This is a genomic window from Nocardia yamanashiensis NBRC 100130, assembly GCF_001613325.1.
Taxonomy (GTDB): Bacteria; Actinomycetota; Actinomycetes; order Mycobacteriales; family Mycobacteriaceae; genus Nocardia; species Nocardia yamanashiensis.
Genome location: NZ_BDCD01000012.1, coordinates 1 through 89,415, shown reverse-complemented (window position 1 = coordinate 89,415; position 89,415 = coordinate 1). Strand labels below are relative to the sequence as shown.

At 69.0% G+C, this 89,415-nt stretch carries 75 protein-coding genes and 1 pseudogene; 46 read left to right on the top strand and 30 right to left on the bottom strand.

All coding sequences use genetic code 11. The annotated features are described in order from the left end of the window. Nucleotides 1-225 precede the first annotated feature (225 nt). The 5 genes from NY1_RS13185 (at nt 226) to NY1_RS13165 (ending at nt 5,341) form a co-directional block, all read left to right on the top strand. The gene (locus NY1_RS13185; protein ID WP_067711797.1) at nt 226-1,191 is read left to right on the top strand and encodes a helix-turn-helix domain-containing protein; all 966 of its coding nucleotides are present in this window, start codon (nt 226-228) and stop codon (nt 1,189-1,191) included. A gap of 109 nt (nt 1,192-1,300) precedes the next feature. After that, complete coding sequence (locus NY1_RS45295; RefSeq protein WP_169815343.1) at nt 1,301-2,281, top strand: AraC family transcriptional regulator; 981 nt, start codon at nt 1,301-1,303, stop codon at nt 2,279-2,281. A gap of 84 nt (nt 2,282-2,365) precedes the next feature. Next, nucleotides 2,366-3,220 (top strand): nitrilase-related carbon-nitrogen hydrolase, encoded by an 855-nt coding sequence (locus tag NY1_RS13175; RefSeq protein WP_067711816.1) that lies wholly within the window; start codon nt 2,366-2,368, stop codon nt 3,218-3,220. A gap of 92 nt (nt 3,221-3,312) precedes the next feature. Beyond that, entirely contained in the window at nt 3,313-4,275 is a 963-nt protein-coding gene (locus tag NY1_RS13170) for an AraC-like ligand-binding domain-containing protein (RefSeq protein ID WP_067711791.1), read from the top strand. A 94-nt stretch (nt 4,276-4,369) separates the two neighbouring features. After that, nucleotides 4,370-5,341 carry a nitrilase-related carbon-nitrogen hydrolase gene (locus NY1_RS13165; protein ID WP_084534921.1) on the top strand — a complete coding sequence of 324 codons (972 nt, stop codon included), beginning with the start codon at nt 4,370-4,372 and terminating at the stop codon, nt 5,339-5,341. 76 nt (nt 5,342-5,417) lie between these two features. Here NY1_RS13165 and NY1_RS13160 read toward each other — a convergent pair whose 3' ends face one another. Further along, on the bottom strand, nt 5,418-5,753 hold the full coding sequence (locus NY1_RS13160) for a metal-sensitive transcriptional regulator (protein WP_067711785.1): 336 nt from the start codon (nt 5,751-5,753) through the stop codon (nt 5,418-5,420). Between the two features lie 170 nt (nt 5,754-5,923). Here NY1_RS13160 and NY1_RS13155 point away from each other — a divergent pair, with 170 nt between their 5' ends. The 4 genes from NY1_RS13155 to NY1_RS13140 all read left to right on the top strand — a co-directional run bounded on the left by NY1_RS13155 (nt 5,924) and on the right by NY1_RS13140 (nt 10,072). Next, nucleotides 5,924-6,739 carry an S-methyl-5'-thioadenosine phosphorylase gene (locus tag NY1_RS13155; RefSeq protein WP_067711782.1) on the top strand — a complete coding sequence of 272 codons (816 nt, stop codon included), beginning with the start codon at nt 5,924-5,926 and terminating at the stop codon, nt 6,737-6,739. A gap of 183 nt (nt 6,740-6,922) precedes the next feature. Next, the gene (locus NY1_RS13150) at nt 6,923-8,206 is read left to right on the top strand and encodes an NAD-dependent epimerase/dehydratase family protein (RefSeq protein ID WP_067711779.1); all 1,284 of its coding nucleotides are present in this window, start codon (nt 6,923-6,925) and stop codon (nt 8,204-8,206) included. Between the two features lie 298 nt (nt 8,207-8,504). After that, on the top strand, nt 8,505-9,497 hold the full coding sequence (locus NY1_RS13145) for an LLM class flavin-dependent oxidoreductase (protein ID WP_067711776.1): 993 nt from the start codon (nt 8,505-8,507) through the stop codon (nt 9,495-9,497). 14 nt (nt 9,498-9,511) lie between these two features. Continuing rightward, nucleotides 9,512-10,072 (top strand): NADPH-dependent FMN reductase, encoded by a 561-nt coding sequence (locus NY1_RS13140; RefSeq protein WP_067711773.1) that lies wholly within the window; start codon nt 9,512-9,514, stop codon nt 10,070-10,072. Nucleotides 10,073-10,078: 6 nt separating this feature from the next. Here the strand turns inward: NY1_RS13140 and eccE are convergent, their stop codons facing one another. Further along, the gene (gene eccE, locus NY1_RS13135) at nt 10,079-11,686 is read right to left on the bottom strand and encodes a type VII secretion protein EccE (protein ID WP_067711770.1); all 1,608 of its coding nucleotides are present in this window, start codon (nt 11,684-11,686) and stop codon (nt 10,079-10,081) included. Nucleotides 11,687-11,798: 112 nt separating this feature from the next. On the opposite strand from eccE, the gene eccB reads away from it, so the two are divergent. Further along, a complete protein-coding gene (eccB, locus tag NY1_RS13130) occupies nt 11,799-13,277 on the top strand; it encodes a type VII secretion protein EccB (RefSeq protein WP_067711813.1) in 1,479 nt (492 codons plus the stop codon). On the opposite strand, the gene mycP is transcribed toward eccB, so the two are convergent. Further along, nucleotides 13,278-14,696: a type VII secretion-associated serine protease mycosin gene (gene mycP / locus NY1_RS13125; protein ID WP_067711767.1), complete on the bottom strand. Its 1,419-nt coding sequence runs from the start codon at nt 14,694-14,696 to the stop codon at nt 13,278-13,280. Nucleotides 14,697-14,701: 5 nt separating this feature from the next. After that, nucleotides 14,702-16,162, bottom strand: coding sequence for a type VII secretion integral membrane protein EccD (eccD, locus tag NY1_RS13120; RefSeq protein ID WP_067711764.1), 1,461 nt, complete (start codon nt 16,160-16,162; stop codon nt 14,702-14,704). A gap of 175 nt (nt 16,163-16,337) precedes the next feature. Between eccD and eccCa the strand changes: the two genes are divergently transcribed. Then, a complete protein-coding gene (gene eccCa, locus NY1_RS13115) occupies nt 16,338-20,366 on the top strand; it encodes a type VII secretion protein EccCa (RefSeq protein ID WP_067711760.1) in 4,029 nt (1,342 codons plus the stop codon). Nucleotides 20,367-20,457: 91 nt separating this feature from the next. Here the strand turns inward: eccCa and NY1_RS13110 are convergent, their stop codons facing one another. From NY1_RS13110 to NY1_RS13085, 6 genes are all read right to left on the bottom strand, one after another. After that, nucleotides 20,458-20,757, bottom strand: a complete 300-nt coding sequence (locus tag NY1_RS13110; protein WP_067711757.1) for a WXG100 family type VII secretion target — start codon at nt 20,755-20,757, stop codon at nt 20,458-20,460. Between the two features lie 47 nt (nt 20,758-20,804). Next, complete coding sequence (locus NY1_RS13105) at nt 20,805-21,134, bottom strand: WXG100 family type VII secretion target (protein ID WP_067711754.1); 330 nt, start codon at nt 21,132-21,134, stop codon at nt 20,805-20,807. 195 nt (nt 21,135-21,329) lie between these two features. Next, a complete protein-coding gene (locus tag NY1_RS13100; protein ID WP_067711751.1) occupies nt 21,330-22,550 on the bottom strand; it encodes a DUF7373 family lipoprotein in 1,221 nt (406 codons plus the stop codon). 25 nt (nt 22,551-22,575) lie between these two features. Continuing rightward, complete coding sequence (locus NY1_RS13095; RefSeq protein ID WP_157762191.1) at nt 22,576-23,805, bottom strand: DUF7373 family lipoprotein; 1,230 nt, start codon at nt 23,803-23,805, stop codon at nt 22,576-22,578. A gap of 32 nt (nt 23,806-23,837) precedes the next feature. Continuing rightward, the gene (locus NY1_RS13090) at nt 23,838-25,427 is read right to left on the bottom strand and encodes a protein kinase domain-containing protein (RefSeq protein ID WP_067711746.1); all 1,590 of its coding nucleotides are present in this window, start codon (nt 25,425-25,427) and stop codon (nt 23,838-23,840) included. A gap of 61 nt (nt 25,428-25,488) precedes the next feature. Then, complete coding sequence (locus NY1_RS13085) at nt 25,489-26,697, bottom strand: DUF7373 family lipoprotein (RefSeq protein WP_067711743.1); 1,209 nt, start codon at nt 26,695-26,697, stop codon at nt 25,489-25,491. A gap of 197 nt (nt 26,698-26,894) precedes the next feature. On the opposite strand from NY1_RS13085, the gene NY1_RS13080 reads away from it, so the two are divergent. Next, nucleotides 26,895-28,271: an FHA domain-containing protein gene (locus NY1_RS13080; RefSeq protein ID WP_084534920.1), complete on the top strand. Its 1,377-nt coding sequence runs from the start codon at nt 26,895-26,897 to the stop codon at nt 28,269-28,271. 15 nt (nt 28,272-28,286) lie between these two features. Here the strand turns inward: NY1_RS13080 and NY1_RS13075 are convergent, their stop codons facing one another. Further along, nucleotides 28,287-29,693 (bottom strand): neutral zinc metallopeptidase, encoded by a 1,407-nt coding sequence (locus NY1_RS13075; RefSeq protein ID WP_157762196.1) that lies wholly within the window; start codon nt 29,691-29,693, stop codon nt 28,287-28,289. Nucleotides 29,694-29,855: 162 nt separating this feature from the next. On the opposite strand from NY1_RS13075, the gene NY1_RS13065 reads away from it, so the two are divergent. From NY1_RS13065 to glmM, 5 genes are all read left to right on the top strand, one after another. Next, a complete protein-coding gene (locus NY1_RS13065) occupies nt 29,856-32,894 on the top strand; it encodes an FHA domain-containing protein (RefSeq protein WP_233434318.1) in 3,039 nt (1,012 codons plus the stop codon). Between the two features lie 148 nt (nt 32,895-33,042). Beyond that, nucleotides 33,043-36,144: a hypothetical protein gene (locus tag NY1_RS44505; protein WP_233434317.1), complete on the top strand. Its 3,102-nt coding sequence runs from the start codon at nt 33,043-33,045 to the stop codon at nt 36,142-36,144. A gap of 244 nt (nt 36,145-36,388) precedes the next feature. Further along, on the top strand, nt 36,389-36,832 hold the full coding sequence (gene rplM, locus NY1_RS13055; protein ID WP_067711732.1) for a 50S ribosomal protein L13: 444 nt from the start codon (nt 36,389-36,391) through the stop codon (nt 36,830-36,832). Next, nucleotides 36,829-37,344, top strand: a complete 516-nt coding sequence (rpsI, locus tag NY1_RS13050) for a 30S ribosomal protein S9 (RefSeq protein ID WP_084534919.1) — start codon at nt 36,829-36,831, stop codon at nt 37,342-37,344. The genes rplM and rpsI overlap by 4 nt, the downstream gene beginning before the upstream one ends. Before the next feature lie 155 nt (nt 37,345-37,499). Next, nucleotides 37,500-38,876, top strand: coding sequence for a phosphoglucosamine mutase (gene glmM, locus NY1_RS13045; RefSeq protein WP_067711729.1), 1,377 nt, complete (start codon nt 37,500-37,502; stop codon nt 38,874-38,876). Between the two features lie 64 nt (nt 38,877-38,940). On the opposite strand, the gene NY1_RS13040 is transcribed toward glmM, so the two are convergent. Continuing rightward, nucleotides 38,941-40,596, bottom strand: coding sequence for an ABC-F family ATP-binding cassette domain-containing protein (locus NY1_RS13040; RefSeq protein WP_067711727.1), 1,656 nt, complete (start codon nt 40,594-40,596; stop codon nt 38,941-38,943). Between the two features lie 116 nt (nt 40,597-40,712). Here NY1_RS13040 and NY1_RS13035 point away from each other — a divergent pair, with 116 nt between their 5' ends. Beyond that, entirely contained in the window at nt 40,713-40,910 is a 198-nt protein-coding gene (locus NY1_RS13035) for a PspC domain-containing protein (RefSeq protein ID WP_067711724.1), read from the top strand. Nucleotides 40,911-40,914: 4 nt separating this feature from the next. Here NY1_RS13035 and NY1_RS13030 read toward each other — a convergent pair whose 3' ends face one another. Continuing rightward, nucleotides 40,915-42,852, bottom strand: a complete 1,938-nt coding sequence (locus NY1_RS13030; RefSeq protein WP_084534918.1) for a serine/threonine-protein kinase — start codon at nt 42,850-42,852, stop codon at nt 40,915-40,917. A 138-nt stretch (nt 42,853-42,990) separates the two neighbouring features. On the opposite strand from NY1_RS13030, the gene NY1_RS13025 reads away from it, so the two are divergent. From NY1_RS13025 to NY1_RS13015, 3 genes are read left to right on the top strand one after another with little or no spacing between them, the layout of a single operon-like run. Then, nucleotides 42,991-43,299: a DUF6802 family protein gene (locus NY1_RS13025; protein WP_067711719.1), complete on the top strand. Its 309-nt coding sequence runs from the start codon at nt 42,991-42,993 to the stop codon at nt 43,297-43,299. A gap of 31 nt (nt 43,300-43,330) precedes the next feature. After that, a complete protein-coding gene (locus NY1_RS13020) occupies nt 43,331-43,651 on the top strand; it encodes a type VII secretion target (RefSeq protein ID WP_067711716.1) in 321 nt (106 codons plus the stop codon). Further along, entirely contained in the window at nt 43,648-45,540 is a 1,893-nt protein-coding gene (locus NY1_RS13015; RefSeq protein WP_067711714.1) for a hypothetical protein, read from the top strand. The genes NY1_RS13020 and NY1_RS13015 overlap by 4 nt, the downstream gene beginning before the upstream one ends. A gap of 20 nt (nt 45,541-45,560) precedes the next feature. Here NY1_RS13015 and NY1_RS13010 read toward each other — a convergent pair whose 3' ends face one another. Beyond that, on the bottom strand, nt 45,561-46,424 hold the full coding sequence (locus NY1_RS13010) for a dienelactone hydrolase family protein (RefSeq protein ID WP_067711806.1): 864 nt from the start codon (nt 46,422-46,424) through the stop codon (nt 45,561-45,563). 102 nt (nt 46,425-46,526) lie between these two features. Between NY1_RS13010 and glmS the strand changes: the two genes are divergently transcribed. Beyond that, nucleotides 46,527-48,395 (top strand): glutamine--fructose-6-phosphate transaminase (isomerizing), encoded by a 1,869-nt coding sequence (gene glmS, locus NY1_RS13005; RefSeq protein ID WP_067711711.1) that lies wholly within the window; start codon nt 46,527-46,529, stop codon nt 48,393-48,395. Nucleotides 48,396-48,419: 24 nt separating this feature from the next. On the opposite strand, the gene NY1_RS13000 is transcribed toward glmS, so the two are convergent. Then, nucleotides 48,420-48,842 carry a cupredoxin domain-containing protein gene (locus NY1_RS13000; RefSeq protein WP_067711709.1) on the bottom strand — a complete coding sequence of 141 codons (423 nt, stop codon included), beginning with the start codon at nt 48,840-48,842 and terminating at the stop codon, nt 48,420-48,422. A 327-nt stretch (nt 48,843-49,169) separates the two neighbouring features. Here NY1_RS13000 and NY1_RS12995 point away from each other — a divergent pair, with 327 nt between their 5' ends. The 7 genes from NY1_RS12995 to tsaD all read left to right on the top strand — a co-directional run bounded on the left by NY1_RS12995 (nt 49,170) and on the right by tsaD (nt 55,610). Then, the gene (locus tag NY1_RS12995) at nt 49,170-49,574 is read left to right on the top strand and encodes a hypothetical protein (protein ID WP_067711705.1); all 405 of its coding nucleotides are present in this window, start codon (nt 49,170-49,172) and stop codon (nt 49,572-49,574) included. Between the two features lie 14 nt (nt 49,575-49,588). Next, entirely contained in the window at nt 49,589-51,175 is a 1,587-nt protein-coding gene (locus tag NY1_RS12990; protein ID WP_233434316.1) for an NAD(P)H-hydrate dehydratase, read from the top strand. A gap of 417 nt (nt 51,176-51,592) precedes the next feature. Next, nucleotides 51,593-52,729 carry an alanine racemase gene (gene alr / locus NY1_RS12985; protein WP_369690433.1) on the top strand — a complete coding sequence of 379 codons (1,137 nt, stop codon included), beginning with the start codon at nt 51,593-51,595 and terminating at the stop codon, nt 52,727-52,729. Continuing rightward, nucleotides 52,726-53,184 carry a tRNA (adenosine(37)-N6)-threonylcarbamoyltransferase complex ATPase subunit type 1 TsaE gene (gene tsaE, locus NY1_RS12980; protein ID WP_067711699.1) on the top strand — a complete coding sequence of 153 codons (459 nt, stop codon included), beginning with the start codon at nt 52,726-52,728 and terminating at the stop codon, nt 53,182-53,184. Before alr ends, tsaE begins: the two co-directional genes overlap by 4 nt. 187 nt (nt 53,185-53,371) lie before the next feature. Next, nucleotides 53,372-54,067, top strand: a complete 696-nt coding sequence (tsaB, locus tag NY1_RS12975; RefSeq protein WP_067711696.1) for a tRNA (adenosine(37)-N6)-threonylcarbamoyltransferase complex dimerization subunit type 1 TsaB — start codon at nt 53,372-53,374, stop codon at nt 54,065-54,067. After that, nucleotides 54,064-54,582: a ribosomal protein S18-alanine N-acetyltransferase gene (rimI, locus tag NY1_RS12970; RefSeq protein ID WP_067711694.1), complete on the top strand. Its 519-nt coding sequence runs from the start codon at nt 54,064-54,066 to the stop codon at nt 54,580-54,582. Before tsaB ends, rimI begins: the two co-directional genes overlap by 4 nt. Continuing rightward, nucleotides 54,579-55,610 (top strand): tRNA (adenosine(37)-N6)-threonylcarbamoyltransferase complex transferase subunit TsaD, encoded by a 1,032-nt coding sequence (gene tsaD, locus NY1_RS12965; RefSeq protein ID WP_067711691.1) that lies wholly within the window; start codon nt 54,579-54,581, stop codon nt 55,608-55,610. Before rimI ends, tsaD begins: the two co-directional genes overlap by 4 nt. A gap of 6 nt (nt 55,611-55,616) precedes the next feature. Here the strand turns inward: tsaD and NY1_RS12960 are convergent, their stop codons facing one another. Beyond that, the gene (locus NY1_RS12960; RefSeq protein ID WP_067711689.1) at nt 55,617-56,258 is read right to left on the bottom strand and encodes a maleylpyruvate isomerase N-terminal domain-containing protein; all 642 of its coding nucleotides are present in this window, start codon (nt 56,256-56,258) and stop codon (nt 55,617-55,619) included. Between the two features lie 133 nt (nt 56,259-56,391). Continuing rightward, the gene (locus NY1_RS12955; RefSeq protein WP_157762190.1) at nt 56,392-57,876 is read right to left on the bottom strand and encodes a DUF7159 family protein; all 1,485 of its coding nucleotides are present in this window, start codon (nt 57,874-57,876) and stop codon (nt 56,392-56,394) included. Between the two features lie 632 nt (nt 57,877-58,508). Here NY1_RS12955 and groES point away from each other — a divergent pair. Both groES and groL read left to right on the top strand, forming a co-directional pair. Beyond that, on the top strand, nt 58,509-58,811 hold the full coding sequence (gene groES / locus NY1_RS12950; protein WP_033086015.1) for a co-chaperone GroES: 303 nt from the start codon (nt 58,509-58,511) through the stop codon (nt 58,809-58,811). 98 nt (nt 58,812-58,909) lie between these two features. Then, on the top strand, nt 58,910-60,517 hold the full coding sequence (gene groL / locus NY1_RS12945) for a chaperonin GroEL (protein ID WP_067711683.1): 1,608 nt from the start codon (nt 58,910-58,912) through the stop codon (nt 60,515-60,517). A 124-nt stretch (nt 60,518-60,641) separates the two neighbouring features. On the opposite strand, the gene NY1_RS12940 is transcribed toward groL, so the two are convergent. From NY1_RS12940 to NY1_RS12920, 5 genes are all read right to left on the bottom strand, one after another. Beyond that, entirely contained in the window at nt 60,642-61,619 is a 978-nt protein-coding gene (locus tag NY1_RS12940; RefSeq protein WP_067711680.1) for a hypothetical protein, read from the bottom strand. Nucleotides 61,620-61,761: 142 nt separating this feature from the next. Beyond that, the gene (locus NY1_RS12935; RefSeq protein WP_067711677.1) at nt 61,762-62,277 is read right to left on the bottom strand and encodes a hypothetical protein; all 516 of its coding nucleotides are present in this window, start codon (nt 62,275-62,277) and stop codon (nt 61,762-61,764) included. 146 nt (nt 62,278-62,423) lie between these two features. Further along, nucleotides 62,424-62,738: an RskA family anti-sigma factor gene (locus NY1_RS12930; RefSeq protein WP_233434315.1), complete on the bottom strand. Its 315-nt coding sequence runs from the start codon at nt 62,736-62,738 to the stop codon at nt 62,424-62,426. 1 nt (nt 62,739) lies between these two features. Continuing rightward, the gene (locus NY1_RS12925; RefSeq protein WP_067711675.1) at nt 62,740-63,324 is read right to left on the bottom strand and encodes a sigma-70 family RNA polymerase sigma factor; all 585 of its coding nucleotides are present in this window, start codon (nt 63,322-63,324) and stop codon (nt 62,740-62,742) included. A gap of 535 nt (nt 63,325-63,859) precedes the next feature. After that, on the bottom strand, nt 63,860-64,153 hold the full coding sequence (locus NY1_RS12920; RefSeq protein WP_067711670.1) for a WhiB family transcriptional regulator: 294 nt from the start codon (nt 64,151-64,153) through the stop codon (nt 63,860-63,862). Nucleotides 64,154-64,762: 609 nt separating this feature from the next. On the opposite strand from NY1_RS12920, the gene NY1_RS12915 reads away from it, so the two are divergent. The 3 genes from NY1_RS12915 (at nt 64,763) to NY1_RS12905 (ending at nt 67,549) form a co-directional block, all read left to right on the top strand. Continuing rightward, nucleotides 64,763-65,689 carry a hypothetical protein gene (locus tag NY1_RS12915; protein WP_084534916.1) on the top strand — a complete coding sequence of 309 codons (927 nt, stop codon included), beginning with the start codon at nt 64,763-64,765 and terminating at the stop codon, nt 65,687-65,689. A gap of 155 nt (nt 65,690-65,844) precedes the next feature. Continuing rightward, complete coding sequence (locus tag NY1_RS12910; protein ID WP_067711665.1) at nt 65,845-66,426, top strand: sigma-70 family RNA polymerase sigma factor; 582 nt, start codon at nt 65,845-65,847, stop codon at nt 66,424-66,426. Then, nucleotides 66,419-67,549, top strand: a complete 1,131-nt coding sequence (locus NY1_RS12905; protein ID WP_084534915.1) for an anti-sigma-D factor RsdA — start codon at nt 66,419-66,421, stop codon at nt 67,547-67,549. Before NY1_RS12910 ends, NY1_RS12905 begins: the two co-directional genes overlap by 8 nt. 182 nt (nt 67,550-67,731) lie before the next feature. On the opposite strand, the gene NY1_RS12900 is transcribed toward NY1_RS12905, so the two are convergent. Next, entirely contained in the window at nt 67,732-68,145 is a 414-nt protein-coding gene (locus NY1_RS12900; protein WP_067711659.1) for a DUF5319 domain-containing protein, read from the bottom strand. Between the two features lie 347 nt (nt 68,146-68,492). On the opposite strand from NY1_RS12900, the gene guaB reads away from it, so the two are divergent. Together guaB and NY1_RS12890 are read left to right on the top strand one after the other, a co-directional pair. After that, the gene (gene guaB / locus NY1_RS12895; RefSeq protein ID WP_067711656.1) at nt 68,493-70,034 is read left to right on the top strand and encodes an IMP dehydrogenase; all 1,542 of its coding nucleotides are present in this window, start codon (nt 68,493-68,495) and stop codon (nt 70,032-70,034) included. 204 nt (nt 70,035-70,238) lie between these two features. After that, the gene (locus tag NY1_RS12890) at nt 70,239-71,372 is read left to right on the top strand and encodes a GuaB3 family IMP dehydrogenase-related protein (protein WP_067711653.1); all 1,134 of its coding nucleotides are present in this window, start codon (nt 70,239-70,241) and stop codon (nt 71,370-71,372) included. A 225-nt stretch (nt 71,373-71,597) separates the two neighbouring features. Here the strand turns inward: NY1_RS12890 and NY1_RS12885 are convergent, their stop codons facing one another. Next, a complete protein-coding gene (locus NY1_RS12885; RefSeq protein WP_067711650.1) occupies nt 71,598-72,551 on the bottom strand; it encodes an alpha/beta fold hydrolase in 954 nt (317 codons plus the stop codon). A gap of 372 nt (nt 72,552-72,923) precedes the next feature. Between NY1_RS12885 and guaA the strand changes: the two genes are divergently transcribed. Continuing rightward, complete coding sequence (gene guaA / locus NY1_RS12880; protein WP_067711647.1) at nt 72,924-74,483, top strand: glutamine-hydrolyzing GMP synthase; 1,560 nt, start codon at nt 72,924-72,926, stop codon at nt 74,481-74,483. A gap of 114 nt (nt 74,484-74,597) precedes the next feature. On the opposite strand, the gene NY1_RS12875 is transcribed toward guaA, so the two are convergent. Together NY1_RS12875 and NY1_RS12870 are read right to left on the bottom strand one after the other, a co-directional pair. Next, nucleotides 74,598-74,801, bottom strand: coding sequence for a hypothetical protein (locus NY1_RS12875; protein WP_067711645.1), 204 nt, complete (start codon nt 74,799-74,801; stop codon nt 74,598-74,600). After that, nucleotides 74,794-76,368: a PspC domain-containing protein gene (locus tag NY1_RS12870; RefSeq protein WP_067711642.1), complete on the bottom strand. Its 1,575-nt coding sequence runs from the start codon at nt 76,366-76,368 to the stop codon at nt 74,794-74,796. The genes NY1_RS12875 and NY1_RS12870 overlap by 8 nt, the downstream gene beginning before the upstream one ends. A gap of 170 nt (nt 76,369-76,538) precedes the next feature. Here NY1_RS12870 and NY1_RS42805 point away from each other — a divergent pair, with 170 nt between their 5' ends. The 3 genes from NY1_RS42805 (at nt 76,539) to NY1_RS12860 (ending at nt 78,951) form a co-directional block, all read left to right on the top strand. Beyond that, a complete protein-coding gene (locus tag NY1_RS42805; protein ID WP_157762189.1) occupies nt 76,539-76,727 on the top strand; it encodes a hypothetical protein in 189 nt (62 codons plus the stop codon). 210 nt (nt 76,728-76,937) lie between these two features. Continuing rightward, entirely contained in the window at nt 76,938-78,260 is a 1,323-nt protein-coding gene (locus NY1_RS12865; protein WP_084534925.1) for a PspC domain-containing protein, read from the top strand. A 55-nt stretch (nt 78,261-78,315) separates the two neighbouring features. After that, the gene (locus NY1_RS12860; protein ID WP_157762194.1) at nt 78,316-78,951 is read left to right on the top strand and encodes a response regulator; all 636 of its coding nucleotides are present in this window, start codon (nt 78,316-78,318) and stop codon (nt 78,949-78,951) included. A 6-nt stretch (nt 78,952-78,957) separates the two neighbouring features. Here the strand turns inward: NY1_RS12860 and NY1_RS12855 are convergent, their stop codons facing one another. Beyond that, nucleotides 78,958-80,088, bottom strand: a complete 1,131-nt coding sequence (locus NY1_RS12855) for a serine/threonine-protein kinase (protein ID WP_067711636.1) — start codon at nt 80,086-80,088, stop codon at nt 78,958-78,960. Between the two features lie 199 nt (nt 80,089-80,287). Here NY1_RS12855 and imuA' point away from each other — a divergent pair, with 199 nt between their 5' ends. From imuA' to NY1_RS41925, 5 genes are all read left to right on the top strand, one after another. After that, nucleotides 80,288-81,022: a DnaE2-dependent mutagenesis accessory factor ImuA' gene (gene imuA' / locus NY1_RS44080; protein ID WP_067711633.1), complete on the top strand. Its 735-nt coding sequence runs from the start codon at nt 80,288-80,290 to the stop codon at nt 81,020-81,022. A 92-nt stretch (nt 81,023-81,114) separates the two neighbouring features. Further along, nucleotides 81,115-82,749: a DNA polymerase Y family protein gene (locus NY1_RS12845; RefSeq protein ID WP_067711630.1), complete on the top strand. Its 1,635-nt coding sequence runs from the start codon at nt 81,115-81,117 to the stop codon at nt 82,747-82,749. 103 nt (nt 82,750-82,852) lie between these two features. Continuing rightward, nucleotides 82,853-83,668, top strand: a complete 816-nt coding sequence (locus NY1_RS12840; RefSeq protein WP_084534912.1) for an alpha/beta fold hydrolase — start codon at nt 82,853-82,855, stop codon at nt 83,666-83,668. Nucleotides 83,669-83,780: 112 nt separating this feature from the next. Further along, the gene (locus NY1_RS12835) at nt 83,781-84,338 is read left to right on the top strand and encodes a YdeI/OmpD-associated family protein (RefSeq protein ID WP_067711626.1); all 558 of its coding nucleotides are present in this window, start codon (nt 83,781-83,783) and stop codon (nt 84,336-84,338) included. Between the two features lie 14 nt (nt 84,339-84,352). Further along, nucleotides 84,353-85,393 (top strand): ferredoxin family protein, encoded by a 1,041-nt coding sequence (locus tag NY1_RS41925; RefSeq protein ID WP_084534924.1) that lies wholly within the window; start codon nt 84,353-84,355, stop codon nt 85,391-85,393. Between the two features lie 11 nt (nt 85,394-85,404). Here the strand turns inward: NY1_RS41925 and NY1_RS12825 are convergent, their stop codons facing one another. The 3 genes and pseudogenes from NY1_RS12825 to NY1_RS12815 all read right to left on the bottom strand — a co-directional run bounded on the left by NY1_RS12825 (nt 85,405) and on the right by NY1_RS12815 (nt 88,773). Continuing rightward, nucleotides 85,405-86,034 (bottom strand): TetR/AcrR family transcriptional regulator, encoded by a 630-nt coding sequence (locus tag NY1_RS12825; RefSeq protein ID WP_067711623.1) that lies wholly within the window; start codon nt 86,032-86,034, stop codon nt 85,405-85,407. Between the two features lie 9 nt (nt 86,035-86,043). Continuing rightward, nucleotides 86,044-87,680 (bottom strand): annotated as a pseudogene (locus tag NY1_RS12820) (FAD-binding oxidoreductase). 112 nt (nt 87,681-87,792) lie between these two features. Then, entirely contained in the window at nt 87,793-88,773 is a 981-nt protein-coding gene (locus tag NY1_RS12815; protein ID WP_067711620.1) for an SDR family NAD(P)-dependent oxidoreductase, read from the bottom strand. Nucleotides 88,774-88,988: 215 nt separating this feature from the next. Between NY1_RS12815 and NY1_RS12810 the strand changes: the two genes are divergently transcribed. Then, a partial coding sequence (locus tag NY1_RS12810) for a PHP domain-containing protein (protein WP_157762188.1) occupies nt 88,989-89,415 on the top strand: 427 nt, incomplete at its 3' end.

Sequence of the window (89,415 nt, the reverse complement as noted above, 5' to 3'; positions counted from 1 at the left end):
CGCTGCCGCGTGCTGGTGGAGGTGTGTGCTTTCCGGTGGCATCCGCACCGCATTGCGGTGGGAAACGGGTTTGCTTTTCGGCGTCATCGACGGGTGGGTGGGTATCCATTGCGCAAGTTGCGGTTCGTCATCATGCATGTGGGAGATGTCGTCCACATGGGCGAAAGTTTAAATATCTCAGGGGATTTCGCGTTCGATCGGGGGGAGTGGTGCGACAATCGGCGCATGAGCGGCGGCTCTGAGCCCGCAGTGGTCGAGGTCCGGTCCACCCCGGAGGTTTCCGAGAGGGAGGCATTCGAGCAGTGGGAGGCTGCGGTAGCGCAGGCGTACGTACCGCTGGTCGTCACGCCGGTGGCGCCGGGGGAGTTCCGGGCGCGGATCGTGCATTCGAGTTTCGCCGATATCGAGGTGTCGACGGTCGCGGCCACCGGACAGCGGATCAGCCGGATACCGAGGCTGATTCACGAGCCCGATGAGCCGTACCTGTTCGCCACCGTGACCACGCACGGGCGGGGGTGGCTGGAGCAGGACGGGCGGGTCGGGGAGATGGCCGACGGCGGGTTGATGCTGTACGTCAGTTCCCGGCCGTTCACGGCGCATTTCGAACACTCGTGGGCGGTGTCGGTGGTGCAGGTGCCGCTGGCGCAGGTGGTGGTAGCGGCGGGGATTCCGGCGGATCGGCTGCCGACGGCGGTGCGGTTGCCGCCAGTGGGGGCGGCCGGGATCGTGGGGCGGTTCTTCTGCGGGCTGGCCCGGCTGCAGCATTCGGATCCGATGGAGGCCGCCATCCTGGCCCGGCACGGGACCGGGCTGCTCGCCTCGGTGGTGCAATTGGCCGCGGGCGAGATGCCGCGCGAGGAGCCCGGGCAGGCGCTGGCCAAACAGCGGGCGCTGGGCTTCCTGGAGCGCAACTACACCGATCCGGCCTTGACCGTAGAGCAGGTGGCCGCCGCCTGTTCGGTGTCGCGGCGCACCCTGTACCGGCTCTTCGAGGACGGTGAGGACGGGGTGGCCGCCATGTTGCGGCGGTTGCGCATCGAACACGCGGTGGCGCTGATCCGGACCGATCCGGCCCGCCCGCTGCTGTCCATCGCGCGGGCCGCGGGCTTCGTCTCCGAGCGCCAGTTCTATCGGGCGTTCAAACGCGAAACCGGTATGACGCCGGGCGAATTCCGCCTCCGCCACGCCTGAATTGCGAGTTTCATTGTGAATAGTCCGAATTCGCGCCGCCGATGGGCGGGCAGCACGCGAACGGGTTGAAATGCGTTGGCCGGGCGGTACCCGGTGGGAAGATACCGGTGTGGATCAAGCCGCCGTCGGCACGGTCGAGGTGTGCTCCTCGTCGACTGTTTCGCCACGCCAGGCCTTCGAGCGCTGGGAGGCGCTGGTGGCCGACGCCGTCGTGCCCTCGGCCATCGAGCCATTGCACGACGGTCATTGGCGCGGCCGCGTCACCAGCACCCAATTCGATCGTTTCAGCGTCTCGCTGATGCGAGCCAGCGCGCAACGCGTGGTGCGCTCCCGGAAACTGGTCGAACAGTCCGAGGGTGAGTTCCTGCTGGTGAATATCGTGCTGGACGGGACGAATTGGACCGAACAGGGCCGCGGTACCGCCGAATCGCGGCACGGTTCCATCGCCTTCTTCGACAGCGCCCGGCCCCTGGAAAGCCGCACCACCGAGAACTCCACCTCCGCCATCGTGCGCGCGCCCATGAACCTGGTCCTGGAACACGCCGGCCTGCTCCGCGAGGAATTGCCCACGGCCACCGCGATTCCCATTACCGGCGCGCTCGGCGTGGTGGCGGGCTTCTTCCGCGGACTGGCCGAACTACCGCCGGGCGAAGCCGAAAAGGCTGCGGCGGTAATGAGTTCCGAGGGTGCGAGCATGCTGGCGTCGGCGCTCCTGCTGGCTTCGGGCAGGGATTCGCCCGCCCCGTCGGATTCGCTCTACACCCGCCAGCAGATCCTGGCCTACCTGCGCCGCCGTTTCACCGATCCGGACCTCACCATCGACGAGGTGGCGCACGCCTGCCTGGTGTCGCGGCGCACGCTGTACCGGGTGTGCGAGGGCTTCGGCGGTCCGGGTGCGCTCATGCGCCGGATGCGCGTCGAGCACGCCCGCCGGTTGCTGCGGGTGGATCCGGCGCGCCCGCTGGCGGCGGTCGCCGCGGCGTCCGGATTCGCCAGCGATCGCCACTTTTACCGGGCGTTTCGCGAGGAAACCGGCCTGACGCCCGGGCAATTCCGAGTGCGGCTGGACGCAGGCACTCGCGGTCGGTAGACCGGCACGCTACGTCGGTGCCGTGCGCATCGGTTCGGCGAAAGGTGATTGCACAGCAATCCCGTTCGCGGCGAAGGAGCCGAGGTGTCGACGAAGGTGCGAGTGGCGGCTGTCCAGGCGGAACCGCGCTGGCTGGATCTGCGGGCGGGCGTCGGGCAGGTCATCGAGCTGATCGAGACGGCCGCCGCGGGCGGTGCGCAACTGATCGCATTCCCGGAGACCTTCCTGCCCGGTTACCCGTGGTGGCTGTGGCTGGATTCGGTGAGCTGGGGGCAGGGTTTCTTCGCACGCTATCGCACCAATTCGATGACCGTGGGCCGCACCGAATTCCGGCGGATCGCCGACGCGGCGCGCCGCCATCGCATCCACGTATTACTGGGTTTCAGTGAACGCTGCGGGAGTTCGCTGTACATGTCGCAGTGCCTGATCGATGATCGCGGGGTACTGCTCGGAGTCCGGCGCAAGCCCGAACTGACCCCGTTGGAGCACCGGATCTTCCGGAGCGGCGAGGCCGGCGGTCCCCATGTCTTCCGGACCGGTATCGGCCGGATCGGCGTGCAGGGTGGCTCCGAGCAGTTGCACCTGCCCGCGCGGCACGAGCTGGAACGCACCGGGGCGCAGGTGCACATCGTGTCCTGGCCGGGTTTCATCGTGGCCCGCGACGTGGAATGGGGTGTGCGCGTGAACAATGCGGCCACGCTCTGGTACGCGGTGGTCGGGCAATTGCACGTGGTCGCGGCCTGCGCGGTGATGGATGTGGCGGGCAGCGAGAGCCGGCACGGGAACGACCCGGCCAAACAGCTGGTACGCGGACCCGGCGGGCACGCCCGCATTTTCGCCCCGGGTGGTGACGAGCTGGGCGCGCCGCTGGGCGGACACGAGGAGGGGATCGTCTACGGCGACCTCGAGCTCGAACTGTCCGCCGAGTCCGCGGCCTAGCCATACGCCCGTATTGGCTGTGTCGCTTCGTATCTGACAGAATTCCTGCTATTCGGCCGTACCCGGTCGGCTGGTTTGTCGAGGGATGCGGAGTGGATCGGTCGGACGCGGTCAGTCGGATAGAGGTGCGATCCGGGCCCGAGACATCGGCGAGTGAGGCATTTCAGCGCTGGGAAGAGCAGGTCAGCGCGGCGTATGTGCCCTTGGCGGTATCACCAGTACAGACTGGTCGGTTTTCTGGTTTCATCGAGCACTCCCGCTACGGCGATATCGACCTCAGCGTGGTCGGATCCAGTGCGCAGCAGATCCATCGCACCGAACGGCTCATCGCCGACGCCGACGATCAGTACCTGATCGCCAGCATCCCGGTGGCCGGCAGCGGCCGGCTGCATCAGGACGGCCGCATCGCCGAGGTGCGTCCCGGCGAGATGGTCTTCTACGACACCACCCGCCCGTACCACTGGGAAATGGAACGGGAATGGGAGCAGGTGGTGCTGCAGGTCTCCCTGACCCGCCTGCGCGAGCGCTACGGCGTAGCCGGTCCGGAGGTCCCGACCGCGACCGCCTTCGGCCGCTCCACCGCGCCCGGGGTGGTGGCGCAGTTCTTCCGCGGCCTGGCGCGGCTGCAGGACCAGGATCCGGAAGGGGCCGCGCTGCTGGCCGAATCCGGGATGGATCTGCTGGCCGCGGCGGTGATCGCGGCCGCCGGCGGGACGGTGCGCGATCAGTCCGCCGACGCGCTGAATCGGCAGCGGGTACTGGCTTATATGCGCGCGCATTGCGCCGATCCGGACCTGGGTGTCGACCGAATCGCACAGGGGTGCAGAATGTCTCGGCGCACCCTGTATCGCGTTTTCGACGAACTCGAAGGCGGTCCGGGAACCGCTTTGCGGCGGATGCGAATCGAACGTGCTTGCGAATTGCTGCGTAATGCGCCACAGTTGCCGCTGTCGGCGGTCGCGAAAGCGGCGGGTTTTCTCACCGAACGCAGTTTCTACCGGGCATTCCGGCTCGAAATGGGCACCACACCCGGCGCATTCCGGGCGCTGGTCTGAGCATCGTTGGCATGATCGGTCCGAAAGACGGCACACACTGGCACTGACATTCCGTAAATGATTGGCAAGCATCAGCTTTCATGAGGAATGCGCGATGAGGAATACGGTGCGAGTCGCCGCCGTCCAGGCCGAGCCGAAATGGCTGCGGTTGTCGGACGGTGTCGAGCAAGTCGTCGAACTGATCGGTGCGGCCGCGGCCGAGGGGGCCCGGTTGGTCGCGTTTCCGGAGACGTTTCTACCGGGGTATCCGTGGTGGCGGTGGGTGGAATCCAATCAATGGAATGTCGAATACTCGACTCGGTGCCGCGAGAATTCGATGACGAGAGACGGCGCCGAAATGCGGAAGATCGCAATTGCGGCGCGTCGCAATGACATTCACGTGGTGCTCGGATTCGGGGAACGGCAGGAACGCCGGATCTTCATGGCGCAGGCGGTGATCAGCGATCGCGGCAAGGTGCTCTCGGTGCGCCGCAAGGCCGGGTTGAACAGTGTCGAACGCAAGGTGTTCGCCTCGGGCGCGCCGCAATTGCCGGCCGTGCACCACAGCCCGTTCGGCAGCCTGGGCGCGCTGTCCGGGCAGGAGAACCAGCGCACCCTGCTCACCCGGGCGCTGCGCGCGGACGAGGAATCCATTCACGTGGCGGCCTGGCCGGGCGGACCCGCGGTCGAGACCTCGCCCGCCCAGTCCGGGCCGACGGTGAGCCGGATGTACGCGCTGGAGGGCAGTGCGTTCGTGCTGGCGCCGTGCGCGGTGGTCGGCGACACCGGCTGGGGCGGGGTGGCCGGAGTGCGGACCGGGCAGGCGCACATCTTCGCGGCCGATGGCGGTGAGGTGGTGCCGGCGCTGGCCGAAGGGGCCGAAGGCATCTTGTACGCCGAACTCGAACTGGGCGCGGGCGAGCTCGCCGATCCCGATCGCGGGCCGCGGCTGGATCCGCGCGGGTCGATGCGCGGGCCGCAGCAGGCGCGGGGCTGGGGTGCGGGTCCGCGCTCCCGGACCGGCCAGGAGGCACGTGCCATGCCCGCGGTGATGAATTTGTCTCCGCGGTTCGCTGCTGCCTGCTGAGGTTCGCCGGGGGCGGCCCTGGAAAGCGAAGCGGCCCGGCGGGAATCCCGCCGGGCCGCAGCGCTGTGTGATCGGCTCAGGAGCGCACCAGGCGGGCGATGGCGTCGGTGGCTTCCTTGATCTTGGCTTCGGCCTCGGGGCCGCCGGCGACGGCCGCGTCGACCACGCAGTGGCTGATGTGATCCTCGAGCAGGCCCATGGCCACCGCCTGCAGCGCTTTGGTCATGGCCGAGACCTGGGTGAGGATGTCGATGCAGTACTTCTCCTCCTCGACCATCCGCTGCAGGCCGCGAGCCTGGCCCTCGATGCGGCGCAGGCGCTTGAGGTAGTCGTCCTTGGCGGTGATGTAGCCGTGCGTGCCGTGATCGTGGCAGGACTCATCCGTGGTGGTGGTGGTCTGCTCGTTCGTCATCGACCGTGTCCTCGCTCCCGGCCTTGTCGGGCCCTCGCCATTGATACCCCCCGAGGGTACACGCGCGGTGCCGGGACTGCCAGCCGCCCGGCGCGGGGCCGGATGTGATGTCGGCCCGGGTGGGCGGACCTGGCACCGGCATCCATGCACGAGTGCGCAAGAATCGAGCCATGAGTTCGGATTCTTGGGCCGCGCTGGCCATTATCGGCGGTAGCGGGTTCTACGACTTCTTCGGCGACGACGCGACCACGGTCGAGGTCGAGACCCCGTTCGGGGCGCCGAGCGCGCCCATCACCATCGGTCAGGTGGACGGGCGCTCGGTGGCGTTCCTGCCGCGGCACGGGCGCAAGCACGAGTACTCGCCGCACACCGTGCCGTACCGCGCCAATATGTGGGCGCTGCGCTCGCTGGGCGTGCGGCGGATCTTCGGGCCGTGTGCGGTGGGCTCGCTGCGCGCCGACTGGGGTCCGGGCACCGTCGCCGTTCCCGACCAGCTGGTGGATCGCACCTCCGGGCGCGATCAGACCTTCTACGACGCGGGCGGCGTGCACGTCTCCTTCGCCGATCCGTACTGCGCCGAGCTGCGCACCGCCGCCATCGGCGCGGCCGTGCCGGAGCTGCCCATGAAGGATCAGGGCACCATGGTCGTGGTGCAGGGGCCGCGCTTCTCCACCCGCGCCGAGAGCCGCTGGTTCGCCGGGCTGGGCTGGGAGCTGATCAATATGACCGGTCATCCCGAGGCCGTGCTCGCCCGCGAACTCGAAATGTGCTACTCCGCAATCGCTCTGGTCACCGACCTGGACGCGGGCCTGGAGTCCGGTGAAGGCGTCACCGCCGCCGATGTTTTCGCCGAGTTCGAGCGAAACCTGGTGCCGTTCAAGGCGCTCGTGCGCGGTGCGGTTGCCGCCGTCGAAGGCGACGACACCTGCGACAAGTGCCGCGTGCTGACCGGCACCGGCGTGCAGCTGCCCTTCGAACTGCCGTAGTCGGCCCGGCCGGGTTCACCCGGTCACGGATGTCTCGAACCGCCGCCGGTCACCCGACCGGCGGCGGTTTCCGTTCGGCGGCTATCCGCCGTCCCCAGGTCCCACCCGTACTCCTGTGCCGCAGGCGATTACAGCGGCCTCCGGGGAATCGGGCGCCCTCCGCGGGTCGCCTACGCTGAAGAGATGAGCACGGACGGACACGACGGTGTACGGGTGCTGCTGACCGGCGCCGCCGGCTTCATCGGGGGACATGTGCATCGCGCCCTGATCGCGGCCGGGCACGAGGTACTCGCCGTCGACGCCATGCTGCCGATGGTGCACGGTCCGCATCCGATGCCGCCGGAAGACGTACTGGCACTGGATATCCGGGATCCGGACGCGCTCGAACCACTGCTGCGCGGCATCGACATGGTGTGCCACCTGGCGGCAGCCGTACCGCTCCCGGATCTCCCCGAACCGCCCGCCGGGCTCACCGGTTCGGGCCGCCGCGCACCGGGCGGACCGGCCTTCGACCTGCCGCATGCCACCGATCGCCCCGTCGCGAAACCCGCCGAGAGCGCGCGGAATCGGCTGGACGATGGCCACGGCACGGGGCCGTGCGTGCGCGGCGCGGCGGCCGAAGGCCGGGACAGTGGAGGGGCCGAGAAGCCCGTTCAGGCGGGTATGCAGCGGGCGGCGCTGTACGCCTCGCACAATGATGCCGGGACGGCGGTCCTGCTGGCGGCTATGGAACGCGCGGGGGTGCGGCGGCTGGTACTGAGTTCCTCGGTGGCGGTGTACGGCGAGGGCCGGTATCGCGGGGTGCGCAGCGGGCCGTTCTTTCCCGGTATCCGTCGCCGGGCCGACCTGGACCGCGGGCTGTTCGATCACCGCGAGCCGCGCAGCGGGGAAGTGCTGACTTGGGAGCCGCTGGGCGAGGACGCCCCACTGCGTCCCCGGAGCGCTTACGCGGCAAGCAAAGTCGCGCAGGAGCATTACGCGCTGGCCTGGGCGGCGAGCACCGGTTCGGCGGCGACCGCACTGCGCTTCCACCACGTTTACGGCGACCCGATCCGCGACGGCCGGTTGCTTCGTTCCGCGGAATCCGGTGTGGCAGCTCGCTTCCGCTCCGACCTCCGCGACGGCCGCGTTCCCCGAGTTTTCGAAGACGGCGGCCAGGTAAGGGATTTCGTCCACGTCCGCGACGTCGCCGCCGCCGTAGTGGCCGCCGTGGCACGCCCTTTGGCGGGTTTCGTCCCGCTCAATATCGCCTCCGGTCGCCCCCTCACCCTCTGGGAAGTGGCTTCGATCATGGCCAAAACCCTCGACGCCCCCGGCCCGATCGTCTCCGGCCAATACCGCCTCACCGACATCCGCCACCTGGTCGCCAGCCCCGACCGCGCCCGCCACGCCCTCGACTTCACCGCCCGCATCCCGCCCGCCCGCGGTCTCGCCGACTACGCGGCGAGCAGCGCCGAACGCCACTGATCGGGGAGTCCGGCCGACATTCGGTGTTCAGCGATTGCCGCACGACGAGACATGGATCACCGACAAGCGGCCGTACTACATCAGAGGGGGCGGTCGGTGGTGGTATCGAACATCGCTGACTGCCGCTCCGGCCGAGAGCGACTGCTGTGGTCCAGGCTGCCGGGCGTGGGACTTGCGTTGGCAGCTGTTTGCCGGCGCTGCTGACTCGGCTCGGGGGCGATCGGGCGGAGCGGGGGTGAAATAGGGCGGGTGGGGTGGGTGTTGGACCGGAGGTCTGTGCCGAATCCGGAGGAGTCTCATGATCGACGTGCCGTTGTCCGTGCTGGAGCTCGCGCCTGTGGAGAGTGGGCGGAGTCCGGGGGAGGCGCTGGGGGCTACGACGGAGTTGGCGCGGCGGACGGAGGCGCTGGGGTATCGGCGGTTCTGGGTGGCGGAGCATCACAATATGCCGGGGATCGCCAGTTCGGCGCCGGCGGTTCTGCTGGCGCATGTGGCCGCGAATACCTCGACCATCAAGGTGGGGTCGGGTGGGGTGATGTTGCCGAATCATGCGCCGCTGGTGGTGGCGGAGCAGTTCGGGACGTTGGAGGCTCTGCATCCGGGGCGGGTGGATCTGGGGATCGGGCGGGCGCCGGGGACCGATCAGGCGACGGCGGCGGCCTTGCGGCGGACCACCGAGGGGTTGAACGCGGAGCATTTTCCGCGGGAGCTGCGGGCGCTGATCGATTACTTCCGGGATGCGGGGCCGGGTGGGATCAAGGCCACGCCGGGGCGAGGGCAGGAACCGGATATCTGGTTGCTGGGGTCCAGCGGGTACAGCGCGCAGGTGGCGGCGGCGCTCGGCTTGCCGTTCGCGTTCGCGCATCACATCAGCCCGGGCAATACGGTGGCGGCGCTGCGGTTGTATCGGGAGAACTTCCGGCCGTCGGAGGCGCTGGCCGAGCCGTACGCCATGGTGGCGGCGTCGGCGATCTGCGCGGATACCGACGAGGAGGCCGATTTCCAGGCCACACCACGGGATCTGGCGTTCCTGTATCTGGTGAGCGGGCGGCCGCAGGCGCTGCCGTCCCCGGAGGAGGCGGCGCGCTTCGAACCCGACGCCCAGCAGCGGCAATTCATCACGCAGCGGCGGTACGGGCAACTGCTGGGATCGCCCGCCACGGTGCGCGCGCAGGTCGAGGAACTGCTCGCCGAGACCCAGGCCGACGAGCTCATGCTCAATACTCTCGTCTACGACATCGACACGCGCACACGCTCGTTCGAGCTGATCAAGAAGGCCCTGGCGGCTTAGCCTAGGCTCGCGCCATGGACTCTCCGCTGCGGCTCGAGGTGTTGGTGGCCAGTACGCGCCCGGGACGGTTCGCGCCGGTGGTCGCGGATTGGTTCCTGCGCACGGCGCGCGCCGACGACCGGTTCGAGGTGGGCGTCATCGACCTCCTCGATACCCCGCTGCCGGTGGATCTCGGCGATACCCCGGAAGCCGAGGCGTATCGCGAAAGGGTCGCCGCCGCCGATGCTTTCGTGGCGGTGACCTCGGAGTACAACCACGGCTACCCGGCCTCGCTGAAGACCGCGCTGGATATCGCGAAGCGCGAATGGCGCGCCAAGCCCATCGGTTTCGTGAGCTACGGCGGGCTCTCCGGCGGCCTGCGCGCGGTGGAACAGCTGCGGCAGGTGGTCGCCGAGATCCACATGGTGTCGATCCGCGAGACCGTCAGCTTCCACGAGGCCAAACGGAAATTCGATGCCGACGGCAATACCGCGGACGGTGCGGCCATCGACGCCGCCGACCGGATGCTGCGCCAATTGGCTTGGTGGGGGCGTACTTTGCGCGCCGCCCGCGCCGCCGATCCGTACCCGGGCTGAACCCGCCTACTGCGCCAATGCCCCCGCCCCGCGCGGCTGCCCGATGTAGGTGGCCTCGCGAGGAATCGACACCAGCGTCAATTCCACCTGGGTCTTCCCGGTGCGCAGGATGATTCGATTCCCGGTCGCCCCCGGCTGCTGAATCGACAGATCGGGCCGCGCGGCCGGCCAGCCCAGCGGATCGCCCGCGAGATACACGGTGGTGACCCCGGCGTGCGGCGCGGCGGCCAGCACCCCGTCCACCACCACCGCGGTGAATTCGGCGTCGGGCTGATGGGTTTCGGTGGCGAGGGTCAGCCGCTCCGGATTGCCGATGGTGGTGACCAGTTGATTCCACGCCTGTGGCCGATCGGTCCGGATCAGCACCCGTTCGCCGACCGCCAGCGCCCGGAACACCAGCTGCTGCGCCAGGTACAGCTCCCCGGCCAGGTACACGCTCGAAATGCCCTGTCCGACAACCCGGACCGCCACACCATTGCCCTGATCGTCGGAGCCCAGCAACTGCCCGCACCCGGCGGACGGCAACTGCACGTCCGCGATATCGGCGAGCTCGCGTTCGGCGGTCGGCACGGTGTCGTCGAGCCCGGGCACGGCCAGCGGCAGATGCGCCAGCAGCCCTTCGCGATGCCGCCCGTTCATCGAGATCATGTGCTGCTGCAACGGTTCTTCCGGCAGCTCCCGCGCGGTGAGTCGCCAAGCCGCACCCACCCGCACGGTCCCGGCATCCCGGCCGGGCCGCAGCCGCACCGCCACGGTGGTGCCGCGTGACTGCGGCACCCACAGCCCCGCCAGGGTCTCGGAATCCAAGCGCGCGGGATCGAGTGCGGCCCCGAGGTTCACGCTGTTCCCGAGCTCCACATAGCGCCAATGCTGTTGCAACTGCCCGGGATCCACACCCGCCGTGACCTGCAAGGCAGCGGCTTTGATCTCGTGCGCGGTGAGAATGCGTGCCGGGCAACCGGAATCCTCCAGCATCCGCACGATCCGCCGGGTGGCGATGGTGACCGCCCGGCAGGCCCCGTCCGTGCCGCCGCCCCGCCGTGCCGCCGCCGCGGGCGACAACAGCGGATCGAACGCGATCGCCAGCCATACCGTGCGGTGCGCGGTCGCGGGCAACGGTCCGAGCAGCGATTCGTAGATGGCCCCCGCCGGCGTCCCCGACCGGCTGCGATGCCCGTGCGACACGATATCGATCCCCGCCAGCGCGATGTCGTGCTGGCGCAGGCTGGCGGCCAGTTCGGTGAGCGGCAGCAGATGCGAGGCGGCCACGGTGGAGCGCCCGAGCCGGGTCAGCCCGCCCTTGGGCGGCAGCACCTCGACCACCGCCACCACCCGGCTGCCATCGCGATAGAGCCCGAGGGTGCGCCCGTCGCTCGCGCGGTAATCCACCAGGTCGGCGGCGTCGTGCTCGCGATGGCCGCGGAAGCGCCGCCGGGTGCCGATCCATTCGGAAACTGGTCGTTTGCCTAACGGCATGAGAAGAAGCAGACCGACCACCACGCCGACCGCCAGCGCACCCCAGAACGGCAGTCCGCACGCCAGCGCCACGAGCAGGAAAACCGCACCCGCAAGCTGCGCCACCAGCAGGCTGCGCAGCCTCCCCGATGCGCTCATCGTCCTCCCCGCGCGGCTCGATCGGCCCGGTTCCGGTGGCCGAGTGTGAATGGCGATCGCAGCGAACTGTACTGTGTTCGGCGAACGTCATGACTGGTCGGGGGTGATTTCGATGCCTTCAAATCCCACTACGCGCTGGCAGGTGAGCGGCTATCGCTTCCTGGTCCGCCGGATGGAGCACGCCCTGGTCCGCCGGGACGTGCGCATGCTGCACGACCCCATGCGCTCGCAGACCCGCGCCTTCACCGTCGGGCTCATCCTGGCACTGGTCGCCCTCGCCGGTTGCGGTGTGTTAGCTCTGCTGCGCCCGCAGGACAAGATGGGGTCGAGCAAGATCCTCATCGGCAAGGACAGCGGCGCGGTCTACGTGGTCATCGACAATGTGGTGCATCCGGCGCTGAACCTGGCCTCGGCCCGGCTGGCGGCGGGGGAGGCGGCCAAACCGGCCACCGTCAAGGAATCCGAACTGGCGAAGAAGCCGCGCGGACAGCTCATCGGTATCCCGGGTGCACCGGCTTCGCTCAATTACGACAGCTCCGATCGCGCTTGGACGGTCTGCGATGTGCTGGCCAATGACGGCAGCCGCAGCCTGGCCACGTCGGTGCTGGTCGGCAAGCCGGTGCTGGGGGACAAAGCCACACCGCTGGCGGACGGCAAGGCGCTGCTGGTGCAAGGACGCGACGCCGCCTATCTGGTCTACGACAATCAGCGCGCCCGGATCGATATGAACGATCGCGCCGTGGTGGACGCCCTCGATATTCGCGGGCGAACGCCCCGCCCGATCAGCGAGGGGCTGCTCAACGCCATCCCCGAGGTGCTGCCGCTGGTGCCGCCGCCGATCGCGGATGCCGGTGCGGCGCCGGGGTATTCGATCGGCGACCATCGCATCGGGGATGTGGTGCGGGTGCGCACCGACAATCGCTACTACGCGGTCCTGGCCGATGGGCTGCAACCGGTTTCGCAGCTCACCGCCGACATCATCCGCAACACCTACCGCTCCGCGGCCGCCGATGACCAGATAGCGCAGGCGGATCGGACCGCCGCGCCGGTGTCCAATGCCCTGCACGTGTCGAACTATCCGGATCGGATTCCGGAGCTGGTGGACGGTAAGGATCAGCCGGTGGATTGCCTGTCCTGGCAGCCCGTGAGCGCGGCCGATCAGACCGACGGCAGCAAGCACGCCGAGCTGACCGTGCTGACCGGCCACGCCGTCCCGATCCCCGATCGCGCCCGGCTGGTGCCCCTGGCCCAGGCCGACGGCAACGGCTCGAACGTCGACGCCTTCTACACCAAACCCGGTGCGGGCGAATACGTTCAGGCCACCGGCATCGAACCCGACAGTCAGCGCCGCGACAGCCTGTTCTTCGTCTCCGATTTCGGGGTGCGCTACGGCATCAAGGATCTGGAGGCGGCCAAGGCGCTCGGCATGGATCCGGCCGAGGTGACGCCCGAACCCGCGCCGTGGCCGATCATCGGCCTGCTCGCGCCCGGCCCGACCTTGAGCCGGGAAGCCGCCATGGTCGCCCACGACGGCGTGGCCCCGGACCCGAATCCCGCACCGCAACCGGTCAAGGGCCAGAACCAGAACTGATCAATCGTCGTGCACGCCGAAACGCCGGCGCAGCGGGAACGAGGCCAGAAAGCCCAGTAGCAGCAGCAATCCCACGATGCCGGTGCCGATCAGGGCCACATTGCGCGCGGTGTGATCCGGCGGCGGAGGCGGGCTCGGAATGGCGAGTTGTTCGGCGACGGCCGCGTGGGGTTGCTTGGGCGGCAATTGTTTCGGCACCTGCGCGGTCAGTGCGGCGACGGGATCGACCGCCCCGTAACCGATATACGGATTCCAGCCTTCGCCCGGTGCGTGCGCGGTGGCCTCGATGCGCTGGATGACGTCGTGCGCGTTCATTTCCGGGAATCGGGAACGGATCAACGCCGCCACCCCGGAAACGTACGGCGCGGCGAAACTCGTTCCGCTGTACGGCATTATCTGACCCTGATTGGTGACTTTTGCGGTGGTCAGTCCGGGGCCGCGCGGATCGAGCGAAACAATGTTCTCGCCCGGCGCGGCCACACCCATCCACGGCCCGGGCACCGTGAATTTCGAGGATTGACCCAGGGCGTCGACGGCGCCGACCGAGAGCACGTATTCGTCCCACCAGGACGGCACCACATACGAGGTGATGTGATTCCACAGATCCTCATTGGGCCGCACCGGATTCAGTCCCGGATTGCTCGCCTTGCAGGTGTCGGTATTACCGGCCGAGGTGACGATTACCGCGTCCTTCTCCACCGCCGCGTAACGCACCGCCGCACCGAGCATGCCCATTTCCGGACTGTCCGGCTCCCGGGTGGGGCAGGCGACCAGCGAGATATTGATGACCCGGGCGCCCGCATCGGCGGCCCGGCGAACGGCGGAGGCCAGCGCGGAGATCTTGCCGTAGCCGTCGGGCATATCGTCGGGGCCTTTGTCGCGGCCCGCGCCCTCGGCCTGATACAGCGCGCTGGTCTGGCGAATGGTCATGATGCGGGCCTCGGGCGCGACGCCGGCGAAACCCTGGCCCTCCTGCTGGGTGGCGGCGATGAGCCCGGCCACCAGGGTGCCGTGCGCATCGCAATCCTCGGTGCCGTCACCGGAATTCGCGACGTAGTCGCCGCCGGGGATCAGGCTGGGCAGGCGCGGGTGCGGGGCGACGCCGGTATCGATGACCGCCACCAATTGGCCCGCGCCCTTGGAGAACTGCCAGGCGTGTTCCAGATCCAGGGAACGCTGCGCGATCGGGATGGTCGGTCCCGCGCCCCCGGATTGCGTACTGATGCAAGGGGAATTGGCCGGGTGCTCGGTCTTGCCGGGCGGTGCGGCGGGTCCGCCCGGCGGCAGCAGGCCGGGATCGACGGCGGGCGGGCGATCGGCGGCGGCGAGGCCGGGGTGCGCGCCGAGCGACACGCCCGCGGCCAGTGCGGCGGTGGCCGCGACCGTGCGGAAAGCCTTGGCGCCCAGGGTGATCGGCATCGGAACTACAGTCCGCGCACGAGCGAATAGAGCTCGGTCACCCAGAACACCAGCGGCACGACGGCGGCCACGAAGGCGTATTCGAGCAATTCCAGGGCCCGGCGCACGGGCGGGGTGGCCTGCTGGCGTGGCACCAGAATGCCGAGCACCAGCGCCGCCACCAGCAGCAGGATGGCGATGCCGAAGATGACCAGGGGCTGTCGCAGCGTGAACGCGCCGAATCCCATGAGCACCAGCAGGATTGCCGCACCGCCCGCCAGCAGCACCACCGCCTGCTCGGCCCCGGCGTAGGTGCGGCTGCGGAACATGAGCACCGCCGCGCACACCACCGCCAGCGCCAGGCCCGGCCAGTACGGGCGATCCGCGATCGGCTCCACCGCGGCCACCGCGCCGGTCGCGACGACCAGGGTGGTGGCGGCGACCAAACCGGCCAGATACTTGCGCGCCCGTTCGGATTTGGCGCGCAGCGCCTCCAGGCTCGGCAGCGCGCGATGATCGTCGGGATCGTCCTCGGTGGGATCGATGGGCGTCCCCGGCGCGGGCACCGGCGGCAACGGCAGTTTGGCCAGCAGCATGGAAATCCGTGGGGCGAGCGACAATCCGGCCAGTCCGAGCCCCGCCGCGCCCGCGCCGATGGCCTTGACCGGCAGCTCGGCCAGCAGTCCGATCAAGGCGGCGGGCACGGCGTACACGCACACCGTGGTCACGCCGATGAACAACCCGAGCCCTACCCCGCTGACCCGCCAGGTCAGCACGGCGATCGCGCCCAGCAGCACCGATCCGAGCAGCAGGTTCGCCCAGCCGTAGTGATCGGGCACGAACAGCATGCCCGCGCTGAACGCGGCGGGCAGTGCGCAGCCGCCGACCACCAGCGCGCTGGCGGTATCGCCGTACATGCGGCTGAGCAGCATGGACGCGATCACCAGCAGCACCGCGACGAACAGCGCGACCGTTCCGGTCACCCAGCCCGGGAGCGCGTCCGGCGCGGCCAGCAGCCCGAGACAACCCGCCAGCATGGTCAGCACGGCCAGCACCGACCCGGTGAGCCGCGCGGTGCGGGGCGTCCAGCCGCGGAACTGCTCCGCGTCGGCGACCGCGACGTTGTACATGATGTCGTCGAACAACGGTGTGGGAGCGGTGTGTTCGGCGCTTTCCAGCATGAGCAGCTCGCCGTCGCGCACATCCTGTTCGGTGAGGGTGAGCGACCCGGTCAGCGGCGGCTGCCCGATGCGGGCCAGCACCCATTCGTGCGGTTCGAACTGCTCGCCGTCGTGGTCGAAGTCGTTGACCCGGCTGTGCTGGGCGACCATATCGACCACGCTGGGGATGACCAGGGCCACCGGGACGTCGCTGGGAATGGCCATATCGACCTGGGTGTGCTTGGCCAGAATGGTGACCCGCGCGAGGTCCGGCGCCCGGACGGTGCCGCGGGTCTCGTCGAGCTGCTCTGTTCGCGCGTCCGTCACGCTGCCCCCAACTCCGGGTGTGAACTCGTTTCCGCGCGCGCGGGGTGCGGAGCATGCGGTCGCGGCGCTGGGCTGTGCAGAAATGTTGCCCGCACTTTACGGCATGTCGGTGCAGGTCCGTACACTGAGGCCCGACTCGGTCGGCAATGGGGGACTGTGAAGCAGTGAGCAACCAATGAGCACCGTACGGTTTCAACGACGCCCGCGCCGGGAGATGCCGCGCTCGCCCGGCGGCGAGGTGACCCTGCAGCCGCCGCCGGAGATTCCGCGCGCGGTCCCCGCCAATCTCTTCGGCAAGCTCATGCCGCTGGTGATGGTGGTCGGCATGCTCGGCATGGTCGTGCTCATGTTCACCTCGGGCAGCGGTATCGCGTCCAATCCGATGAGCCTGATGTTCCCCATGATGATGGTGTTCTCCATGGTCGGCATGTATGCCGGGCAGAGCGGCAAGGGGCAGAAGGCGGCCGAGGCCGACGAGGACCGCAAGGACTATCTGCGCTATCTCGATCAGGTCCGCCGCGATGTGCGCGATACCGCCGAGCAGCAGCGGGCGGCGGTGGAATGGAGTCATCCGGAGCCGGGGCTGATCTGGATGCTGGCCGGCACCACCCGGATGTGGGAGCGGCGGCCGGGGGACAAGGACTTCTGTCACGCGCGGATCGGACTGGGTAGCCAACGTCTGGCTACCCGACTGGTGGCGCCGGAAACCGGTCCGGTCGAGGAGCTCGAACCGATAGCTGCTGTGTCGCTGAGGCGGTTCGTGCGCACCCATTCCACGGTGCCGGACCTGCCGACGGCCATTGCCGTGAAGGGGTTCGCCAGTATTCAGCTGACCGGCGACCGGGCGCAGGCCCGGGAGCTGACCCGGGCCATGTTATTGCAGCTGGCTATGTTCCAGGGACCGGATCAGGTGCTGATCGCGGTGGTCTGCGGCGCCGATACCGCGCCGGAATGGGAATGGGCGAAATGGCTGCCGCACACCCAGCATCCGGACTCCGAGGACGGGGTGGGCAGTGAGCGCATGGTCTACGGCTCCATTCGCGAGGCGCACGCCGGGCTGCGGCCGCTGCTGCACAACCGGGTGCGCTACTCGCGCAATCAGCCGCCGGACCCGAATCTGGCGCAGCTGATCATCGTGGTGGACGGCGGCCTGCTCGAAGCCGAGGAAGATCCCTTGCGGGAGAGCGGGTTCGAGGGCGTCACCATTGTCGACCTGTGCGCGTACGCGCCGCGGCTGGCGGCCTCGCGGGGCATCCAGCTGGTGGTGGAGAACGGTGAATGCGCCGGACAGGGCGCGAGCGGCGGGATGGAACGGTTCGCCGTCATCGATCGCATCACCGCGCGCGAGGCCGAGCAGGCGGCGCGGCGGCTCGCTCCCTATCGCGCGCCCGCCAAACGCGGGCCGGACGCGAGCGGTGAAGAGGGCGAGGTGATTTCGACCTGGTCGCAGCTGCTGGGATTGGGCGATATCGGCACCTTCACGCCGGAAACCGCCTGGCAGCCGCGCTACGGCAAGGATCGGCTGCGGGTTCCGTTCGGGGTCGGAGCCGACGGGCTGCCGGTGTACCTGGATATCAAGGAAGCCGCCGAGGGCGGGATGGGCCCGCACGGGCTGTGCATCGGCGCGACCGGTTCCGGCAAGTCGGAATTCCTGCGCACGCTGGTGCTTTCGCTGATCGCCACGCACTCGCCCGATCAGCTCAATTTCGTGCTGGTGGACTTCAAGGGCGGTGCGACCTTCCTGGGGCTGGACGGGGTCGAGCACATCGCGGCCATCATCACCAATCTGGAGGAAGAGGCCGACCTGGTCTCGCGCATGCACGACGCGCTCGAGGGCGAGATGAACCGGCGGCAGGAATTGCTGCGCGCGGCGGGCAATTTCGCCAATGTGGGCGAGTACGAGAAGGCGCGTGCGGCGGGGGCCGATCTGGATCCGCTGCCGGCGCTGTTCGTGGTGCTCGACGAGTTCTCCGAACTGCTGGCGCAGCATCCGGATTTCGCGGATCTGTTCACCATGATCGGGCGGCTCGGGCGGTCGCTGCACGTACATCTGCTGCTCGCCTCGCAGCGGCTCGAAGAGGGGCGGCTCAAAGGGCTGGAGAGCCATCTGTCGTATCGGATCGGCTTGAAGACGTTCTCGGCCAATGAATCCCGGCAGGTGCTCGGGGTGCCCGACGCCTATAATCTGCCCAACAATCCCGGCGGCGGTTACCTCAAGTCCAATTCTGGCGAGATCGTGCGATTCCAATCGGCGTACGTGTCGGGGCCGTATCTCGGCGGGGCTTCGACGCGAGATGTCACGCGGTCCGGTGCTCCGGACACCGAAATGGACACGGCGGCGCGGCTTTTCACCGCCACCCATGTGGACTTCCGGGCCGGTGACTACCTGCCGTTGCCTGTAGCGCCCGAGGCGGCGCCGCCGCAGCCCGAGGCCGAACAAGTGTCCAATCTGCAAATGCTGGTGTCCCGGGTGCGCGGTCACGGCCGGCCCGCGCACGAGATCTGGCTGCCGCCGCTGGGTGCGCCGTCCACGCTGGACGAGCTGGTGCCGCGTTCGGTGCTGACCGGGGACGTGCATCCGATCGCCACCCTGCGCGCGCCCATCGGCATCGTGGATCGGCCCTTCGACCAGCGCCGGGACCCGATGGTGGTGGATCTGTCCGGGTCTCGCGGTCACGTGGCGGTGGTCGGCGGCCCGCAGTCCGGCAAGTCCACGGCGCTGCGGTCGCTGGTCATGTCGATGGCGCTGACGCACACCGCCGAACAGGTGCAGTTCTATCTGCTGGACTTCGGCGGCGGCACCCTGGTCGGGCTGGAAGGGCTACCGCAGGTGGGTGCGGTCGCCGGCCGGCTGGAAGCGGACAAGGTGCGGCGCACCATCGCCGAGATGGTGACCGTGGTGCGGCAGCGCGAAGCGCGGTTCCGGCAGTTGGGCATCGAATCCATGGCGGAGTTCCGGCGCATGCGGGCCATGAGCCCGGCGTCCGGCGCGGCCGCGGCGGGCGTGCACGAGGATCCGTTCGGCGACGTCTTCCTGGTGATCGACGGGTACGGGGTGTTCCGGCAGGAGTTCGACGCACTGGAGCAGACCGTCATGAACCTTGCGGTGCAGGGACTTTCGTACGGTGTGCACGTGGTGATCTCGCTGGCGCGCTGGCCGGAGGCGCGGCCGGCGCTCAAGGATCAGATCGGCACCCGTATCGAACTGCGCCTCGGCGATCCCATGGATTCGGATCTGGGCCGCAAGTTCGCGACCCTGGTGCCGATGGGGCGGCCCGGGCGCGGTATGACGCCCGACGGGCTGCACATGCTGACGGCGCTGCCGCGCGTGGACTCCGATCCGGACCCGCAGACGCTGGGAACCGGAGTGGCGCAGGCGGTTTCGGCCATCGCCGCCGCGACGCCGGGCCGTCCGGCGCCCCGGGTGCGCATGCTGCCCGAACGCTTGCCGCGCGCGGACCTGCTCGCGCTGGCGGAGGATTGGCCCGCGCACGAGGATGCCGCGGCCAAGACCATGCGAATCCCGTTCGGCATCAACGAATCCGAGCTGGCGCCGGTGTTCCTGGACTTCAACGCCAGCCCGCACCTGGTGATCATCGGTGATTCGGAGAGCGGGAAGACGACGCTGCTGCGGTCCATCGTGCAGTCCGTCTGCGCGGCGAACACACCCGATCAGGCGCGCATCATCATGGGCGACTACCGGCGCACCATGCTCGGCACCGTGCCGCAGGGTTATCTGGCCGGATACGGTTCCACCGCACCGCAATTCACCCGGAACATGGCGGATCTCGCGGCCTACGTCGGCAAGCGCATGCCCGGGCCGGACGTGACGCCGCAGCAGCTCAAGGATCGGTCCTGGTGGAGCGGCCCGGAGCTGTACGTAATTGTGGACGACTACGACCTGGTGGCCACCGCGAGCGGAAATCCGTTGCACGCCATGGTCGACCACCTCGCCCACGCCCGTGACCTCGGCTTCCACCTGATCATCGCCCGCCGCTCCGGTGGTGCGGGCCGCGCCATGTACGAGGCCACCCTCAATCAGCTCAAAGAACTCAACTCGGCCGCTCTCGTCATGAGCTGCAGCCGCGACGAAGGCATCCTCTTCGGCAACACCCGCCCCGCCCTCATGCCTCCCGGCCGCGGCACCTACGTCACCCGCGCCGGTGAGGACCTGGTGCAGTTGGGTTGGCTGCCCCCGGCCTGACGGGAGGGGGATGACGGGAGAGTGATGATGGCGGGGGATACGACAACGCCCCGGCATCTGTGATGCCGGGGCGTTTCGTTTGGTCTGTCGCTCAGAAGAGTCCCGCGAGCGCGGTGTCCTTCATCTGGAGCTCGGCATTGCCGGTGCGCACCAGCGTCGCCGCGCCGCCCAGGGTGGCGTTGAGCTGACCCACGTGCCCGTTCCACATGCGCTGGAGGTCGGCGAACGCCTCGTTGGCGTCACCTTTCCAGTTGGTGGTGACGAACTCTTCCACGCTGCGGTGGAAGGCTTCGAGCTGGTCACGAATGTGCTCCGCGCGCTTGATGATCGAGTTCGCGCCGTCCTCGACGCCGGCGAACTGGGCCGAGATGATCTGACCGCCTGCAGCCATGATGACTTCCTTTGCCAAAGTATTCGAGAGGAGAGGGAGACGAGCCGTCAGACCGCGGGCAGGTCGAGGCTGGACATCTGCGCGTTGACCTGAGCGCTGTAGTCGCGGTCGTGATCCTCGTAGCTGGAGCCGGCCTTGATCAGGTTCTCCGACGTCTGCATGAGCTTGTCGTTGAGCTTGTCGGCCTGGAAGTAGTAGCGCTCCATGAAGGCGTTGAACGCCTTGCGGGCCTCGCCTTCCCACTTGGAACCGACGGTCATATTGTCCTCATCGCGCTTCAGGTCGCGAATCATGATCATGAGCGTCTCGTGGGTCTTCTTGAACTCCTGGGCCTTGGCCTGGATGAGCTCATTACTGGCTTCGAATGCACCGGCCACGGTGCCTCCTTTCGAATACGCGGGCGGACGACCTCTGCTGTACTGATTGGACGTGGGTCATAGCCCTGCGGTTCCACCCCGGGTGTAGCAATTTGCCAGCACCCTATCCGAGGACCGCCGTCCGTGACCAGTGCTTACGCCTATACGGTGAGGTCAGGCACGCGAGATCGATCTCACACCGCGCTTCGACGGCGGCTACCAGGTGCTGTTCGCCAGCAATGCGTACTGGGCGGCAGCTTTCTGGTGAACATCCGCGAGCTGATCGGCCTCCACCGTCGCGGTGAAGCGCTGATAGGTCAGCGCGCACCGGAACCGCTTGCCCGATCCGCTCTTGCCCGCGGCGCTCTCCCCGCATTCCGCGGCCGGCACCCCGGCCGGCGCCTCCGCCGCTCCCGGGAAGGCCCGTTCCAGCAGCTGCTTGCGCAGCTTCCCGGCCGTCTCGGCATCGCGGGTGCGGTACAGCAGCGAGACGCCGCTGTAGGACGCGCCGGAGACGGCGATCCGATCCACCCCGTGATCACGCAGCACCCGCCCGGTGTAGTCCTGATCGGAGATCCGGTGCTGATAGCCGCGCACCCCGACGGTGACCTGCGAGGTGACGTCCGGGGTGCCGATGCCGTCGGCATTGAGGGTGCGGCGCAGCAGCCCGTCCGGATCGGCGGGCAGTCGCAGCACCCCTTCGCGATCCAGCGGCGGGAGCGCGTCGAGCAGCGGGAGCTGGGCGTTGTAGATCTGCTCGGCCAGCGCGGTCAGCTTGCCGATCTCCGCCTCCCCGGTGCCCGCGTAGAGCTCCACGACATAGTTGCCGCGCGCGATCGAAGCCCCGATGCTGGCCACGCCCGGCCGCCAATGTGCTTTCGCCTCAGGATATTTCGACAGGCTGACCCGCTCGTTGCGATCCGCCGCGACATTGAAGTCGGCCTCGTCCAGTTCGTCGGCCGCCTGCTTGGCGGACGCCGCGTCCGGGAACTGCATCACCGTCACGGTGGTGAACGCGCTGCCCTCCGGCGATTTCCCGGTCTTCTTGTCGGCTTCCTTCTCGCTGTGCCCGACCGCGACCCCGAACATCAGGCCATTGCGATCCAGCACCGGCGCGGCGACATCGGCCAGCGTCTTGGTGGCCTTCGCCGAATCCAGGAAGGGGATGGATCCGGTGCCGTACTTGAACTTCGGATCGATCTCCGGACCGGTCACCACCTGATCGGCGAGCCGGGCCAGCGCCAGATTGAAGCCGCCGCTCATGTCGTAGTGGTAGGCGTACCGCTCTTCCAGCGGGGCCGTCGCGTACTTGCCCACATTCAGGGTGCGGACATCGATCTCGCCGGGGCGGGCCGAGCCGTCGACCTGGGAGGCGCAGGCGGACAGGGAGATTGCGGCCAGCGCCAGCGCCGCGCCGCGAAAACGTCGTGAAAGCATGGGATTTCCTCGACTCTGCGATCGGTCAGCCGGCGTTGACCAGCGTGGCGTACTGGGCCGAAATGCGCTGCTGGGCGTCGAGCAGCTGATTCGCCGACACCTCGGCGGCATAGCGGCCGTGCTGGACGAAGCAGTAGTAGCTGATGGCGATGCTCGGCCCGGAGTACTTGCGGCACTTGGCATTCGGTAGCCCAGTAGGCGATTCGGCGGCCTTGAACTGCCGTGAGGTCTGGGCATGCTCGGTGACGATCTTGGCGGCGCCGGCGGCATCGCGGGCGCGATAGACGGTGCCGCCCCGGAAGCCGAGCCGGTCCACGCCCGCCTCGGCGAACAGCTTGATCTCCTCCTCGCCCTGCTTGATGTGCAGGGCGGCGTGCGGGCCGTACACCCCGGGAACGCCGGGCTGGGAGCTGTCTGCGGTGACGGTGGGCAGCGCGCGGCCCAGCATCTTGTCCGGATCCACCGCCAGCTCCATCAGCTTGTCCCACGGCGTGGCCGGGAATTTGGCGACGGCGGGCGGGATCACGTCCAGGCTGCGTTCCACCCGGTTCAGCAATTTCGGCAGATCGCGCTTCTTCACCGCCGACATGACGCTGTCGTACACATAGGTGAAGACGACGAATTTGCCGCTGGCATACCAGGATCGGAGCGGTCCGCCCACGCCGCTGATGCCGTTCTCGATATACGCGACGGCGGCCGGATACTTCTCGATCCGCACCGCCTCATTGGTGCCGCTCTCGAAATCCAGCTTGCCCAGCGCCTGTGCGGCATCGGACGCGGACTGCTCGTCCTTGAACACCATGACCAGGTTCTCGAGCTCGTAGGAGAGGCTGACCTCCGAGTCGGACTTGCCGGTGCTGACGAATCCGGCGACCAATCCGGGCGCGGCGGCGTTCATGGCCGTGCCGTCGGCCTTGGTGCGGCTCTTGATCGCGCCGGAGGTGAAGTCCTGGAAGGCCCGCACCACCGTGCCCATGGCCTGCGCGCGATATTTGACCTCGGGAATCACTTCCGAAGGCAGCGGCACGTATTCGGCCAGCCGCCAGGCTTCCACCAGCTGCGCCATCTCGATGGCGGTGGGTTTGTCGTAAACCTTCGGCTGGGTGGGCAGATTGCCCACATCGAGTTTCGACAGATCGACCACCGGTTCCGCCGGCTGTGCCGATTCCGCCGACGATCCGGACCCACAGGCGGTGGTCCAGGCGACCGCCGCGGCCAGACCCGCGGACAATAGGACACGTCCGAATTTGCGCATTTACCCTCCCCGAAGCAAAGACGCGGGTAACCCTACTTGATCACCTTGCGCAGCGCTGGAACCAGTTTGCTGATCAGCACCTGCTCCGATTCCGGGGACCAGGTGCGCATGGCGGCGACGGCGGCCGCATCGTCCAGCGGGATCACCACCGCGCGCGAGGAGGTGATCGCGCTCGGCAGCCCGAGCAAGCCGCCGTTGCCGGCTTTCTCGTCGCTGCGGACCGCCACGATGTAGGAGTCGTCGGTGACCTTCAGCGAGCTGTACCCCTCGGCGGGCCGCGGCGAGGGTTCGTCGCCCTGGCGCTTGTACTCCAGGTTGTAGACGAAACCGAGATCCTTCATGAACTGCGCCTGCTCGGTGCCGTCCAGATATATGGAGTACTTGTTCGAGAGCGTCGACTGCGTGACATCGACCAGTGTGATGGTCTTGCCCTCGAAAGCCGGATTGTCGCTGCGCGCCTTGGGCAATGGCGGCACGGCCACGCTCGGCGACACCTCCGTGGTCGACGCGCCCCGCGACACCGTGATGTCGGCGTGTACGTCGGTGTCGTCGCCGCCGGTCGCGACCACCACACCGATTCCGGCGGCCAGCGCCACCACCGCCAGCGCCGCCGCCCCGGCCAGCAGCCCCTTGCGGCTCTTGCGTGGCGTCCCGGCCACCGTCCGCCCGGGGCCCGAGGGCGCGGTGTGATTCTGGGTGGGATCCCCGGCGCCGTAGAACCCGGGCGCGGCCACCTGTATCGGATAGGTGGGAGAAGTGTTGGTGGACACCGGATTCCAGCCCGGGGTCAGCGCATTGGCCAGCGCATCGGTGAATTCCCGGCAGCTGTTGTAGCGCTGTGCCGGATCCTTGGCCATGGCCACCGCGATCACATGATCCAGCGCCTGCGGCAGATGCGGGTTCAGGGCGGTCGGACGTGGCGGCGCCTCGTGCAGGTGGCCCATCATGACCAGCGCGGGTTGCGTTGCCGGATACGGGTTCTGGCCGGTGAGCAGCTTGAAGAACGAGCACGCCAGGCTGTAGATATCGGCGCGATGGTCCAGCGGCAGCCCGGACAACTGCTCCGGCGGCGCATAGGCGATGGTCGCCACGAAACTGCCGGTCTGGGTGAGCTCGGTCGCGTCCTCGGTGGACTTGGCGACGCCGAAGTCGGCCAGCAGCGCGCGCTCGTCCTCGGCGTCGGCGGTGGCGAGCAGGAAGTTGGCGGGCTTCACGTCCCGATGCAGCAGGCCCTTGCGATGCGCGTAGTCCAGCCCGCGCCCGATCTCGGCGACGATGCGCAGCGCGCGCAGCGGGGTCATGGCCGCCGGATCGCGCTTCTGCTCGGCGGAGGCGTCGGTGCCCTCCACGTACTGCATGGCGATCCAGAGCTGCCCGTTCTCCTCGCCGCGGTTGTGCACCGAGACGATATTCGGATGATCCAGTCCGGCAACCAGATTGGCCTCGCGCTGGAACCGGCCCCGGAACTCGTCGTTGCGGGACATCTCCGTGGACAGCACCTTGAGGGCGTCCATGCGCGGCAGGCTCGGATGTTTGGCCAGGTAGACGGTGCCCATGCCGCCCGCGCCGAGGACCCGCTCGATGCGATATCCGCCGACGATGGTGCCGGGACTCATCACCATGTCAGGACTCCTGGATCGCTCGCGGTCGTGCAGTGCCCCCGGAGCTTACTGGAGGCGTTGTTCAGAAGCTGTTCGCCAGCAGGGCGTATTCGGCGGCCACCTGCTGGCGGACGTCTGATTCGTTATCGCTGGACACCACGCCGAGGTAGCGCTTGTAGTAGACGTAGCAGCGGTTCTTGTACTCGGTTTCGGTATCACCCTTGCTGTTCAGCCGCACGCATTTGGCATTGGGCAGATCCTTGGGCGCTTCGATGGCGTCGTAGTGGTCGCCCTCGTCGGCGATCAGCGCGTCGAACATGATCCGGGCCCCGGCCTCGTCGCGGGTCCGCACCAGCGCCGAGGTCCGATTGGTGGCCAGGGCGTCCGCGCCGCTGTCGGTGACGGCCTGCTGGATCTTCTGCTGATTCAAGGCCCCGTGCACCAGTTTGGCGCCGCCGTACACCGCGAACAGCTGTGCGTCCGGGGTGCCGCCCTCGGACCGGTCCTCGGTGACCAGCCGGGCCAGCAGATTGTCCGGATCCACCTGGAGGCTGGACAGTTTGGATTCCGGGGTGGGCTGGAACTTGTCCAGCACCGGCACCTCGGCGTCCAGGGTCTTGCGGACCCACTCCAGCAGATCCTTCTCGTCCGCCTTGGGGCGCTCGATGAACAGCGAGATGACGAACTGCTTGTACGCCAGGAAGGTGCCGATGGTGGCCACGCCGGGCCGCCAGTGGATCTGCGCGTCGGGGTACTGGCTCAGCGAGAGTTTGCGATTGAGATCCGCGGCCACGTTGAAGTCGGCGTCCTCGAGTTCGCGCGCGGCCGTCTTGGCCGTCTTCTCGTCGGCGAACCGCAGCACCATATTGGTCACCGAGGTGGTGCCGGCGTCGGTCTTCTTGCCCGGTTTGGTCTGATCGGAACCGGCGTGCATGTACCCGGCGATCAGATTGTTGCGCTCCAGGACCGCCTGCGACGGCCCGGCCAGCCCCATATCGGTGGCGTCCTTGGCGTCGACGGTGGCGCGGCCGCCGCGGCCGTAGATCAGCGAGGGATCGACCTTGACCGAGGGCACCACCGCGTCCGCCATCCGGAAGCCTTCCAGCAGTGCGCCGTTGCCCTTGGCGGACTGGCCGTAGCTGAAGCGGTCCACGGCGTACTTGCCGACTTCCAGCTTGCGCACGTCCAGTTCGCCCGCGACCGGCGTGCCGGAGACATTGCACGCGGCCAGTAGCAGTGCGGTCGCGACCGCGGCGGCGGCGAACAGCGAAGTGCGTGCGGTGCGAACCATGGCAGGTCCTCGTTCCTCCCGTGCGATGCATCAAAAGTAGCGGACTGCGGCCGCTGCCGGGCGCGGTCGAAGATCGTCGCACGCACCCGGAAACACATCGCGGGACGAGGCCCCGAACGCAACATCGCGGGGCGACGTAACCTGGTCGATGTGCTGAACATCCCGCGCCGCGCAGCTTCCGGGGGCCGGTTCCGTTGATGGATCGGCAGGTCGAGGTTGTTTCGGGCCCCCATGTGCTCATCCGGACGGCCGGCGCGGTGATCCTGGTCGCACACCGGGAACCGGGCCGGGTGCATGCGGAGTCCAAGGCCGCGGTGGCCGCGCGGGCGCTCGCCGATCTGGTTGCCGAGGTCACCGATCAGGCGCCCGACGGGCCCGGACGCCTGGTTGCCCGCCAGGCCACCCGCTGGCTGATGAAGGAGGCCGAGCGGATCTCGCCCGGGGTGCCCATCGAATTCGGGATCCTGTCCGCGTCCGATACCGGCGGGGTCGCGGTCTTTCTGCACGGATCGGTGACGGCGGTGCTGGCCGGGCCCGTCGCGGAGTACTACCGGGGCAGTGACGCGGCCTTCACCGTGGACCGGGTGGCCGATCGGCCCGCGCGGGCGGCGGCATTGTTCATCGACGACGGCAAGGGGCGGGCGCCCGAGCTGCCCGAGCGCGGCATCGGGACATTGATCGAGGGCACCCTGACCGCGACCGGTGCGGTGGTGTGGTTCGAGGGCGAACCGGTGCTGCCGCGGCGACCGGCCCGGATGTCCACGGGGGAGCGGCGATTGGTGGAACCGCCGCCGCCGACCGCCGCCTTCGATCCGGAGCCGGAGCGGATTCCGCTGGATCCCAATCTGATTCCCACCCGGACCTCGGCGCGACTGCCCACGGAACTGGATTTCGAGCGCGGCGCGCACTCCGCGACCGCCGGCTACGACCCGGACGTGGACGAGTTCGCCGATGCCGAGACCGCGGAAGAGGTGTTGCCGCTCAACCTGTTCGATCCGCATCGCGCGCCCACCGAGATGGGCGGGACCAATCCCGCGCCCAAACCCGATCCGGACCTGCAGCGGCGGCTGGACGCCACCGCCAAGGCCACGGCGCTCACCGTCAAGGTGCTCGGATTCAAGTGCGCGCGTGCCCATCCCAGCGATCCGCGGGCGGCGTTCTGCACGGTGTGCGGGATGCCGGTGGATCAGACGCAGCAGGTGGCGGAGGTGATCCGGCCGCCGCTGGGCATGCTGATCCTGGACGACGGCATGACGTACGTGGTGTCCACCGATGCCGTCATCGGGCGGGATCCGGAGAACTCCGAGTCCGCGCGAGCCGGCCTGGTGCCCTTGCGGATCGACGACGCGTCCGGCGGCATGTCCCGGGCGCACGCCGAGATCCGTTTGGTGAACTGGGATATCACCGTGGTGGATCGCGGCTCCACCAACGGCACCCGGGTGCGGCTGCCCGGATACCGCGATTGGGTTCGGCTGCAACCGAATCAGCCGATGACGCTGCTCACCGGCGCCGAGGTGATGCTCGGCAACCGGGTGCTGCGGCTGGAGCCGGTCGCGCCGCCGCCGTTCGGGTGATCGCCCCGGTAATCGCTAGGAGTAGCGGGCTTTACAGGTGTCCTGGGTGCCCAGCACCCCGGCCCGGAAGGCATCCACCCGGGAGAATCCGCTGGGCACCGTCTGGCCGTTGGTATCGCTGGCCGCCAGCCCGTCGGTGAGCAGGCCGGAGACCGCCTCGTCCAGATCGCCCGCCGAAAGGCTCACGCTGCCTTCGGCTTTGGAGCGATACGGATCGTTCAGCTTGGCCGTCACCACCCCGGCCAGGCAGGCCGCGCGCAGGCCGGTCTTGGCGCCCTTCAGCGTCTGCCCGGCGGCATGCTGCACCGCCAGCGCGTAGCGGGAGATGAACACCACGTAGGCGGTGAAATCGCCGGTCACCTTGACCGGCAGGCCGTCGCTCTCCCCGGTATTGGAGACCCCGCGCTCGTGCAGCGCGGTGATATCGGTGCCGATGGTGTTGGTGGCCGGGCAGTACGTCACCGGGATGGTGTCGGAGGCATTGCGGCAGCTGAGTTTCGCGCCGCCGTAGTCGTACTTCGGCTCCGGATCGATCGGCATGATGGTGGCCATGGACTTGGCCAGATCCTCCAGATTCGCCTGGTCGACCTCGGATTCGCCCTTGGAGGCGTCATTGCCGAAGGTCTGCGGCAGATTGCCGCGGCGGCGCTCGATCTCGGCGGCGTCGATGGCCTTGCAGCCCTTGGCGCCGTCGGTGAACCCGACCTGCACCGCGGTCACCCGCTCGAACGCCGAACCGTGCACGCTCTCCGGATCGTCCGGATCGTCGTCGCGAATGGCGACGGTGGCGGCCAGCACCTGATTCAGGCCGTCGGAGGTGTTGATGGTGAAGTGCTTCGACTTGCCCTCGGCCACATTGCGGATGAAGGCGCCGGCGAAGCAGTCCGCCTGCTGTTCCTTGACGATGGTGGCGGTCTTGCGGCCGACGATATCGGCCATCAGCTGGATGGCGTGGCCGTATTCGTGGGCCAGCACCATGACCACCGACATCTTGCCGAAGGTCTCCTGCACGGCGGGCAGCAGCACCGCGCGGTCCCAGCCGATCGAGCCGTCGGTCTTGCAGTAGGCGGCGTTGACCAAGCGGTAGGTGCTCTCGCCGCAGAACTCCACGGCCTGCGCGCGTTTGGCCTTCGAGCTCCAGGACAGGAACTTGTCGACCGGTTTGAAATCGCCGCCGAACTCCTTGGGGTACTCGCCCTGCCAATAGGTCTGGATGTCCTCCAGGGCATTGAGAACCAAGCGGTCGATCTCGCCGCCGTCGGTGTTCTGCGCCGTCAGCGTGGTGTCCGGGACATTGGCCCGCGGGCCGTTCGGGCCGCCGGTGGTGGGCAGGCCCGCGACCTTGAACGGATCGTCGTAGATGGAAACCGGGTGGCCGGAGACCATCCGGGTACATCCGGTCAGTAACGCCGCCACCAGCATCAGGATGCCCAGCGCCACCGCGCTCCGGCGTCTCGGCACGGCCACCCCCGGGCGTCTAGCCACTTCCACTCCCTCGCAGGCCAACGGACATCCGCCCGGGTCGCAGGCGAACGGTAAGTAAGCGCAAAGCCGATTGCCCGGGCCTTCGCATATTATGCGGCCATGTCTTCACCGGGGGCGCAGCAGATCACCGTGCGTCATGAGGGAACCGATCGGGTCTTCGACGCGAGCCAGCAGATCACCATGGGGCGGGCCCCGGAAGTGGCGTTGTTCGTGGACAGCCCGCTCGTGTCCAGGGTGCACGCGACCCTGACCTACGAGGCCGGATCGTGGATGCTGACCGACAACGGCAGCACCAACGGGGTCTTCGTGGACGCGCGGCGGATCACCACGCCGATCGTGATCAATCGGGCCACGCAGGTGCGGCTGGGGGACGCCATCAACGGGCCGCTGCTGCATCTGCTGCCGTCCGGGTCGCGGATTCCGGCGGGAACCTCCGCGCCGGAGAATCCCCAGTTCCAGGGTGGTGCAGGGGGATTCGGCGGGCAGCGGCGGCCGGAGGGGCAACCGTGGCAACAGGATCGGCGGCAGCCGCCGGGGCAGCGGCCGGCTTCCGGGCCGCAGCAGAACGTGCCGCCGCCGGGGCAGCGTCCGCCGCCGGGGTTCGGGCCGCAGCATGGTCAGCAGGGACCGGGGCCGGGTGGCCAGCGCGGGCCGCAGCACGGCCAGCAGCCAGGGCAGTTCGGGCAGCAGCACGGCCAGCAGCCAGGGCAGTTCGGGCAGCAGCCGGGGCAGCACGGGCAACCGGGTCAGTTCGGGCCGCGGGGGCCGCAGGGGCAGCCCGGTCAGTTCGGCCAGCAGCCCGGTCAGCATGGACAGCAGCCTGGTCAGCACGGTCAGGGACCTGGTCAGCAGTTCGGGCAGCGGCCGAATCCGGTGCCGGGACGGCACAGTCCGCAGCAGTCCGCTCCGAATCCGTTGCAGCCGCCGACGCCCCAGCAGTCCGGCGCGAATCCGCTGCAGTCCGCGCCGAATCCATTGCAATACGGCGGCCATGGCCCGGCGCAGGCGAATCCGCAGCGGTCCGGGCCGAATCCGGTGCAATCGGGCGGTAATCCGCAGCAGTCGGGGCCGAACCCGGTGCAGGACATGCCTTTGCATCCGGACGTTCCGGACAACATCAATATGACGGCGCGGGCGAGCACCGCGGCTTTGCCGCCCATGCGCGCGCGTTCCAATAAATCGGCGGTCGCCAAGGCCGATCGGCTGCCGCCCGGCGGCTTGAGCATCGGCCGCACCAGCGACAACGAGATCGTCGTCAATGATCCGATGGCCTCGCGCAAGCACGCCCGCCTGCTCGCCGACCCGCAGGGCCTCGCCATCGAGGACCTGGGTTCGGCCAACGGCACCTTCGTCAACGGTCGTCGCGAACAGCGCACCCTGCTGCGCGAGCGCGACATCGTCACCATCGGCAATGTCGACTTCGCGGTAGAGGAAGGCTCGCTGGTGCACCGCCAGCGGCCGATCGCCGAACAGGGTCTGCACGTGCACGGCATCGGGTTCACCGTCGAGGGCAACAAGCAACTGCTCGTCGATGTGAACATGCAGGCCGGGCGCGGATCGCTGACCGCGCTCATCGGACCGTCCGGTGCGGGCAAGTCCACGCTGTCGCGGCTCATCGCCGGCACCACCGCGCCGTCCACCGGCGTGGTCACCTTCGAGGGCCGCAATCTGCACGCCGAATACGACGCGCTCCGTTCGCGCATCGGCATGGTGCCGCAGGACGATGTGCTGCACCGCCAGCTCACCGTGAAGCAGGCGCTCGGTTTCGCCGCCCAGCTGCGGCTGCCGCCCGACACCAGCAAGGCCGACCGGCAGCGCGTGATCGACGGTGTGCTGGACGAGCTTTCGCTCACCCAGCACGCGGATACCCGGGTGGACCGCTTGTCCGGCGGTCAGCGCAAGCGCGCCTCGGTGGCCATGGAATTGCTGACCGGTCCCTCGCTGCTCATCCTGGACGAGCCCACCTCGGGCCTGGATCCGGCGCTGGATCGCCAGGTCATGACCATGCTGCGGGAGCTGGCCGACGCCGGGCGCACCGTCATCGTGGTCACCCACTCGGTGGCCTGCCTGGACATGTGCGATCAGGTGCTGCTGCTCGCGCCCGGCGGCAAGACCGCCTTCTGCGGGCATCCGGGCACGGTCCGCGATTTCCTCGGCACCAGCGACTGGGCCGAGATCTTCGCCCGGGTGGCCGACGATCCCGATCACGCCTTCGCCAATTTCCGCTCCCGCCAGGCCTTCGCGCCGCCACCGCCGGCCGCGCCGCCGGGGGAGAAGGTGAAGGGGCCGAAATCCAGTGCGCTGAAGCAGTTCTCGACGCTGTCGCGGCGGCAGATCCGGCTGGTGCTCGCGGACCGCGGGTACCTGGCGTTCCTGTTGATACTGCCGTTCGTACTGGGCGGGCTGTCGCTGGTGGTGCCGGGCAGCAACGGTTTCCAGAAGGGCGCGCTCAAACAGATGCCGGACGGGTCGTTCCAGCTCGTCGGCGGCAGCGAATCGCAGCAGCTGCTGGTGGTGCTGATCCTGGGCGCGTGCTTCATGGGATCGACGCTGACCGTGCGTGATCTGGTGGGCGAGCGGGCCATCTACTTCCGGGAGCGGGCGGTCGGCCTGCGCTCCGGGGCGTACCTGATGTCCAAGATCATGGTGTTCAGCCTGGCCGCGCTGTTGCAGTCGGCGGTCATGGTGGGCATCGTGCTGGTCGGCAAGAAACGGCCCTCGGCGGGGTCGGTGATTCCGGCGGGCAGCCTGGAGCTGTACGTCGATATCGCGCTGACGGCCATCACCTGCGTGGTGGTCGGATTGCTGCTGTCCACTCTGGCCAAATCCAGTGAGCAGGTGATGCCGCTGCTGGTGGTCACCATCATGGCGCAGCTGGTCATGGCGGGCGGTTTGATCCCGGTCACGGGCCGCGTTGTGCTGGAACAGGTTTCCTGGCTGTTCCCGGCGCGCTGGGGGTACGCCGCCGGGGCGTCCACGGTCGATGTCCGCAAGCTGTTCCCGAGTGCGCAGCCGGACAATCTGTGGAAGCACGAGTCGGGCATCTGGACGCTGGACGTGGCGGTGCTCGGGGTCTTGATCATCGTGCTGGCGCTGCTCACCTGGTCGCGACTGCGCTTGAAGAAGTCGGCTTCGTGACGCCGATGCGGACAGTGGCCGGAGCGGGACGGACGGCGTTGCCGGACCGGTGCGGGGGAGCGGCGCCGGGCGACGCGCCGGGGTTCGCCCTGCGCGAAGTGTCGGTTCGATCGCGCACCCCGCGCGCGGAACAGGCACACTGATGGCTGTGACAGTTCGAGTCGGCGCAGTGCATCTCGGCTGGGACGTGGTCTCGGTAGCCGCCGGTGGCGGCGGATCCCCGATCCGGCCGGTCCAGGTCGAAGGCACCTATACCCCGCCCGCGTACCTGCTGGCGGACTCCTCCGGCCGGCTGCACACCGCCGGGGTGGATCGGCGTCCCGACGTCGGCATCGCCATCTCCGATGTGCGTGACATCCTCGGCCATCCGCAGATCGTGGTGGCGGGTGCGACCTGGCCGGCGGATCTGGTGTTCCGCGCCCGGCTGCACAATCCGGTCGAGGCCATCGTCAAACACCTGGGCGGCGCGCCCGACGTGATCGCCGTGCCGTTCCCTGACGAATGGCCCGATCCCAAGGTCGACGAATACGTCCGGCTGGTCGAGTTGCTCGGCTACCCCGCCGAACCGCTGCCCGAATCCGTCGCGCTCTCCGGGTACGTGCGCGCGCTGGGCCTGGTGCGTCCCGCCGGGCGCGGGCCTGCCGTCGGCGCGACCGGGGTCTACTCCGACGGCCGCGAATGCCTGGTGGTCGCCGTCCACGGCGATGACGAGCGCCCCACCGAATCGGTGTCGGTGCCCATCACCGCCGAAGCGCTGCACGACGCCCGCTCCGCGGACAATGTGGTGATCGAGGTCATGGCCGCGGCCCGCGCCATCGACGCGGACACCTCCACCATCCTGCTGACCGGCAATGTCTGCTTCAACGACGCCGTCCGGCTGGCCTTCCAGAACCATCTCGGCCACCGCTTCCAGGTCGCCGATCACCCCATGCACGCCCTCGTGCTCGGGGCCGCCCACCTGTTGGTGGCGGACTACGACGTGGCAGCGGAACACCCCGAACCCCAAGCCCGCCATCAGGATCCGCGCGCCGCCGGTCCGGGGCAGCAGGGCGGTGCTCCGCAGGGCGGAGTGAACCCGTCGGCCGTCGTCGACCAAGGCCCCCGCCATGTCCCCCAGCCGCCGCATCCGGCTCAGGCGCAGCAGCCGTCCCAGCAGCATCGCCCCGAGCCGCAGGGACAGCGGCCGGAACAGCCTCAGGCTCAAGTGGATTCACCGTCGTCCGGCGAACCCGCCCCCGGCCGAACGCCTTCCGCTCGTCCCGCAACAGGCGCACAGCCGGTCATCCCCGCATCCGCCCACGATGACTCGGAAACCCGCCGTATCACCCCCGACGACATCGCACAGATGACAGCCGTCGTCGCCCACCACACCGATGCCCTGCGCCGCGCGGCCGCGGAAAGCGGCCAGCAGCCCGACGCGGCTGGTCAGGCGTCGCCTCAGGCGCAGCAGGCAGCTCCGGCCGGTCACGCTCCTGCCCCCGGTCAGGCGTTCGACGCGCAGGGGCACGGTCAACCGGCCGATCCGACCCAGCGTGTTTCGCCCGGCGACTTCGCTCAGCACGCGGCTGGGGCGGCCCCGGCCGATCCGACCCAGCGCGTGACGCCGGAGGATCTCGCGAAGGCGGCGGCGCAGTACGCCGAGGCGACGCGGCAGGCCGCGGCGGCCGGGCAGCCCGCGGATGTGACGCGTCGGGTTACCGCGGAGGATCTCGCGCAGGCGGGAGCCGCTGCGCAGCAAGGTGTTTCGGGGCAGCCCGGAGTCGTCGATTCGGGGCAGTCCGGAGCCGCCGAGAATCCCGGCCAACCGAGTGGTTCGCGGTCGCTCCCGCCCGGTCTGGCGAATGTGGGCAGCCGATTCACGCGGCCGCCCGCCAAAGCGGGTTCGCCCGCTGACGATCAGATGACGGCCGTGATGGGCCGCCCACAGCAACAACAGCAGCAACAGCCCGGAACCGGCTCGGTTCCCGGCGGACCGCAGCAGCCGGGCGGCGGCTCCGCCCCCGGCTATGGCGCCCCGCAAGGGCCGGGTACCGGCACGTACGGTGCGGTTCAGCCGGGTTCGCCCGGCGCGCAACCGGGTTCGGGCGGCGGCTACGGCCAGGCGCCGGGTTCGACGTCCCCCTATGGGGCCGGCGGTGGTTCGGCTCCGGGCGGCTACGGTCCCACCGGGGATGCGGCAGCCGGTGGCTATGGTCCCGCCGGAGATGCGGCAGCCGGTGGCTACGGTCCCGCCGGAGGCGAAGCCGGATACAGCACCGGGGCGAATCCGGTGGTGGGTGGTTACGGACCCGGAATGGGTTCCGGCGGTTACGGATCTACCGGTTACGGTTCCGGCGGTAGCGGGCCCGCGGCCGGGTACGGGCAGGGTGGCAACTCCGCAGCAGGCGGCTACGGTGCGGCGCCGGGAAGTGAATACGGTGCCGGCGGCGGCCAGGGCGGCTCGGCCGGTGGCTATGGAAATGCCGGTGGCCAGGGCAGTTCCGGTACCTATCCGGGTGCCGGCGGCAATTACGGTCCGGGTGCCGGTGGCTACGGGGCGCCCGGGGCCGGAAGCGGGAATTTTGCTGGACCTGGTGGAAACGCTGCTGGTCAAAGCGGATCGGGGTACGGTGGGGCGATGCCTCACACTGGGCCGCGTCCCGCGAATTCGCCGGAAGACGCCGCCGGACAATCGGATTCGAAGTCGGAGTCCGAGGGTGGGCGCAAGCCCCGCAAGGGCAAGATCTGGAACAAGATGAAGGACAACCTGTTCGGTGCGCCCATCGTGGTGGGTGCGGCGGCACTGGCGGGCCTCGGCATGCACGCCGACGACCAGTCGTTGCGGCCGGCGAGTGCCGCGGGGGAGATCGGCGTCGCCGATTCGCTCACCGGATCGGACATTCACGGCATCGGCGCGCAGGCGTCCGGCCTACCTGGCTTCGCGCCCGCGGTTGCCGATGCGAGCGTCCGGCCCGTGTCCTTCCAGCCCGCATCGAACGCGGCCGAGACCTTCGACCTGGCCTCCGCCATCGACCAGGCCGGTCCGCTGTTCGCCGCCTTCGGCGCCTGGCCGTCCCTGGAGCGCGGCGCGGTCCAAACCGGTGAATCCTGCGCGTTCACCCCGGCCATCACCGGCAATCCGCACCCCGGTATCGCCAGCATCAACGACCAGGGCGTCCTGGACTGCCTGGGTCACGGCACCGGCACCCTGCGCTATTCGGTGCCGGGTCCGGTCCGCGGTGTGGACCCCGGCCCGCCGCTCGCCATCTGAGCGGCGCGGCCCCCGTGCCCCGTGGCCGATAGAATTCGCCCGCGCGCTGCGCTCAGCAGCGCGCGGGCTTCGCTTTCCAGACCGGTTTCCGACCGGCGATACCGCACTGGTATCGTGCTTCGTTGGCGTGCGGTACGGCCGGGCAACCGGTTGTCGCACGAGCCCCTGGGTCTCCACCGGCCGCCAGGGATCAGCTCGACCACACGCTTGGCTGGCAAAACCTACGACAGACAAGGGATGCACTGTGCCTACGTACAGCCCCAAGGGCGGTGACGTTACCCGCAAGTGGTACGTCATCGACGCCACTGACGTAGTGCTCGGCCGTCTTTCCGTGCAGGCTGCCAACCTGCTGCGCGGCAAGAACAAGCCGACCTACGCTCCGAACGTCGACGGTGGCGATTTCGTCATCATCATCAACGCCGAGAAGGTTGCCGTCTCCGGCAACAAGCGGCAGGACAAGGTCCTCTACACCCACTCCGGTCACCCGGGTGGTCTGAAGGGCCGTACCGTGGGCCAGATCCTGGACACCCGCCCCGACCGTCTGGTCGAGCGTGCCGTCAAGGGCATGATCCCGAAGAACAAGCTGGGCAACCAGATCATCGGCAAGCTGAAGGTCTACGCGGGCCCGAACCACCCGCATGCGGCCCAGCAGCCCATCCCCTTCGAGATCAAGCAGGTGGCCCAGTGACCGCTCCTGAGGAATTCAACGACGACTACGTCGTCGAGGACACCGCCGTCGAGGTCGTCGACGAGGGTGACGGCTACGAGGCCGAGGCCGAGTACACCGAGTCCTTCGCCGCGCCGGTCCTGATCGACCGCCCGGTGCAGACCGTCGGCCGCCGCAAGGAAGCCGTCGTTCGCGTGCGCCTGGTGCCGGGTTCCGGCAACTTCGTGCTGAACGGCCGCACCATCGAGGATTACTTCCCGAACAAGGTGCACCAGCAGCTGGTCAAGTCCCCGCTCGTCACCGTCGAGCGCACCGAGACCTTCGACATCTACGCCCGCCTGGTCGGCGGCGGCCCGTCGGGTCAGGCTGGCGCCCTGCGCCTCGCCATCGCGCGTGCCCTCATCGAGGTCACCCCGGACGACCGTCCCGCCCTCAAGCGTGCCGGCTTCCTGACTCGTGACCCGCGTGCCACCGAGCGTAAGAAGTACGGCCTCAAGAAGGCCCGTAAGGCGCCTCAGTACTCGAAGCGCTGATATTGCGCCGTCAGGCTCTACCGTGCCCGGCCCGTTCGCGGACCGGGCACGGTACGGTCTACACGGCGACCTGTACGAGAGCAGGCACCCGGCAACGGTTTTCGAACCGGCCGGGCGTCTGCTCTCGTGCTGTATACACAGACCAGGGGTGAGGTATGGGACGTTTGTTCGGCACCGACGGAGTCCGCGGGCTCGCCAACGACTCGTTGAGTCCTGAATTGGCGCTGCGCGTTTCGGCTGCGGCGGCACAGGTTCTGAGTCGCGGCAAGAAGCGCGCGCTGGCTGTCGTGGGACGTGATCCGCGCGCGAGCGGCGAGATGCTGGAGGCCGCCGTCATCGCGGGCTTGACCTCCGCCGGCGTGAACGTGCTGTCGGTCGGTGTGCTGCCGACCCCCGCCGTCGCCTACCTGACCGGCGTCTACGACGCCTGCCTGGGCGTGATGATCTCCGCCTCGCACAACCCGATGCCCGACAACGGCATCAAGATCTTCGCGGCGGGCGGCCACAAGCTGGACGACGTCATCGAGGACAAGATCGAGGCCCTGATCGCCGAAGGCGCGTTCACGCGCCCGACCGGCGCGGCCATCGGACGCGTCCTGGGCAAGCCCGGCCTGGGCGGTCACGTCTTCGACGCCGACGATCGCTACAGCCTGGAAGGCACCCACGAGCGCTACGTCGAGCACCTGGTCGAGGCCACCGCCCGCGACCTGAGCGGTCTCACCGTGGTCATCGACTGCGCCCACGGCGCCGCCTCCGAAGTCGGCCCCACCGCCCTGCGCGAGGCCGGCGCCACCGTCATCGCCATCAATGCCGACCCCGACGGCCTGAACATCAACGACGGCTGCGGCTCCACCCATCTCGAGCCCATCCAGCGCGCCGTCCGCGAACACGGCGCCGACCTCGGCCTGGCTGTGGACGGCGATGCCGACCGCTGCCTGGCCGTGGACGGCACCGGCGCGATCGTCGACGGCGACGCCATCATGGCGGTGCTCGCGGTCGGCATGCGCGACGCGGGCGAGCTCGCACAGGACACGCTGGTGGCCACCGTTATGAGCAATCTGGGCTTGCACATCGCCCTGCGCGCCGCCGGAATCACCGTGCGCACCACCGCCGTCGGCGACCGCTACGTCCTCGAGGACCTGCGCAACAACGGCTACACCCTCGGCGGCGAACAGTCCGGCCACGTCGTCTTCCCCAAGTTCGGCACCACCGGCGACGGCGTCCTCACCGGCCTCAAACTCATGGCCCGCATGGCCGAAACCGGCCGCACCCTCGCCGATCTCGCCTCCCTGGTCCAGACGGTCCCGCAGGTACTGGTCAACGTCCCCGTCTCGGACAAGTCCGCCGTGGCCCAGGCCCCCTCGGTCCTCGACGCGGTCGCCGAAGCCGAACGCGAACTCGGCGAAACCGGCCGAGTCCTGCTGCGCCCCAGCGGAACCGAACAGCTCGTGCGCGTCATGGTGGAAGCCACCGACCCGCACGCCGCGCAGCGCCTGGCCGACGATCTCGCCAAACTCGTCGCCGCGGTCTGAGACCGCCGCACCTTTCGAAGGGAACGGGGCGGTGCGCCTCGTTCCCTTTCTCGTTCGTCTCGGCCTAGAGCGTTTCGGTCAGCTTGCCGCCGTCGATATGCCAGCGGCGGGTGGCTCGGACATTGTCGAGCATGCGACGGTCGTGGGTTACCAGAAGCACTGTGCCGGAAAAGGATTCGACGGCTTCCTCCAGCTGCTCGATGGCGGGCAGGTCCAGGTGGTTGGTCGGTTCGTCGAGAACCAGGAGGTTCACTCCGCGGGCTTGTAGGAGCGCCAGGGCCGCACGGGTGCGTTCGCCGGGGGAGAGAGTGTCGTTGGGGCGCATGACGTGTGGGCCGCGCAGGCCGAATTTGGCCAGCAGCGTGCGGACGTCGGATTCGTTCCAGTCGGGGATCTGGGCGCTGAAAGTATCCGCGAGGGTGGCGGTGCCGCGGAAGAGGCCGCGCGCCTGATCCACCTCGCCGACGGCTACGCCGGAGCCGAGCATGGCGGATCCGCTGCCGGGGTGGGTCTTTCCGAGCAGGAGGGCGAGCAGGGTGGATTTGCCGGCGCCGTTGGCCCCGGTGAGGACGATGCGGTCACCGGCATCCACCTGCACGGTGATGGGGCCCAGGGTGAAATCGCCGCGGGTCAGCGTCGCACCGGACAGGGTCGCCACCACCGAACCGCTGCGGGGCGCGGCGGCGATCGACATGCGCAGTTCCCATTCCTTGCGCGGTTCCTCGACCGCGTCCAGCCGCTCGATGCGCTTGATGGTCTGCTTGATCTTGGAGGCTTGTTTCTCGGTGGATTCCGCGCGCATCTTGCGACCGGCCTTGTCGGAGTCCAGCTTTCGCGGATCCTTGGCTTTGCGGCGGGCATTGCGGACGCCGTGTTCCATCCAGTTGCGCTGCATGACCGCCCGCGCTTCCAGACCGGCCTTGGTATCGGCGTACTCGTCGTAGGCTTCGCGCGCGTGGCGGCGGGCGATCTCGCGTTCGGTCAGATACGACTCGTAGCCGCCGTCGTAGACGCCCACCTGCTGCTGCGCCAGGTCCAGTTCCACGATCCGGTTCACGGTGCGCGCCAGGAACTCCCGATCATGGCTGATGACCATGAGCGGTTCTCGCACGCCGGTCACGAACTGCTCGAGCCGGGCCAGGCCATCGAGGTCGAGATCGTTGGTGGGCTCGTCCAGCAGCAGGATGTCGAAGCGCGACAACAGCACCGACGCCAGTCCGGCCCGCGCCGCCTGCCCGCCGGACAGTACGGTCATGAGCGTGTCGAGGCCGTGCGGCAGGCTGCCCGCCAGCCCGAGTTCGGCGGCGATCTCCTCGGCCCGCTGCTCCAGATCCGCCCCGCCCAGCGCCAGCCAGCGCTCCAAGGCGGGGGAATATTCGTCCTCGCCGCCCTCGGCCAGCCGCTCCGCCGCCGCGTCCATGGTCTGCTGGGCGGCGGCGACTCCGGTTCGCCGGCGCAGGAATTCGAGCACCGTCTCGCCCGCCAGGCGTTCGGGTTCCTGCGCCAGATAGCCGACCGTGGCGTCCGGCGGGCTCAGCGTGATCTCGCCTTCCGGAGCGTGACCATCGGCCAGGATGCGCAGCAGCGTCGACTTGCCCGCGCCGTTCACCCCGACCAGCCCGATCACATCGCCCGGCGCCAGCACGAGATCGAGGTCACTGAACAGGGTCCGTTCGCCGTGTCCGGCCGCGAGTCCGCGCGCCTGCAGAGTGGTGCTCACCAGGGCGATTCTGCCCTGCTCAGGGTGACACCCTGACCCCGCCCCTCCCGAAGTTCAGGGTCGGAATGGGTCAGGGGACCGATGTGCGGGCGGGCCGGAACACGGAGAGTGGAGGTATGACAACACCGACCAGCACCCGCCGCCTCACCCGCTCGACCAGCAACAAGTGGATCGCGGGCGTCTGCGGCGGTCTCGCCGAATACCTCGGCTGGAACGCCACCCTCGTCCGCCTGCTCTTCGTCCTGTCCTGCCTGCTGCCCGGACCGCAGTTCATTCTCTACCTGATCCTGTGGCTGGTGATTCCGAAGCGCTGATCGCTCACCCGCTGTAGCGCACGATCCGATCGTTGTCGCCGACGTAGATCGTGCCGGAGTGATCGACGGCGAGCGCCTGTGGGTAACCGAGGCCCTCGATGGGCACCCGCTGCCATTGGGTGCTGCCGGCGTCGAGGCGGAATACCGCGCGTTGCAGGGCATCCGCGACATACACGGCGTCATTGACGTCGACGTCGATGCCGTGTGGGAAGTTCAGATCGGCGCCCGGGGTATCGATGGTGGTGCCGGAGCGGCCCGCGACGCTCCACAGCACGGTCGGTTCGGTCGCACCGGCGGCCCATTTCACTATGCCGCCGGGGGCGCCCCAGGTCAGGTAGAGCGCACCGGACTGGTCGACCGCTATGTCGTTGGCGCTGTCGGGCATTCCGGGTGTCGGCAGTTCGGATGCGGTCGTGGCGCCGGACTCCAGTTTCAGGACGCGCTTGCCGTCGAGGATGTAGAGCGTGCCCGCCTGATCGAAGGTGAGCGCGGTCGGTGCGGCCGCGCCCACGGGGACGTCGATCGGGGTGGTCGAACCGGGTTCGTATTTGACCACTTTCGCGGTGGACCTGTTCGAGACGTAGATGGCGCCGTTCGCATCCACCGCGATGCCGTCCGGGAAGGTGTTCTGCGGGGTCAGCTTCTCGACCGGTGGGGGCGCGCCATACGGATATTGGACGACGCCGGCCGTTTTGCCGTCTATGTAGAGGTTCCCGGAGGAGTCGACGGCCAATACCGAACCCTGCCAACCGCTCTGGGTGGTGATTTCGGACTGCGTGACGGTTGCCGCGCCGTGCTCGGTCGGCGCGTCCGATCCCTGGTGCTTGGATTGGGTCACCAGGACGGTGATCAGGGTCGCGACGGCCGCCAGGACGGCTGCGGCCGCAATCCATTTGGTGCGCTTGGTATTCCAGTGTGTGCGTGCCGCCGCGGGTGCTGCTCGGCGGATGGCCGGTGCGGCTTCCGCCCCGCCGCGTTCGGATTCGAGCGCCGCGGGTGCAGCGACCGGGTACAGCTCGGTTTCCGCCGTGGGCGGCCGGGTCGGTGCGGGGGACTGCTGCACTGCTACGGTCACTGCGCTGTCACCGTCCGCCAGGGCGCGTTCCGCGTCGCGGGCGAGCGCGCCGCAACTCTCGTACCGCTCGTCGCGGTTCTTGGCGAGTGCCTTGGCGATGACGGCATCGAATCCGGCCGGGACCCGGCCCCGGGTTTCCTTGCTGGGCTTGGGAATCGGCGCGTAGAGGTGTCCGCTGATCATGTGCGCGGGGGAGGTGCCCGGGTACGGCTGCGCACCCACCAGCAGGTGGTAGAAGGTGCAGCCGAGGGCGTACACATCGGTGCGCTCGTCGAGTTCGGCGGCGGGATCGAGCTGCTCCGGGGCGGCATAGGGGAAGCTGGCCAGGATGGTGCCGGTGGTGGTCAGCCCGGCGGTGTCCTCCAGGGATTTGGCGATGCCGAAGTCGGCGATCAGCACGCGCTCCAGCGGTCCGTGGCCCGGACGCGGTTCTCCCAGCAGGATATTCGCGGGTTTCACATCACGGTGCAGCATGCCGTTGGCGTGCGCATAGTCCAATCCGCCGGCCGCCTCGGCGAGAATCCGTACCGCACGGTCCATGTCGATATTCGGCTGTTTCCGCAGCAGGGTGCCGGCATCGGAACCCTCGATGTACTGCATGGCGATCCAGAGCTGCTCGCCGTCCTGCCCGCGGTCGTAGGCGGTGACCACGTTCGGATGGTCGAGACGCGCGATATTGCCCGCCTCGCGCAGGAATCGGGCGCACAGGGCCGGATCGTCGGTGAGAGCGGGATTGAGCAGTTTCAGCGCGACGAGCCGGGGCAGGCGCGGATGGGCGGCGAGGTAGACCGTGCCCATGCCACCGCCGCCGATCCGCCGGTGAATGACGTATCCGGCTACCTCGTGGCCCGGCGCGAACTCCCGCACACGCCATATTGTTCAACGCTTCGGGCCGGCGTGCGTGCTGTTCACAGGGACCGGAGTTATCCACATTCGGTATCAACCGGCTGCGGACCGCCGACGCGGGTGACAGGATGAAAGCCACGTCACTGCGGAGGAGCGCACATGGTCACATCGGGTGATCTGCCGGGCTTGGACCTGCCGAATCTCGACGCGCATTCGGAACTCGGCGCGCTGGGCGCGGTGGAACTAGAGCATCCGACCCAGGACATCGACGGGGACGGCCGGCTCGACACCGTGACCACCAACAGCGATCACACCATGCATGTTTGGACGGATCTGGATCACGACGGTTACGCCGACCACGTGACCGTGGTGGACACCGGCGGCGACTACGCGGCCTGGGAGTTCCACCATCATCCGGACGGCACCACCGAATGGGTGCGCACCGACGAAGGACGCCTGGGCAAGTAGTCCGGCGGGGGAGTTCGAACGAGGGGGAGGGATGGGCGGATCCGACGTGCTCGGAGTCAGTACCGAGACGCTGCGCGGTGCGGCCACGATGTTGCGCGAGACTGCCGCCACGCTGGGGCGGCAGTCGAACCGGATCGGCGAGCACGCCTTCGGTATCGGCAATGACGAGGCCGGGCGGAACTACGCGCCGCAAGGGTCGGCGGTGCACCACGGGCTGGAACGCATCGCCGGCTGCCTGCACGCCTGGGCCGCGTCGGTATCCGCGACCGCCGACGTATTCGACCGTGCCGCAGCCGAATACGACCGGCTCGACAGCACCCGGGCCGCCGCCGTCGCGGGGGTCCACCCATGACCTTCGACCCAGCCGGCAAGACGATCGACGAGATCCTCGACTACGGCGCACCGGGTTTGCAGTACTGGGAGCACTTCCTGCCGCTGTATGAAGAGGCGTTCGGACCATGCCGCAATGCGACCCTGCCAGGTTTGCAGGCCGCGTACGACGAACAACGTGGCACCGATCTCGCGAAGCTCGACACCACTCGCACCGAGTTGGCGAAGGCGCTCGAGAACGCCGAAACCCAATGGCAGGTGGAACAAACCGTGGCGCGCGATCTCACGGCCGCATGGATCGGTGGCACCGGGGACCAAGCCCTCGCTATGGTCGATGCCCAGCTGCGCCGTGCCCGCGCCGATCTCGACGCCACCCGCACGGCCACCGACGCACTCGGTGCGATTGTCGAACCCCTCCGCCAAGCGGTACTCGCCAAAGCGCAGGCCACGCTCGCCCTGCTGCCGCGAACAGGTGACGGTGCAGTCGAACTCACGCTCGGCGGCAAAACTCCCGACGACATCGACACGCTGATCGCCGACCAGTCCGATCCCTGGCTGACAGACACGTTCCGTCCCGACGTCGAACGCAAACTCGACCTGTTCACCACCGCGTGCACGACCGCCGACACCGCCTTCGAAACGCACTACGCGGGCGTGATCGCAGCCCTGAACCAAGTGGTCGAACTGCCCTTCCCATGCCCTCGCGACATCGCCGTACCGCCGATCGGAACGGCCGGACCAAGCGTGATCCCGCCGGTCTATTCCGTCCCCTCGGGCGGGAGTTCGACACCGGCACAGCCGAGTTGGCCTGCCACACCGCAGTCGTACGCCCAGTCGGCCGCGCCGGGGCAAGCGGTTCACGAGCCCAGCGGCGAACCGGCGCCGAACTCGGGAACGCCTGCGCAAGGCCGCGAAGCCGCGCCGAACTCCGCAACAGGTAGCGACTCATCCGTTCCCACGGCGCCGGGAACAACTCCGTCCGCCGACCCGGAACCGCGATCCCAACCCCAATCGGCAACCGGCACAACAGCCGAAACCGCCCCCGCGACAACAGGAGATGCATCGCCGTCGAGCGCCACCACCGCACGCTCCCTGAGCAGCGGCCTCGAATCACTGACATCCGCCGTCCAGCAGGGCATTACCGACACCCTCACCAAACTCCGATCGCTCGTCCCCGGCAGCGACGACAAGGATTCGGACACAACATCGGCCGCACCCGAAGCACCGAAATCCGAGACCGATCCCGGCAGTACCTCACCCAAATCCGAATTCGATTTGGCCGGAAAACATTTCACCCTCGAACAACTCCCGGACGGCGAACTGCGACTGACCGTCACCGACGAGACCGGCGGCTCACACACCTACACGCTCAGCTTCGACGAACACGGCATCCCAGTCCTCACCGAGAGCACACAGCCGCCCGACGCCGACGGACGGCCGGATTCATCCGAAGGCTCGGATTGCCCACCGCCGGCAACCGGTGGAGAGTCCTGCGAACCAGGCGATTTCGGTGGACCCGGGGACTCCCGCGAATCCGGGGACCCCTGCCCACCGGAAAACGCGCAAACGCCAGGTGTTGCCGAGTCACGAGAAGTACCGGTGTCCCCGGGCCCAGGCGAATCGCCGGGCTCGGCGGAACCGCCATCGGAATCGCGGGACCACTCCGCGCCCGGCGACGGGGTGACCGGGGTGCGACCCGGCGGCGGAATGTGTTCACCACCAGGCGAAGACAATGGCGCGGGCGACGGCACCGGTCCGTCGCCGTGGCCTGGCCCGGATGTGCCGCCGCTCCCCGGGCAGGATCAGCGGCCGTTGCCCGAGTCAGAGCCGCCGGCGCTGCCTGAGGACAGCGGCGAGCCGATCGAGATTCCCGATGCGGGTGTCGAGATTCCCGATGCGGTGACGCCGTGATGGGGGAGGGTGCGGGTGGGTTACTTGCGGAGGGCCTGGATCAGTTGCAGGACGGGGAGCTTCTGGGGCTGCTCTGGTTCCTCTTCCACGGCTTCGGGATCGACGATCTGGGTGTGCGGGATGAGGGCTTCCGGGTCGGCGAAGGGCTTGTACTTCTTGTCGCCGAGGACGGTGTAGTTGAGGAAGCCGACCAGCAGGCCGCGGGTGAGGCGTTCGGTTTTGGCTTCGTGCTTGCCGGCGCCGAGCGCGGCCAGGGCGCGGCGGCCCTCGACCATGCCGTTGTGGGTGGCCTTGTCGACCGAGCGGAGTACCGCGGGGCCGCCCCAGGCGGCGCCGAGCGGGACGGCGTTCGAGCTGACCGAGCCGATGTCCTCGCCGCCGCCCAGGATGAGCGCGGGCGTGTCGATGCCGGGTGCGAGCGCCTCGCCGGAGGGGGCGGTCGGGGCGGGGTAGAGCGCGGCCACGGCGGCCACCTCACGCTGCGAGGCGGCGATCACGGCCGCGCCGGCGCCCATGCCGTGCCCGGCCAGCGTCAATTTGTCCGGATGCACGCTGATCTCGCCGGTGCCCAGCCGCACCCCGGTGCAGATGTCGAGCGTGGTCAGCAGATCGGTCGCCAGGTTCAGGTGCGACGGAATGGGTCCGCGTTCGGTGTCCGGCGCGGCCGCCACATAACCCCAGGAGGCCAGATGTTCCAGCGTTCGCCGATAGTTCGCGGCACTGGCCAGCCAGCCGTGCGCGAAGGCCACGGCGGGCAGGTTCAGCCCCTTCGTGGGCGTGAAGACCACCCCCGGCTGCCCGGCGATGCCGAGATTGCCGCGCAGCACCTCATGGGGGCCGCGGGCTGTCAGGGTGCTCAGGAGCGATTTCACAGACGCCGACACGGAGACGAACTTATCCGATCGCAGCAAGGTTCGGGTGTTTCGCCCGGGTCCCGGTCCCCTTCGAATTCGCCGGCCCGCACCTCCCGGTTAGGCTGGTGACCCATGTGCGGAATCGTGGGGTACGTGGGGTATAGGGAAGCCCTCGGCGTAGTGGTGGACGCGTTGCGCCGCATGGAATATCGCGGCTACGACTCCGCGGGGGTGGCCGTGCTCGACGGCGCCGGCGGACTCGCCGTGGAACGCAAGGCGGGCCGCCTGGCGAACCTGGAAGCCGAACTCGCCGAAGCGGGGACGGGCCGCTTCGCCGGCTCGACCGGCATGGGACACACCCGGTGGGCCACACACGGCGCGCCGACCGACCGCAATGCCCATCCGCACCGCGACCACACCGGACGGGTGGCGGTGGTGCACAACGGCATCATCGAGAATTTCGTGCCCTTGCGCCGCGAACTCGAATCCGCCGGGGTGGAACTGGGTTCCGACACCGATACCGAGGTGGCGGTGCACCTGGTCGCCCGCGCCTACGCCGACGGCGACACCGCGGGCGATTTCGTGGCCTCGGCGCTGTCGGTGGTGCGGCGGCTGGAGGGCGCGTTCACCCTGGTCTTCACGCACGCCGACCATCCGGGCACCATCGTCGCCGCCCGCCGCTCCACCCCGCTCGTGGTCGGCGTCGGCCAGGGCGAGATGTTCATCGCCTCCGATGTCACCGCCTTCATCGAACACACCCGCGAGGCAGTCGAACTCGGCCAGGACCAGGCCGTGGTCATCACCGCCGACGGCTACACGGTCACCGATTTCCACGGCGCGACCGAGGGCGTGCGGATCCGGCCGTTCACCATCGACTGGGATCTGGCCGCCGCCGAGAAGGGCGGCCACGACTACTTCATGCTCAAGGAGATCGAGGAGCAGCCGGCCGGGGTGGCCGACACGCTGATCGGGCATTTCGCCGACGGCAAGATCATTCTCGATGAGCAGCGCCTGCACGATCAGGAACTGCGCGAGGTCGACAAGGTCTTCGTAGTCGCCTGCGGCAGTTCGTATCACGCGGGGCTGCTGGCCAAGTACGCCATCGAGCATTGGACGCGGCTGCCCGTGGAGGTGGAGCTGGCCAGCGAATTCCGTTACCGCGACCCGGTACTGGATCGTTCCACGCTGGTGGTGGCCATTTCGCAGTCCGGGGAGACCGCCGACACGCTCGAAGCCGTGCGGCACGCCAAGGAGCAGAAGGCGCGCGTGCTGGCCATCTGCAATACCAATGGCGCGCAGATTCCCCGCGAATCGGACGCCGTGCTGTACACCCGCACCGGCCCGGAGATCGGCGTCGCCTCCACCAAAGCGTTCCTCGCGCAGATCACCGCCAACTACCTCGTCGGTTTGGCGCTGGCTCAGGCGCGCGGCACCAAATACCCCGACGAGGTGGCGCGCGAGTACGCCGAGCTCGAGGACATGCCGCGGCTGGTGTCGCAGGTGCTGGAACAGGCTCCGCACATCCGGGAGATCGCGCGGCAGTTCGCGTACGAACCGACCGTGCTGTTCCTGGGCCGCCATGTCGGCTACCCGGTCGCGCTCGAAGGGGCTTTGAAGCTCAAGGAATTGGCGTACATGCACGCCGAGGGGTTCGCGGCCGGGGAACTCAAGCACGGGCCGATCGCGCTCATCGAGGACGGGCTGCCGGTGTTCATCGTCATGCCCTCGCCGAAGGGCCGCGCGGTGCTGCACTCCAAACTGCTCAGCAATATCCGCGAGATCCAGGCCCGCGGCGCGCGCACCATCGTGATCGCCGAGGAGGGCGACGACACGGTGCGCCCGTTCGCCGACCACCTGATCGAGATCCCGTCCGCGCCAACGCTGTATCAGCCGCTGCTGTCCACCGTGCCGCTGCAGATCTTCGCTGCCGAGGTGGCGCAGGCGCGCGGGTACGACGTGGACAAGCCGCGCAATCTGGCCAAGTCCGTCACCGTCGAATAGTGCGGTGGCCGAACCTGTTTCGGCCTACTGCTCGACGGTGACCACACCCTTCATCTCCGGATGCAGCGGGCACAGGTACCGGAATGTGCCCGCCGTGGTGAAGGTGTAGCTCCACTCGCCGGTGCGGATGATCGGGCTGTTGATGCCCATCGCCGCATCCCCGATCCCCTGTACCGCGTGCGGAGCCTTGTCGGAGAACTTCCACTGCACCGTGTCCCCGACCTTCACGGTCAGGTTCGCGGGCGAGAACTTCATATCGTCGACAGTCACCGTGGTGGTCGCGGCCGGGCGCGGCCCGGCGGGCGTGGTCGTGGCACTGGTCGCCGCCGGGGACGAACTCGCCCCCGATTTCGACGAATCCGACCCGCACCCGCCGACCGCCAACGCCCCCGCCACCAAGGTCACCAGGAACAGGGCACGGGCGGGCGAGGTGCGTCGGATCGGCATGGCCGCCAGCGTAACCCCCGTGGTTAGCGGCCCATTCGCGGGCACCGGCGGCAGTCTGCGGCCGGTGTGTCCCGGATCGACCGGCGCGGTCCGCGAGTGCCGCGCCGTCGTTCCCCGGTTGCGCCCGCAGCACCGGTCGAACCGGCCGGATGAGCCCGCACTGTGCTGGCGGGGCTGGGAACGGCATTCGGCGGGACCGTCGCTATCAGCCGATGTGCTCACCGCGGCAGCGGAATCGCACCGCGTCGGCGTACGCATCCGGGTCCGGTGCCCGGATTCTGGCCGACGGTCCGCCGATGCCGGATGCCCGGCGGATATCGTGGCGGGATGGCCGGTTACTCGGGCACGCCGCTACCTCGCAAACTCGGCATCAAGGCGGGGGATCGAGTGCTGCTGGCGAATACGCCGCCGGGCTTCGAGTTGGAGCCGCTGCCCGACGGCGTCGACGTGCACCGCCGGGCCGGTCACGGCAGTTACGAAGTGATCGTCGGCTTCTGCCCTGATCGCGCCGCCCTGGTGCGCGGCTTCGACGCCTGGCGCGAACGGATGACCCAGGCGGGCGGGCTCTGGCTGGCTTGGCCCAAGAAGGCCAGCGGGGTTCCCACCGATCTCAGCGAGAGCATCGTCCAGCAATACGGTTTGGCGTCCGGGCTGGTCGACAACAAGGGGATCGCCATCGACGACATCTGGTCCGGGCTGCGTTTCGTGGTCCGCTTGACCGACCGCAAATAGGAGGCGAGCCGACAGTGCGCGGATATTTCACGGCCGACGAGGTGCGCGCGGCCGAGGCCGAACTTTTCACCCGCGTCCCGGACGGAATGCCCATGCGCCGTGCCGCTTTCGGACTGGCCGAGGTGGTCGCGCGTGAACTCCGCGAACGTACCGGCGGCATAGCGGGTCGTAGCGTCGCCCTGCTTGTCGGCTCCGGCGATAACGGTGGTGATTCCCTCTGGGCGGGCTCGTTTCTGCGCCGGCGCGGGGTGGCCGTCACCGCCATTCTGTTGTCGCCGGATCGCGTCCATCCCGCCGGACTGGCCGCACTCCGCCGCACCGGCGGCCGAATTCTGGATGGGCGCGGCGACTCCCGATCTCGCGCCGTCGGCGACCTTGGTGGCACGGCCGCCAGGGACCTCGGTGGTATAGCCGCCGGGGACCTCGGTGGCATATCTGATCAGGGAACCGATGCAGCCGGCGGTGACGCGGCGGCGGCGCTCCGTGCCGCGGACCTGGTCGTCGACGGGATCGTCGGGATTTCCGGTCGCGGCGCATTGCGGCCCGGGGCGGCGGAACTCGTTGCGGCGGTGCGGGCGCCGATCATCGCCGTGGATCTGCCGAGCGGGGTGGATCCGGACACGGGTGCGGTGGTGGGGCCCGCGGTGCGAGCCGCGGTGACGGTGACGTTCGGGGCGTACAAGCCGGTGCATGCCCTGGCCGTGCCGTATTGCGGGCGGATCGAGTTGGTGCCCATCGGATTACGGCTGGGCGAGGCGGGGCTTGCCGCGCTGGATCCGGAATCGATCGGTGCGGAATGGCCCGTGCCCGGCGCGGGCGACGACAAGTACACGCAGGGGGTCACCGGGGTGTGCGCGGGAAGCGCGACGTACCCGGGCGCGGCGGTGTTGTGCACCGGGGCGGCGGTCGCCGCGACCTCCGGCATGGTGCGGTATGCGGGGACCGGGGCCGCGGAGGTTCTCACGCACTATCCGGAAATCATTGCCGCGCCGAGTATTTCGGACACCGGACGGGTACAGGCCTGGGTGTTCGGGCCCGGAGCGGGTACTGACGCCGGAGCGCGCGATCGCCTCATGGAAGTCCTCGCCACGGATCTGCCGGTGGTCGTCGATGCCGACGGGCTGACATTGCTGGCCGCCGACCCGAGCGTGCTGAAGACACGCACCGCGCCGACGGTGCTCACGCCGCACGCGGGCGAGTTCGCCCGGCTGACCGGCCACGAGCCCGGCCCCGACCGGGTGACGGCGGTGCGTGAACTGGCCGAATCCTGGCAGGTGACAGTGCTTTTGAAAGGGCGTGCCACGCTGGTCGCCGCGCCCGGCCGGCCGGTGCTGGTCAACGAGGCGGGCGGTTCGTGGGCGGCCACCGCCGGTTCCGGGGACGTACTCTCCGGAATCATCGGCGCGTTGCTCGCCGCCGGTCGCGATCCCGCCTGGTCCGCCGCGGCCGCAGCCCGCGTGCACGCCCTCGCCGCCAACCTGGCCGCCCACACCGACACCACGGCCGGCGCCCCGATCTCGGCCTCCCCATTACTCGCTCACGTGCGCGCCGCTATCGCCACATTGCGCGAGCTGGCGCCACCCGCCGCCGTCCGCCCCTAGAGCTGCGCCGCCCGCTGCGATCGGTCCCTAGAGCTGCGCTGCCTGCTGCCATGCGCCCCTAGAGCTGCGCCACCGGCCTTCCGTCCCTAGAGCTGCACGGCCCGCTGCCATCCGCCCCAGAGCTGCGTCACCCGCTGCCATCCGCCCCCAGAAGCTGTTGTCCGTAGGCGGTGCCCGCTCGGTGTTCTCGCAGGTGGTGCTCCGCTCGATCGAGCCGGGGAGACGGATCGGGCGCGGGTGTGAACCGTTGGTATTCACCATTGCGGGTTCGGGTGTGCCCGGTGCTCAGTAGGCTCTCGGGATCGGCTTTCGATCCGGGAATGCGGAGCCGGTGGCTGGGAGTCACGTGGAAAACAGGGTTCGGTTCGGAGCGGGTGTGATCCGTATCGCGTCGGCGCGGATGGCAGGATCGGGATTGTGAACAACGCCGGTCCGCAGTTGGAGACGCTCGTCGATCTGGATGCCATCGCCCACAATGTGCGCATTCTGGTGGAGCACGCCGGGAGCGCGGCGGTCATGGTCGTGGTGAAGGCGGACGGATACAACCACGGGGCGGTGGAGGTCGGCCGGGCCGCGCTGGCGGCGGGGGCGCGGGAACTGGGGGTTACGACCATCGCGGAGGCGGTGACGCTGCGGGAGGCGGGGATCACCGCGCCGATCCTGTGCTGGCTCAATGCATCCGACGCGGTTTTCGGGGCGGCGATCGAGCACGATATCGAGGTCGCGGTGTCGTCGGTGGCGCATCTGGAGGCGGTGGCCGAGGCGGCGCGGCGGCTCGGGCGGCAAGCCACGGTTTCGCTGAAGGTGGACACGGGGCTGAACCGGAACGGCACCTCGGTGACCGAATTCCCGCGCGTGCTGGAACTCCTCAAGCAGCTGGTCGGTGAGCAGACCGTGCGATTCCGGGCGCTGTTCTCGCATCTCGCGGTCGCCGACGAGCCCGAGCATCCGGCCACCGATATGCAGCGCGACCGGTTCCTCGAATACATCGCCGCCGCCGAAGCGCACGGCCTGCCGCCGGAACTGGTGCACCTGTCGAATTCGGCTGCGGCACTGACCCGCCCGGACCTGGCCTTCGACATGATCCGCCCCGGCATCGCCATCTACGGCCTGTCGCCGATGCCGGAAATATCCGATTTCGGCCTGCGCCCCGCCATGACCTTCCGCGCCCGCATCGCCCTGGTGAAGCAGGTCGCCGCCGGTGAGGGCGTCTCCTACGGCCACCGCTGGCACGCCGACCGCGACACCACCGTCGCCCTGATTCCCGCTGGTTACGCCGACGGCGTCCCGCGTCCGCTCAGCGGCCGCATCACCGTCGAGATCGGTGGTGAGCGATATCCCAATGTGGGCCGCATCTGCATGGACCAGCTGGTCGTGGACCTGGGCGACAACCCGGCCGGGATCACCGCCGGCGATACCGCCGTCCTGTTCGGCGCCGAACCCCACCAGCCGCACGCCGACGAATGGGCCACCGCCCTCGGCACCATCAACTACGAAGTGGTCTGCGCTCCCCGCGGCCGCGTCCTGCGCACCCACATCGGCGGCACCCGATGATCGACGCCCGCGGTCACCGCCTGCTGGCCACCGTCGAGGACACCGAAGCCCTCGGCCGCGAACTCGCCGCCCACCTGCAAGCCGGCGACCTGATCATCCTCGACGGCCCCCTCGGCGCCGGCAAAACCGCCCTGACCCGCGGCATCGCCGCCGGACTCGGCGTCGAAGGCCGAGTCAGCTCACCGACTTTCATCATCGCCCGCCAGCACCGGCCCGGCCCGCATCCCGGTGCGGTCGGCCTCGTCCACGTGGACGCCTACCGGCTGGGCGGCGACCTCGACGAACTCGACGCCCTCGATTTGGACACCGACCTGGACCACGCCGTAGTGGTGGTCGAATGGGGCTTGGGTGTCGCAGAACACCTGACCGACCGCCATCTGCGAGTCCAACTCCGCCGCGAACCCGAATCCGATATCCGCACAGTCGAATGGGAATGGGTAGCAGCCGCAGGCTGAGCCATAGAACAGTCCCACGCCCTTTACCCGAAACGCGACAACTGATTTCGCAAGAATCGGGGTAACTCCCCGGGCACGCCCAAAATAGTCTCGGCACGCAACCGCCGGCACGCGTGCAAATCCCAGCTACGGCTCTCTGCTGGGCGCTGAAGTCGCGGAGAGGCGGAACGGTATTGTTGAGGGAATCATGTTGATATTGGCTGTCGACACCGCGACGCCCGCTGTCACGGCGGGACTGGTGGAACTGGAACCGGCGGACCCCGGGACGACTCCTCGAATCACCACGGTCATCACGAAAGTGACCGTGGACGCTCGCGCGCACAACGAGGTGCTGACCCCGCAGATCCTGGCCTGCCTGGCCGAGTCGGGGCGTTCCCGCGCGGACATCGACGCCGTGGTCGCCGGGATCGGGCCGGGACCGTTCACGGGTCTGCGGGTCGGCATGGCCACCGCCGCCGCGTTCGGTGACGCGCTCGGCGTGCCGGTGTACGGCGTGTGCAGCCTGGACGCCATCGCCGCCGATACCGAGACCTATATCGCGGGCCGCGCGCAGGACGAACCGATCGAGCTGCTGGTCGTCACCGACGCCCGCCGGCGCGAGGTGTACTGGGCGCGCTATCGCGCCGAGGGCCGGGTCGAGGGCCCCGAGGTGAGCAAGCCCGCCGATCTGGATCAGGGCACCGCCAACCTGATCGCCGGATCCGCTTCGCATGTCGACTATTTCGATCTGCCGGTGCTGCCGGTCGAGACGCCGTCCCCGGCCGGGCTGGTGCGGTGCGCCGCCCGCGAGCTGCTGGCCGGCACCCCGCCGGAGCCGCTGGTGCCGCTGTATCTGCGCCGCCCGGACGCCGTGGAGAAGAGTTACGCGCAGGTGGGCCGATGACCCTCCGCATCGAACCGATGCGGCCGTCCGACGTGACTCGCTGCGCGCAGCTCGAACAGGTGCTCTTCCCGGAAGACGATCCCTGGCACGAGGTTTCGTTCCTGTCGGAGCTGGCCGGACCGCACAATCGCTATATCACCGCGCGGGACCAGGACAATCGCATGCTCGGGTACGCGGGTATCGCGCTGCTGGGCGATCCGGAGCATCCGGAGGCGGAGATCCACACCATCGGGGTGGATCCGGATCTGCATCGCGGCGGTATCGGCACCCTGTTGCTGCAGGCGCTGCTGGCCGAGGCCGGGAAGCGCGGCGGGCCGGTGTTCCTGGAGGTCCGCACCGACAACGCGGCCGCCATCGCGCTGTACGAGAAGCACGGCTTCCACATCATCGGGCTGCGCAAGAACTACTACCAGCCCAGCGGCGCGGACGCGTACACCATGCGCAAGCCCGCGGTGGCCGGGTTCCCGCAGGACGTCAACGGATCTTCGATGGGGACGACGGAGGTCTTGTCGTGATCGTCATGGGTATCGAAAGCTCCTGCGACGAAACGGGAGTCGGCATCGTGCGGCGGCGGCCGGACGGCAGCTGCGAACTGCTCGCCGACGAGGTGGCCTCCAGCGTGGATCAGCACGCGCGCTTCGGCGGCGTGGTGCCGGAGATCGCGTCGCGCGCGCACCTCGAGGCGATCGTGCCGGCCATGCGCCGGGCGCTGGCCGCGGCGGGCATCGCCAAGCCGGACGCGCTGGCCGTGACCATCGGCCCCGGACTGGCCGGGGCGCTGCTGGTCGGCGTGGCGGCCGCGAAAGCGTATGCGGCGGCGTGGGATATCCCGTTCTACGCGTTGAACCATCTCGGCGGGCATGTCGCCGTGGACACCCTCGAGCACGGGCCGATGCCGCCGGCGGTGGCGCTGCTGGTGTCGGGCGGGCACACGCATCTGCTGCAGGTCACCGATCTGGCGCAGCCCATCACCGAATTGGGCAGCACCGTCGACGACGCCGCCGGTGAGGCGTTCGACAAGGTGGCGCGGCTGCTCGGGCTCGGATATCCGGGCGGTCCGGTGCTGGATTCCATTGCGGCGGACGGTGATCCGCACGCCATCAACTTCCCGCGCGGGATGACCGGTCCGCGCGATCCGCGCTACGACTTCTCCTTCTCCGGGTTGAAGACCGCGGTGGCGCGCTATGTCGAGGCCGCCCAGCGCGAGGGCCGGGACCTGCCGATCCCGGATATCGCGGCGTCGTTCCAGGAGTCGGTGGCCGATGTGCTCACCATGAAAGCCGTGCGCGCCGCGCAGGATGTCGGCGTGGACACGCTGGTGCTGGGCGGCGGCGCGACCGCCAACTCCCGTATTCGCTCGATGGCCGAGGAGCGTTGCGCCGCAGCGGGTATCACCCTGCGCGTGCCCAAGCCGCGGCTGTGTACCGACAACGGTGTCATGATCGCCACCCTGGGTGCGCACGTGATCGCCGGTGGCGCACCGCCTTCGGAGCTCACGGTGGCCACCGACCCCGGCCTTCCGGTCTCGGTCAGCCGCATCTGACGAGGGTCAGCGCAGGATCGGGAACGGTGAGGCCGTTGTCCTACCTGACGCTGCTTCGATGAAATCGACGGCCGGCGCCATCTCGGCGAGCAGTGCGGTGGTTTCGGTGAGCGCGCGGGCGGGGATGAGTTCGGGCGGGAGTTCGAGGGCGCGCAGCACGTCGAGCAGGTGAATCGTGGCTTCCAGCAATACGATTCGCACACCCTCGTTCAGGGTGATCATGCGCCCGGTCGAACCCCACGGCGCGACCACCGTCGGCGGCGCCGAGCGCAGCTTGCGCACCGCGTTCGCCCCGCGAACCCGGAACCGGTCGGTCAGCTCCTGCGGTTCGACCGAAACCGATTGCGCGGCAGCCTGATCCGCGACGGTATCGGCCAGCGTATGGGCCAGGCCGTCCGGTTCGTTGAAACCCCGCAGCGCCTCGGCCGCCGTGTACACCCGTCCTACCGCGCCGGGCTCCGGCAGCTCCACCTGACTGTCGAAGGCGACCGGCATCAGCGAATGATGCGCGTAACAGGCCGCCACATCCCATCCCGGGCAACGGCTTTCGGTCCGCCACTGTTTCTCGTCGAGCCCCGCCCCGAGCTCGGCCCACACTCCCCAGATCTCCTCGAGCGCATCCACCCTGCTGCCGTAGAAATCGTCCATCCTTCGACTGTGGCACAGCGCGGGCGATCCGGGCCGGGGATGCAGGGGCCTGGATGAACGACACGCCGGGCGGACCCCGGACATACGACCGCGACCGGGGGATCGATCCTCGGTCGCGGTGAGATGCGGTGGTTCAGTCGGTCGGGCGGACCAGGGTGGTGGTGCCGCCCCCGCCGGAACCGGTATTGGCCCGGTTGGTGGTGCTCGGTGCGGTGGTGCCGGTGGTGGTGGAACCGCCGGTGTTGCTCTCGGTGGTGGTCGGCAGCGGGGTGCCCAGCAGCGGCCCCAGAATGCGCGGGAGGTCCGCTGGGAAGGGAATCTGCGGCAGATCGGGATCCGGCCGCAGCGGCGGCTGCTGGACGGTCGTAGCGGTGGTCTGGCTGCCGCTGGGGGCGGCGCTCGGCCCGGTCGCGGGCGCGGTGGACGGAACGGTGTTCTTGACCGTCCCGCGGGTCTGCCCGGCGGTGGTCGGCGTGAGCGGCGGTGTGGTCGGCGCGCTGGGATTCACCGGCACCGTGGCGCCGGTGGTGGTGGGCGAGTAGTTGGTGCCCTGCGGTTCCGGGATCATCTCCTTGATCCCGTAGCCCACGATCAGTCCCACCACCACGATGGCCCCGGCCAGCGTGCCCGCGAGCTTGGTGAAGGTGCCGACCGGCGCGTCCGAGCCCAGGCTGTTGATCACCTGGAAGGTGGCCGGGGTGGTGGTGTCGGCGACCAGCGCCGCACCCTTGGCGATCGCCGATTCCGGTTCCGGAACGGTGAAAACCGGTACGTCGAGCTGCTTTTCGAGGCTGTCCAGCACGGCCGGGGTGTTCGCGCCCCCGCCGAGCACGGCGACGGCCTCCGGGAACTTCGGGGCCCGGGCGAAGACGCCGCGGGCGAATACCGCCAGCTCGCGTAGCAGGTCGGCGACGAGTTCGTCGAAGTCGACGCGGGTGAGCTTGAGCGGCTGCCCGGCCACGTGGTCGATGGTCACGGCCTGCGCGATGGACAGGTGCTCCTTGGCGGCGCGGCTGCGATTGAGCAGCATGCCCCGGTTCGGGCGGGTGCCGCGCCGGGCCAGATGGCAGTCCAGCAGGTGCTGCAGGATCAGCTCGTCCATGGCGTTGCCGCTGACCACGCCGGTGCGCTCGGAGCGCAGCACGGTGTCGTCGGCGTGGTCGGCCACGGTGACGGTGGCGCCGGTGGCCCCGAGGTCGATGATGGCGACCGTCTCGTACCGGTCCAGCAGGCCCGTGTGGCGCAGGAACGCGAGCGCCGCGGTGCTCTCCGGGATGAGCTTCACATTGTGGCGCTGGCGGCCGATGGCGGAGCGGATGATCTGCGCCTGTTCCCGGTCCCGGTAGGCGACCGCGATCTCGCCGGGCGGACTCGGTTCGGGATCGCCATGCGCGCCGTTGCGGGAGATCGGGTGCGCGCCGACCGGGTGCACGGTCTCGCGCGGAATCTGGGTGGTCATCAACTCGATCGAGGACGCCACCAGATCACCGAGATCGGAGTGGGCGGTGTCGGCGGTGACGACCCGGTAGTCGAAGTGCTGGGCGCCGTTGGGCGCGGTGGCGACGGTTGCCGAGCACACCACCTCGCTCCCGGCGGATATGCCGAGGGATGTTCGCATGTTCACCTCCCTTCGAGCGGATGGCCCCGGTGTAACCGGCCATCTCGAACGGACTGCGGAGGCATCCTGCGGGTAACGGACGACTCCGAGCTACGGATCAGGCCGGACCCTTGTCCGATGGGGCGTCGGGACCAGCCGGTGATCAACTGCGGTCTTGCTCTCGTCTCATGCCTGCACGGACGATGCCGCACAGTTAGCGGGGTGAAGCGTTTATGTAACTCTCGGCGGTGCGCTGACGGGGTCCGATCGGGTCTGCCGCGCGGCCGTCGTCAATAGTGTCACAATCCGTTATCCGAACGTTACAGATTTTCGGATTTCTTTGGAAGCCCTCAGAATCCCTGCCCGGTCGCCCGGCGAGTCGCGTTGTCCAGCGGGATTACCCGGTTGTCCTGCGCTATTGCATTTGTAAGTACAGTCGCGGTAGCAGAGCCCGCCCTTGAGCGCTGGCACTCACATGTATAGAGTGCTAGTCGGCACTGGTTGTTGTGCTCAGGTGCCAGCTACGACTTCTGCGCAGGAGTCCCGGCACCCGCGACGACGGGGCTGATTGCACAGAGTCGGTCAGACCGAAACCGTGCGTCCGAGGCAACCGCTTCGGACGAGAAGAATCCCCTGAAAGTGGAGGGCTCACTGTGGCGAGCGTGAACATCAAGCCGCTCGAGGACAAGATCCTCGTCCAGGCCAACGAGGCCGAGACGACGACCGCCTCCGGCCTGGTCATCCCCGACACGGCGAAGGAGAAGCCCCAGGAGGGCACCGTCATCGCCGTCGGCCCCGGCCGCTGGGACGAGGACGGCGAGAAGCGCATCCCGCTGGACGTCAAGGAAGGCGACGTCGTCATCTACAGCAAGTACGGCGGCACCGAGATCAAGTACAACGGCAGCGAGTACCTGATCCTGTCGGCGCGCGACCTGCTGGCCGTCGTCACCAAGTAGGGAACGACCACCTCTCGCCCCGGCGTCGCCGCTGTACATCAGCTCCGGCCCGGGGCGGAGTGCGTTCTCCCCCAACTCATTTCAGGAGTAGGTAACACATGGCAAAGCAGATCGAGTTCGACGAGAAGGCGCGTCGGGCCATGGAGCGCGGCGTCGACAAGCTCGCCGACGCCGTCAAGGTCACCCTCGGCCCGCGCGGCAGGCACGTGGTGCTGGCCAAGGCCTTCGGCGGCCCGACCGTCACCAACGACGGCGTGACCATCGCCCGCGACATCGATCTCGAGGACCCGTTCGAGAACCTGGGCGCGCAGCTGGTCAAGTCCGTCGCCACCAAGACCAACGATGTCGCCGGCGACGGCACCACCACCGCCACTGTGCTGGCGCAGGCGCTGATCAAGGGCGGCCTGAAGAACATCGCGGCTGGCGCCAACCCGATGGTGCTGGGCAAGGGCATGAGCAAGGCCGCCGACGCGGTCGCCGCCGCCCTGCACGCCGCCGCCACCCCGGTCTCCGGTGAGAAGTCCATCGCGCAGGTCGCCACCGTGTCCTCGCGGGACGAGGAGATCGGCAACCTGGTCGCCGAGGCGCTGACCAAGGTCGGCAAGGACGGCGTCGTCACCATCGAGGAGTCCTCGGGTCTGCAGACCGAGGTCGCCATCACCGAGGGCGTGCAGTTCGACAAGGGCTACCTGTCCCCGTACTTCGTGACCGACGCGGAGACCATGCAGGCCGTCCTGGAGGACGCCTGGATCCTGCTGAACCGCGACAAGATCAGCTCGCTGCCCGATCTGCTCCCGCTGCTGGAGAAGATCGCCGAGTCCGGCAAGCCGGTCGTCATCATCGCCGAGGACATCGAGGGCGAGGCGCTCTCCACCCTGGTGGTCAACGCGATCCGCAAGACCCTCAAGGTCGTCGCCGTGAAGGCCCCGTTCTTCGGTGACCGCCGCAAGGCGTTCCTGGACGACCTGGCCATCGTCACCGGCGGCACCGTGATCAACCCGGACCTGGGCATCACCCTGCGCGAGGCGGGCGTGGACGTGCTGGGCAAGGCGCGCCGCGTGGTCGTCACCAAGGACGAGACCACCATCGTCGAGGGTGCGGGCACCCAGGACGCCATCGACGCGCGGGTTTCCCAGCTGCGCAAGGAGATCGAGAACACCGACTCCGACTGGGACCGCGAGAAGCTGGAAGAGCGCCTGGCCAAGCTGGCCGGCGGCGTCGCCGTGATCAAGGTCGGCGCGGCCACCGAGACCGAGCTCAAGGAGCGCAAGTACCGGGTCGAGGACGCCGTGTCCTCCGCCAAGGCCGCGGTCGCCGAGGGCATCGTCTCCGGCGGCGGCACCGCGCTGGTGCAGGCCGCCGCGCAGCTGGGCGCGCTGCGCGACTCGCTGTCCGGCGACGAGGCGGTCGGCGTCGAGGTCGTGCGCCAGGCGCTGCTGTCCCCGCTGTACTGGATCGCCACCAATGCCGGCGTCGACGGCGCGGTCGTGGTCGCCAAGGTCACCGAGGGCAAGGACGGCTTCAACGCCGCCACCCTGACCTACGGCGATCTGGTCGCCGAGGGCGTCATCGATCCGGTCAAGGTGACCCGTTCTGCGGTCGAGAACGCCATCTCGGTGGCGCGCATGGTGCTGACCACCGAGTCGGCCATCGTGGAGAAGCCGGCCGAGGAGCCGGAGCACAGCCACCACGGGCACTCGCACTGAGCGAGCGGCCGCCGCGGTGACGCGGGGTAGCTGAACGAGCCCCCGGACGGGTGACCGTCCGGGGGCTTCGTCATCCGGGGGAGACACCGGAAATGTCCGGGGGGCTTGTCGTTTCGGCGGTGGTTCAGAGTCCGAGGCGGCCGAGCAGGCTCTCGGTTTGCTCGCGATCGAGTTCGCGCACCAGCTCGCAGGAGGCCTCGAGGGCTTCGTGCACCACGGGATACATGTTCGAGGGCCGCCATTGCAGGTGCATGCCCTTGGGTTCCACGAGGAGCAGCGGTGTGCCGTCCAATACCGGCAGTTCCGCCGGCGATGCCGATCCGGGCATGAACATGAATCCCGGCGGGGCGAAATTGAAGCGCTGATAATCCAGCAACTTCGGCGCCGCCGCGTAATCCTCCGGCGTCAGACCGTGATTGCGCGCATATCGCACCGCCGCCGGATCGACCGGTTCGGCATTCAGATATCCCGGCCCGGTATGGCGCAGCAAGGCGTCCTGTAAGAGCGCATAGCCGTGATAGAGCCGATCCCGCATCCCGATCAGCCGGAATTCGAAGGCGCGCCGATTGTTCCGGTCCAGCACCAGCAGATCCAGATCGTCGTGCAGCGTGAACACCTCGCGCAGGAAGAACGGCACCAGCTCGCTGTGCTCGAGATCGTCGAGCCGTTCCATCACCTCCGGGTGCGCCCGCCAGCGTTTGCGGGTCTCCTTGGACCGGCACAGCATGGTCATGGCCGCCGGAATCGCCAATCGGCTCGCGGCGCGGGTGGTTTCGTCCGGATCCTCGGCCAGTGCGTCCAGCTGGCGCACCAGCAGCTCCAGCGTGGCGTCGATGGTCGCGCCCGGATCGGCTCCGTTCTCGACCATGGTGCCGCACAGCAGGGCCAGCAGCGCGGTGTGGAAAAGGTCCGCGCCGGGCATGAGATTGCGCAGCGATACGACGCCGGCGGTCAGTTCCGCGCGGGTGCTCCCGGATTGGATCTCGGCGATCTCGGCCCGCACCTCGGGCGGCAGCAGGATGCCGTGGCCGCCGGTGAACGATTCGATCTCCGCCGGTTCGGTTTCGGCCGCGACGAACTCGCGCAATGCCCGCAATGCCATCACAGCTTTCCCCCGCACCCGATGTGTCCGGTCACCAACCTAGCAGTCGGCCACAAGTGATTTCGGCGGCGCGGTGCGGTCGGGAACGCGGCAGGCCCCGGACGCGAATCCGTCCAGGGGCCTTGTCATTTCGGCGTCCGGCTTACGAGCTGCCGGTGGATGCCCGCGGCTTGTTGCGCAGTTCCTCGCATGCGGCATGATCCGCCTCCGGCCGGTCGTTGCCGTCCCGGGCGCAGCCGTTCGCGGTGAAGCCCTCCCGGTCGTATCCGGACCGGTTGTAACCCTGGCGGTTGTAGCCGCTGCGGTCGTAGCCGAAGCGGTCCCGGCCGAACGAGTCGAACCCGCTGCGGTCGTAGCCGTAGCGGTCGCGGCCGAAGGTGTCGTAACCGCTGCGGTCGTACCCGGAGCGATCGCGGCCGAACGAGTCGTAGCCGCCGCTGTCGTAGCCGCTGCGATCCCGGCCGGACCGGTCACGGCCCGAGGAGTCGTATCCGTCCGCGCCGTAGCCGCCGTTGCAGCTGAGATCGCTCGGCTGACAGGGGGTGGCGAGCGCGGGCGCGGAAACGGCCAGGGGAGCGAGCAGGAGGGTGCCGGCGATGACGGCCCGTGCCGTGATGCCGCGGAATCCGTGAGTACCGATGGTCTGCAATTCGATCAATCTCCTCTACGCGAGCACGAATTCCGTGCTCTGCGGAGGCTGTCGATGCACCATCGAAATTTGTTACTTCCGCTAACGAATCCGCTCCCGCCCGGAGCGGTTGAACGGACCGGGCGGGCGACCGAAACCTCGGCGATGCGGCGAGGTCAGTCTCGTAGCGAAGGGGTGCTGCGGCCGTTTCCCTGGCGGAAAGCGGTGGGCGAGTGGTGGATCGCGGTGGACGGCGCCGGGTCGGTGGAGATGGCGGCGAGGAGACGGTCGCGAAGGGCGGGCGGCGGCGCGGTGGCCACCGTCGAAGCTAACTGGGCGAGGACTTCTCGGGTCTGCTGCACTTCCTGGGTGAAGTCGGCGCGCAGTACCGGGTCATCGGTGTCGAGCAACTCCGCCACTGCGCGCTGATCTTCGTCGCCGATCGATCCGAGCGCGACAGCGGCCGCGAGATCGATCTGGCTTTCGTTCATCTCACGTCACTCCCAAACTTTTCTTGAGTCGTGTCAGTCCATCCCGAATACGGGACTTAACGGTCGGTAATCCTACGCCCAAATACGCCGCTACCTCGGCATATGTCCGGCCGCCGAAGTAGGCGAGCGAGATGGCTTCCCGCTGCGTCTCGGTCAGCGTGGCCAGACCGGCCAGGACCGCCTGCTGCTCGAGCCGTCGACCCACTTCTTCGGTGACTTCGTCGAATTCGTTACCGAGAGTGCTGGTGCCGTAGGCGACTTCGCGCAGGGCATGGGCCTGCTCGGCGCGCACGCGATCCACCGCGCGGCGATGGGCGAGCGTCATCAGCCAAGTGACCGCGGAGCCCTTGGCTGGATCGAAGTTGGCTGCGGTACGCCAGATCTGGAGATAGACCTCCTGGGTCGTCTCCTCCGCGTAACCGGGATCGTGTAGGACGCGTAGGACCAGGCCGAACACCCGAGCGCTGGTGCGGTCGTACAGCTCGGCGAACGCCTGCTGATCCGACTGCCCGCAGCGTTCGAGAAGTGCGGCGAGTTCGAGGCTTTCGGCTGCGCGTGCCGTGATCGCAGAGTCGGGCGTCGCCACCCGCTCGTTCCTCGAACTCTGGAACGAGTCGCCCTCTGCGGCCGGCGGCCGCGTTGTCACAACGCTCCGTTCTGTGTCATCGGCCACGAGGGTAGCGTGCCGCTATGACCTCCTCTCGGTGGGGGGTATCGGCAAAACGACTGTCGCACAGCGATTTTCCGTTTTGTACCGACTCGCCCGAATCGTGATCCGAGAGACACGCCGACGCACGCCAGGCCTTGCCGGTCACAACCGATCGCTGCCGGAGCAGTGCCGGTTGTTTGCTAGACATTCGGCGCGCCGGGGCGCACGGATGGGAGGAAATTGCAAATCACACCGCTGTGTTCAGCGGTAACGAGCACCGTGCGCCCCGATCGCCTCGGTGGTGCACAGCCGTCACAAGACGGTCTGCGCTTCTGATCGGGGTTCCCCGCACCCGGGGCCTGGGCCCGGGCAGTCCCTGTCCGGTCGTCGGGGTTTCGAGGGCTTGCCCCGGCAGTCCCTGTCCGGTCATCGGGGTTTCAGGGGCTTGCCCCTGAGAGTCCCGAGAGTTGGCCTACGCCACTACCCGGCGCCGGTTGCGGCGGGCGTGCATCTCGCGTTCGGTCTCGGACATTCCGCCCCAGATGCCGTAGGGCTCACTCACCTTCAGCGCGTGCGAACGGCACTGCAGCAGCACGGGGCAGGCCCGGCAGACTTCCTTGGCTCGCATCTCGCGCTGCGAACGGGCGCGGCCGCGTTCGCCGTCCGGGTGGAAGAAGACCGAAGAGTCCTGGCCCCGGCAGCTACCACGCATCTGCCAATCCCAGACATCGGCGTTCGGACCAGGGAGGTGGGTCGGCATAGGCATGTGAACTCCTTATGGTGCGAGCTCGTCGGCATTGTCGAGCGGTGCTTGTGGCTAACAGTGGGCCGCATCGCCGGCACCCGGCGATCGCACTTCGCCGCCGCCGCAATTTCGTACGGCACCGACGATGACGATGACGTACGTTAGGTCGGGGAACGAAATCGAGTCAATAGTTTGTCCCGCGGCGATCCAAATACCAGCGCATTAGAGAATTAACATCCTCTCTATTTACAAAGTACCCCCGCTGTGGTGATACTGATCGGTTGCCCAGGAGCCCCGGATCGCAGTCATAGCCCATCGGACTGGCGAAAAGGCCTGGTAGAACTTGCTTTTCGAACTCGAATGCGATCAATGTCGGCTATGCGCCACCATGGGCCCGAGTGATCTCGAGCATTGCGCCCTCCGCACTGAGTAGGGTAGAGATGGCCACTCCGAGGCGCGCAGGTTAATAGCGCGAAACGCCATACGAATTTCTTACGGGCGTGCTAGCCGATAGCGAGCACAGATTTACCGAGTGGAAACACAATGCCGCTTGTGAATGCTGCGGGATAGCTGGCGATCTATGCTATGGCGGCGTGAATGCCCGATAGCGGCACTGGTTACAGTGCGGCTGTGCCTGTGCCCGAAGTGAACTCCGTGCTCGCCGCCACCGCCTTCGGTGCCACCCCCGAGCGCGCTGCCACCGGATTGCCCGCCCCCGCGAATCCCGCCGAATCCTGGCTGCGCGCCGTCGCCCTGGGTGGTGTCGGGGACTATGCCGCGGCCCGCGCCGAACTCCGCCGCGCCCGCCGCGCCACCACCGATCCGGTCCTGCGCTCGCTGACCCACAGCACCGAGGGCTCCCTGCTGCGCCAACTCGGCTGGCACAGCTACGCCGCTGTCTCGGATGGGCGAGCCGCCGCCCTGGTGCTGCCCGGCCCGGTCCGCACCCCCGTCACCCCCGCGCTGGAAGCGGCTCGTGCCGAGGCGGTTTGCGATGCGTTGACGGGCCTGGCCGCGGATGCCCTGGGCACCGCGCGCCCGGCCCTTGCCGCCCGGCTGCTCGAACGTTGCCGCCAGCAGCTCGATGTTCATCTCCCGGATCCGGGCACGGCGTGGCGGCAGCGGATCCGGTTGCACTGGGTGAGTGCCGAAACCGCGCTGTCGGCACCGGGATCCGGTTTGATCGCCGCGCCCGCGCCCGGCGCGCTCGCCGATTGCGAACGGGCACATCCCGATCCCGCCGTCGGACACGCCGAAGCGGCGCTGGCGCTGGCCGAACGCGCGCCGTCGCAGCGTCACCGGGTGAAATCCCGGCTATTGCTGGCCGCCGCGACCACCGTGGCGGGCGATCTCGACCGGGCCCGCGCACTGGCCGCCGAAGTCGATTCGCAATGCGTGGAATTCGAGCTGCGACCGCTGCGCTGGGCCTGCGCCATGCTGCGCGCGGGGATCGATCCGGCCGGTGACGGTGCGGCCGTCGCAGCCGATACCGAACGGTTGCTGGCTACTCGGGGCGGGCGATTCCGTTCGGCCGCCGATCATCTCGCGCGACCCTGAGTGTTCTCCGGGAGGTCCCTGAATCCTCCCCGAGAGTGACCCCGTAACACCTGTCTCGAATGAGTCAGCCGCTATTGTTGACGCGTTCCGCCCCTCCGCGGAAGCACCGCCCCTCCGGCGAAGTGCCACTCGTAACGCCAGGAACAGCTCTGACGATGAACAACACGGGTGAGGAGTTGGATCCCGCAGTCGTCGCTGCCGCCGCGCAGGGCGACCGGTCTGCGCTCGCCCAGGTACTGGAGAGCATCCGCCCCTTGGTGGTGCGGTATTGCCGTGCGCGCATCGGTTCCGCCGAACGTGGATCGCTCTCCGCGGACGACGTGGCGCAGGAGGTATGTCTGGCCGTGATGACCGCCCTCCCGCGTTATCAGGACCAGGGCCGGCCGTTCATGGCTTTCGTGTACGGCATCGCCTCGCACAAAGTCGCCGACGCTCATCGAAATTCCGCCCGTAACAAGGCGGACGCCATGGCCGAAGTACCGGATGTCATATCCACCGACCAGGGACCGGAGCAGCGAGCTCTCGAATCCGAAACCAGCCGGCAGATGAACGCTCTGCTGGCGACGCTTCCGGAAAAGCATCGAGAAATCCTGATCCTTCGCCTGGTCATGGGTCTGTCGGCAGAAGAAACCGCAGTTGCCGTGGGCAGTACGGCAGGTGCTATACGAGTCGCCCAGCACCGGGCACTCGCGAAACTCAAGTCTCAAGTGGCGAGGGCAGGTGAAATGTATGGCTAGGGATGGCGAGCGCGGTCGGGGCGACTGGAAGGCGCGACCTGGATCGCAGAACAGCGGTCCCTACGCCGAGGCGTCCGGTGACACCGGGCCGGTGGACATCGCTGCGGTGCGCCGCGACGATGCGCTGATCGACGCCATCTCCGGCGACGGTCCCGTGCAGACGGGCACCGCGGAGGAATATCAGCTGGCCGCATTGCTGGCCAACTGGCGAGCGGAGATCGTGGCCGAGCCGATGCCGGCCGGACCCGACCTGGACACCATCGTCGCCGCGGTCAATCAAGAGATCGGCGCGCGCACCGCGCGTATCAATGCCCACGCCGGTGGGCGACTACGGCTGGTGCGGCCCATTCTGGGTGCGGCGGCGGCCATCGCCCTGGTCATCGGCGGTCTGACGGCGTTCTCCTACAACGCGGCACCCGGCGATCCGCTGTGGCGGATCAAGGAGGTCGTGTTCAGCGAGCAGGCCCAGACCACGGTGGTGGCGCGGGCCGACGGCGACCTGGTCGAGGCGCAGAAGCTGATCGAGGCGGGCAAGCCGCAGGAAGCCGCCGCCGTCATGGAGCGGGCGCAGGCCAATGCCAGCCAGGTCAACGACAGCGGCAAGAAGGACGATCTGCTCGAGCGCTGGCAGGCGCTGCTGGTGCAGCTGCCCCCGGCGGTGCAGGCGACCTTGTCCGCGACCACGACGCCGTCGACCCCGAGCACCGGCAAGCCCGCGGTGACCACGCAGCCGAACGTCACGGTGGCGCCCACGGCTCCCACCACGGGCGGCAACGCGACCCCCGATCCGACGATCATGGGTGTCACTCCGGAGCCGGGCACCGGCGGTCCGAGCACGGGCGGCCACACCACCGTCCCGACCCAGCCCAATACCCAGCCGTCGCAGCCGGCGACCGAACCGTCGGAGCCTTCCGTGCCGACGGGCGGGCCGATCGTCACCACGACGGCCGCGGTCCCGACCGCGAATCCGGGTACCGGAACAGGTGGCGGCCAGCCCGCCACCCAGCCGCCGGTGGACCAGCCGACGGCCGGCCTTCCGACGATGCCGGCGACGCAGCCGAACACGCTGCCGACCGCGGGCATCACGATGCCGAATTTCCCGGCTCCGGGCGCGACTCGATGAGGACCGGGCGCGGCCGCGATAACGACGCGTGAACCGATCGCCGATCCGGCGATCGGTTCATTTGCGGCACTACGGCCTTCGCGGCGGGGTGCCGCATTCGTCTGCTCCGGACACGAAAAACCGGGCCTGCGTTCCGTGAGGGACGCAGGCCCGTAATCGTTTTCAGCGGGTAACGGTCGCGATCAGAGATCGAACCCGTCGAACCCGTCGCCGTGCAACGCCTCGTTCATCGAGGCATCGGCATATCCACGGCAGTAGTCCCAGGTGACGTACGCCTCGGGAGTCGGATCGTAGGCGGGTTCGTGCGGGCGCACCGTGCCGTCCACCAGTAGCTGGAGGAGGTTGGCGCGCAACATGTCCCAGTCGTGGTAGTGATCCTGCCGACAGTCCTCGCAGCTGACGACCAGCCCGCGAATTCCGCGATGGGCCAGCAGCGCCTCGTAGACCGCGAGGTCGGCGAGATCCTCTTCGACCGCTAGACGCTCGTGAGGATCCAGCGGTTCCCCCGGCTCGATGGCATCGAGCGCGGCCGACGGGTCGGAGGGGTCTCCGGCGAATGGATCCGGCGGCAAGCCAGGTGGTAGATGGTCACGCACAGGTCCACGGTACGCAGACAACACCCCTCCGCGCCAGCGCTGACGCCCATTTGCCCCCACTTCGCTGGTGGCAAAGCGCACAGTGTCCCAGTGTGAAAGCACACAGCGCCTAATGAGTAGGACTACGCAGTGTCCGAGGAGGCACGCTACAGCGCGCGGTGGCCGCGCGCACACCGGCGGAAGCTACCGGCGCGGACTCCCGGGCGTGGGTGCGATTCGGAATCATGCGACCGATACCATGGTTCACCAAGAGCCGGGTAGGAATTTCCGGCATTGTCATTCATCCACTCGCTCGACGGGTATCCGGGCCGGAGAGCGAGGACTTAGGTCCAGGAGGGGTCGATCCGATGAGCAGTCCCGTGACGGGCGAACGAAACAACGGCCGCCCTCATACGGGCGGCGACGATCCGAACAAGATCGCGATGCTGGGTCTCACCTTCGACGATGTGCTGCTGCTGCCGGCGGCGTCCGATCTCATTCCGAGTTCGGTGGACACCTCGAGCAAGCTGACCCGCGACATCACCCTGCGCACGCCGCTGGTGAGCTCCGCCATGGACACCGTGACCGAGGCGCGCATGGCCATCGCCATGGCCCGCGCGGGCGGAATGGGTGTGCTGCACCGCAATCTGTCGGTGGAGGCGCAGGCCTCGCAGGCCGAGACCGTGAAGCGTTCCGAGGCCGGCATGGTGACCGATCCGGTCACCTGCAGCCCCGAGAACACCCTCGCCGAGGTCGACGCCATGTGCGCGCGGTACCGCATCTCCGGTCTGCCGGTGGTGGACGCGCAGGGCAATCTGGTCGGCATCATCACCAATCGCGATATGCGTTTCGAGGTCGACGAGAACCGCAAGGTCGCCGAGGTGATGACCAAGGCGCCGCTGATCACCGCCCAGGAAGGCGTCACCGCGGAGGCCGCGCTCGGCCTGCTGCGCCGCCACAAGGTGGAGAAGCTGCCGATCGTGGACGGCAGCGGCAAGCTGCGCGGCCTGATCACGGTCAAGGACTTCGTCAAGACCGAGCAGTACCCCAACGCCACCAAGGACCGTGACGGGCGACTGCTGGTCGGCGCCGCCGTCGGTGTCGGTGAGGACGCCTGGGCGCGCGCCATGACCCTCGCCGATGTCGGCGTGGACGTGCTGATCGTCGACACCGCGCACGGGCATCAGTCCGGCGTGCTGCAGATGGTCACCAAGATCAAGGCCGAGGTCGGCGAGCGCGTGCAGATCGTCGGCGGCAATGTCGCCACCCGCGCCGGCGCGCTGGCGCTGGTCGAAGCCGGCGTGGACGCGGTGAAGGTGGGTGTGGGCCCCGGCTCCATCTGTACCACCCGCGTGGTCGCCGGTGTCGGCGCGCCGCAGATCACCGCCATCCTCGAGGCCACCGCCGCGTGCAAGCCGCACGGGGTTCCGGTCATCGCCGACGGCGGCGTGCAGTACTCCGGTGATATCGCCAAGGCCATCGCGGCCGGCGCGTCCACCGTCATGCTGGGCTCGCTGCTGGCCGGCACCGCCGAATCGCCGGGCGAGCTGATCCTGGTGGGCGGCAAGCAGTTCAAGAGCTACCGCGGTATGGGTTCCCTCGGCGCCATGCAGGGCCGCGGCGAGGCCAAGTCGTACTCGAAGGACCGCTACTTCCAGGACGACGTGCTGTCGGAGAAGAAGCTGGTGCCCGAGGGCATCGAAGGCCGGGTGCCGTTCCGCGGTCCGCTGGACCAGGTCATCCACCAGCTGGTGGGCGGTCTGCGCGCGGCCATGGGTTACACCGGCGCGCAGGGCATCACCGACCTGCAGGCCGCGCAGTTCGTGCAGATCACGGCGGCGGGCCTGAAGGAATCGCACCCGCACGACATCACCATGACCGTCGAGGCGCCCAACTACACCACGCGCTAGCCGATAATCGGCTGCCGGGATGGGTTCCCGGCGGCCGAGGCCCGAGCCCCGCAGGTGCGCGGCCCGTTCCGGATCGCGATCGACCTCCGCCCCGAGGCGGGCGGAGGGATCGCCACTCCGGGTTCCGGAGCAGCGGAGGGCACAGGGCCGCGAACCCGCCCGCAGCGAAGCGGAGGGCCTTAAACACAGGAGGATGAACGAAGAATGCGCGACCTCGTCGAGATCGGCATGGGCCGGACTGCCCGGCGCACCTACGAACTGGACGATATCGAGCTCGTTCCGTCGCGGCGGACGCGTTCGTCCAAAGAGGTGTCGGTGGCCTGGCAGCTCGACGCCTACCGGTTCGAGATCCCGTTCCTGACCCATCCGACCGATGCGCTGGTCTCGCCGCGCTTCGCCATCGAACTGGGCAAGGCGGGCGCGCTCGGCGTCATCAACGGTGAGGGGCTGTGGGCCCGGCACGCCGATGTCGAGGCCAAGCTGATCCAGCTGGTCGAGACCGCGGAGAAGGAAGGCACCGAGGCCGCCATCGCGCTGCTGCAGGAGCTGCACGCCGCGCCGATGCAGCCCGAACTGCTGGCCGCCGCGGTCGCCGAGGTGCGCGCCGCCGGCGTCACCACCGCGGTCCGGGTGAGCCCGCAGAACGCGCGTGCCCTGACGCCCGCCCTGGTGCAGGCCGGTATCGACCTGCTGGTCGTGCACGGCACCATCATCTCCGCCGAGCACGTGGGCGACGGAGAGCCGTTGAACCTCAAGACCTTCATCGCCGAGCTGGATGTGCCGGTGGTCGCGGGCGGCGTGTCCGATCACCGCACCGCGCTGCACCTGATGCGCACCGGCGCGGCCGGCGTCATCGTCGGCTACGGCTCGATGCAGGGCGCCACCACCACCGGTGAGGTGCTCGGCATCGGCGTCCCGATGGCCACCGCCATCGCCGATGCCGCCGCGGCGCGCCGTGACTACCTGGACGAGACCGGCGGGCGCTACGTGCACGTCATCGCCGACGGTCAGATCCTCACCTCGGGCGATATCGCCAAGGCCATCGCGTGCGGCGCGGACGCGGTCATGCTCGGCGTGCCGCTGACGCTGGCACAGGAAGCGCCGGGCAGCGGCTGGTACTGGCCGTCGGCCGCGGCGCATCCGTCGGTGCCGCGCGGTTCGCTGCTGCCCTACGCCATCTCGGAGGAGCGGGTGCCGCTGGAGCAGGTCCTGAACGGGCCCTCCAACGATCCGTTCGGTTCGCTGAACCTGGTTGGCGGCCTGCGGCGTTCGATGGCCAAGACCGGCTACAGCGATCTCAAGGAATTCCAGAAGGTCGGCCTGAACGTGCGCGGCTGAGGCTGCCCACGCTGTTTCTCGACCCCGCCGCGAGTACGCGGCGGGGTCGAGCCGTTTCCGGGCGGCTGCCGCGCCGCAGCTGGCCGCGGCCGACCGCCACGGGTGCGCAGTCGACAGCCCGCGAACCAAGCGACGTGCGGGGCCCCGACGTCCCGGATTCCGTAGTCGTCGCGAGGACGACGTGTTCAGCCGGGCGCGGTGTGGACCGGAGGCGCGGTGCAGGCGTCAGTGGCCGCTGTCGTGTGGGGATCGGGCTGGGGAGCGCGGGATTTCGATGTTCTCGGGCGATTGTGCCGAGCTGCGTGGGATTTCGACGGTCGGCGGGACGGGATCGGTGGTGCGGATGGGGATTTCGCCGGACCAGAGCCGGGTGGAGGGGGAGGCCAGGGCTCGGGTGACCGCCGGTTCGCGCAGGAATTCGCGGAGGGCGGTGTCGATCAGCGCGGGGTGGGTGAGGTTGACGGTCTGGCGTGCGCCCTCGATCTCCAGGTAGCGGGCACCCGGCAGCCGGTCGGCGAGTTCGCGGGCGTGGGCTCGCGGGACGCCGCCCAGGGTGGGGTGGATTACCAGTGCGGGGCAGGTGATTTCGGCTAGTCGGTCCAGGATGGCGTCGCGGCCGAGCAGGGCGCCCGCGGCGACCTCGGTGGCGTGCGGGTCGCGGCCGAGCCAGCGCGCCACCCATTGCGCGTGATGCCGCTCGTCCGCGCCGAGCAGCCGCCGGGCCAGGAAGGCGGCCAGCGCGGGCCGGGAGGAGTCCTCGTGCCACTTGTCCAGGAAACGCCGGGCATTGAGCTGTTCGGTGGGCGTGGGCTCGTGCGCCTCGGTGCTGATAAGTATCAGTGCCGCAACACGATCCGGCGCGAGCAGGGCGGCGCGTAGCGCGATGGCGCCGCCCTGGGCGGTACCGCCCAGCACGGCTCTTTCCACACCGAGCTGATCCAGCACGGTGAGCTCGTCGCGGGCACAGGTCCAGTAGGTGAACGGCAGCCCCTCGTCCCGGGTACGGCCGTGCCCGCGCGCATCGGGGGTCACGAGCCGGAACTCGGGGGTGAGTGCCGCCTGCTGCGACGCGAACATCGTTCGGTCCATGAGGAATTCGTGCCCCAGCAGTACTACCGGTCCCTCGCCCCCGCTGTCCTCGTAGTGGATCTCGGCGTCGATCGCACGGGCGAATGGCACGAGTTAGAGAATAGCCAGACCCTCTGACGAAAACCTCCGCTTTCCTCCCGACGACACACCCGGTGTCAGTGGACCCGCCGTACCGGGGCCGGAGTTCCCCCCGGCGCGGGGCGGCATCCCCTATCGCCCGGCGGGCACGCCCGCTATCGTGCAGCCCGCTGCGGCCCCCCGGGCCCGGGCCGAGGGTTTTGCCGCCTAGGGTCGGAATGCCCTATTGCCATACGGACGCGGCTCGATACCGTCCCTTCGCCTCCACCGTTCGGGCCGACCGCCACCGCTTCCGAGGCCGGTGTGCGCGAGGCCCGGTGGAGGTCCAAAACGTCCGGTCGTCCCGAGGTCATTGTGTTCTGTGTCGCTCTTTAGACTGATCGCGTGGCAGAAACCCAGCGACCAGTCCTTGTCGTCGACTTCGGCGCGCAATACGCCCAACTGATCGCGCGCCGGGTGCGCGAGGCCAGCGTCTACTCGGAGGTGGTGCCGCACACCATCACCGTGGAGGAGATCGCCGAGAGGAATCCCGCCGCGGTGATTCTCTCCGGCGGCCCGAGCAGCGTGTACGCCGAGGGCGCGCCGCAGCTGGACGCCCGGCTGTTCGATCTCGAGCTGCCGGTGTTCGGTATCTGCTACGGCTTCCAGGCCATGGCGCAGGCGCTCGGAGGCACGGTGGCGCACACCGGGACTCGCGAGTACGGCCGCACCGAGCTGAGTGTGGACGGCGGCATCCTGCACGGCGGCCTGCCCACCCGGCAGCCGGTGTGGATGAGCCACGGTGACGCGGTCACCGACGCCCCCGCCGGTTTCGAGGTCACCGCGACCTCCGCGGGCGCTCCGGTCGCGGCGTTCGAGGATCGGGCGCGCAAGCTCGCGGGTGTGCAGTACCACCCGGAGGTGCTGCATTCGCCGCACGGCCAGCAGGTGCTGAGCCGCTTCCTGCACGAGATCGCCGGCATTCCGGGCGCGTGGACCGCGTCCAATATCGCCGAGGCGCTGATCCAGCAGGTGCGCGAGCAGGTCGGCGACGGCCACGCCATCTGCGGACTGTCCGGCGGCGTCGATTCCGCTGTCGCCGCGGCGCTGGTGCAGCGGGCCATCGGCGATCGCCTGACCTGTGTGTTCGTCGATCACGGGCTGCTGCGCGCCGGTGAACGCGAGCAGGTGCAGCGCGATTTCGTCGCCGCGACCGGGGCCAAGCTGGTCACCGTGGACGCGGTGGACAAGTTCCTGGGCGAGCTCAAGGGCGTCTCCGATCCCGAGGAGAAGCGCAAGATCATCGGCCGCGAGTTCATCCGCTCCTTCGAGGACGCGGTGGCCGAGGTGGTCGGCGAACAGGGCGAGACCAAGGTCGAATTCCTGGTGCAGGGCACGCTGTACCCGGACGTGGTGGAGTCCGGCGGCGGCGCCGGCACCGCGAACATCAAGAGCCATCACAATGTCGGCGGGCTGCCGGACGACCTGGAGTTCGCGCTGGTCGAGCCGTTGCGGCTGCTGTTCAAGGACGAGGTGCGGGCCGTCGGCCGCGAGCTCGGCCTGCCCGAGGAAATCGTTGCGCGCCAGCCGTTCCCGGGTCCGGGTCTGGCCATCCGCATTGTCGGCGAGGTGACCTTCGAACGCCTGGAGCTGCTGCGCCAGGCCGATGCCATCGCTCGCGAGGAGCTCACCGCGGCCGGCCTGGACAAGCAGATCTGGCAGTGCCCGGTGGTGCTGCTGGCCGATGTCCGCAGCGTCGGCGTGCAGGGCGACGGCCGCACCTACGGTCATCCGATCGTGCTGCGCCCGGTCTCGTCCGAGGACGCCATGACCGCGGACTGGACGCGCCTGCCCTACGAGGTGCTGGAGCGCATCTCCACCCGCATCACCAACGAGGTGGCCGACGTCAACCGCGTCGTGCTCGACGTGACGAGCAAGCCGCCGGGCACCATCGAATGGGAATGAGTTTCCCGCAGGCATAGGGAAGGCCCCGCACACCTGGTGTGCGGGGCCTTCTTGCCTTCCGGTGGAAGGCGTTTCGCCGTCCCGTTGGGGGGAGGTCGGTGACGGCGAAGCTTTCTATTCGCGGGGTTTGCGGGGCGAGAGCACCAGCACGATCCCGACCACGATGGCCGCGATCACCACGATCCAGCCCAGCGACAGTCCGCCGGATACCGGCCAGAAGTGCGGGCCGATGAAAGCCCAGACGCTCACGCCCAGTCCGAGCAGTCCCGCCAGGAGCAGCGAGAACGACGGACGCCGAGAAGTCTTGTTGTCAGCCACGATTCACCTCCACATTGCCCATCCGGACGTCGATATCGAGATTGAGGACCGGACCCGTCGCGGGCCCCGACATGCCCTCCTTACAATTGGCGTTGTCGCCCATGCCGATCTCACAGGTGGTGCGCACCCGCAGGTTCTCTGGCAGCAGCACCCGCACCTCGCCCATGCCCAGCGACACCTTGACCGTGCGGTCCTCGGTCAGCGCCAGCTGCCTGAGATCGAGGGTGGCCGAACCCATTCCGAGGTGATACTCCGGCTGCAGGTCGGCGGCGGTGACGGCGGACCAGGTGCGGTCGCCCATCGAACCCTGATCGAACTGGATCGGCCCGACCAGCGAGGACAGGATCACGAACCCGGCCAGCGGGGCCAGGATCACCATGAGCCCGTAACCGCGCCGCAGGAACGCGCCGACGATCAGCCCGAGCGCCACCACCGCCAGCGCCGCCGCCCCGATCCGGCCCGGCGTCATCCAGTCCACCCCGGCGGCAGCGACCGACCCCGCGGCGGCCGCGGCCAGCAGCGCCAGCCCGATGGTGATCGGCGTCAGCCGGGACCGCGGCTTGCGCGGGGCGGCCGTCTGTACCGGATTCTGTACGGGCGCGGTGGGTTCCGGGAGATCCCAGGCCATCGGCGCGACGCCGAGCGGGTCCCAGCCGGGTGGGGTGGGGCCGAAATCGGGGGAGATGGGGGCCGGGCCGTACGGGCTGTACGGGCGGTCCAGCGTGCTGGGAATCTTGTGCAGGACAGCGGTTTCGGTGCTTTCCACCGTGATTTCCTTCGTCAGGTGCACGGTTTCGTGCGTTTCCGGTTTCTCGGGTTCCGGATCAGGCTCCTGATCGGAGGCGGGCTCGGCCGCGCTCGCTTCCTTCTTCAAAACCACGGTGGTGCTGTCGTTTTCGGTGAGCGCCGGCTCGATGACCTCGGTCGGCCGCTCCGTCTCGAAGGTGACCGCATTGCCCTGGACGGGCTCCGGCTCGTAATGATCCGGCAGCTTCGTATAAGGCCCGTAGGTCTCGAAAGACGGTGTGGTACCGGGATATCCGGTCCACCAGGGATTGGTCACGGGCCCGCCGACGGCGCTGTCGGCGGGGGCCTCCAGATACCCCGCCGGCGCCGTCGGCTGCCGCTGATACAACAGCCACCAGCCCGCCAGCATGAGCGCGAAACTGATGGCCCCGGACCCGCCGAGCCCCACCCCGACGGGCCCCATCGTGCTGACGAAGATCCCCAACGCCACCATCAGCACAATGGTCCGCGACGAATTCTGCGAACTCTGTCCCTTCCCGAACAGCGATTCCGCCGCCGAAGTTTCGTCCCCCGCCTGCGGCAGCAGCAACCACGCCATCAGATACAGCGCGATCCCCGCCCCGCCGAACAGCGCCGAAACCACGAACGCCACCCGCACCACCACGGGATCCACATCGAACCGCCGCCCGAACCCGGTCGCCACCCCCGCGATCGGCCCCTGCTGCGGCAACCGCACCGGCCTGGTCCGCCACAATTCGTGCAGCTGCTCGGAGAAGCCGGCCCGGCCGGTGTTCGGGGACCAGTCGCTCGTCTTCGTCATGCTCCCCATCGTGGCGGCTCGCCCAGCTCAGGCACATCAGGGTTGACCCTGAACAATCACCTGAATTGCCTTCGGCCGGTCGATAGCAGGGTAGGCGTAGGGGAGTTGCGGGAGACGGGCTTTCAGTCAGGGACAAGTCGGCGGCAAGGGCTGACACATAGATGACGGGTATGAGTTTTCGAGCATTGAGCGGGAAGTCGCGAGCCGCGGTGGTCATGGGTCTGCTCGCGGTTCTGGTGCGTGTCGAGTCGAAGTCGGAGCGGACGGTCGGCTCCGTGGTGACCGAATGCGGTTACGTGAATTACGCGGGCCTCGTGCTGGGGGCGCTGACCCTGGTGGTCGCGGCGAACGCGGTCTGAGATCTGACGCTCTCGGGCGTCCCGCCGCTGCGTGAGGTCCGGCGCGTCCCGTCCTTCGTTGCCGTTGCGGTGGCGTTCGCGCTGGCCGGATACGGCATGCTGCAAGGCGGCGGCATGATCGGGAACCCCTGTTCGGCCTGACCTCTCAGGGTGGGAATCCGGGTGTTTCCGGATGCCCGGGTGTCGGTCCGGCGTGCCAATATCGAAGGCATGTACCCGGCCGCGCCCTTATACGACCCTGCCCGCGGGGCGTTCGAGCCCCAGCGTGCGGTGGAAGCGGGGCCGCTGCCGCCGCGGCTGGTGCGGCGGGGTGGTGGGCGGATCGTCGGCGGGGTCGCGGGTGGGCTCGCCGATCATCTCGGGGTCGACGTCTTCAAGGTGCGGATCGCGTTCGTGCTGCTGGCCGCGCTGGCCGGGGCCGGAGTGGTGGCGTACGGGCTGCTGTGGATCTTCACGCCGGGCGGCATGGACAGCGCCAAGCCGAGTCCGGCGGAGCGGCGGCAGGCCATCGGGCTGGCGCTGCTCGGTATGGGTTTGGCCGTCGCTATGGCGTGGGTGTTCAACGGGACGGCCGCGCAGGTGGTGGGGCCGATCATCGTGGTGACGGTCGGCGTGGCGCTGGTGTGGCGCGAATTCGACGCGGACGGACCACGTTCGGTGTTCGGGCTGCCGGCGGATTCGTCGGTGGTGACCTGGGCGCGGATCGTCGGCGGGGCCACGCTGATCGTGGTCGGGCTGGGCGTGGTGGTGCTGGCGCGCATCGATCTCAGTTCGCTCGGGTCGGCGCTGCTGGCGGTCGCGGTGACCCTGGTCGGGGCGGGGCTGCTCACCGTGCCGCTGTGGCTGCGCATGGTGCGGGCGCTCAATTCCGAACGGGCGGCGCGCATCCGGAACGAGGAACGCGAGGAGATCGCCTCGCACCTGCACGATTCGGTATTGCAGACCCTGGCCCTGATCCAGCGCCAGGCCGACGATCCGCAGGAAGTGGTGCGGCTGGCGCGCAGTCAGGAACGCGAGCTACGCCGGTGGCTGTTCGACGACGCCGGGCCCGCGCAGGAGTCGAGCCTGGCGGCGGCGCTGCGCACCATCGCGGGCGAGGTGGAGGATCAGCACGGGGTGAAGGTGACGCCGGTGACCGTGGGCGATGTGGCCATGGATGTCGACGACAGCGGAACCGGTTTGCCCAAGGAGCATTTCACCGCGCTGCTGGGCGCCACCCGCGAGGCGCTGGTGAACGCCGCCAAGCACGCCGGGGTGCCGGCCATCGACCTGTTCGCCGAGGCGGAACCGCATCAGGTGAGCATCTTCGTGCGCGATCGCGGCCAGGGGTTCGATCCGAAGACCGTGGAAGCCGACCGGCAGGGCCTGGCCAAATCCATTCACGCCCGGATCGAGCGGCGCGGCGGGCACGTGGAGATAGACTCCGCCCCGGGCCGCGGCACCGAGGTGCGAATCATCATGCCGCGCAAGGATGGCAAGGACGACCGCCTGGTCGCGCAGAACGACATCCCCGAAGACGCCGCCCCACTGTGAAACGGTGATACCTATGGGGTGGGTCCGGTTCGTCAGTGAGGAGAGGTAGTTGAGCATCCGGGTTTTTCTGGTCGACGACCATGCCGTGTTCCGGTCGGGAGTGCGGGCGGAGTTGGGCCGGGAATCCGATATCGAGGTGGTCGGCGAGGCGGGCGGGGTGGCGGAGGCCATCGCCGGGATCAAGGCGATGACACCGGATGTGGTGCTGCTGGACGTGCACATGCCCGACGGTGGCGGGGTCGCGGTGCTGCAGGGCATCGAATCGGGTCCGGTGTGCCTGGCGCTCAGCGTGTCCGATGCCGCCGAGGATGTGATCGCGGTGATTCGCGCGGGGGCGCGCGGCTACGTCACCAAGACCATCTCGGGTCCGGAACTGGCGGACGGGATTCGCCGGGTGTCCGGCGGCGACGCGGTGTTCAGCCCGCGGCTGGCCGGGTTCGTGCTGGATTCCTTCACCGGCAAATCGCAAGTGCCGGAACCGCCCCTGGATCCCGAACTGGATTCGCTGACCCCGCGTGAGCTGGAGGTGCTGCGCCTGCTGGCCCGCGGCTACACCTACCGCGAGATCGCCGAAACCCTGTTCATCTCGGTGAAGACGGTCGAGACGCACGCCTCCAATGTGCTGCGAAAGACCCAGCAGTCCAACCGCAATGCGCTCACCCGCTGGGCGCACCGCCGTCGCATCGATTGAGAAGTCCTACAGCGCAACCAAGATCACGATAATGATCAGCAGGCCGATGAGCAGGCCGACCGCGACCGCCAGCGGGCCCGCGTTCGGCCCCAGCTTGGACAGGTCGAACCCGCCCGATTTGCGTTGCGGGGCAGCCGGAGCCGCGGCCGGGGTGCGCTGCGGGCGCGGCAGCGGGCTGGAGTTGGGACTGCGCAGGCCGGCCGCGGAATTGCGCGCCGCCCAGGCCGGAATGGTGCCGTCCTCGGTGCGCACCGGCGCGCCGAGAATGTAGGGCGCGGTCCCGGGACCGAAGGCGGCGGTGAGGATTTCATTGCGCGCCTCGGTCATGGTGGGGCGGCGCTGCGGCGCGGGCTCCATCATGTGCAGCAGGACTTCGGTGAGCGGCCCGCTGCGCTGCGGCGGAATGATCTGCGCCATGGCGGCGCGCTCCACGATCACATTGCTGTCCTCGTCGAAACCGAACGGCGGCTGCCCCTCGATGGCGGTGTACAGCGTTGCGCCGAGCGAGAATACGTCGCTGGCGGTGGTCGGCCGCGCCCCGCGCGCCACCTCCGGCGGCAGATAGGCGGGCGTGCCGGTGATGACGTCGCCGATCTCCTCGGAGGTGTCGTTGGCCCCGCTGGAGATGCCGAAGTCGCTGAGCTTCACCATGCCCACCTCGTCACCGCGATCGGCGACCAGGATATTGCCGGGCTTGATATCGCGATGCACGATGCCGGCGGCGTGCGCGGCGGCCAGCGCGTCGGCGACCTGCGCGCCGATCTGCGCCACCTCGATGGGGGAGAGGGCATCGGCCAGCGAGAGCGCCTTGGCCACACTGCGCGAGGGCAGGTACTCCATCACCAGCCAGGGTTCACCGGCCTCCAGCACCACGTCGTACACGGCGATGGCGTGCTCGTGCGACAGCTTGGCCGCCACCCGCCCCTCGTGCATGATGCGGCTGCGGACCTCGTGAGCTTCTTCCTCGCTCAGTCCGGCGGTGGTGAGCACCTGTTTGATGGCCACATCGCGATGCAGCAGGCGGTCGGTGGCGAGCCAGACGGCGCCCATACCGCCGCCGCCGAGCTTCGACTGGAGGCGATAGCGGCCGGCGACCAGGTAATCGGGGCCGACGATGGGACGGGCGCGTTCGGTCACAAGGGTGCAGGGTAGCGGAAAACCATCCTGACTGGCCTGGTTCGAAACTCGTCGTTTGCGCCACTGCCCCTTGACGCGCGCCCGGGCTCGAGTTCTACTGTGGCAAGGAGTCGAACGTATGTTCTAGTATTCAAGTAGCTGGAGCGGTGCTGATTCTCCGTCCAAATGGGGTCCGTTCATCGGGAGAGGTGGTCGATAGATGGGTTCGGCAGGCGAGGCGAGACAGGAACAGCTGGCGGAGCTGCGCCGCCGCATGGCCGCCGTCCCGGCGCGCGGTGCGGAGCGGGCAGCCCGCGTACCGGCGGCGGAAGAGTTGCGGCGGGAGTCGTTGCCGGTTCCGGCCGCGCTCGAAAGTCTGTTGCCGGACGGTGGTTTGGCGAAGGGCTCGGTCGTGGAATACGCGGGCACCAATTCCCTGCTCGCCGGTTTGCTGGCCGCCGTGACCGGCGCCGGCGGACATGCCGCGGTGGTCGGTCTGCCGCGCCTGGGCTTGCTGGCCGCCGTCGAAATGGGCGCCCGCCTGGACCGTCTGGCCGTCATCTCCGACCCCGGCTCCGACCCCCTGGAAGTAGCTTCGGTTTTGCTGGATGGTCTGGACCTGGTCGTCCTCGACCTGAACGGCCGCTCCGTCCCCGCCGCCCGCACCCGCGTGCTCGCCGCCCGCGCCCGCGGCAAGAACTCCACCCTCGTCGTCACCGGCGGCGCCTGGGCCGGACCCTCGCTGCGTATCGACACCCGCGTCGCCGGTTACACCGGCCTCGGCCGCGGCTGCGGCCGCCTGCGCACCGTCCGCCTCGACGTCGCCATCCGCGGCCGCACCACCCAGCCCCGCCGCGGCGAACTGAACCTCGCCCCGGGTAACGGCCGCGTCGAATGGGTGGCCACGAATTCCGGGCCGCAGTCCCTCACCCTGAACCGTCATGCGGTCTCCTGACCGTCCCGGAGGCGTTCGGATGGGCGGTACCGGGTTGTAGGGCAGCGGGTTTCGGTTCGGACAGGCGGTGGCGCCGTGGGGATGGAGCAGGTGTGAAGGCGCGGTCGCGGGTGCTGGTGGTGTGGTGCCCGGATTGGCCCGCGGTGGCGGCGGGGGCCGAGGCGGGGGCGCCGGTGACGCGGGCGGTGGCGGTGTTCTCGGCCAATCGGGTGGTGGCTTGTTCGGCGGTGGCGCGGGCCGAGGGAATCACGCGGGGGTTGCGGCGGCGGGAGGCGCAGGGGCGGGTGCCGGATCTGCTGGTGGCACAGGCGGATCCGGATCGGGACGCGCGATTGTTCGAGCCGGTGGTGGCGGCGGTGGATGCCACGGTGCCGGGGGTGGAGGTATTGCGGCCGGGGGTGCTGGCTTTGGCGGCGCGGGGTGCGGCGCGGTTCTTCGGGTCGGAGGAGGCAGCGGCCGAACGGCTGGTGGACGCGGTGGCCGCGGTGGGGGTGGAGTGCCAGGTCGGGATTGCCGACGAATTATCGACCGCGGTGTTCGCGGCCCGGCACGCGACGCTCGTTCCCGCCGGGAAGGGTGCGGAATTCCTTGCTCCGCTGTCGGTTTCGGAACTGGCGGGCGAATCGTCGCTGGCCGGGCCGGAACGCAAGGACCTGGTGGATCTGCTGTGGCGGCTCGGTCTGCGCCGTATCGGGGATTTCGCGGCTCTCACCCCCGCCGAAGTTTCGTCACGTTTCGGTGCGGATGCCATTGCCGCGCATCGGTGTTCGCGCGCCGAACCGGAACGCCCGCCCTCGGCCCGCCCGCCGTCACCGGATCTGACGGTGCAGGACCGCTGCGATCCGCCGATCGAACGCGTGGACATGGCCGCCTTCGCCGGCCGCCGGCTCGCCACCCGATTGCACGAGCGCCTCTCCGCCGCCTCGGTGGCCTGCACCCGCCTGGCCATCTATGCCGAAACCGAGACGGGAGAACAGCTTTCCCGCATCTGGCGCTGCGCCGAACCCCTCACCCCGGACAGCACCGCCGACCGCATCCGCTGGCAGCTCGACGGCTGGCTCACCCGCCGCGCCCTGCGCACCCGCCGTACCTCGGCGCAGGCGGATTTCGATGCGGCGCACGGTGAATGGGACGAGCGCGGCGCGATCACGCTGCTGCGGCTGGAGCCGATCGAAGTGGTGTCGGCGGGTGCGCTGCAACTCGGGCTGTGGGGCGGGGTCGGCGAGGACGAGGAGCGAGCCCGGCGGGCCTTGATCCGGGTGCAGGGCCTGCTGGGCGGGGATGCCGTGCGCATGGGCGTGCTCAGCGGCGGGCGCGGGCCGGGGGAGCGCATCACCATGGTGAATCTGGGCGACGAACCGGTGCCCGCCGCCGATCCCGCCCAGCCGTGGCCGGGCCGCCTCCCCGAACCCGCACCGACCATGATCCTGACCAACCGCCCCGAAGTCCGGCTCGAAGCCGCCGACGGCTCCCCGGTCTGGGTGAGCGACCGCGGCCTGTTCACCGCCGACCCCGCCCGGCTGCACTGGGGCAGCAGCTCCTGGCACCTGACCGCCTGGGCGGGCCCGTGGCCGCTGGACGACCGCTGGTGGAGCCCCCAGCTCCCGCACGGCTACGCCGCCCGCGCCCAGGTCCAACTGGACGCGGCCGACGAAGACCACCGCCGCCGGGTCCTGCTGCTGCTCGGCTACCAGCACACTTGGCACGTGGAGGGTCTCTACGAGTAGGCCGGTATCACTCTGAGCGCACCGCCGCTCGGACCGTCCACGTGCAGCCGAGCACTGCCGGGAATTCCGCGGATCCGATTTGTTTCGCGCAGGTCGCGGGTTTATGGCGGTGCGCACATCCTGCGGCGGCGCGGCGGGGCGGTCCGTACGCTGGTTCTTCGTGGAGTCGACGGTCAGCAAGGTCGCGTTCGGGGACGCGCGGATCGCCTACCGGGATTCGGGGGCGGGGACCGGGCACTCCGGACCGCCGGTGGTGCTGGTGCACGGTATGGGCGGGGACGGGCACACCTGGGATCGGTTCGCGGCGCGGCTGGTGCGCCGGGGGCGGCGGGTGATCATTCCGGATCTGCGCGGGCACGGCCGCAGCGGGCACGCCGATTCGTATCTCTTCCCGGAGTTCGGCTCCGATGTGCTGCGCCTGTGCGAGCGCCTCGGACTCGGCCGGGTGGATCTGGTCGGGCATTCGCTCGGCGGTTACGCGGTGTCCTGGGTGGCCATGCAACGGCCGGAGCTGGTGCGCCGCTTGGTGATCGAGGAGCAGCCGCTGCCGCTGCGGTCCGGGGACGAACAGGTCACCTTCACCCGCCGGCTGCCGTCGGTGCCGGAACTGTGGCACGCCACCACCAGCCTGCTGCGGCATCCGCGCGCCGTGCTGGCCTTCGATCGCACCATGACCGGGACCGCGCTCGAGCAGTTCCGCAAACCGTATCCGGAATGGTGGGAGGGGCTGGCCGAGATCAGCGCGCCGACGCTGTTCCTGCGGGGCGGGCCGGGCGGCATGGTGGATCCGGTGAAACTGGAGCTGCTGTGCGCCGCCCTGCCCGATTGCACGGTCCGGGCCTTCACCTGCGGCCACAGCATTCACCGTGATCGCTACCCCGAATTCGAGGCCGCGGTGCTGCCTTTCCTGGGCCACTGACCTGCCCGGCGCAGCGGTCCGCCGGGTCGCGCTTTTCCGGCGCGGACCGGCCGCGCGGTGAAATGCCACGACCGCCGCACGCAGGCGATTTGCGCCCTTCTACAGTGATGCTGTGTCCGCACTCGAGCGCCCGGTCCTGTTCTTCCCGGATGAACGATCGTTCCGGGATTGGCTGGCCGCCAACCATGCCGCCGTGGACGGCATCTGGGTGAAGTTCGCCAAGGATCCCGGCGTCGAATCACTGGGGTACGACGGGGCGGTGCGACAGGCGCTGTGCTTCGGCTGGATCGACGGGCAAGCCCGCCGCGCCGATGACGAATTCACCCTGCAGGGGTTCACGCCGCGGCGGCGCAACAGCCCGTGGACGACCCGGAACACCGCCGTCGCCGAGGAGCTCATCGCGCAGGGGCTCATGCATCCCGCCGGGCAGGCCGAGATCGATCAGGCCAAGGCGGACGGGCGCTGGAGCAATGCCGAGGAACGCGATGTGCCGCAGGACTTCCTGGACGAACTGGCCAAATACCCGGAGGCCGCGGCCTTCTTCGAGACCTTGCCGCCGCTGTCGCGCTACACCGTCGGCTACGAGCTGAGCAGTGCGGCCCGGCCGGAGACGCGGGCGCGGCGGCTGGAGCGGATGATCCGGAATCTGATCGACGGGAAGCCGCTGTGACGGAGTTCGAGGGACTGCCGTGTTCGGCGGCGGCGCAGGACATTCCACTACCCGGCAGCGCGACCCAGGTCACCGGATGGCTGTGCGTGGAACAGCCCGGTGCGTGGGGGCGCGATGTGATCGGCGACGAAGTGCTCGGGCCCGAGATCACCGCCGAACTGGCCGCGCGCACCAAGGCCGCGAAGGTGCGGCCCACGCTCATCCGGCGGCCGGGGCGCAATGAATTCACCGGCATCCGAACGGTATTGCTGGCCAGTTCGCGGCCGGAGGGGTCGTGGTGCGAGCGGATCGCCATCACCGATCTGAAGGAACTCCTCGACATCGACCTGCACCTGATCAACGGCCCCGCGCCCGGACTCGGTGTGGCAGTGAAAGATCCGCTCGTCCTCGTCTGCGCCCACGGCAAACGCGATCAATGCTGCGCGCTGCTCGGCCGCCCCATCGCCGCCCGCCTGGCCGAGGAATTCCCCGACCAGGTCTGGGAGTGTTCACACACCGGCGGCCACCGCTTCGCCCCCGCTTTGGTGGTGCTGCCCACCGGACTGACTTACGGCCGCTTGAACGGTGATTCGGCCACCCGCGTGGTGGCGGCCGCCCGCCGCGGCGAACTCGAACTCACCGGCTTCCGCGGCCGCAGCCACCACACCCCCGTCGAACAGGTCGCCGAAATCGCTGTCCGCCAACGGCTCGCCGACGACGACTACACCAGCCACACCCCGGAATCCGATGACTTCGGCTCGGCGACCGCCAGGAATTCGAGTGCGGGCGAGCCCGATTCGCCGTCAGCAGGCGCACCCGGCACCGGCGATGCCACCGCACCCACGGCGGACACCACCCGCATCGACGCCCTACAGGTCACCGCCGCCGCGGCCGGCACCGTCCCGGACCACGACCCCGCCAACTTCGCCGGGGCAGCCGTGGTCACCCACCGTGACGGCCGCCGCTGGCTGGTCACCACACGCACCGAAGCGCACGCTCCCCGCCAAGCCAGTTGCGGCGCATCCCCCAAACCCGCCACCGCGATCGTCGCCGACACGGTCCGTCTCCTGCCCTGAGCGCAGCGCTGTCAGCCGGGCGCGCTGATCGCGGCCACGAGGCGGGCGCTGCGCTGGGTCATCTGCTCGGCGGTCTGGTCCGGATGTTCCAGCCACCAGTTCACCAGGGCGGTAACGGAACTGATCCAGACGCGGGTGAGAGCCGAGGCGTCCAGCGGGTCGCGCAATCCCGCGGCGGTGAGGACGGTGGCGACGCCGCGTGCGCCCTGGCCCTGTATGCGGTCGATGACGGCGCGGGCGGCCGCCGCCGCTTCGCTGTCTTCCGGCACGGTGCGATCGAAGACGACATTCCAGCCGTGCGGGCGCTTTTCGAGCGTGGTGAAGATGGCGTGCAGGGTGGCGGTCGCCATGCTCAGGTCGGCGTCGCTGCCCGCGAGGACCGCTTCGATGGCGGCGGCCAGTTCGTTGCCGACCCGTTCCACACAGGCGATGAACAGTCCGGATTTACTGGAGAAATACGTGTGGATGAGCGGTTTGGAGATGCCGGCGGCGGCCGCCACCGTGGCGACGGAGACCCCCGCGTACCCGTGCCGCCCGAACAGATCGGTGGCGATATCGAGGATCTGCGCCTCCCGTTCGGGGCGGGCGACTCCCTTGGTTCCCGCGGTCCCTTTGGCTCCCGCGGCGGTGGCGGCCGGCATGCGTCAGCCCTATCGGCGGTCGATGAGCACGCCGGGGTTGAGGATCCCGGCCGGGTCCAGCCGGGTCTTGACCGCGTCCAGCGCGGCCGCGAACACGTCCGGCCGCTGCCGGTCGTACCAGGGCCGATGATCGCGCCCCACCGCGTGATGGTGGGTGATGGTGCCGCCGTTGCCGAGCAGCGCCTCCGACACCGCCTGCTTGATCTCGTCCCACTGCTGGACGGTGGCGCCCCAGCGCCCGCTCGCGTAGATGCCGAAGTAGGGCGCGGGACCGTCCGGATAGACATGAGTGAACCGGCAGGTCACCACGCCTTGCACGCCCGCCGATGCCATTGCGGCGTAAGCGGATTGCAGTATGCCTTCGCGCAGGGCCGGGAATCGATCCCAGGTGCAGGCGGTTTCGAAGGTTTCCACGATCATGCCGTGTGCGGCGAGGGCGTCACGTTGATACGGCATGCGCAGGAACGACGATCGCCAGGTGTCGGCGGCCTGCTCGCCCTCGGTGGCCGTGTCGGCGGACAGCTGCGCCTTGCCGCCGAACTCCCGGCACAGCTCCAGCGCCGCTTCGAGCAGCGAATCCACCGGCACCGCAGCCGATTCGAAGCCCAGCACCAGCACGCCGCCCGCCGCGTCGGCCCCGGCATTGATGAACGCCTCGACCGGATCCAGCAATCGGCAATTGGCGGGCCGCAGCCCGGACTGCGCGATCGCCCGGGTGGCGTCCACGGCGCGCGCGTAATCGTCGAAGAGCACCGACGCCCCGGCCTTCCAGCGCGGCCGGTCCTGCAATCGCATCCACGCCTCGGTGATGATCCCGAGCGTCCCTTCCGAGCCGAGGAACAGCCGATCCGGCGACGGCCCTGCCCCGGAAGCGGGCAGTCGCCGCGATTCGCTCACGCCGGAAGGCGTTACCACCCGCAATGATTCGGTGAGATCGTCGATGTGGGTGAGCACGGTGGCGTAATGCCCGCCCGCCCGCGTGGCCAGCCAGCCGCCGAGCGAGGAGAACTCGAAGGACTGCGGGAAGTGCCGCAAAGTCAGTCCGGCGGGGCGCAATTGGTCTTCCAGCGCCGGGCCGAGCACGCCCGCTTGAATGCGCGCGGCGCGGCTGGTGCGGTCGACTTCGAGTACGCGATCCAGCCGCCCGAGGTCGAGCGTCACCACACCCGGGTAGGCGTCGTGCAATTGCCGCGGCTCGACGCCGCCGACGACGGAACTGCCGCCGCCGTAAGGGATTACGGCGATGCCCGCGGTGGCGCACCAGTCGAGCAGATCGACGACGTCTTGCTCCGATTCCGGGCGTGCCACCAGGTCGGGGACGGCGTCGAGCTGCCCGAGCAGATTGCGCACCACATCACGGAATGCTTTGCCGTGCGCATGTGCCGCGCGATCGGCGAGCTCGGTCGAGCACAATGCCGCCAATGTCGCGGGCGGGCGATACGCGGCGCGGACAACTCCAGTTCGGCCAGTTCCGGCGGCTGATGGTCCGCCAGTTCGGCTTGCGGCAGCAGCGTTTTCACGCGTGAGAGCAGCCGTGCCCGCTCATCCCCGGTGATCGCGCCCGCGTCGGTGCCCCAGCCCCACCAAGATCGAGTCGCCACTGCGGCCCTCCTGCCATCGAATTGAGTTGTGGGTAATTTACCCATCGGTCAATTCGGTGTCCATGGGTGGATTGGAGTTTTGCTCCACTTTCACCGCCCCTCCGTCGGGAACCCGACGGCATCCGGCCGAAAGTGGAGCAAAACTCCAATCAGCGGGCTACCAGTGGGTGCCCGGCACCAATCGCGCCGCGCGACGCAACGCCGTACCGGTGACGCGGACGGCCGGCGGCACCTGACGCCGACGGCGTTTCGGTGCAACGACTTCCACGGGCGTGATCGGCTCGACCGCTTCCCCCTTGGCGGCGGCCGAATCGGGGTTCGCGCGGTAGTACCGGTGCAGCACCCGCTCCTTGATGGCCGGCGCGACCAAGTTGCCGTACTCGGCGAGGGTGCCGAGCGGGACGTCGATGCGGCGGGGGCGTTCGGTGAGCGCGCGCACGATCAGCGCCGCCGCCCATTCCGCCGACTGAGTGGGCGCGCCTTGGTCACCGCTGGGCGTGATCATCGGGGTGCGCACCAGCGGCATATGGATGGTGGTGAAAGTGACGTTGTCGGCGAGCATTTCGGCCGCGGTGACCTCGGCGAACTTGTCGAGTGCGGCCTTGGAGGCGAGGTAGGCGGCGAAGCGCGGGGTGGCGACCTGGACGCCGGCGCTCGAAATGTTCACGATGTGACCGTCTTTGCGCTCCCGCATCTGCGGCAGCAGGGCGAGGGTCATGCGGACCGCGCCGAAATAGTTGACGGCCATGGTCCTTTCGAAGTCGTGCATGCGATCGGTGGAGCGGTGCACGGCGCGGCGGATGGAGCGGCCCGCATTGTTGACGAGCATGTCGACGTGACCGTGCTCGTCGAGGATGAGGGTGATGGCGCGGTCCACGGATTCGGCGTCGGTGACATCGCATTGATAGCCGTGTGCTTTGCCGCCATTGGCGTTGATCTTGTCGACCACGGCGGCCAGTTCGTCGCCGCGCCGGGCCAGCAGGATGACCGTCGCGCCTTTCTCGGCCACCGCGTACGCCGCGGTCTTGCCGATGCCGGAGGAAGCTCCGGTAATGAGCACGTGCTTGCCGGTCAGGTCACGGCGGGCGCGCCGGCGGGCCAGGTAACCGGAGCCGTTGGCGGCGGGCGTATCAGTCATCTCTGCTCCCTTGAAGGATGAGTTGCCTAGAACTTACTCCAAAGTAAGTTCACCGGCCAGATCCGTCTTTGTGCCGGGAATCACCTCGATGGCGGCGCACGCATGAATTCCCGCGACACGCCGAGCGGTCCGGCCCACCTCGCTGTAGAGACCTCTCGGTCTCGAATGTATGTTCGATACTGATCGGTCGGCTGTCGTGGGTGAGGAGGTGCGTCATGGGCTGGCACAACGGCCCGCCGTCCTGGGCGGAAATGGAGCGCGTCCTGTCCGGGCGGCCCGACCCCGCCCGGCGCGAGATCGACGGCGACGGCGGCGACAGCCCGGCGTGGTCGCGCAAGCGGGAGAAGTATCAGGCGGGCGAACTGCACGGGCCCGCGCAACCCGTCGTCCCCTATGCCGAACTGCACACCCACTCCGCCTACAGCTTCCTCGACGGCGCGAGCCAGCCCGAGGAACTCGTGGAGGAAGCGGTGCGCCTGGGTTTGGAAGCCCTCGCTCTCACCGATCACGACGGCTTCTACGGCGTCGTCCGCTTCGCCGAAGCCGCCCGCGAATGGGGCATGCCGACCATCTTCGGTGCGGAACTGTCCCTCGGCACCGCCGCCCGCCCGGGCGCGCACCTGGCGCCCCGCGGTCGCGGCC

Excerpts from the sequence above, each read along its gene's own strand:
- NY1_RS13185 (WP_067711797.1), top strand. The coding sequence starts at position 226 with ATGAGCGGCGGCTCTGAGCCCGCAGTGGTCGAGGTCCGGTCCACCCCG.
- NY1_RS13165 (WP_084534921.1), top strand. The coding sequence starts at position 4,370 with ATGAGGAATACGGTGCGAGTCGCCGCCGTCCAGGCCGAGCCGAAATGG.
- NY1_RS13160 (WP_067711785.1), bottom strand. The coding sequence starts at position 5,753 with ATGACGAACGAGCAGACCACCACCACCACGGATGAGTCCTGCCACGAT.
- NY1_RS13155 (WP_067711782.1), top strand. The coding sequence starts at position 5,924 with ATGAGTTCGGATTCTTGGGCCGCGCTGGCCATTATCGGCGGTAGCGGG.
- NY1_RS13150 (WP_067711779.1), top strand. The coding sequence starts at position 6,923 with ATGAGCACGGACGGACACGACGGTGTACGGGTGCTGCTGACCGGCGCC.
- NY1_RS13145 (WP_067711776.1), top strand. The coding sequence starts at position 8,505 with ATGATCGACGTGCCGTTGTCCGTGCTGGAGCTCGCGCCTGTGGAGAGT.
- NY1_RS13140 (WP_067711773.1), top strand. The coding sequence starts at position 9,512 with ATGGACTCTCCGCTGCGGCTCGAGGTGTTGGTGGCCAGTACGCGCCCG.
- eccE (WP_067711770.1), bottom strand. The coding sequence starts at position 11,686 with ATGAGCGCATCGGGGAGGCTGCGCAGCCTGCTGGTGGCGCAGCTTGCG.
- eccB (WP_067711813.1), top strand. The coding sequence starts at position 11,799 with ATGCCTTCAAATCCCACTACGCGCTGGCAGGTGAGCGGCTATCGCTTC.
- mycP (WP_067711767.1), bottom strand. The coding sequence starts at position 14,696 with ATGCCGATCACCCTGGGCGCCAAGGCTTTCCGCACGGTCGCGGCCACC.
- eccCa (WP_067711760.1), top strand. The coding sequence starts at position 16,338 with ATGAGCACCGTACGGTTTCAACGACGCCCGCGCCGGGAGATGCCGCGC.
- NY1_RS13110 (WP_067711757.1), bottom strand. The coding sequence starts at position 20,757 with ATGGCTGCAGGCGGTCAGATCATCTCGGCCCAGTTCGCCGGCGTCGAG.
- NY1_RS13100 (WP_067711751.1), bottom strand. The coding sequence starts at position 22,550 with ATGCTTTCACGACGTTTTCGCGGCGCGGCGCTGGCGCTGGCCGCAATC.
- NY1_RS13095 (WP_157762191.1), bottom strand. The coding sequence starts at position 23,805 with ATGCGCAAATTCGGACGTGTCCTATTGTCCGCGGGTCTGGCCGCGGCG.
- NY1_RS13090 (WP_067711746.1), bottom strand. The coding sequence starts at position 25,427 with ATGGTGATGAGTCCCGGCACCATCGTCGGCGGATATCGCATCGAGCGG.
- NY1_RS13085 (WP_067711743.1), bottom strand. The coding sequence starts at position 26,697 with ATGGTTCGCACCGCACGCACTTCGCTGTTCGCCGCCGCCGCGGTCGCG.
- NY1_RS13080 (WP_084534920.1), top strand. The coding sequence starts at position 26,895 with ATGGATCGGCAGGTCGAGGTTGTTTCGGGCCCCCATGTGCTCATCCGG.
- NY1_RS13075 (WP_157762196.1), bottom strand. The coding sequence starts at position 29,693 with ATGCTGGTGGCGGCGTTACTGACCGGATGTACCCGGATGGTCTCCGGC.
- NY1_RS13065 (WP_233434318.1), top strand. The coding sequence starts at position 29,856 with ATGTCTTCACCGGGGGCGCAGCAGATCACCGTGCGTCATGAGGGAACC.
- glmM (WP_067711729.1), top strand. The coding sequence starts at position 37,500 with ATGGGACGTTTGTTCGGCACCGACGGAGTCCGCGGGCTCGCCAACGAC.
- NY1_RS13035 (WP_067711724.1), top strand. The coding sequence starts at position 40,713 with ATGACAACACCGACCAGCACCCGCCGCCTCACCCGCTCGACCAGCAAC.
- NY1_RS13025 (WP_067711719.1), top strand. The coding sequence starts at position 42,991 with ATGGTCACATCGGGTGATCTGCCGGGCTTGGACCTGCCGAATCTCGAC.
- NY1_RS13020 (WP_067711716.1), top strand. The coding sequence starts at position 43,331 with ATGGGCGGATCCGACGTGCTCGGAGTCAGTACCGAGACGCTGCGCGGT.
- NY1_RS13015 (WP_067711714.1), top strand. The coding sequence starts at position 43,648 with ATGACCTTCGACCCAGCCGGCAAGACGATCGACGAGATCCTCGACTAC.
- glmS (WP_067711711.1), top strand. The coding sequence starts at position 46,527 with ATGTGCGGAATCGTGGGGTACGTGGGGTATAGGGAAGCCCTCGGCGTA.
- NY1_RS13000 (WP_067711709.1), bottom strand. The coding sequence starts at position 48,842 with ATGCCGATCCGACGCACCTCGCCCGCCCGTGCCCTGTTCCTGGTGACC.
- NY1_RS12995 (WP_067711705.1), top strand. The coding sequence starts at position 49,170 with ATGGCCGGTTACTCGGGCACGCCGCTACCTCGCAAACTCGGCATCAAG.
- tsaE (WP_067711699.1), top strand. The coding sequence starts at position 52,726 with ATGATCGACGCCCGCGGTCACCGCCTGCTGGCCACCGTCGAGGACACC.
- tsaB (WP_067711696.1), top strand. The coding sequence starts at position 53,372 with ATGTTGATATTGGCTGTCGACACCGCGACGCCCGCTGTCACGGCGGGA.
- rimI (WP_067711694.1), top strand. The coding sequence starts at position 54,064 with ATGACCCTCCGCATCGAACCGATGCGGCCGTCCGACGTGACTCGCTGC.
- NY1_RS12960 (WP_067711689.1), bottom strand. The coding sequence starts at position 56,258 with ATGGACGATTTCTACGGCAGCAGGGTGGATGCGCTCGAGGAGATCTGG.
- NY1_RS12955 (WP_157762190.1), bottom strand. The coding sequence starts at position 57,876 with ATGCGAACATCCCTCGGCATATCCGCCGGGAGCGAGGTGGTGTGCTCG.
- groL (WP_067711683.1), top strand. The coding sequence starts at position 58,910 with ATGGCAAAGCAGATCGAGTTCGACGAGAAGGCGCGTCGGGCCATGGAG.
- NY1_RS12940 (WP_067711680.1), bottom strand. The coding sequence starts at position 61,619 with ATGGCATTGCGGGCATTGCGCGAGTTCGTCGCGGCCGAAACCGAACCG.
- NY1_RS12930 (WP_233434315.1), bottom strand. The coding sequence starts at position 62,738 with ATGAACGAAAGCCAGATCGATCTCGCGGCCGCTGTCGCGCTCGGATCG.
- NY1_RS12920 (WP_067711670.1), bottom strand. The coding sequence starts at position 64,153 with ATGCCTATGCCGACCCACCTCCCTGGTCCGAACGCCGATGTCTGGGAT.
- NY1_RS12910 (WP_067711665.1), top strand. The coding sequence starts at position 65,845 with ATGAACAACACGGGTGAGGAGTTGGATCCCGCAGTCGTCGCTGCCGCC.
- NY1_RS12905 (WP_084534915.1), top strand. The coding sequence starts at position 66,419 with ATGGCTAGGGATGGCGAGCGCGGTCGGGGCGACTGGAAGGCGCGACCT.
- guaB (WP_067711656.1), top strand. The coding sequence starts at position 68,493 with ATGAGCAGTCCCGTGACGGGCGAACGAAACAACGGCCGCCCTCATACG.
- NY1_RS12890 (WP_067711653.1), top strand. The coding sequence starts at position 70,239 with ATGCGCGACCTCGTCGAGATCGGCATGGGCCGGACTGCCCGGCGCACC.
- NY1_RS12870 (WP_067711642.1), bottom strand. The coding sequence starts at position 76,368 with ATGACGAAGACGAGCGACTGGTCCCCGAACACCGGCCGGGCCGGCTTC.
- NY1_RS42805 (WP_157762189.1), top strand. The coding sequence starts at position 76,539 with ATGAGTTTTCGAGCATTGAGCGGGAAGTCGCGAGCCGCGGTGGTCATG.
- NY1_RS12865 (WP_084534925.1), top strand. The coding sequence starts at position 76,938 with ATGTACCCGGCCGCGCCCTTATACGACCCTGCCCGCGGGGCGTTCGAG.
- imuA' (WP_067711633.1), top strand. The coding sequence starts at position 80,288 with ATGGGTTCGGCAGGCGAGGCGAGACAGGAACAGCTGGCGGAGCTGCGC.
- NY1_RS12840 (WP_084534912.1), top strand. The coding sequence starts at position 82,853 with ATGGCGGTGCGCACATCCTGCGGCGGCGCGGCGGGGCGGTCCGTACGC.
- NY1_RS12825 (WP_067711623.1), bottom strand. The coding sequence starts at position 86,034 with ATGCCGGCCGCCACCGCCGCGGGAGCCAAAGGGACCGCGGGAACCAAG.
- NY1_RS12815 (WP_067711620.1), bottom strand. The coding sequence starts at position 88,773 with ATGACTGATACGCCCGCCGCCAACGGCTCCGGTTACCTGGCCCGCCGG.